This window comes from Streptomyces sp. NPDC034085, from assembly GCF_055575555.1.
The window spans coordinates 1-110,195 of record NZ_JBVISL010000004.1; the positions used below are offsets into that span (position 1 = coordinate 1).

Consider the following 110,195-nt stretch of genomic DNA (forward strand, 5'->3'; position numbering starts at 1 on the left):
GGTACTGCAGGGGGGACCCTGTGGGAGAGTAGGACGCCGCCGAACAATCATTGTGGGAAAGCCCCGCACCTTCTGGTGCGGGGCTTTTCTGCGTTCCGGACCCGCCCCTGCCCCAACGGAGCCGTTGGGGGACTCCTGTAGGGTCAGGGGGCATCGATTCGACCGTTTCTAGCGTCACAGTGGAGGCCCCCGGGTGGAGGTCCAGGAGACTCGGGTTCAGACTGACCGAATTTTCACCATTCCGAACATCCTGAGCATGGCTCGTCTCGTCGGCGTGCCGCTGTTCCTCTGGCTGATCCTCGAGGAGTACGACGGCTGGGCGCTGGCCGTCCTCATGCTGAGCGGCATCAGTGACTACCTCGACGGAAAACTCGCGCGCCGCTGGAATCAGATCAGCAAACTGGGCCGGCTGCTGGACCCCGCCGCGGACCGTCTCTACGTCCTGACCACGCTCTTCGGGCTGACCTGGCGCGAGATCCTGCCCCTGTGGGTCACCGCCGCTCTCCTGGCCCGTGAGGCGATGCTGCTGGTCATGGTGTGGATCCTGCGCCGGCACGGCTATCCGCCGCCGCAGGTGAACTTCCTCGGCAAGGCGGCCACCTTCAACCTGATGTACGCCTTCCCCCTCCTGCTGCTCAGTGACGGAACCGGCTGGTTGGCCTGGATGGCGTCCGTTTTCGGATGGGCGTTCGCGGGATGGGGTACAACGCTCTATTGGTGGGCAGGAATCCTTTACGTGGTGCAAGTCCGCCGTCTGGTGAAGGCGGACGCCACGGCCGATTGAGCTCACTCGGCGCCGGTACTGACGCGGAGGAGTAGCGGAGTATCCGTCCGAGAAGGGTGACGTCGGCTGGACCGTCATCTCTCTAGGAGGACTCTTCCGACATGAAGGCCGTCGTGATGGCCGGTGGCGAAGGTACGCGGCTTCGCCCCATGACCTCAAGCATGCCCAAGCCGCTCCTGCCGGTGGCGAACCGGCCGATCATGGAGCACGTGCTGAGGCTGCTCAAGCGGCATGGGCTCAGCGAGACCGTGGTCACGGTGCAGTTCCTGGCGTCACTCGTCAAGAACTACTTCGGTGACGGCGAGGAGCTCGGAATGGAGCTCACCTACGCCAACGAGGAGAAGCCTCTCGGCACCGCCGGCAGCGTGAAGAACGCCGAGGAGGCCCTGAAGGACGACACGTTCCTCGTCATCTCCGGCGACGCGCTGACCGACTTCGACCTCACCGATCTCATCAATTTCCACAAGGAGAAGGGCGCACTTGTCACGGTGTGCCTGACCCGGGTGCCGAACCCGCTGGAATTCGGCATCACCATCGTGGACGAGGAAGGGAAGGTCGAGCGCTTCCTCGAGAAGCCCACCTGGGGGCAGGTGTTCTCGGACACCATCAACACCGGCATCTACGTGATGGAGCCGGAGATCTTCAACTACGTCGACCCCGACGTATCGGTCGACTGGTCCGGTGACGTCTTCCCGCAGCTGATGAAGGAAGGCCGGCCGATCTACGGCTACGTCGCCGAGGGCTACTGGGAGGACGTGGGCACCCACGAGAGCTACGTCAAGGCCCAGGCCGACGTGCTCGAGGGCAAGGTCCAGGTCGACATGGACGGCTTCGAGATCTCGCCCGGCGTGTGGGTGGCCGAAGGGGCGGAGGTCAGCCCTGACGCCGTGCTGCACGGTCCGCTGTACGTCGGCGACTACGCCAAGATCGAGGCCGGGGTGGAGCTCCGCGAGCACACGGTCGTCGGGTCGAACGTCGTCGTGAAGAGCGGCGCCTTCCTCCACAAGGCCGTGGTCCACGACAACGTGTACATCGGCCCGCACAGCAACCTGCGCGGCTGCGTGATCGGCAAGAACACCGACATCATGCGGGCCGCCCGCATCGAGGACGGCGCCGTCATCGGCGACGAGTGCCTGGTCGGTGAGGAATCCATCGTCCAGGGCAACGTGCGGGTGTACCCGTTCAAGACCATCGAGGCCGGCGCCTTCGTCAACACCTCGGTGATCTGGGAGTCCCGCGGGCAGGCCCACCTGTTCGGCGCCCGGGGAGTCTCCGGGATCCTGAACGTCGAGATCACCCCCGAGCTGGTGGTGAAGCTCGCGGGCGCGTACGCGACGATGCTGAAGAAGGGCGCCATCGTCACGACGTCCCGTGACCACTCCAGAGGTGCCCGTGCGCTCAAGCGCGCGGTGATCTCGGCGCTCCAGGCCAGTGCCATCGACGTACGCGACCTGGAGAACGTGCCGCTGCCGGTGGCGCGTCAGCAGACGGCCCGGGGCGCGGCCGGCGGGATCATGATCAGGACCTCGCCCGGGGTACCGGACTCGGTGGACATCATGTTCCTCGACGAGCGGGGAGCCGACCTCTCCCAGGCCCAGCAGCGCAAGCTGGACCGGGTGTACGCACGCCAGGAGTACCGGCGTGCGTTCCCCGGGGAGATCGGCGACCTGCAGTTCCCGTCGAGCGTATTCGACTCGTACACGGGCTCGCTGCTGCGCCGGGTGGACACCACCGGAATCGCCGATGCCGGACTCAAGGTGGTCGTGGACGCCTCGAACGGCAGTGCGGGGCTCGTGCTGCCGAGCCTCCTCGGCCGCCTCGGTGTCGACGCGCTGACGATCAACCCCGGTCTCGACGAGTCCAGGCCGACCGAGACCCGGGAGTCCCGGCGGGCGGGGCTGGTGCGGCTCGGCGAGATCGTGGCCTCGGCCAGGGCGGCCTTCGGGGTGCGGTTCGACCCGGTGGGCGAGCGGATCTCCCTGGTGGACGAGCGGGGCCGGATCATCGAGGACGACCGGGCGCTGCTCGTGCTCCTGGACCTGGTGGCCGCCGAGAAGCGCAGCGGCCGGGTGGCCCTGCCGGTGACCACGACGCGCGTCGCCGAGCAGGTGGCGGCGTACCACGGCACCCAGGTGGAGTGGACGACGACCTCGCCCGACGACCTGACCCGGGTCGGCCGCGAGGAGACCACGATCTTCGGCGGGGACGGCCGGGGCGGTTTCATCGTCCCGGAGTTCAGCAGCGTCTTCGACGGATCGGCGGCCTTCGTGCAGCTGATCGGACTGGTGGCGCGGACGCAGCTCACCCTGAGCCAGATCGACGCCCGCATCCCGCGCGCGCACGTGCTCAAGCGGGACGTGCCCACCCCCTGGGCGGCGAAGGGGCTCGTCATGCGGCGGGTCGTGGAGGCGGCCGGCGACCGTCAGGTGGACACCACCGACGGCGTGCGGGTGGTCGAGGCCGACGGCCGGTGGGCGCTGGTCCTGCCGGACCCGGCGGAGGCCGTCACCCACCTGTGGGCCGAGGGCCCCGACGACGCCTCGGCGCAGGCACTGCTCGACGAGTGGGGCGCGGTCGTGGACGGAGCCGGGCAGCACTGACCGGCGGGCGTCAGCCGGGAACGCGGTTCCGGCGGGCCGGGTGCGGGGAGCCACCCGCCCCGGCCCGCCGGACGAGCGCATTGGGTGTGGGCGGCGCCGACATGCGACGATGTGCGGCATGTCGCAGCCGCCCACCAACCGGAGTTCGGCAACACCGCCGGCGCGCCCGGACGCGTCCATGTCGCTGCTGACCCACGTCATGGACCACAGCCTGGACGAGGGCTATGCGGAAGCCGCGGCACGGCGCGAGGCGGACGGTACGGCGGGGCTGCCCCGCACCCTCAAGGCCAAGCTGGCGCTCGCCGCCGGCCTGGTGATCGCCGCCATGGTCGTCACGCTCGGCGCGGCGCAGGCGCGGGTGGCGGCGCCGGTGCTGGCCAAGGAGCGCCAGGAGCTGATCGACCGGGTGCGGCGCGCCGGTGATCACGCGGACGGGCTGGAGCGCGACATGGAGCGGCTGCGCACCGAGGTCGCGGACCGGCAGCGCGCCGCGCTGAAGCAGCAGGTCGGAGAGCGTGGCCGGCTGGTGGAACTGCTGGCGGGTGCAACCGAGGTGCGCGGTCCCGGCGTCAAGCTGGTGGTGGACGATGCCAAGGGCGCCTCGTCGGGCGGCGGTGGCGGCCCGCGCGAGAGCGCCGGGTTCTCGAACACCGGCCGGGTGCGCGACCGGGACATGCAGCGGATCGTCAACGGGCTCTGGCAGGCGGGTGCGGAAGCCGTCTCGATCAACGGGCAGCGGCTGACGGCGCTGTCGGCGATCCGGGCCGCGGGCGACGCGATACTGGTCGACAACAAGCCGCTGGTGCCCCCCTACGAGGTCCTCGCGGTGGGCGACGGGAAACGGCTCGGGACCGCGTTCCAGGACTCCGTCGACGGGCAGTACCTGCACGTCCTCCAGGAGAGCTACGGGATCCGCTACAGCCTGACCCCGATGGACGAGGTACGGCTGCCGGCCGCGTCGAGCCTGACCGTCCGCACAGCCACAGCAGAAGAGCCGAAGAAGGGTGCATCGTGATCGCGGTACTGGGCCTCTTGGCCGGAGTGGTGGCCGGGCTTCTGGTCCGGCCCGAGGTGCCGGCCGTGGTGGAGCCGTATCTGCCGATCGCCGTGGTCGCCGCGCTCGACGCGGTGTTCGGCGGCCTGCGCGCGATGCTGGACGGCATCTTCGTCGACAAGGTCTTCGTGGTGTCGTTCCTGTCGAACGTGGTAGTCGCCGCGCTGATCGTCTTCCTCGGCGACAAGCTGGGCGTCGGCTCCCAGCTGTCGACGGGCGTGGTCGTCGTCCTCGGCATCCGGATCTTCTCCAACGCCGCGGCCATCCGCCGGCACGTCTTCCGGGCGTGAGGCCGATGAGCACGCAGAACACCCCGCCCGGTGAGCCGGAGGTCCCCGGGCAGCACGGGTCCCCGGCCGGCGCGCCCCGGCCGCAGGAGCCCCGGCAGGAGCCCGGCCCGGCCGGGCCGGAGGAGACCGGCCGGCAGCGGCTGGCCGCCGGGCTGTGGCCGCCGCGGTTCAGCCGGGCCCAACTGATCGTCGCGCTGCTGCTGTTCGTCCTGGGCCTCGGCCTCGCGATCCAGGTCCGCTCGAACAGCGACTCCAGCGCCCCGCTGCGCGGCGCCCGCCAGGAGGACCTGGTCCGCATCCTCGACGAGCTGGACGGGCGGACCCAGCGCCTGGAGGACGAGAAGCAGCGGCTGGAAGACCAGCGCAAGGAGCTGCAGAGCAGCTCCAACCAGGCCGAGGAGGCGCGTCGGCAGACGGTGGAGAAGGAGCGTCAACTGGGCATCCTGGCGGGTACGGTGGCAGCACAGGGCCCGGGCATCACGCTGCGGATCACCGACACCAAGGGCCAGGTGCGGTCCGACCAGCTGCTGGACACCCTCCAGGAGCTGCGGGCGGCCGGGGCCGAGGCGATCCAGATCAACGGTGTGCGTGTCGTGGCGGGGTCGTACTTCTCGGACGAGGGCGGCGGGGTCGGCATCGACGGTAAGAAGATCACACAACCCTATGAATTCAGGGTGATCGGCAAACCGCAGGATCTGGAGCCGGCGCTGAACATCCCGGGCGGTGTCGTGCAGACCATGGAGAAGGAACAGGCCACGGTCGCCGTCACACGGTCGGCGAAGATCGTTGTGGACGCCTTGCGGGCTGCGAAGCAGCCTGACTACGCTCGGTCGTCATCGCCGTGATGCGGGATGCGACGTGGACAGGCTCACGCGGGCCGACGCCTGCGGGGGGTCGACGCACGGAAGTCGCCGTGCGTGGTGGAAACTGTCTGGTGGTTACGGACGTTGTCAGAATGTCCGGGTCGGCAGGTGTGTGCATGCAGAGTTCGTCCTGCCCCACGGGCGGGTCTGTTTCGGTCAAGGGGAATCGCCCGTGAAGTTGTTTGAGAAGTTGTTCGGCAAGAAGAAGAACGAGGAAAGCGGTGCGGCACGGCACCGCGCGGGGCAGCCGGAAGCGGAAGGGCAGGGCGACAGGCCCCTCTTCCGCGACGAGGTGGCCGGCCCGGGTGACGCGGGGGCGCGCGGCGCGTCGTCCGTTGACCCCGCTGGTTCCGGACGCATAGGTTTCGGTGACCCATCAGCCTCAAGTGCGGGTGGAGGGTACGCCTCTGACCCGTATGCCACCAGTGCCTCCGCGGGGCAGCCGCGGCGCGAGGAGCCGTCCATGTCGGCCGAGCAGACGTGCGGCAGGTGCGGGCACCGCAGCGATGCGGCGAGCCGTTTCTGCTCCAACTGCGGGGCGCCGCTGCGGCCGGGTCTGACGCCGGAGCGCGCTTCGGAGACCACGTCCACCATCTCGATCTCGGGCCTGGAGGCCTACGAGGCCGAGGGATCGGGCCAGCACGCTCCGTCCTCGCTGTCCCCCGAGGCCCAGGCCGCGGTGGAGGCGCTGCCCCCCGGTTCCGCCCTGCTCATCGTGCGGCGCGGACCCAACTCGGGCAGCCGCTTCCTGCTGGACGGCGAACTGACCACGGCGGGCCGGCACCCGCAGAGCGACATCTTCCTGGACGACATCACCGTCTCCCGCCTGCATGTCGAATTCCGCCGGAGCCCGGAGGGCGGCTTCACCGTCTCCGACGTGGGCAGCCTCAACGGCACGTACGTGAACCGCGAGCCGATCGACTCCGTCGCCCTGCACAACGGCGACGAGGTGCAGATCGGCAAGTACCGGCTGTGCTTCTACGCGAGCCTGCGGGGCGCCTGACCCCCTCGGACACCGTCCGGGGGGCACCCCACCCCCGGACACCCCCGGGGGGACCCCAGGGAAGGTTCCATGCTGCGTACCCCGACGGGCGGCGCCTCGAAGAACGGCGCCGCCGGCCCGTCCCGGCAGCTGGTCAGCATCGGCATGGTGCTGACCATGCTGCGCGACGAGTTCCCCGAAGTGACGATTTCCAAGATCCGCTTCCTGGAGGCGGAGGGGCTCGTCGAGCCCAGACGCACACCTTCCGGATACCGCAAGTTCAGCACGGACGACGTGGAGCGGCTCGGGCGCATCCTGCGCCTGCAGCGCGACCACTACCTGCCGCTGAAGGTCATCCGGGAGCAGCTCGACGCGCTCGACCGCGGTGAGCAGATCCGCATCCCCGGGCCCGCGGCGCACGGGGAGTCCGTGGATCCCGCGGGTGCCCCCACGGTCGGCGGGGAGCCGGGCGGGGAGCGGCCGACGGTGGCCCGGGTCGGCCGGGCCGAGCTGCTCGCCGCCGCCGAGGTGGACGAGGTCCAGCTCGTGGAGTGGGAGTCGTACGGGCTCATCTCCGAGGCCCCCGGCGGCGGGTTCGACGCCGAGACCGTCACCGTGGCCCGGCTGATCGCGGAACTGGGCCGGTTCGGGCTCGAGCCCCGCCATCTGCGGGCCATGAAGGCTGCGGCGGACCGGGAGGCCGGTCTGGTGGAGCAGCTCGTGGCCCCGCTGCGCCGCCACCGCAACCCGCAGACCCGGGCCCACGCCGAAGCCACGATGAAGGAGCTCGCAGGGCTGTCCGTACGGCTCCACGAGGCCCTGGTCCGGGCCGCTCTCGGGGTCCGTCCGCACTGATCCGACGGGTCCGGGGGAGCCCCGACTACCCAAACCTGCCGAGCACGTCCTAGGGTTGCTGTGTGAACGAGCTCGACGTTGTGGGTGTCCGGGTGGAAATGCCCTCCAACCAACCGATCGTGCTCCTGCGTGAAGTGGGAGGCGACCGGTACCTCCCCATCTGGATCGGTCCTGGGGAGGCGACCGCCATTGCCTTCGCGCAGCAGGGCATGGCCCCTGCCCGGCCGCTGACGCACGACCTGTTCAAGGACGTGCTGGAGGCGGTCGGTGAGGAGCTCACCGAGGTCCGGATCACGGATCTGCGGGAGGGCGTCTTCTACGCGGAACTGGTCTTCGCCAGTGGAGTCGAGGTGAGCGCGAGGCCGTCGGACGCCATAGCGCTGGCCCTGCGGACGGGAACGCCGATCTACGGCAGTGACGGCGTCCTCGACGACGCCGGCATCGCGATTCCCGACGAGCAGGAGGACGAGGTGGAGAAGTTCCGCGAGTTCCTCGACCAGATCTCCCCCGAGGACTTCGGAACGGGCCCCCAGTAGTCCCGCCGAAGGCCGCGCGGCTCACCGGGAACTGTCAGCCCATTCGAGTAGCCTTTCCCGGCAGCGGGGTACGGGAAACCACTCTCAGGGTGATTATCACTCGGCGTGCCGAGTGTGGCGATCGTTGACGCACCCCTGGTCACTGCCTACCTTCGAGGTGGCAGGTCAAGGACGGAGGGTCGGCGTGAGGATCACGGGCGACGGTACGACCGGGGGCACCCCCGCGCGGAGCGACGGTGGGCCGTACCCGCTGCACGGCGGCGCGGCGGGAGCCGCGCACCGTCAGCCGGCGTGCCCGCCGGTCGGGCCGGTGGGTGAGGGCCCGGCGCCCGAGGAGGTCGGCTACCGCGGGCCGACGGCGTGCGCGGCCGCCGGGATCACGTACCGCCAGCTGGACTACTGGGCCCGCACCGGGCTCGTGGAGCCGAGCGTCCGGCCCGCGTACGGGTCGGGGACCCAGCGCCTGTACAGCTTCCGCGACGTGGTCGTCCTCAAGATCGTCAAGCGCTTCCTGGACACCGGGGTGGCGCTCCAGAACATCCGCACCGCCGTCCAGCACCTGCGGGACCGCGGCTTCCGCGACCTCGAGCGCATGACGCTGATGAGCGACGGCGCCACCGTGTACGAGTGCACCTCGCCGGACCAGGTCGTGAGCCTCCTCCAGGGCGGCCAGGGCGTCTTCGGCATCGCGGTGGGCGTCGTATGGCGCGACGTCGAGAACGCGCTCTCCCAGCTGCACGGGGAGCGCGTGGACACGGGGGAGACCCTGGTCGGCCACAATCCCGCCGACGAGCTGGCCGCGCGGCGCAACCGGGCCGTCTGACCCGGACGCCGCCGGGCGCGCCGGCACCACGGCGTTGTCAGTGGCATGGGGCAGCATCGGTGCTGTGAGAGCCGCACCGACCATCCTGCACCTGGACATGGATGCCTTCTACGCCGCCGTGGAACAGGCGTCGAAGCCCAGCCTGCGCGGGAAGGCCGTGATCGTCGGCGGCCTCGGCCCGCGCGGGGTGGTGGCCACCGCCTCCTACGAGGCCCGGCGGTTCGGGGTGCATTCGGCGATGCCGACCGCCCAGGCCCGCCGGCTCTGCCCGAACGGCGCCTACCTGATCCCGCGCTTCAGCCTCTACCGCGAGGTCAGCGATCTCGTCATGGGCCTGCTGCGGGAGCTGTCGCCGCTGGTCGAGCCGCTCAGCCTGGACGAGGCCTTCGTGGACCTGGAGGCGGGCGGAGCGGCCTTCGACGCGGCGGGCGCCCGCGCCACCGGCGAGCGGCTGCGCGCGGACATCAGGGCGGCCACCGGGCTCAGCGGCTCGGTGGGGCTGGCCGGCTCCAAGATGCTGGCCAAGGTGGCCTCGGAGGAGGCCAAGCCCGACGGGCTGCTGCTGATCGAGCCGGGGGCCGAGCGGGAGCTGCTGGCGCCCATGTCGGTGCGCACCCTGCCCGGGGTGGGGCCGGCCACCGGGGAGCACCTGCGGCGGGCCGGGATCACCACCGTGGGGGAGCTGGCCGAGGCCGGCGAGGACGAACTGGTGCGGATGGTGGGCCGGGCACACGGGGTGGGCCTGTACCGGATGGCACTCGGGCTCGACGACCGCCCGGTGGTCGCCGAGCGGGACGCGAAGTCCGTGTCGGTGGAGGACACCTTCGACGTGGACCTGCACGACCGGGTCCGGATCCGGTACGAGGTGCAGCGGCTCGCCGACCGCTGCGTGGGCCGGCTGCGCGGGGCGGGGCACTCGGGGCGGACCATCGTCCTGAAGGTCCGCCGGTACGACTTCTCGACGCTGACCCGCTCCGAGACGCTGCGGGGGCCGACCGACGACCCGGCGGTGGTGCGCGAGGCCGCCGCACGGCTGCTGGAGGGCGTGGACACCACCGGCGGGGTGCGGCTGCTGGGGGTGGGGGTGACGGGGCTGGCGGACTACACCCAGGAGGACCTGTTCGCCCACGCGCTGGCCGCCGCCGGGGAAGAGGCGGAGGGGGTGGCTCCGGAGCCTTCCGGGGCCGGTGAGAGCGGCTCGGCGGCCGCCGGGAGCGCCGGGCCGCCGGAGGGGGCCCCGCCAGCCCCGGAGGCCGAGCAAGCGCCTCCCGTACGGCACTGGGCGGCCGGGAGCGACGTACGGCACGCGGTGTACGGGCCGGGGTGGGTGCAGGGCAGCGGGGTCGGACGGGTGACCGTGCGGTTCGAGCAGCCCGGATCGCCCCCCGGCCGGGTCCGTACCTTCCGGCTGGACGACCCGGACCTGGAGGCCTCCGATCCGCTGCCCCTCGTCGGCGACGGCTAGGCGGTGTCCTGGGGGCGGGGGTGCTGGAAGTCGGAGGGGAGCGCCACGTCCAGCCCGTAGTGGTGGTAGAGCTGGAGCTCCTGCTCGGGCGAGAGGTGGCGGCCGACCCCGAAGTCGGGGGCGTCCTTGATCAGGGAGCGGTCGAAGGGCACGCGCAGGGCGTCGTCCACCACCTCGCTGGGTTCCAGGGGGACGAAGGCGTCGCGTCCGAAGAGGCCGGTCCGGACGGCTGCCCACTCCGGGACGCCCGTGGCGTCGTCGAGGTAGACCTCGTCCACGGTGCCGATCTTGGCGCCGTTGCGGTCGAACGCCTTGCGGCCGATCAGGCTGCGGGGATCGATGTCGGTCTGCACGGTCCCTCCGTACGGTCGCAGTGCGCACAGCTCGTGCGTAATGACTACGAAAGTGCATATTTGGAGAGGGGGCCACTCGAGGGAGGGTCGAGATCCTCGCTGGTAGGCTGGGTGACGGCTGTTGACCCTGTGCGGGAGAGTCCTCCGAGTGAGTACGACGGAGGCGCCGAAGGAGCAAATCCTCCCCGGAATCTCTCAGGCATACGTACCGCACGGACGAGGCCACTCTGGAAAGCAGGGGCAGGTGCCGGGCCCGCAGTGCCGGCTCCTCCCCTCACCGACGGTGAAAGCCGGAGCTCACGGGCGAACCCCGCGACTCCGGTGAAGCTCTCAGGTTGAGATGACAGAGGGGGAGGCCGTCCGGGTGCCCGCGCCGTGGTGCCCCTCGCAGGTCATACGACCAGGAGGCCTCCGTTATGACCGCCAACCGCATTCCGCTCTCCCAGCTCGAGCGGGGCATCCCCTTCGAGCAGCGTCACATCGGCCCGGACGCCGAAGCGCAGGCCAAGATGCTCGCCCAGGTGGGCTACGGCTCCCTCGACGAGCTCACCGCCGCCGCGGTACCGGATGTGATCAAGACCGCCGAGGCGCTGAACCTGCCCGAGGCGCGGACCGAAGCCGAGGTGCTGGCCGAGCTGCGCTCGCTCGCCGACCGCAACCAGGTGCTGTCCTCCATGATCGGTCTGGGCTACTACGGCACCTTCACCCCGCCGGTGATCCTGCGCAACGTCATGGAGAACCCGGCCTGGTACACCGCGTACACGCCGTACCAGCCGGAGATCTCGCAGGGCCGCCTCGAGGCGCTGCTGAACTTCCAGACCCTCGTCGCCGACCTGACCGGTCTGCCGACCTCGGGCGCCTCCCTGCTGGACGAGGGCACCGCGGCCGCCGAGGCCATGTCCCTGGCCCGCCGCGTGGGCAAGGTCAAGGGCGGGGTCTTCCTCGTCGACGCCGACGCGCTGCCGCAGACCATCGCCGTGATCGAGACCCGCGCCGAGCCCACGGGCGTCGAGGTCGTCGTCGCGGACCTGTCCGAGGGCATCCCGGCCGAGATCGCCGAGCGCGGTGTCTTCGGCGTGCTGCTCCAGTACCCGGGCGCCTCCGGCGCCGTCCGCGCGATCAAGCCGGTCATCGACCAGGCGCACGAGCTCGGCGCGATCGTCACCGTCTCCGCCGACTTGCTCGCGCTGACCCTCCTGACCTCCCCGGGCGAGCTGGGCGCGGACATCGCCGTCGGCACCACCCAGCGCTTCGGCGTCCCGATGGGCTTCGGCGGCCCGCACGCCGGCTACATGGCCGTCCAGGCCAAGCACGCCCGCTCGCTGCCCGGCCGCCTCGTCGGCGTCTCCGTGGACGCGGACGGCAACAAGGCCTACCGCCTGGCCCTCCAGACCCGCGAGCAGCACATCCGCCGCGAGAAGGCCACCAGCAACATCTGCACCGCGCAGGTGCTGCTCGCCGTCATGGCCGGCATGTACGCCGTCTACCACGGCCCGGACGGCCTGCGCACGATCGCCCGCCGCACCCACCGCTACGCAGCGCTGCTCGCCGCGGGCCTGACGGCCGGCGGGGTCGAGCTGGTGCACGGCTCCTTCTTCGACACGCTCACCGCCCGGGTGCCCGGCAAGGCCGCCGAGGTCGTCGCCGCCGCCCGTGAGAACGGCGTCAACCTCCACCAGGCCGACGCCGACCACGTCTCGCTCTCCTGCGACGAGACCACCCGCCGCGCCGACCTCGAAGCCGTCTGGGCCGCCTTCGGCGTCACGGCCGACATCGAGGCCCTGGACGAGGCCACCGCCGACGCGCTGCCCGAGGCCCTGCTGCGCTCGGACGCGTACCTGACCCACCCGGTCTTCCACCAGCACCGCTCCGAGACGGCGATGCTGCGCTACCTGCGCAAGCTCTCCGACAAGGACTACGCGCTGGACCGCGGCATGATCCCGCTCGGCTCCTGCACGATGAAGCTCAACGCGACCACCGAGATGGAGCCGGTCACCTGGCCCGAGTTCGGCCAGCTGCACCCCTTCGCGCCGATCGAGCAGGCCCAGGGCTACGCCACGCTCATCACCGAGCTGGAGGAACGTCTCTGCGAGGTCACCGGCTACGACAAGGTCTCCCTCCAGCCGAACGCCGGCTCCCAGGGCGAGCTCGCCGGCCTGCTGGCGGTGCGCGCCTACCACCGCGCGAACGGTGACGAGCAGCGCACCATCTGCCTCATCCCGTCCTCCGCGCACGGCACCAACGCCGCCAGCGCCGTGATGGCCGGCATGAAGGTCGTCGTCGTCAAGACCGCCGACGACGGCGAGGTGGACGCCGACGACCTGCGCGCCAAGATCGAGCAGTACCGCGACGAGCTCTCCGTGCTCATGATCACCTACCCGTCGACGCACGGTGTGTTCGAGGAGCACGTCGCCGACATCTGCGCGCAGGTGCACGAGGCCGGCGGCCAGGTCTACGTGGACGGCGCCAACCTGAACGCCCTGGTGGGCCTGGCCAAGCCGGGACACTTCGGCGGCGACGTCTCGCACCTGAACCTGCACAAGACCTTCTGCATCCCGCACGGCGGCGGCGGCCCGGGCGTCGGCCCGGTCGGCGTCCGGGCCCACCTGGCCCCGTACCTGCCGAACCACCCGCTCCAGGCGACCGCCGGCCCGGAGACGGGCGTCGGCCCGATCTCGGCCGCGCCGTGGGGCTCGGCGGGCATCCTGCCGATCTCCTGGTCGTACGTGCGCCTGATGGGCGGCGAGGGCCTCAAGCGCGCCACCCAGGTGGCGGTGCTCGGCGCCAACTACATCGCCAAGCGCCTGGAGCCGCACTACCCGGTGCTCTACACCGGCCCGGGCAACCTGGTCGCGCACGAGTGCATCATCGACCTGCGTCCGCTGTCGAAGGCGACGGGCGTGAGCGTGGACGACATCGCCAAGCGCCTGATCGACTACGGCTTCCACGCGCCGACCATGTCCTTCCCGGTGGCCGGCACGCTGATGATCGAGCCGACGGAGTCCGAGGACCTCGCCGAGATCGACCGCTTCTGCGACGCGATGATCGCCATCCGCGCCGAGGTCGAGCGCGTCGCGGGCGGCGAGTGGCCGGCGGACGACAACCCGCTGGCCAACGCCCCGCACACGGCCGCGGCCCTGGGCGGCGAGTGGAACCACCCGTACAGCCGCGACGAGGCCGTCTTCCCGGGCGGCGTCTCGGCCGCCGAGAAGTACTGGCCGCCGGTGCGCCGGATCGACGGGGCCTTCGGCGACCGCAACCTCGTCTGCTCCTGCCCGCCGCTGGATGAGTACGACAACTGAGCCGCCGGCGGGCGGGCCCGGGGCGCCCCGGGCCCGCCCGCCGAGGGGCCGGTGACACGGTGAAGGGGCCGGTTCCGGAGCATCGCGCTCCGGGACCGGCCCCTTCACCGTCCGCGGTGCCTGCTCCTAGGCCACCGCGAGCGGGCGGTGCGGGGCGATGATCTGGCCGTCCGGCAGCAGCTCACCGGTGTCCTCGAAGAGCAGGACGCCGTTGCACAGCAGGCTCCAGCCCTGTTCCGGATGGTTGGCCACCGGGCGCGCGGCCTCCCGGTCGGCGGATTCTGATGACGGGCAGGCAGGCTGGTGCTGGCACATGGATGGGTTCTTTCGCTGCGGTGTGGTCTGTTCGCTACGGCTCGATGCGTGATTCATGGCCGTCCCCCTGTGTCGTCCCCGCACCTGCGGGGAGGATGTCCTCAGTGTTCCCCCAGGACGGCTGCTTCGCAGGTATTTCCCGGCAGCTGTCCTCTTGGAATGAGGACGCATCACCCGTGCGGGCGGTTCAGGCCAACTCCCCTGTCATTTCGGGTGGTTCGCATTGACCCGAGCGGACTAGGCCGAATGGGTCACCCGGGTCAAGCCGCGGGGGCCGCGAGCGTGGGCGGGGCGGGTGGGGCCGCCGGGGTCAGCCGGTGGGTCAGCACGGGCAGCAGCTCCGAGACCGGGTACGGCCGGTAGGGGGCGATCCCGGGCGGGGCCGGGGCCAGCGGTACCAGCAGGTCCGCGGCGGCGGGCAGGCCGGCGGCCGCGTCGGCGCCGACCGCCCCGTGCAGCCACAGGGTCAGCATGTACAGCTCCGGTACGGACAGCAGCCGGGGCTGGTAGCTCTTGCCCAGCGACTCCGCCTGGCGCAGGGCGCGTTCCGTGGCGGCCACGTAGGGGCCCTCGAAGAAGTGGGAGAAGGCCCAGCCGTCCGGGGTGAGGCGGGTGTCGGCCGCCGCGACGAAGCGGTCGCCGCCGCGGATCAGGAACCGCCAGCCGGTGAGCCACGTACGGGGCGGGCGGCCGCCGGGCGCGTGGCCGGACACACCGAGCCGGTCGAGCACGTGCACCGGAAGCGGGAGTTCGGCGGTCAGGGGCCCCTGGAACGAGCGCAGGGCGGGGGTGTGCGCCTCGTGGACGGCGGTGGGGGAACCGAGTGCCGCGAGGACGCTGCGCAGGGCGGGCGCGGGAGCCGGGGGGACATGCAGCGGCATGGTGGGTCGCCTCTCACTTGGGAGACCGGTGGTACGGGGGAAAGGGCGGACGGAGCAGTCGCATTCTGGGGTCAGAGGTGGGCTTTGGGGCAATGGCCGCGCGCCAACTCTCTGCCTCGTTTGCGGAGTTTATACGACATGTGTTCACGCAGTGTTTCGGCTAGCCGTCCCGGCTATTTCCGGCAAGGCGTCTTCCGGTCCCGCTGTCATGGTATTCATGCCGGTTGCGCGTGGACAGACCGCGCTGACCTCGGAGGTTACCGGATGGGGGCTCGGCTGGAAAGCTCCGGTAATCCGGAGTCGGCAAAGGCCATGCGGAATTTGCGTCCGGCCGGTTGCCACGGGAATGTGCCGGAGCGCCCATCCGGCCATACCCGCGCGCGCTCCCCGCCAAGCCGTCCCGGCCCGGCGTTATCGATCACCGGGGCGGGGCATCATCGACCGTAACGTGCGCCCGGGCGGACCGGGCCGGACTCGTGGAGGGACGCTTCGATGGGGGAGAAGGTCGTGGCAGGCGGATTCGACCTGTCCGATCGGCATCGGTATCGGAGGAAGCTTCACGAGTGCCTGGAGGGGCTGGAGCGGCTTCTGGCGGAGAAGAGGTTCGATCGTCCCAAGAACATGATGGGACTGGAGATCGAACTGAATCTCGCAGGTGCCGACGGTTTGCCGCGCATGGTGAATGCGCAGGTACTGGAGAGGATTGCGAGCCCTGATTTCCAGACCGAACTGGGAATGTTCAACCTGGAGGTGAACGTACTCCCGCACCGGCTCGACGGCAGGGTATTCGACCAGCTCGCCGAAGAACTGAGCGCGGGCCTCCACTACGCCCACCGGCAGGCCGTGGAGATCGACGCGGGCGTCGTGATGATCGGGATACTGCCCACCATCTCCCGCGCGGACCTGGCCCTGGCGAACCTCTCGGCGGTGGACCGCTACTCCCTGCTCAACGAGCAGATCCTGATGATGCGCGGCGAGGACTTCCGCCTCGACATCGACGGGGTCGAGCGGCTGAGCTGGAGCACCGGGTCGATCGTGCCGGAAGCCGCCTGCACCTCCGTACAGCTGCACCTGCAGGTGACCCCGGCCCGGTTCGCCGACGTGTGGAACGCCGCGCAGGCGGTGACGGCCGTGCAGATAGCGGTGGGGGCCAACTCGCCCTTCCTGTTCGGGCGGGAGCTGTGGCGCGAGTCGCGTCCGCCGCTGTTCACCCAGGCCACCGACACCCGGCCGCCGGAGCTCCAGGCACAGGGGGTGCGGCCGCGGACCTGGTTCGGGGAGCGGTGGGTGGACTCGGCGTACGAGCTGTTCGCCGAGAACGTCCGCTTCTTCCCCTCCCTGCTGCCGATCTGCGACGAGGAGGAGCCGCTGCGGGTGCTCGCCGAGGGCGGGGTACCGAGCCTGCAGGAGCTGGTGCTGCACAACGGCACGGTCTACCGGTGGAACCGGCCCGTCTACGGGGTCGCCGACGGGGTGCCGCACCTGAGGGTGGAGAACCGCGTCCTGCCCGCCGGACCCACCGTGGCCGACGTCGTCGCCAACGCCGCCTTCTACTACGGCCTCGTACGGACCCTCGCGGACGAGCAGCGTCCGGTGTGGACCCGGATGCCGTTCGCGGACGCGGAGGCCAACTTCGACGCGGCCTGCCGGTACGGGATCGACGCGCGGATCCGCTGGCCGCGCCGGGGCCGGGCCGGGGGACTGGTGAGCGTGCCCGCGGTACGGCTGGTGCTGGACGAGCTGCTGCCGATGGCCGCGTCCGGGCTGGACGCCTGGGGCATCGAACCCGCCGACCGGGACCACTACCTCGGGATCATCGAGGAGCGGTGCCGGCGCAGGGTGAACGGGGCGACCTGGCAGGTGGAGACGTACCACCGGGCGCTCGCGGGCGGCCTCGAACGCGACGCCGCCCTGGCGGCGACCACCCGGCGCTACAGCGAGCTGATGCACAAGGGCGACCCCGTGCACACCTGGCCCGTGGGCCTGGAGGAGCAGGAAGTGGACGCCAGGGCGGCGGTCCGCCGCTGACCGGTGCTCGGGCCGGCCGGTGATTTTTTCCCGCCCCCGAGGGGGCAGTATGGGGTGGTGGTCGGATCGGGACGGGAGTCAGGCGTGCGGGTGCAGCCGGAGCCGGTGGTCGTGGAACTGCGCGAGGACGGGCGCCGGGTCCTGCGCACCGAGACGCTGCTCGTGCTGGCGCTGTCGCTGGGCGCGAGCGGGGTCTCCGCGCTGATCAGCTTCATCGGCTCGCTCACCAAGCCGGGCGGCCTCAAGGACCAGGCCGCCACGCTCAACGGCTCGTACGCACCCGGGCGGCCCTGGCTGGACCTGGCCTGGCAGCTGTTCGGGATCGCGAGCGCGCTGGTGCCCGTGCTGCTCGTCGCCCACCTGCTGAGCCGCGAGGGCGCGCCCGGGCTGCGGGTCCTGGGCTTCGACCGCACCCGGCCCGGAGGGGACCTGGCCCGGGGCGCCCTCGTGGCCGCCGGCATCGGCAGCGCCGGGCTGGCCTTCTACCTGGCGGCCCGGGCCACGGGCTTCAACCTGACGGTGGTGCCGGAGGCGCTGCCCGACGTGTGGTGGAAGTTCCCCGTCCTGATCCTCTCCGCGGTGCAGAACGCCGTGGTGGAGGAGGTCATCGTGCTGGCGTACCTGCTGCGCCGGCTGGACCGGCTCGGGTGGTCGCCGACGGCCGCGCTGCTCGCCAGCTCGGTGCTGCGCGGCTCGTACCACCTCTACCAGGGCGTCGGCGGCTTCGTCGGCAACATGGTGATGGGCGTCGTCTTCGTCCTGGCCTACCGGCGTTGGGGCCGGGTGGGCCCCCTGGTCGTCGCGCACGCCCTGCTCGACATCGTCGCCTTCGGCGGGTACGCCCTGCTCGCGGGCAAGGTCGGCTGGCTGCCGACCCTCTAGGGGGTGTCCGCGAAGTAGCGCCGGCCGCCCGAAGGGCGGGCCCTGCGGCGTCTGGTGCCGTGCATCGCAAGGCGGAGGGCCGCCCGCGTACTGGACGTACTCGGGCGGGCCCGACAACGCGGCGAGGTGCGGTGCCAGGCGTCGCAGGGCAGGCGGGACTTCGCGGACACCCCGGAGTGCCCGACCGCGTCAGCCGGCCTCGGGGGCGGTGAGCAGCTCGCCGTCGAGGACGGTGACGGCGCGGCCCGTCAGGAGCGTGCGGTCGCCCGCCAGCGTCACCCGGACCAGGCCCGTGCGGGCCCCGCCCTGCAGACCGGTCATCTCGGTGCGGCCCAGCCGGGCGGCCCAGAACGGGGCGAGGGCGGTGTGGGCGCTTCCCGTCACCGGGTCCTCGTCGATGCCGAGGGCGGGGAAGAAGCCGCGGCTGACGAAGTCGTACCCGCGGGAGGGGTCCTCGGCCGGCGCGGTGGCGATCACCCCGCGGCGGGAGTACGCCCGCAGGGCCGCGTGGTCGGGCGCCAGTTCCCGTACGGTCCGCTCGTCCGCCAGCTCCACCAGCAGATCGCCGATGTGCTCGGCGGTGTCGTGGAACGACCTGGCCTCGGCGCCCAGGGCGCGGCTGACCTCGGGGACCGGCTCCAGCGGGGTCAGCGAGGAGGTGGGGAAGTCCATCGTGACGGTGCCGTCCCCGTCGACCCGTGCCGTGAGGATCCCGCAGCGCGCGCTGAAGCGGATCAGCCCCTGGGCGAGCCCGCCGGTGGCCAGTACGTGCGCGGTGGCGAGGGTGGCGTGGCCGCACATGTCGACCTCGGCGGCCGGGGTGAACCAGCGCAGCGCCCAGTCGGCGTCGCCGCCGGGCGGCAGGGGGTGGGCGAACGCGGTCTCGGAGAGGTTCACCTCGGCGGCGACCTGCTGGAGCCAGGCGTCCGGGGGGAAACCGCCGTCGAGGAGCAGGACTGCTGCGGGGTTCCCGTGGAAGGGGCGGTCGGTGAAGGCGTCGACGATTCGGATGCGCATGGGCCGACGGTAGGTCGCTCCCCGAACCCCCGACAAAGGCCAATCCGGGGTGACTGGACTGGTCGTGACCTGTCGCATTGAAGCTTGACCGTTCTCACTGAACTTTGACCGCGTGCCACTGGCCAGCCGGCTGCGGTCCGGGCCGCGGACGACTGGCCGACCCGACGCCGGTCCAGGCTGATGGCGGGCAGTCAGGGTCGGCCGCGGGCGGCGCCGAACAGGGGATCGAGCGGATCGCCCTCGCACCCGACGACAAGGCAGGCCGCAGCGACCGGTCCCCGAGAGAGCTCTACGAGTCGGGCCAGGGCCACCGCCTCGGACGGCAGTCCGGCCGGATCGAGACCGGGTGCCCGCGCCGCACGGTCGCGTCGCCGGTCGAGGTCGGGCATGTCTTCCCGGTACTCGTCGGCGACTGCCTGGAGTTCGGAAACCGTCCGTCCGGGAGCATCCCGCCACCACGGTGCCACCAGACACAGCCCCCGACTGCCGGCGATAGTTTCCGATATATCGTTGACGTATCTCGATGGGTCAGCGATAGTGAAGGAGTCGAAACGACGAGTGGCATGACGGACATGGCAGAGATGACGAAAGGAGCGCAGTGATGCGTTCACACGGACACCACGACCACGGACACGAGCACGGACGGGGTCACGGCCACTGCGGGCCGGATCGTCGGGAGGAGTTCAGGGGGCTGCGTGCCGCCTTCGGGCCGTTCGGGCCGCCCTTCGGGGGCGGGCCCTTCGGCGGTCGGGGCGGGCGCGGCGGACCGCGCGGGCGGGCTCGGCGGGGTGACGTACGCGCCTCGATCCTGGCGCTGCTCGCCGACCGGCCGATGCACGGTTACGAGATGATCCAGGAGATCGGCGAGCGCAGCGGCGGGGCGTGGAAGCCCAGCCCGGGCTCGGTCTACCCGACCTTGCAGCTGCTCGAGGACGAGGGGCTGATCACCAGCGCCAGCGAGGGCGGCAAGAAGCTGTTCACGCTGACCGACGCCGGCCGCGCCGAGGCCGAGTCGGGGCCGGACGCCCCCTGGGCGGACGCCGGGCGGGGCTTCGACTTCGAGGCGATGCACGAGATCCGTACCGCCGGAGCGGGGCTGATGGAGGCCTTCGGGCAGGTCTTCAGGACCGGATCGCCCGAGCAGCGGGAGAAGGCCCTCGCGGTCGTCAACGACGCCCGCAAGAAGCTCTACCTGATCCTGGCCGACGAGCACTGACCGGGACGTGCGCACGGCGCGCCCCCGCGGACGCCCCGCGGGGCGCGCCGTGCGCGTACCGGTCAGGCGACCAGGCCGGCCAGCCTGCGCAGCGACTCGTTCAGGGCGGCCGTCGCCGAGTCCTTGAGCTTGCCCGCCATGAGGGAGACGGCCGCGCCCGTGAACTCCCCGTCGATGCGCACCGTCGTGGCCGGGCCGTCGGGGACGAGGGTGTAGCGGGTGAGCACCGCGACGCCCATCGGGCCCTTGCCGGTGATGGCGAAGAGGCGCTGGTCCTCCAGTTCCGAGACCGTCCACAGGACCTCGGCGGGGAAGCCCATCATCTTCATGTTCTCGGTGAAGGTGGACCCGACGGCCAGGGTCTCGGGCCCGCCCTTCGGGAAGTCGGTGTGGGTCATGCTCCACTGCCCGTACGCGTCCCAGTCCGTCAGCTGGGCCCAGAGCTTCGCGGCGGGCGCCTCGATGCGTGATTCCGCGGTGACTTCAGCCATGCGTCCACCCCTTCTGGTCGGGTACGTGCGGCGGAAGGTAGCCCCGGCGGGCGCAACATACAAGGTTGACGGCCTGTCAGATACGGGGGCCGCCGAGCGGCCGGCTCCCGGGTCCGTCTCAACAGGTGTCTCGCGGACGATGCCCCTGTCCGGCCCTGCCATGATGGGGCGATGCAAGCGTCAGGGAAGAACGCCGGACTGGGCCTCGCCCTCGTCTCCGCGTGCGCGTTCGGTGGTTCGGGTGTTGCGGCGAAGCCGCTGATCGAGGCGGGTCTGGACCCGCTCCACGTGGTGTGGCTCAGGGTGGCCGGGGCGGCCCTGGTGCTGTCCCCGCTCGCCTGGCGGCACCGGTCCCTGCTACGGCGCAAGCCCCTGCTGCTGGCGGGCTTCGGACTGGTGGCCGTGGCCGGTGTGCAGGCCTTCTACTTCGCGTCCCTGTCGCGGATCCCGGTCGGCGTGGCCCTGCTGCTGGAGTACCTGGGGCCCGCCCTGCTGCTCGGCTACATACGCTTCGTGCAGCGCAAGCCCGTGACGCGCGCGGCCGCGGCGGGGGCGGCGGTGGCCGTCGTCGGGCTGGCCTGCGTGGTCGAGATCTGGGCCGGACTGCGCCTGGACCTGCTCGGGGTGCTGCTCGGTCTCGCGGCCGCCTGCTGCCAGGCCTTCTACTTCGTCTTCGCGGACCAGGGCGCCGACGGGGAGGACGTGCCCGATCCGCTGGGCGTGATCGCGCACGGCATGGTCATCGGCACCCTGGTGATGACCGTGATCGCCCGCCCCTGGCGGATGGACTGGGCGGTGCTGGGCGGGTTCGCGTCGATGGGCGACGTGCGGGTCCCGGCCCTGGCGCTGCTGGGGTTCGTGGTGCTGGTCGCCACCGTGTTCGCGTACCTGACCGGTGTGGTCTCGGTCCGCAGGCTCTCGCCGCAGGTCGCGGGTGTGGTGGCCTGCCTGGAGGCGGTCGTCGCGACCGTACTGGCGTGGGTGCTGCTCGGCGAGCGGCTGTCGGGCCCGCAGGTCCTGGGTGGCGTGCTCGTGCTCGGCGGGGCCCTGATCGCCCAGTCCTCGCGGCCGGCTCCCGTGGTGGGGCAGGAAGCGGCGGTTCCCGTACCGCAGGACCGGGAGCCGACGAGCGCGTAGCCCCAGGGGGGCGCCGCGCGGCGAGCGGGCGCGCGGGACGGATCCCGATGGGCCTGGCCCGCGGGGGTGCGCGCGGCGTAGGCTGCGGACCATGCCTTCGACCGTGCTTCCGCCTCCCGCCGCCTAGCGCGGGCGGCCGCCACCTCAACGAGAGACCCGCCCGGGGAGTTCCCGGGCCGGTACGCGCTGCCCGCGAAGCGATGACCTCCTTCCCTCATCCTTCACGCATGCGCGGAGCACCACGTGTCGAACCATTCGCCCGCAGCCGGGCGCAGTCTGCTGTACCTCGTCGTCGCCGGAGCCGCCTGGGGCACCGCCGGGGCGGCGGCCTCCCTCCTCTTCCTCGCCAGTGACCTCGGTCCGCTGGCCCTGACCTTCTGGCGCTGCGCGGGCGGGCTGGTGGTGCTGCTCGCGGTGCTCGCCGTACGCCGCCCCGCGCGGGCGCCGCGTGCGGCGCGGCCGTCGGCCCTCTCCCTGATCTCGACCGGGCTGATGTTCACCGTCTTCCAGGCCGCCTACTTCGGGGCCGTGCGCGAGACCGGCCTGGCGGTCGGCACCGTGATCACCCTCGGGGCGGGGCCCGTGCTGATCGCGCTGGGCGGCCGGTACTGGACGGGCGAGCGGCTCGGGCGGGGCGGGGTGGCCGCCGTCGGCGGTGCCCTCGCCGGGCTGGCCGTCCTCGTCCTGGGCTCCGGCGGCGGTGAGGTGCGGCCGCTCGGGGTGGGCTGGGCGCTGCTGTCGGCCGCCGGGTACGCGGCGATGACGCTGCGGGCGAGGTGGCTCGGGCGGCGCGGGGCCGGCGGGGACCCGCTCGTCACCACCGCGTGGTCGGTGGCGGTGGGCGCCGTGTGCCTGCTGCCCATCGCCGCGCTGGAAGGGCTGCTGCCGCACACCGCCGAGCCGGCGCGGGTGCTGGGGCTGCTCGCCTACGTGGCCGTGGTGCCGACGGCGCTGGCCTACGCCCTGTACTTCACCGGAGCCGCGGCGGTGCGGGCCGCGACGGTGTCGGTGGTCATGCTGATCGAGCCGGTGAGCGCGGCCGTGATCGCCGTCGCGGTACTGGGGGAGCGGCTGACCGGCGCCGTGGTGCTGGGCACCGTACTGCTGCTGGCCGCGGTGGGGGCGCTGATCACGGCCGAGGCCCGCGGGGGAGCCGGGGGCGGGCCGGGGGGCCGGCCCGCCCGGGAGCCTCAGAGCGCGCTGACGTAGTCGGGGACGGCGATGCCGGGGGCCAGGTCGGAGGCCGGGACGGGGGCGCCGTACGCCGGCGCGACCGGCACCACGCCCGACCAGAAGGGCAGGCCCAGGTCCTCGGCGTCGTCGTTGGGACCGCCCGTGCGGATCTTCGCGGAGACCTCGTTGAGGTCCAGCCGGATCACCGCGGTGGCCGCGAGTTCCCGGGCGTTGGCCGGCCGGGAGTCGGCGGAGCGGCCGGGGACGACCTGGTCGACCAGGGCGTCCAGCGCGATGCGGCGCTCCTCCTCGTCCGTGACCTGGTACGCGGTGCCGTGCACCACCACCGAGCGGTAGTTGATCGAGTGGTGGAAGGCGGACCGGGCCAGGACCAGGCCGTCGACGTGCGTCACCGTCAGGCAGACCGGCAGGCCGGGGTCGGCCTTCCCCGCGGCCAGCAGCGGACGCGAGCCGGTGGAGCCGTGCACGTAGAGGGCCTCGCCCACCCGGCCGTACAGGGTCGGCAGGACCACCGGCGCGCCGTCGCGGACGAACCCGAGGTGGCACAGGTAGGCCTGGTCGAGTATCGAGTGCACCGTCGCGCGGTTGTAGTGCGCCCGCTCGCGGGCGCGGCTCGGGACGGTGCGGTCGGTGGGCGCGTAGCCGGCGGTGGTGGCGCTCATGGTGCGGACTCCGTTGCACTAGTGCATAATAGGCTTTGTGCTAGGAGACTATCGGATCGCAGGGCGTCGCGCATCGGACATCGCGGCCAGTGTGGAAACGGGCGTCGGATCGGGCGCGCTCGCCCCGGGGGCGCTGTTGCCGCCGATGCGCGAGCTCGCGGCGGCGCTGGGGGTGAACCCCAACACGGTGGCCGCCGCCTACCGCACCCTGCGCGAGCGCGGCGTCATCGAGACCGACGGGCGGCGCGGCAGCCGGGTCCGGGCGCGCCCGGCGACCGCACCCCGCGAGGTGCTGCGGATGCCGGTGCCCGACGGCGTACGCGATGTGGCGCAGGGCAACCCGGACGTGGCGCTGCTGCCCCCGCTGGACGGGCCGCTGGCCGCCGCGGCCCGGCGGCACGCCCAGGCCCCGGCCCTGTACGGCCTGGACCCGGTACTGCCCGACCTCGCCCGGCTCGCCCGCGCCGACTTCGAGGCCGACGGGGTCCCGGCCGGCGACCTGGCGGTGACCTCGGGCGCGCTGGACGGCATCGAACGGGTCCTGGCCGCCCATCTGCGGACCGGGGACGCGGTGGCGGTCGAGGACCCGGGCTGGGGGAGCGTGCTGGACCTGGTCCCCGCGCTCGGCCTGCGGGTGCTCCCGGTGGCCGTCGACGACGAGGGTCCGGTACCGGAGTCGGTGGCCCGGGCGCTGGCGGAGGGGGCGAGGGCCCTGGTGGTGACGGCGCGCGCGCAGAACCCGACCGGCGCCGCGGTGGGCGCCGCCCGGGCGGCGGAGCTCAGGGAACTGCTGGCCGGCCGCCCCGAGGTGCTCCTCATCGAGGACGACCACGGCCACGGCATCGTCGACCTGCCGCTGTGCCCGCTCGCCGGGGCGACCCGGCACTGGGCGCTGGTCCGCTCGACGGCGAAGGCGTACGGCCCCGACCTGCGGCTGGCCGTGCTCACGGGCGACGCCGTGACGATGGACCGGGTGCGGGGCCGGCAGCGGCTGGGCCCCGGGTGGGTCAGCCGGCTGCTCCAGTACGCCGTGGTGGAGCTGTGGACCTCCGGCGCGGTGGACCGGCGGGCCGTGGCGCGCTCGTACGGGCAGCGGCGCGACGGCCTGGTCCGGGCGCTGGCGGAGCGCGGGGTGCGGGCGCACGGGCGGAGCGGGATGAACGTCTGGGTACCCGTCGCCGATGAGACGGCGGCGGTCACCCGGCTGCTGACGGCCGGCTGGGCGGTGCGCCCCGGAGCCGGCTACCGCGTCCAGGCGGGACCCGGTGTGCGGATCACCGTGTCCGGGCTGGCCCTGGCGGAGGTCGACGGGCTGGCCGACGCGGTGGCCGCCGCGCTGCGTCCGTCGTCCGGCGGCCGCTTCGACTGAACGGCTCCGGCCCCCGCCGCGCGGTGCGGCGGGGGCCGGAGCGGTCCGGTCGGTCAGGCGGCCTTGCGGGAGACGGCGCGGGACTGGGTCAGGGCCGCGCCCGCCAGGACGATCAGCGCGCCGACCGGGGTGTTCCAGTGCAGCTGCTCGCCCAGGACCAGGACGCCCGCCGTGGTGGCGATCACCGGGATGAAGTAGGTGACCATCTGCGCGGTGGTCGGGCCGACCTCCGAGACCAGCCCGTACTGCATCTGCAGGGCCATCCCCGTGCCCAGGGCGCCGAGCGCCACCACCGCGAGCGTCGGCCACAGCGGGAAGCCGGCCGGCGCCGAGGTGAAGAGCGCGCTGACGGCGGCCAGCTGGAGGGTGGAGACCGTCAGCTGCGCCCCCGTCAGCGCGACCGGCGAGCCGGGGGTTCCGGCCAGGGTGCGGCGGACGTAGATCCAGCCGATCGGGTAGCAGAGCGAGGCCAGCAGGGCCAGCGCGGTGCCCTTGGCGTCGATCCCCGCGAAGCCCTGCCAGGCGCCGAGCACGGTCAGGACGCCGAGGAAGCCGATGCCGAGGCCCGCGAAGCGGCGGCGCGTGGGGCGGTCCTCGGACAGGGCCACCAGCGAGAGGGCCATGCCCCAGAGTGGGGAGGTGGCGTTGCAGATGCCCGCCAGGCTGGAGGGGATGCTCTGCTCGGCGTAGGCGAACAGTGAGAACGGGGCGGTGTTCAGCAGGAGCGCCGCCACCGTGAGGTGGCCCCAGGTGCGCCGGCCGCGGGGGAGCGGCTCCCGGCGCACCAGCAGCACCGCCAGCAGGGCGAGCGCGCCGAAGAACACCCGGCCGAGGGCGACCTGGAAGGGCGCGAAGGCCTCCGTACCCACCTTGATCAGGAGGAAGCTGAAGCCCCACACCACCGACAGGAGGGCGAACCGCAGCCGCCAGTCCAGGCAGGCGGTACGGCCGGCGCCCCGGAGGACGGCCGTCCGGGATGCGGGGGATGGGGCGGGGACGGCGGGACGGGAGGTGGTCGGTGCGCTCATACGGTCACTCTGCTGCCGACGATCTCGTAGGACAAGCGATATTTCCTTGGGGAGACGGCGTAGCATCACTTACATGTTGAACCTGGAACGCCTGCGCACCCTCGACGCCCTCGCCCGCCACGGCTCGGTCAGCGGAGCCGCGGGCGGCCTCCATGTGACCACATCGGCGGTGTCCCAGCAGATGGCCAAGCTGGAGCGGGAGGTCGGCCAGCCCCTGCTCGCCAAGAACGGGCGCGGCGTCCGGCTCACGGACGCGGGCCGGCTGCTCGCCGACCACGCCGCCCGGATCATCTCCCAGGTGGAGCGCGCCCAGGCCGACGTGGAGGCGCGGCGGGGCTGTGCGGTGGGGGAGCTGCGGATCGGGGCCTTCCCGACCGCCATGCGGGGCCTGCTGCCCCGGGCGCTCAACGCGCTGCGCGCCGGCCATCCCGAGCTGCGGGCCCTGGTGCGGGAGCGGGAGCCCGAGGAGAGCATGGCGGCCGTCGTGCGCGGCGACCTCGACATGGCCCTGGCGATCGACTGGCACAACAAGCGGATGCCGGTCCCCGCCGAACTGAGCCGCGCCCACCTGCTCGACGACGCCGCCGACATCGCCGTACCGGCCGGGCACCCGCTGGCCGGGCGCACCGAGATCTCCCTCGGGGACTTCGCCGACGACGACTGGATCTCCTGGAACGAGGGCCAGTTCTGCCACGAGTGGCTGGTGTTCACCCTGCGCGGCATCGGCGTCGAGCCGCGCATCGCGCACATCGCCGAGGAGCACCACACCCAGCTGGCCTTCGTGGAGGCCGGGCTGGGCGTGTGCGTGACGCCCCGGCTGGGCCGGGGGCCCGTGCCGCCGGGGGTCCGGCTGCTGCCGGTGAGCGACACCGTACGCCGCCACGTGTACGTCGTCTGGCGGACGGACGCGGGCCGGCGCCCCTCCATCAGGGCCGCCGTCGAGGCGCTCGAGGGCGCGGCTGCGGCCGTGTAGGAGCGGCGGCCCCTCAGAGCTTCCGGAAGTCCCAGGACACCACCGTCTCCGGCGTGAGCCGGACCCAGGCGTGCCGGCCGTCGTGCGGCATCTCCTCGATGCCGAAGTTCTTGACCGGGAAGATCCGTTCCGGCTCCAGCAGCTCCGGGCAGGGCAGGCCGGTGCGCGGCGCCTCACCCACGAAGACCGCCCGGCCGGACAGCTCGACCCCGCGCAGTTCGCCGTACGCCTCCCCGGCGTCCACCACCACCGACATCCGCGGGTCGGCCCGCAGGTCGGACCACCGGCGGCTGCGCGTGATCGAGTACAGCCACAGCGAGGTGCCGTCCCAGGCGAACCACAGGGCGCCGACGTGCGGGCGCCCGTCCGGGGAGACCGTGGCCACCCGGCAGGTGCGCTGCTCCCGCAGGAACGCGTCCACCTCGTCGTCGGTCATCATGATGCGCCGGCCCCGCCGCTGCGCCGTGCGCGCGCCCGTCTCGTCCATCCGTCCCGCACCCCTTCACATCTGACTGTGTGTCAGGAATCATGCGTGCTCTTGCGTCGCCGCACCAGGGGGAGTCATGCCGGAACCCGATCCAGCCACCACCGCGCTGCTCACCGTCGAGTGCCAGAACGGCGTCGTGGGCGAGGCGAGCGCCCTGCCCGAACTGGCCAAGGAAGCCCGCGACTCCGGCATGCTGGACCGGGTGGCCGCGCTGGTCGACGCCGCGCGCGGGGCCGGCGTACAGGTGGTGCACGCGGTCGCCGAACGGCGGCCCGACGGCCTCGGGGCCAACACCAACGCGCGGCTCTTCCGGGCCGCCGGGAAGCTGCCGGTACGCCAGCTGACCGGCAGCGACGCGGTGCGGGTCGCCCCGCCCGTCACCGTGGCCGAGCGGGACCTCGTGGTCCGCCGGCTGCACGGCCTGTCCCCGATGGCCGGCACCGACCTGGACGCCCTGCTGCGCAACCTCGGCGTCCGTACCCTCGTCGTCACCGGGGTCTCGTCCAACATCGCGATCCCGAACACCGTCTTCGACGCCGTCAACCTGGGCTACGAGGTGGTGGTCCCGGCCGACGCCATCGCCGGGGTGCCCGCCTCCTGCACGGCCGAGGTGATCCGCAACTCCCTCGCGCTGGTGGCGGCCATCACCACGGCCGAAGCCCTGCTCACGCAGTGGGCTCCCCGGCGCTGACCCCCGTAACCACGGGGCTCCGCCCCCGGCACGGCCTTCGCCCCTGCCGACCTGCACGCCGGAGCCCAGGCCTTGTACTACGGCGGAGATCTGATCGAAACAGCAATCGCCACCGTCGTGGCCGCTTCCTGGTACGTGCAGGGCGCGGAGGTGTGACGATCCCGCTCCGGTACCGCAGACGGAGCGGAAGCTGCCCTTTGGGCAGTGGCTGGTACCCGCAGCGAACCGTCGGCTCGCTGATCATCGACGTGAGGACGTTTGGAATCCTCGCCGCGGTGAAGACGAGCTTTAACACCAACTTTATTCATCGAGGTAGGAGAAGCGCATGGGCATCATTGCCTGGATCTTGATCGGACTGCTCGCGGGCTTCATCGCCAAGGCGCTGATGCCGGGCAAGGACCCCGGCGGCGTCATCATCACGATTCTGATCGGCATCGCCGGCGGTCTGCTCGGCGGCTGGCTCGGCAAGGTCATTTTCGGCGTGGACTCCATCGACGGCTTCTTCGACCTCTCCACCTGGATCGCCGCCATCATCGGTTCCGTCATCCTCCTCGCCGTCTACCGCCTGGTCACCGGTAACAAGCGCCACCACGGCCACGCCTGAGCGACCAAGGCCATCAAGCCAACGGCTCCCCCTTCCAAAGGGGGGAGCCGTTCCGCTGTCGGCGGCCGCAGCCCGGTCCGAGCGTCAACCCACCGCGCGCCCAACGCAGAGCACCCCGACCTGATGGAACTGCGCGCCCGGCCGACGACGTCATCACCGCCCGGGACCACCTCCCGCGTTCGACACCGAGGGCGAGCGCCCGGACCCCCATGCGCGCATGGAAGTGAGGCCCTGTGGTGTAGCGCCGGTCCGCCAGCGTCGCTTAGCCTGCCCCGATGCGTACCACGGGGGAACAGCGGGACGTGCGCCGCCGCCAGGTGGTGAAGTGGGTGGCCCGTGCCGGGATCGGGATCGGCCTCGCCAACGCCGCCGCCTGTGACATCCCCGGCGGTGCGCCGAAGGAGGCCAAACCGCCGGTTCGCAAGCCACTGTGGACCTTCGCCCTGCTGGACGAGGACGGCGGCGGCAAGGGCGTCGCGCATGCGCCGGTGGTGCATCAGGACGGCGTGCTCTACGTCAGGTCGAAGAAGGACGGGCTGTACGCGGTCGACGCGGCCACCGGACGCGAGCGCTGGCACGCGCCTTTGACCGGCGCCCGTACCGGCGCACCGGCCGTGACGCCGGGCGCCGTGTTCATCGCGGCGGACGGCGGCGCCGTGCACGCGCTGCGCTCCGCGGACGGCGAGCCGGTGTGGCGCCAGGCCCCGGGAAGCCGCCTGCGTACACCCACCCCGGGGGACGTGTGGACCAGCGGTGCCGTCGCCCTGGTCAGTTTCCATCCGTACACCTACGACGAAGATCCCCACCCGCCGCCCAGTGTCCTGTACGCACTCGACACGAGGAAGGGGGAGCTGTTGTGGCAGACCGAAGCGTCGCTCCTGGAGGTGCGCGACGGCCTCGCGTACGTCAACACGCCTGACGCGAGCCTGACCGCGCTCGACCCACGCACCGGCACCGTCCGCTGGGCGGCGCCGCCGGAGAAGTCGGGTGGCCGGCGCACCCTGGACGCCTTCGCCGCGGGGTTGCTCTTCGGGCGCAACGGCAACGTCGGCATCGGCTCGGAGCTGGTGGCGTACGACCCGCGCACCGGCAACGTCCGCTGGACGGCACCTGCGGCGCACACCTCGGTGCCGGTGGCGCATGGAGACGCCGTCTACATCAGCGCTCCCGGCCGCAGCAAGCGCGACGAACAGCGGCTACAGGCCCTCGACGTCACATCGGGCAGGCTCCGCTGGACCGCGCCCGCCTTCTCGACCAGGCTCTACGAAAGCCCCGTCATCGCCGCTGACGAGGACTGTGCCTATCTGTGCTGGAGCGAGGACGGCCTCGACGAGGATCGCACCACGCTGCGAGCCCATGACGCGGCCACCGGGCGAGAACGCTGGCGGAGCACCCGCCATGTCTCCTCCTACGCGGCGGACGCGGCCCCCGGGAACCGTCTGTTCATCTGCTACTTGTCGGACTGGTACTGCCATGACACCCGCACCGGCAAGGCCCTGTGGCGAGTGAGTGCGGGAGAGGCCACCACGGGACCGCCGCCACTCTCCGTCGACGGGATGCTGTACTTCGCCAGCGACGAGGGCATACACGCGCTACGCCCATGACATCCCAGCGCCGCAACCAGGCCGCCCACCCCTGAGATCGGGCCGACGAGCGCGCGGTGGACGACGCACGGGTAGCCGGTGCGCCCAGGCCCTCACGCCCCGCGCCGCTGGCCGGTACGACCTCCACGAGGGCTTCGGCGAACGGCTCGGGCTGGGGCGTGGTACGCCGTCGGCGAGAGCTTCCTTGAGTCGGGATCACCCCACCGGCGACCCCCGCACCTGCTCCCGGACCCGCATCCGGAACACCCCGACCCGGGCGTGAGCCACGCGCCCTCGTGCCGGTCCCAGCCGATGTCGTGGGCGAGCTCTTCGCCGAAGAGCAGTCGCTCGGAGTCCGACACCCCCGCGGCGCCGGATCCCGCCGTCGAGTCCTTGCTCACGCGGCCCTCCAGGTGTCCGGCCGTGCATCGCGCCCACAGCAGGGGCGGCTGTCAATGCGGCGCTCGGCGGCCTGGAGGAGGTGGTGGCCGGACGTGGAATGTTCGAATATCGCGGGGGCTGCGGCCTGGTTCGGCAGCGGACTCACGGGGTCGTGCTCTAAGAACGGCTCCCGGTCCGCCGTGTTGGGCTTGGCGTGTCTGCGATGGCGGTGCTGAAACTCGCTCGAACAGGGTCCTGTCACCCTGGCGGGGGATTGCGGGCGTCAGCCCTGTCGACGGGCATGAGCGTCCGCGGGCATGGCGGGGAGGCCGGCGGCGAGGGGCGCCGAGCCATCGACGGTCCGCTGGGGAGCCGGGGGGCAGGGGCCTCTGTCCCGAACTCCCCGGATTCTCCCCAGGGCTGATCGGTGGTCTGCCGAGCCGAGCAGTCGTTCGGGGAAATCCTTGGATCGTGAAGCGCGTTCGCCCGCTAGCCTGGGAAAATGCTCACAGAAGTGATCGCGACTCGCTACGTCACGCCCCTGCGTGAGGGCGGCTCGCTTCCGGGGATCGTCGAAGCCGACGACCTCGGAACCTACGTCATGAAATTCACCGGAGCCGGCCAGGGCCGCAAGACCCTGGTCGCCGAAGTCGTCTGCGGGCGCCTCGCCCAGCGGCTTGGCCTGCGGGTCCCGCGGCTGGTGCAGATGCAGCTCGACCCCGTCATCGGGCTCGCCGAGCCCGACCAGGAGGTCCAGGAGCTCCTCAAGGCCAGCGGCGGGCTCAACCTCGGCATGGACTACCTGCCCGGCTCGATCGGCTTCGACCCCCTCGCGTACCGGGCCGACCCGGTGGAGGCGGGGCGCGTGGTCTGGTTCGACGCACTGATCAACAACGTCGACCGGTCCTGGCGCAATCCGAACATGCTGGTCTGGCACGGGGACCTGTGGCTCATCGACCACGGCGCCACGATGATCTGGCACCACAACTGGCCCACCGCCCAGGCCGCGGCAGCCAAGCCGTACAACGCCTCCGACCACGTCCTGGCCCCCGTCGGCCCCGACATCGCGGCGGCCGCCGCCGAGCTGGCGCCGCGGGTGACCGAGGAGCTGCTCACCGAGGTCACCGCCGACGTGCCCGACGAGTGGCTGGTCGACGAGCCCGGCTTCGACTCCGCCGGCGCCGTGCGCCGCGCCTACGTGGAGGCGCTGCTGCCGCGCGCGGCCACGATCCACGAGAGGATCACCATGGAGGCGGAGGTCAGGCAGCGGTCCGGTCCGCCGGGCTGGCTCGCCGAGCGCCTCCCTCCCCAGTCGGACAAGAACAAGCAGAAGAGCGGCGACGAGTGACCAAGCGGGACGTGTTCGAATACGCGCTGGTGCGCGTGGTGCCCCGGATGGAGCGCGGTGAGTGCTTCAACGCCGGTGTCATCGTCTACTGCCGGGCGCACTCCTACGTCGCCGCCCGCACCCACCTGGACGAGGCGAAGCTCCTCGCGCTGGACCCCGGTGCCGACGTGGCCGGGGTCCGGGCAGCGCTGCGCGGGGTCGAGGGGCTCTGCGCCGGCGGCGAGGAGGCCGGACAGGCGGCGGGCGACGACGCGGGGCGCAGGTTCCGCTGGCTGATCGCCCCGCGCAGCACGGTGGTGCAGCCGGGGCCGGTGCACACCGGCCTCACGGCCGATCCCGCCGCCGAGCTGGAGCGCCTGCTGGACCTGCTGGTCCGCTGATTTCCGGGTGGGCCCGCGGCGCCGCCGCCGGGGGCCGTTGACACGGGGTGCCAGGGCTCCTAGCGTCTCCTCAGCTGAAGCTACTAAGCGGTTGCTCACCTCCGGGCGGCCGTTTCTCGAGGGCGAGGAGAACCAGCATGTCCACCACCGAGCAGCGCGTCGCGATCGTGACCGGGGCGGCCCGGGGCATCGGCGCGGCCACCGCCGTCCGTCTGGCGGCCGAGGGCCGCGCGGTCGCCGTACTCGACCTGGACGAGGCGGCGTGCAAGGACACCGTCGAGGCGATCACCGCGGCCGGCGGCAGGGCCCTGGCGGTCGGCTGCGACGTCTCCGACGCCGCCCAGGTGGAGGCGGCCGTCGAGCGGGTCGCGAGCACGCTCGGGGCTCCGACCGTCCTGGTCAACAACGCGGGCGTGCTCCGCGACAACCTGCTCTTCAAGATGAGCGACACCGACTGGGACACCGTCATGAACGTGCACCTGCGCGGTGCGTTCCTGATGGCGAGGGCCTGTCAGAAGCACATGGTCGACGCCAAGTTCGGCCGCATCGTGAACCTCTCCAGCAGCTCGGCGCTCGGCAACCGGGGCCAGGCCAACTACGCGGCCGCCAAGGCCGGCCTCCAGGGCTTCACCAAGACCCTGGCGATCGAGCTCGGCAAGTTCGGCGTCACCGCCAACGCCGTCGCCCCCGGCTTCATCGTGACCGAGATGACCGCGCAGACCGCGGCCCGCGTCGGCATGGGCTTCGAGGAGTTCCAGGTGGCCGCCGCCTCCCAGATCCCGGTGCAGCGCGTCGGCCGTCCGGAGGACATCGCGAACGCCATCGCCTTCTTCACGGGCGAGGACGCCGGCTTCGTCTCCGGCCAGGTCCTGTACGTGGCCGGCGGCCCGCTCAACTGACGGTTCCACGAGAGGCGGGCGTAGTCATGACGGACAGCAGCAACGACAGCAGCAACGACGGCAGCAGCGCTGACAGCGGCAAGGTCGCGCTGGTCACCGGGGCGAGCCGGGGCATCGGCTACGGGATCGCCGAGGCGCTCGTCGCCCGGGGCGACCGGGTCGTGATCACCGGGCGCAACGAGGACGCGCTCAAGGAGGCCGTGGAGCGGCTCGGCGCGGACCGGGTGGTCGGGGTGGCCGGGAAGGCGCACGACGAGGCCCACCAGGCCTTCGCCGTGGAACGCGCGATGGAGGCCTTCGGCCGCGTCGACTTCCTGGTGAACAACGCGGGCACCAATCCGGTCTTCGGGCCGATGGCGGACCTGGACCTCGGGGTGGCGCGCAAGGTCTTCGAGACGAACGTGATCTCGGCCCTGGGCTTCGCGCAGCGGACCTGGCACGCCTGGCAGAAGGACCACGGCGGTGCGATCGTGAACATCGCCTCCATCGCCGGCGTCTCCGCCTCGCCCTTCATCGGGGCGTACGGGATGAGCAAGGCGGCGATGATCAACCTGACCCTCCAGCTCGCGCACGAGATGGCGCCGCGGGTGCGGGTCAACGCGATCGCCCCGGCGGTGGTCAAGACCAGGTTCGCGCAGGCCCTCTACGAGGGCCGGGAGCAGGAGGCCGCGGCGGCCTACCCGCTCGGCCGGCTGGGGGTCCCGGAGGACATCGGCGGGGCCACCGCATTCCTGACATCTGCACAAGCGGAATGGATCACCGGACAAACTCTCGTCATCGACGGGGGAATGTTCCTCAATGCCGGTGTGCACTGACCGATAACCGGACGCATTTGCCTTCCGATGGGAGGCAAATGCGTACCGAATGCGCACGAAATCGGTCAAGTGCCTCACGAAACCTGCCCATTGGATTTGTGAGGCACTGCGGTAGGGTCTGCCGCACCCCTGGCTGATCGAGGAGCGTGCACGTGTTCAACCGGACCAGATGCCTGCAGATCGCTGCGGCCGTTGCGTCCATATCCCTGCTCGCCGGATGCGGCCTGTTCTCGGACGACGGCGGCGACACCGCGAAGCGGATCACCGTAGGCACCACGAGCGCGCCGAGCACCCTCGACCCGGCCGCGGCCTGGGACGGCTCCTGGGAGCTGTACCGCAACGTCTACCAGACCCTGCTGGCCTTCCCCACGGGAAGCACCAAGCCGCAGCCGGACGCGGCCCAGAACTGCGAGTTCACCGACTCGGCGAACACGGCCTACCGCTGCACCCTGAAGAAGGGGCTGAAGTTCTCCGACGGCGAGGCGCTGGACGCCAAGGCGGTCAAGCACTCCCTCGACCGCATCAAGACGATCAACCACAAGGTCGGTCCCGCGGGCCTCTTCAACACCCTGGACAAGATCGAGGCCCCGGACGCGCTCACGGTCGTCTTCCACCTGAAGACCCCCGACGCGACCTTCCCGTACGTACTGGGCTCGCCGGCCGCCTCCCTGGTCGCCCCGAAGGACTACCCCGCCAACAAGATCCGCAACGACGGCAGGATCACCGGCTCCGGCCCGTACGTCCTCACCTCGTACACGGAGGGCGGCGAGGCGGTCCTCGGCCGCAACGAGAGCTACACCGGCTTCGCCAACCGCCGTAACGACGGCGTGACGATCCGCTACTTCTCCGACTCCAAGAAGATGGTCGCCGCCCTCAAGGACAAGGAGATCGACGCCACCTACCGAGGGCTCTCCGCCGCGGAGATCAAGGACCTCCAGGCCCCCGCCTCGCACGCCCTCGGCGTGCAGGTCGTGGAGAACGTCGGGGCCGAGATCCGCTACCTGGTCTTCAACCCGAACGACCCGCAGGTCAACAAGCAGGCCGTGCGCCAGGCGATCGCCCAGGTCATCGACCGGGGCGCGATCGTCTCCAAGGTCTACCAGGGCACCGCCGAGCCGCTCTACTCGATGGTCCCCAAGGGCGTCGTGGGCCACAAGACCCCCTTCTACGACATCTACGGCAACCCCGACGTCGCCAAGGCCCGGAAGATCCTCACGACCGCGGGGATCACCCAGAAGGTCGAGCTGACCTTCTGGTACACCACCGACCGCTACGGTGCCTCCACCGCCGACGAGTTCACCGAGATCAAGCGGCAGCTCGAAGAGAGCGACCTGTTCAAGATCAACCTGCGCGGCCAGCCGTGGAAGACGTTCCAGGACGGCTACAAGAGCGGCCAGTACCCGGTCTTCGGCCGAGGCTGGTTCCCCGACTTCCCGGACCCCGACAACTTCATCGCGCCGTTCGTCGGCAAGGAGAACGCGGTCGGCACGCCGTACGAGCCGGCGCAGATCATGAACGAACTGCTGCCCAAGTCCCGCCGCGAGGGCGACCGGTCGGCGGGCGTGAGGGAGTTCGAGGCCGCCCAGCAGATCTTCGCCCAGGACGTCCGGCTGCTGCCCCTGTGGCAGGGCAAGCTCTACGTCGGCGCGCGCGAGGACATCGCCGGCGCCGAACGGGCGCTGGACCCGCAGACCGCCATGCAGATGTGGGAGTTGTACCGCAAGACCAGCTGGTGATCCCGGCGGGACGACCGGGTCGCGGCGTTGTCAGTGGTCACCGGTAGGTTCAAGGCAGGTAAACGAACTCGTACCGGAGGTTGTCGACGTGACCCAGATGCTGCCCGAGTCCTGGCTCCCCGTCCTTGGCGGGGAGCTGGACCAGCCCTACTTCAAGGAGCTCACCGAGTTCGTAGAGAAGGAGCGGGCGAACGGGCCGGTCTACCCGCCCCGCGAGCAGGTCTTCGCGGCCCTGGAGGCCACGCCGTTCGACAAGGTCAAGGTGATGGTCCTCGGCCAGGACCCCTACCACGGCCCCGGCCAGGGACACGGCCTGTGCTTCTCCGTGCGGCCCGGGATCAAGACCCCGCCCTCGCTGCGCAACATCTACAAGGAGATGAAGGAGGAGCTCGGCCTGCCGGTCCCGGACAACGGGTACCTGATGCCGTGGGCCGAGCAGGGCGTCCTGCTGCTCAACGCCGTCCTCACCGTCCGCGAGGGCGAGCCCAACTCGCACAAGGGCAAGGGCTGGGAGAAGTTCACCGACGCGGTGATCCGCGCCGTCTCCGAGCGCCCGGACCCGGTCGTCTTCGTACTCTGGGGCGCCTATGCCCAGAAGAAGATCCCGCTCATCGACGCGGAGCGGCACGTCATCGTCAAGGGCGCCCACCCCTCGCCGCTGTCGGCGAAGAAGTTCTTCGGCTCCCGGCCCTTCACGCAGATCAACGAGGCCGTCGCCGCCCAGGGCCATGAGCCGATCGACTGGCGGATCCCGGACCTTGGCTGACACCACCCCGCGCCTCGGCGTCAGAGCCGGTGCCTGCGGTTAGCTTCTTGCTGATCGGACCGGACCAGGTCCGGCGGAGCGAGCCGGAGGCCCCGTTGACGGAGCAGCAGCAGGAGGCGTCGGAGGACGCCGTCATGACCAGGATCGGCCAGGCCGTCATCCTGCTGCACGCCGGTGACCGCGAGGAGGCCCGCAACCGGCTCGGCGAGATCTGGTCCGAGATCGGCGAGGCGGGCGACGCCCTCCACCGCTGCACGCTCGCGCACTACCTGGCCGACGCCCAGGACGACCCCGCCGACGAACTGTCCTGGGACCTGCGCGCCCTCGCCGCCGCCGAGGCGCTCCCCGGGCGGGCGGAGCGGCGGCCGCACACGGCGGTGCGGGTGTTCTACCCGTCGCTGCACCTGAGCCTCGCGGCCGACTACGTCAAGCTGCGCCGGCCCGAGGAGGCCCGGCTCCACCTCGCCCGGGCCCGGGCGGCCGCCGGGGCCCTGTCCGACGACGGCTACGGGAACGGGGTGCGGGCCGCCATCGCCCGGCTGGAGCGCAGGCTCGCGGCGGAACCCGGCCCGGCGCGCCCGGCGCCCCGGCCGTTCCCCGAGCAGTCTCCGTAGGCGGTGCCCCGGGACCGCTGCCCCGCCCCGCACGCCCGGGGAGGCCGGCGCCGGCCGTCCTCAGCCGTCCTCGACGCCCGCGCAGATGCGGGCCTCCGGGCCGTCCGGGTCCCAGTTCCCGTGCCGGCGGCCCAGCGCGCACACGTCGGCCGCCCGGACCGGCAGCTCCCGCACCAGCCCGGGCGGCAGCCGCGCGTCGTGCCCCGGGGCGTGCGGACGGCCCGGGGAGCCCCCCTTGCCGCGCCCGCCCGGCTTCGCGGGCTCGGGGGCCGCCGGTGCCTCGGGCGGGGCCTGAGCCGCCTCGCCGGGCTCGGTGTGCACCCCGGGTGAGGTGCGCGCGGTGCCCCGGCCCGCGGCCGTCGGGGCCGACGGACGCACGCCGTCCCGCGGCACCGCCTTCAGCGCCTCCAGGGCGGGCGCCTGCACGACCACGGGCAGCGCCCCCGGCCCGCCGCGCGGCTCGTGCCGGGGCGGCGGCCCGTCGGAGGGGGCCGCCGCCGGCCGCATCGGGGTGGGGCTCACGTTCACGCAGCCGGAGACGGCCGAGACGGCACAGGCGGCTCCGAGGAGCAGCTTCGTCGAGGTTCGGGTGGGGTGCACGCGGCAACTCTGCTGTGCGAGGACCCCGTTGTGAAAACCCTGAGCCGATATTCACCCCGCACGGGTGACGCGGAGGGGATGTCCGGGGGACACCGGACGGGGCCCGGTCAGTCTCCGGTGGCGCCGTCGACGTGCTCGCGCACGAGGTCGGCGTGCCCGTTGTGGCGGGCGTACTCCTCGATCATGTGGGTGTAGATCCAGCGCAGGCTGAAGACCTCGCCCCGGTGGTGGTTCGCGGCGTCCGACACCGCGTCCAGGGAGCGGTTCGCGGCCGCCTGCCGCGCCAGTTCGACCTCGGTCTGCCAGACCCGCTCGGCCGCGGCCCAGGTGTCCCCGTCGGTGAACCGGAAGTCCCCGTCCACGTTGTCGCGGGTGCTGTACAGCTCGGGCAGGTCCTCGCCGAGGGCGATCTCCCGGAACCAGTAGCGCTCCACCTCCGCCATGTGCCGTACGAGGCCCATCAGGCTCAGCGCGGAGGGCTGGAGCGGGGTGAGGCGCAGCTGCTCCTCGGTGAGCCCCTCGCACTTCCAGGCCAGGGTGGAGCGGTGGTAGTCGAGCCAGCCTTCCAGCATCTCCCGCTCGCCGGCGGTGGTGGAGGGTTCGGTGCGGTGCGATCCGTCGGAGGTCATCTCCCCATCCTGGTCGAACGCGCCTGCCCCCACCAGGGATTAAGCTGCGGAGTCCCATTCGGCACATACCAGGAGGCTCCCGGTGAAGGTCGGCGTCATCGGACTCGGCGACATCGCGCAGAAGGCGTACCTGCCCGTCCTCACCACCCGTCCCGGGGTCGAGCTGCACCTGCAGACCCGCACTCCGGCCACGCTCGAGCGGATCGGCGACGTCCACCGCATCCCGCCCGCGCGCCGCCACCTCGCGCTGGAGGCCCTCCTCGCCGAGGACCTCGACGCCGCGTTCGTGCACGCCCCGACCGAGGCCCACCCGGAGATCGTGGAGCGGCTGCTGGACGCGGGCGTGGCGACGTACGTGGACAAGCCGCTGGCCTACGAGCTCGCCGACTCGCGGCGCCTGGTGGAACGCGCCGAGGAGCGCGGGGTCGGTCTCTTCGTCGGCTTCAACCGCCGCCACGCGCCCGGCTACACGCTCTGCGCCGACCACCCGCGGGACCTGATCGTCATGCAGAAGAACCGGGTGGGGCTCCCGGAGGACCCCCGCACGCTGGTCATGGACGACTTCATCCACGTCGTCGACACCCTGCGCTTCCTGCTGCCCGGCGAGGCCGACCACATCGACGTGCGGGCCGTGGTGCGCGAGGGGCTGATGTCCCAGGTGGTGCTCCAGATGTCCGGCGACGGCTTCACCGCCCTGGGGATCATGAACCGGCGGTCCGGATCCGCGGAGGAGGTCCTGGAGGTCTCCGGGCAGGACTCCAAGCGCCAGGTGGTCAACCTCGCCGAGGTGGTCGACCACCGCGGCCAGCCCACCGTGCGCCGGCGCGGGGACTGGGTCTCCGTGGCCCGCCAGCGCGGCATCGAGCAGGCGGTGGACGCCTTCCTGGAGGCCGTGGAGAGCGGCAGGGTGCCCAGCGCCCGCGACGCCCTGCTCACCCACGAGCTGTGCGAGCGGGTGGTGCTGACGGCTCTGGAGCAGGCTTCGCCGGCCTGAGCGCCCGTACGCCGCCGGCCGCGCAGTACAGCCCCAGCGCGGCCAGGCAGGCACCCTGCGGCCAGTTCCCCAAGCGGACGAAGGGGGTGGTGCCCCGGGCGAGCGGCACCTCGTACACGGCCGCGGTGCTCGCGGAGGTGGGCAGGGCGGCCCCGATCCGGGCGCCCGACGGCCCGTAGACCGTGCTGACGCCCGTCAGGGTCGCGTGCACCACCGGCCGGCCGGTCTCGGCGGCGCGCAGGGCGGCCAGGGAGGCGTGCTGGGCCGGTGCCCAGCTGTCCTGGAACGTCGAGGTCGCCGACTGCGTGACGAGTACGCCCGCCCCCTCGCGGACCAGGTGCCGGCTCATGTCGGGGAAGGCCGACTCGAAGCACACCAGCGGCCCCAGCCGCACCCCGCCGGGCAGGTCCATGACCACCGGCGCCGTGCCGCGCATCCGGTCCTCGCCCGCCGCCTTCCCGACCGAGGTGGCCCAGCCCAGCACCGGGCGCAGGGGCACGTACTCGCCGAAGGGGACCAGCCGCATCTTGTCGTAGCGGTCGCCCGTCGGGCCCCCGGGGCCGACCAGCACCGAACTCTTGTATATCCCGGGCCGGTCCGAGCGCCGGGCGTCCACGTTGACCAGCAGCGGGGCGCCCAGCTCCGCGGACAGCGCCGCCAGCCGCCGGGACAGGTCCGGCCGCGCCGCCAGGTCCGCGCCGACGCTGCTCTCCCCCCACACCACCAGGTCCGGGCGGGCTCCCGCCAGGCCCCGCGTCAGCGCCTCACCCACCTCGAACCGCCGCTCCGGGCCGTCCGCCCCGCCCACCGGCCCCGGCTGTACGACGGCCACGCGCAGCCCGCCCGACACCTGCGGCCCGGGCAGCCACAGCCACACCATCCCGGTCAGCGCCGCACACCCCGCCACCGCCGCCACCGCGGGGACCCGCGCGCCCGGCACCGCGACCAGCAGCACCAGCGCGCAGTTCACCGCCACCACCAGCAGGCTCACCAGCCACACCCCGCCCACCGAGGCCAGCCGCAGCGCCGGCGGGACCTGCCACTGGCTGGCCCCGAGCAGTCCCCACGGTCCGCCCAGCCCCTGCCAGGACCGGGCCAGCTCCGACAGCAGCCACCCCGCCGGTACGAGGACCAGCCCGGCCGCCGCCCGCCCCGCGCCCGGCGCCCCGCCCAGCAACCGCCGTACCAGCAGCGCCCAGGGGATCCAGAGCAGCCCGAGCAGCGCGGCCAGCGGGACCAGGAAGACGCCCAGGCTCGGCAGCAGCCAGTGGTGCACCGCCACGATGAAGCCCGCCCCGCCGAGCCAGCCCTCCAGCGCGGCCCGCCGCCCGGTGGGGGCGCAGCGCAGCAGCAGCATCCAGGGCACGAGGACGGCGTACGCGGACCACCACGCCCCCGGCGCCGGAAAGGCGAGGCAGGGCAGCGCCCCGGCGGCCGCCGCGGCCGCCGCACGCCACCACCGGGTCCACCTCGTGAGCAGCATCGCGCGCCTCCGCTTCCAGTGTGGGACCGCCCTCGGCCGGGCGCGGCTCAGGCCGACAGGTGGCGCCACTTCTCGTGGACCGTGACCTCCGTGAGCCGCCAGCCGTCCGCGGTGCGGGCGAGGGCGAAGGCGTAGCGCCCGGCGGCGACGAAGTTGGGGGCCGTACCGCGGTCGTCGGCGCCCGCCAGCCGCATCGGGTTGAGGAAGTCCGCCCGGACCCGCGCCGAGTCCCCGGGGTAGCCGCCCCGGTCCTCCAGCCGGATCAGCCGGTTGACGATCAGGTGCTGGCGGACGGGGAACAGCTTCATGGTCTCCGCGAGCCAGTCGGCGACCTCCCCGGCCGGGCCCTCGACCCCGCCCGCGGAGCTGTAGTCGGCCCGCCCGGCGGGGGTGAACAGGGCGCGGTAGGCGGCCCAGTCCCCGTCGTCGACGGCCACCGCGTACCCCGAGACCACCTCGTCGATGGCGAGCCGGTCCATCACGGCCGCAAGGTCCACACGCTGCGTCATCGGGTCAGTGTGGGGCTGCGCGGCGACGAGGCCAAGGGGCGTGCGCCCATTGATCCGCAAGGCGGCGGATCAGTGGCCGGAATGCGCCTCCCGCTGCCGGAGCACGACCAGGAACGCGTCACTGGCCAGGTCCATCACCACTTCCGCCGGAACGCCCTCGCGCGTCCGCTGCGCCGCGTACTCCTCGGCCGGCCAGCTCCCCCTCGGACTTCCCGCCGGAAAACGCTCCAGTACCACGCGGCCCATGGGCCACCCCCTGCTCCTCGCCGTCAGGTCCCTCCCGGCACAACGACGCGGGGGCCGCCCGGGAAGGTTCCCGGGCGGCCCCCGCGTCGACTTCGGGCCAGGGCCGCTACGAGCCCGACTCACCCGCGTGCGGGCTGAGCACGCCCATGCCGATCAGCACGAACAGCACGATGCCGAGCAGGATCCGGTAGATCACGAACGGCATGAAGCTCTTGGTGGAGATGAACTTCATGAACCACGCGATCACCGCGTAGCCGACGAAGAAGGCGAGGACCGTGGCGAAGACCGTCGGCCCCCAGAAGATGTGCCCGGGGTTCTCCACCACGTCCTTGATCTCGAAGGCGCCCGAGGCCAGCACCGCCGGGATGGCCAGGAGGAAGGAGTAGCGGGCCGCCGCCTCGCGGGTGAAGCCGAGCAGCAGGCCGCCGGAGATCGTCGCACCGGAGCGCGAGACGCCCGGGATCAGGGCCATCGCCTGGCACACACCGAAGATCAGGCCGTCCTTGACGCCCAACTCCCGGAGCGTCTTGCGCTGCTTGACCACCCGGTGCCGCCCGCCCTCTTCGTCGCGCGAGGCGAGCCAGTCCGCGAAACCGAGGACGAGGCCCATCACGATCAGGGTGGTCGCGGTCAGCCGCAGGTCACGGGCCGGACCGGTGATCTGGTCCTTGAACGCGACGCCCAGGACACCGATCGGGATCGAGCCGACGATGACCAGCCAGCCCATCTTGGCGTCCTGCTCGGAGCGCAGCGCCTTGGTGAACAGGGAGCGGAACCAGATGGAGATGATCCTCGCGATGTCCTTGCGGAAGTAGATCAGCACGGCCGCCTCGGTGCCGATCTGGGTGATGGCCGTGAAGGCCGCGCCCGGATCGTGCCAGCCGGCGAAAGCCGCGGTCAGCCGCAGGTGCGCGCTGGAGGAGATCGGGAGGAACTCCGTAAGCCCCTGGACGAGACCGAGGATTAGGGATTCGAACCAGCTCATGTCGGGGTGCGCTCGTCCTTGTGATCGTCGGGCAGTTCGGTCCGATGCTAGGGCCCGTGGGGAGCCGCGGTGACCACTGGGGGGTGTGCGGGCGCGGACTCGCGTACGGGGGCGGGAGCGAGGCGGTGCCGCTTGCGCCAGGCGACCGCGGCCGCGACCGCTCCCGAGAGGGCGATGAACCCGGACGAGACGAGGAACGCGGGCGATCCGGGAGAGGAGGCGCTGGCTCCGGCGATCACGTACGCGGCGGTGTTGGGAACCGTCCCCAGGGCCGTCGCGAGCAGGAAGGGGAGCCAGCCGCACCGCGAGACGGCGGCGAGGTAGTTGGCCGCGGCGAACGGCACCCCGGGAAAGATCCGCACCGCGAGCATCGAGCGGAAACCGTGCCGGCTCAGCTGCGCGTCGGCCGCCTCCAGCCAGCGCCCGCGCAGATACGGACGCAACGCCTCCTGCCCCATGACCCGGCCCAGCCCGAACGCGACACCGGCGCCGGCCACCGTGCCGCCGACGGCCGCCACCAGCCCGAACGGGGCGCCGAAGACCGCCCCGGCGGCGAGGTTCAGCAGCGGCCGGGGCACGAACGCGGCCGTGCACAGGCCGTACGCGCCCGCGAACAGCAGCACCCCCGCGCCCACCGGCAGCCCCGGCGGCCAGCCCCGCGACAGCAGCCGCTGGGGCTCGTACAGCAGCACGCACACACCGGCCGCGGCCAGCAGCACGACGAGCAGCGACAGCCGGGCCATCGGCGCGAGGAGGAGGGACATCCGGGGAGACTAGCCGACCCGTGAGGCGCCTCGCCGTAATCCAGGCCTCACCCCGGCGCACCGCAGCGGTCCTCGCTGCCCCGCGCCGTGGTGAGGTCAGCCGGGTTGCGTCAGACTGCCCACACCTGCGGCGTGACGGACGCGAGGGAACGGAACGAAGGGGCCGACATGGACGGCGGTACGGCACTGGTGCTCGGCGGCGGGGGGCTGACCGGCGTCGGCTGGGAGTCCGGGATCCTGTACGGGCTGGCCCGCGCCGGCGTGGACCTCAGCACCGCCGACCTGGTCGTCGGCACCTCGGCCGGGTCCGTGGTCGGCGCCCAGCTCACCGCGGGCCTCACTCCGCGGGAACTGTACGAGCGCCAGCTCGGCGGCCCGGCCGGGGAGATCCCGGCCCGGCTCGGGGCGGCGGTCTTCGCCCAGTACGCCCTGGCCATGCTGCGCTCGCGGGACGCCGGCGCCTACCGCCGGCGGGTCGGTGCCTTCGCGCTGGCCGCCGACACGGGCGCGGAGGCCGAGCGGCGCAAGGTGCTGGCGGCCCGGCTCGTCTCCCACGAGTGGCCCGAGCGCCGGTTCGTCGTCACCGCCGTCGACGCGCTCACCGGTGAGCCCGCCGACTTCGACCGGGAGAGCGGGGCCGGACTCGTCGACGCCGTCTCCGCGAGCTGCGCCGTACCGGGCGTGTGGCCGCCGGTGACGGTCGGCGGACGCCGCTTCATCGACGGCGGGGTCCGCTCGGCGACCAACGCCGACCTCGCCTCCGGGTACGCCCGGGTGGTGATCCTCGCGCCGATGGCCCTCGGTTCGGCCCTGGTCCCCTCACCCGCCGCCCAGGCGGCCCGGCTGCGGGCCGCCGGAGCCCGGGTGCTGCTCATCACCCCGTCCCCGCAGGCCCGCAAGGCCTTCGGGCGCAACGTCCTCGACCCCGCGCGGCGGGAACCGGCCGCCCGCGCCGGCCTCGCGCAGGCCGCGGGGCACACCGCCGACGCGGCGGCCGTCTGGGCGGCCTGACAATGGTGGGGTGAGCGACGAACAGATCCCCGTGATCCGGGAAGTGGACCAGGGCACGGCCAAACTGATGCCGGACGTGGACCGGGAGCGGGCCTGGCTGCTCACCGTCGACGGGGCGCCCCAGTCGTACGTCGACCTCGACGAGCCCGAGCACCTGGAGTTCGAGTACGTACGCCGCCTCGCGCACGTGCTGGACTGCGCGGCGGAGCCGGGGGCCGCGCTGGACCTGCTGCACCTGGGCGGTGGCGCGCTCACCCTCCCGCGCTACGCCGCGGCCACCCGCCCGGGGTCCCGGCAGGACGTGGTGGAGTTCGACGCCGCCCTGGTGGACCTGGTGGAGCGGCACCTGCCGCTGGCGCCCGGGGCGGGGGTGAGGGTGCACGCCGCCGATGCGCGGGACTGGCTGGAGGCCGCCGCGGGAGCGAGCGCGGACGTCCTGGTCGCCGACGTGTTCGGGGGGTCGCGGGTGCCGGCCCGGCTGACCTCGGTGGAGTACGCGCGGCAGGCGGCGCGGGTGCTGAGGCCCGGCGGCCTGTACGCGGCGAACCTGGCCGACGGCGCGCCGTTCGGCTTCCTCAAGGCCCAGCTGGCCACCTTCGCGGCCGCGTTCGCGCAGCTGGCGCTGATCGCCGAGCCGGGGGTGCTGCGGGGGCGGCGCTTCGGCAACGCGGTGCTGCTGGCCTCCGACGCGCCGCTGCCGGTGGCCGCCCTGGCCCGGCGCTGCGCCGCCGACGCCTTCCCCGCCCGGGTGGAGTCGGGGGAGGGGCTCGCCCGGTTCATGCGCGGGGCGCGTCCGGTGCCCGACGCGGAGGCGGTGCCCTCCCCGGCCCCGCCGGAGGGCGCCTTCAGCCTGGGATGACGACGGAGGCGGCCTGCGCGGGGGCCTGCTCCGCGGGGGCGGGGACGCTCTTGCCGGGCGGCGGCTTGCGGGTGATGCGGCGCACTTCGGGGACGAGCAGGACCAGGGCGGTGGCGGCGACCACCAGCCCCGCGCAGCCCCACAGCGCCGTCGTGCGGCCGAAGGCGGATTCGGCCGGGCCGGCCAGCGCGGTGGCGAGCGGGAGCATGGACAGCGAGCCGAACCAGTCGTAGGCGGAGACCCGGGAGAACTTCTCCTCCGGTATCTCCTGATGCATGGTGGTCATCCAGTTCACGCCGAACACCTCGATCGCGGCGCCGCTGACGAGCATCACCGCACACAGCCCCCACGCGGGCAGCGGCACCGCCAGCCCCGCCGAGGGCAGCGCCAGCGGGAACACGCACAGGGTGCCGACCAGCAGCAGGCGGCGCGGTTTCCACACCATCATCAGGAGCGCTCCGGCGATGGTGCCGGCACCGAAGAAGGCCAGGGCCACGCCCCAGGGCGCCGGCCCGCCCAGCCGGTCGCGGGCGACGAGGGGCCCGTACACCGCCTCCGCCGCCCCGACGACGGCCACGACCACGGAGAACTGGAGCACGATGCTCCACAGCCAGGGGCGGGTGCGGAACTCCACCCAGCCCTCGCGCAGGTCGGCCAGCAGGCCCCCGCCGGGGGCCCGTTCGGCGACGGGGCCGACGTCGAGGAAGACGCGCAGCGCGCCGGCGGCCGCGAAGGACGCCGCGTCCACGGCCAGCACCCAGCCGGGGCCGATCGCGGCGATCATGGCACCGCCCAGGGCCGCTCCGCCGATGCCGGCGCCGTTCACGGCCATGCGGAAGAGCGCGAAGGCCCGGTTGGAGTGCTCGCCGGAGACGCTGGCGAACAGCATGCCCTCGGCGGCCGGGTTGAAGAAGGCGGTGCCGGTACCGCACAGCGCGGAGAGCAGCATCATCTGCCACAGCCGGGGCTCGCCGGCGAGCACGAGCACGGCGAAGGCGGCCTGCGAGAGGCAGTTGAGGGCGTTGGCCGCGACCATCACGTGGTGCCGCGGCAGCCGGTCGGCGAGGGCCCCGCCCACGAGCAGGAACAGGACGAGGGGCAGCGTACGGGCGGCGGCGACGAGCCCGACGTCCGCACCGGAGCCGCCCGCTTCGAGGACCGCGAAGGAGGCGGCGATCAGCGCGCCGTGGCTGCCGAGGTTGGTGACGACCGCGGAGCCCGTCAGGAGGGTGTAGTTGCGTCCGGCCCAGTCGGGCCGGCGGCGGGGGGTCCGGAGGACGGTACGGGGGCTCACCCCGGGACTATCCCCTGCCCCGGGCCGGGAATCCAAACGAAATAACGCAGAACGGATCGCCGGCCCGGGGATCCTGCGGCCACGGCGGGCCGCCCGGTCAGCCGCCGCTCAGGCGCACCGAGCTGAGGATCTTCTCGTACGTCGCCTGGTCCACCTCGCCGGAGACGCCGGCGGCGCCGTAGAGGACCCAGCTGGCGAAGTCACCCTTGGCGTTCCTGAAGCTGAAGGCGATGCTCTTGCCGTCCGAGGAGCACTTGTTCTCCTTGGGGACGTTGCTCACGGTCGCCGTGGCCACGTGCCCCTTGAGGCCGGAGGAGGAGGTGTACTCCTTGGGCTCGGAGATCTTGACGTTCTCCTTCGGCAGCTTCTGCGCGTACGCGGCGTACACCCAGGTGCCGGCCTCGTTGCGGGCGGCGTCGGCGGTGTCCTTCGCGCCCTGGCCGCCCTTGGTGCCGGTGCCGGCCAGGGAGGTGGTCTCCTCGCGGCCGTCCTTGTTGGAGTCCACCTTGCACCAGTCCTCCTTGAGGAAGGCGGGCGCGGAGAACATGACGAACGGGGAGCCGTCCTTCTTGGCCTCGTCCTCGAAGCCGGAGGCCATCCCGGAGCCCAGCACGTTCCACTCCGGCGGGACGTCGAAGGCGGTGCCGTGCTTCGGGTTGATGACCACCTTCCAGCCCGGGATCACCGGCTTGATGTCACCGCCGGCGCGCGGGTTGGCACCGCTGGGGGCCGGAGGCGCGACCGGGGCGACGGGCGCGGGGGAGGAGGCGGCCGGCTTGTTGCCGGCCTGGTTGCCGCCCTCGTCGTCCCGGGTCAGCACGAAGCCGGCGGTGGCGGCCGCCGTCACGACGACCGCGGAGGCGGCGACGATGGCCACGGTGCGCGTGGAGAAGGGGCTCCCGCCGGACTGCCGGGGCGGCTGCGCCGGCTGGGGGGCCTGGCCCCAGGGCTGGACCGGCGGCGGGGTCTGGTAGCCCGGCTGCGGGTATCCGTAGCCGGGCTGCTGCTCACCGAATCCCGGCTGAGGCTGCTGCTGGTACGGGTTCGGCTGTCCCGGCTGCTGCTGGTACGGGTTCTGGTTGGCGCCCTGGGGGTTCTGCTCTCCCCCGGGCTGCTGCTGTCCTGGCCACATGGCCGGTAACCATAGTGGGAGCCGTCGGCGGGAGCCACGTCCGCCCCCCGCCCCGGCTCTGGCCAAGCCCATCTACTCGTGGGTAACATCGCGTGCCATGAGCGCAGAACAGATGAACGTGGGCGAACTGCTCGCCCAGACCGTGCCGATGGCCCGCACCCTGAACCTCGAGTTCCTGGAGACCACTCCGGAGCGCGCCGTCGTCCGGCTGCCGGACCAGCCCGACTTCCACAACCACGTGGGCGGCCCGCACGCCGGCGCCATGTTCACCCTCGCCGAGTCCGCGAGCGGCGCCATCGTCCTGGCCGCCTTCGGCGACCAGCTCTCCCGCGCCGTGCCGCTGGCCGTCAAGGCGGAGATCGGCTACAAGAAGCTCGCCAAGGGCGTCGTCACCGCCACCGCCACCCTCGGCCGCCCGGCCGCCGACGTCGTGGCGGAACTCGACGCGGGCGGCCGCCCCGAGTTCCCCGTCACCATCGCCATCCAGCGCGAGGACGAGGCCGTCACCGGCGAGATGACGGTCGTCTGGACGCTGCGCCCCAACGCGTAGCCGTCGCCGCCCGCGGGCTGAGAGCGGCAGCCGCCCCGGCGCGTCACGCCGCGGACGGGGCGCGGGCAGGGCACAGTGAAGGAGGGAGCGGTCCGGCGCGGGCCGCTCCCTTCGTGCTGTCCGGGGCCGGGACGGGGGCGTCAGGGGGCGGTCGCCTCGAAGTGGCCGGAAAACGGCCCGGCGGGAGGTGTTCGCCGGTCGTTCGTCCCGAGAACGCCCGCTTTGGACGAAGGCTGTCCTGAGGAACGGATAGGCTGCCCGTTCGGCGTGTCTCGGGGGCGCGCCGGTGACGACGAGGGAGGACGTACCGGTGCACATCCAGGAATGGCTGGAGACGATTCCGGCGATCAGTGTCTATCTCCTGGTGGGGCTGGTCATCGGGCTCGAAAGCCTGGGCATCCCGCTCCCGGGCGAGATCATCCTCGTCAGCTCGGCCCTGCTCGCCTCGCAGCACGGGCAGATCGACCCGGTGGTCCTCGGCCTGTGCGCCATCACGGGCGCGATCATCGGCGACTCCATCGGGTACGCGATCGGCCGCCGCGGCGGCAAGCCGCTGCTGGAGAAGCTCGGCCGGCGCTTCCCCAAGCACTTCGGGCCCGAACACGTGGCCATGGCCGAGCGGTCCTTCGACAAGTGGGGCATGTGGGCCGTCTTCTTCGGGCGCTTCGTCGCCCTGCTGCGGATCTTCGCCGGGCCGCTGGCCGGGGTCCTGCGGATGCCCTACTGGCGCTTCCTCGTCGCCAACGTCCTCGGCGGCATCCTCTGGGCCGGCGGCACCACCGCCGTCATCTACTCGGTCGGCATCGTCGCGGAGCCCTGGCTGAAGCGGTTCTCCTGGCTGGCGCTGCTGGTGGCCCTGCTGATCGGGCTCACCGTGACCCTGGTGCTGCGCGGCCGGATGAAGAAGGCGGCGGCCGAGGCCCGCGAGGCGGCCCCGGCGCCGGAGCCGGCCACCGCCCCGGCGGGAGCCTCGGACTGACCCGGGGGTCCGGTTCGGGGGTCCCGGCTCGGGGGTCTCGTTCCTCAGCCTGACCTGGGGCCTTGGCCCTCGTACTGACCCGGGGCCCCGGTGGGCGAGGGAGACCCGGGGCCCCCGGCCGGTCGGGGCATCAGTCCCCGGGCGTCACCGAGGCGCGGTGCTGCTTGGCCAGCTCCGTGTACATCGCGGCGTTCACCTTGATGCCCTCGCGCTCCTCCTCGGTGAGCTCCCGCCGCACCTTGGCGGGGACGCCCGCGACCAGGGAGCCGGGCGGGACCACCATGCCCTGCGGCACCAGGGCCTGCGCGGCCACCAGCGACCCCGCGCCGATCATGGCGCCGTTCAGCACCGTCGCCCCCATCCCGATGAGGCAGTCGTCCTCCACGGTGCAGCCGTGCACGACCGCGTTGTGCCCGATCGACACGCGCTCGCCGATGGACACCGGGAAGCCGGGGTCCACATGCACCGTGCAGTTGTCCTGCACGTTGCTGTCCGCGCCCAGGGTGATCGGACCGCAGTCGCCGCGCAGCACCGCCGAGTACCAAAGGCTCGCGCCGGCGGCCAGGGTGACGTCGCCGACGACCACGGAGGTGGGCGCGGTGAAGGCCGTCGGGTCGACCGACGGCTTCCGGTCGCCGACTCCCGCGATGAGAGCCCCCTGGTGCGCCTGGTTCGGCTGATTCGTCATGGTCACTTCCCTCTGCTTCCGGATGCCGCGCTACCGGCACCGTAGGGCACGGCGCCCCGCGGCCCCGCGATGGGGTGAAGATCACAGGAACCCGGTCCGGACCTCCGGCGCGGCGCCCACTACCGTGGCCGGGTGCCGAAGAACCAGAACACGTTCTCATCCCTGACGGCGCTGCGGCGCCGGATCGCCAGCCGCGCGGTGCACGCCGGCTGGCGCTGGATGCAGCAGGCCGGGGCGGTCACCGCGCGGCACCCGGGCCGGCTGCGCTTCGGCGCGATCGGCGAGGGCACCCGGCTCGCCTTCCCCCAGGGGACCGTCTTCGGGGAGCGCTGGATCCGGCTGGGCGCGCACTGCATCATCGCCGAGCAGGTCACCCTGACGGCCGGGATGATGCCGGACCTCGACCTCGGGGCGGACCCGGTGCTCGTGCTGGGCAACGGAGTGGTCCTCGGTCGCGGCAGCCACGTCATCGCCGATGCCCGGATCGCCATCGGCGACGACACCTTCTGCGGCCCCGGGGTGTACATCACCTCCACCAATCACAGCTACGACGACCCGCACGAGCCCGTCGGCCGGCAGTGGCCCCGCAGCGCCCCGGTGGAGATAGGACCGGGCTGCTGGCTGGGCACGGGGGCGGTGATCCTGCCCGGCGCGAAGCTGGGCCGCAACGTCGTGGTGGCCGCGGGGGCCGTCGTACGGGGCGAGGTGCCGGACCACGCCGTGGTGGCGGGCGCCCCGGCCAAGGTCGTGCGCCGGTGGGAGCCGGAGACGGGCTGGCAGCCCCCGCTGCGCACCCCCGCGCCGGTGCCGATCCCCGACGGGATGACGCCCGAGCAGCTGCGCGGGCTGGCGCTGCTGGCGGAGGCCGAACAGTCCTGACGGGCTGAGGCCGTGGCTCCGTACCCTGCCGGGCGGGGAAGTCAGCCCGCGGCGAGCAGCACCGTGCCCGCCAGGGCCAGGCCCGCGCCGGCCGCCTGGACGCTGCGCAGCCGCTCCTTGAGCACGACGAAGGCGGCGAGCGCGGTGGCCACCGGGTAGAGCGAGGAGATCACGGCCGCCACGGTGACGGGGCCGTTCTGGGCGGCGAGGGAGTAGGTGCCGTTGGCCGCGACATCGGCCAGGCCCACGAAGGCCAGCGCCGGCAGCATGCTCCACAGCACCCGCGGACCGGTGCCCTCCGGCAGCGCGGGCACGCCGCGCCGGGTCTGGGCCAGCAGGGCGGCGCCGCCCACGGTGACGTTCGTGACCCGCTGTACGAACAGGGCGAGGAACAGCCCGGTCACGGTGGTGGAGGCCTCGGCGATCAGGGCCATGACCGCGCCGAAGCCGAAGGCCGCGACGAGGGTCAGCACCACCGCCCGCCGCTGCACGGGGGCGCCGCGCAGTTCAGGACCGCCGGCCAGGACAACGCCGACGACGGCCACCGCGATGCCCGCGAACTGGCCGAAGCCCGGCCGCTCGCCCAGTGCCAGCCCCACCCCGACCGGCACGACCACGCCGAGGGAGCCGAGCGGGGAGACCACGCCCATCGGGCCGAGCGCCAGCGCCTTGTAGAAGCTGAGCATCGCCGCCGGCCCGACCAGGCCCGCCGCCGCCGCGAACCACAGCTGCGGCCCGGCCTCGCTCCAGGCGCCGGTGGCGATCACGACCGCCCCGAGCACGACGACGGCGACGAGCTGCGAGACCACCAGTACCGTCAGCGCCGGTACGCGGCGCGTCAGCAGCCCTCCGCCGAAGTCGGACAGGCCCCACAGCAGGGCGGTGGCCAAGGCGAGGAGGGCGGTCATGGCAGGACCTCACAGTACAGTTCGGTGAACGGCGGAGTGCAGCATCGAATACACCGCAGCGTAGTTCAGTGTGCTGGACTGTGTCATCCAAAATATTGGACCCACAAGGGACGGAACGGTGTCGGACCTCGAACAGCTCACCCAGGCCCTCGCCCGCAACCTCAAGAGGTGGCGCGGCGAACGCGGTTTCACCCTGGAAGCGCTCGCCGCCCGGGCGGGCGTCAGCCGCGGCATGATCATCCAGATCGAGCAGGCCCGTACGAACCCCAGCGTGGGCACCACGGTCAAACTCGCCGACGCCCTCGGGGTGAGCATCACCACCCTCCTCGACTACGAGCGGGGGCCGCAGGCCCACGTGGTGCTGCCGGGGCAGGGGGTGCGGATGTGGTCGAGCGGGGCGGGCAGCGAGGCCCGGATGCTGCTCGGGGACGACCGGCGCGGGCCCGTCGAGATGTGGACCTACCGCCTGGAGGCCGGAGACGGCACGGCCTCCGACCCGCACCCGGCCGGAACCTTCGAGATGCTGCACGTCACGGCCGGGGAGCTGACGCTCCACATCGGCGACGACCGGTACGTGGTCCCGGCGGGCGGGGCCGTCTCCTTCGAGGCGGACCTCCCGCACGCCTACCGCAACGAGGGCGCCGCCCTCCTGGAGATGACCATGGCGGTCTCGATCCCGCCGGTCCAGGGCACAGCCGCCCGCCCTTCCTAGGAGGCCGTGTCGTCGAAGTCCCTCCCGGCGGTGGCCTCGACGACACTCCCTAGAGCGCCGGGATCTCGATGGCGGGGCAGCGGTCCATCACCATCTCCACCCCGGCCCCGCGCGTCCGCGCGAAGGCGGCCTCGTCGACCACGCCGAGCTGGAACCAAACGGCCTCGGCGCCCACGGCCACCGCGTCGTCGGCGACCCGGCCGGCCAGGGCGCTGTTCACGAAGACGTCCACCACGTCGACCTTGAACGGGATCGCCTCCAGCGACGGGTACCCCGGCTCGCCGTGCACCGTCTCCGCCTTCGGGTGCACCGGCACCACGCGCTTCCCGAACCTCTGGAGCACCTGCGCCACCCCGTAGGCGGCCCGGTCCCGGTTGGAGGACAGGCCCACCACGGCCCAGGTGTCACCGAGCTCGGTGAGGATCTTGCGGATGGTCGCCTGGTCGCCGTACACGTGCGCCGCCTCCTGCTGGGGTCGTCCCGCCGAATCGTTCGGCTGGATCAACGGCGAGGACACCTCTCCGATTCCCGGACAGCGGGGCATCGGCCGCTGTGTAGCCTCGTGATCCGTCCGGACGAACAGGGGGGCAGGGGATGGACCTCGCCGGGAACCATGCTGCGATCCGGCTCCCCGAAGGGTCGTGGTGGGACTGGGGCGTCGTCGCCTGGGACCGCGGACGGCTGACGCTCGCCGCCGGCCACGACCTGGCCTACCACCACGGCCTGGAGCTCGTCTTCCACGACCCGCTCTTCGTCGGCTGCCCCTCCGCCTTCCACGATCCGGCCTTCCGTGCCCCGTCGCCGGACGAGTTCACGCGGCTCACGCGTCGGCTCGGATGCGAACCGGCCGTCGTGGTCGCCTTCGAGGCCGACGCGGGCGGCCAGGAGCCCGTCTCCTGCCTCATCGCCGCCGAGCGGCTCGACATCGTCCGGGAAACCGTCCTGCGGTACTGGCGCGCCGACGCGGGGCCCGATCAGCGCTACGCGCCCTGGGTGCGGCCCCCCGGGCCGGCGGCCGGCCGGCCGTCACCGCTTAGGGTGGAGCGGTGAGCGCAGACCAGTACGTGACGGTGGCCCGTGAGGGGATGCACGAGGCCGAGATCAACCGGTCGCGGTTCCTGTGCTCCCTCGCGCCCGCCGCGACCGAGCAGGAGGCGCAGGAGTTCATCGCGCGCATCCGCAAGGAGCACCCCACCGCCTCGCACAACTGCTACGCCTACGTGATCGGCGCCGACGCCTCCGTGCAGAAGGCCGGCGACGACGGGGAGCCCGGCGGGACCGCCGGGGTGCCCATGCTCCAGATGCTGACGCGGCGCGACGTCCGGTACGCCGTCGCCGTCGTCACCCGGTACTACGGCGGTGTGAAGCTCGGGGCCGGCGGGCTCATCCGGGCCTACGGCGGTGTCGTCGGCGAGGCGCTGGACGCCCTCGGGACCGTCACCCGCCACCGCTACCGGCTGGCCACCGTCACCGTCGACCACCAGCGGGCCGGCAAGACCGAGAACGACCTCCGCTCCACCGGCCGCGCGGTGCTGGACGTGCGCTACGGGGAGGCCGTCTCGATCGAGGTCGGCCTCCCCGAGGCGGACATCGAGGCCTTCCGGGCCTGGCTCGCCGACGCCACCGCCGGGACCGCCGGCTTCGAGCTCGGCGGCGAGGCCTACGGCGAGGGCTGAGCGCCGGGGCTGAGCGCCGGGCCTGAGCGCCGGGGCTCATGACCGGGGCGGTCGAGGAGCCGGTCGGTGTTGCGCAGGACGTGGCGGGTGCGGTCCGGGCAACGCATGCCGGGAAGTCGCCGGGGTGCCCGGGAGTCCGCAAGTACCCCATGCCGTCAAGGGACTTCGGCCACCCGGGCCCGCACCACCGCGCGGTCCCGCGAGGCGTCGGCCCGTTCCGCCCCCGGCGCGGGCGGAAACCCCCGGTCCGGCCCGGGCGCGGTCGCGGACCGGTTAGCCTGGAGGGTCGGTGCGGAGCCACGGAGGAGAGCAAGCGTGCGGGTCGGAGCGGTCGAGTGAAGTTCCTGCACACCTCCGACTGGCACCTGGGCCGGTCCTTCCACCGCGTCAGCATGCTCGGGGCCCAGGCCGCCTTCGTCGACCACCTCGTCGAAACCGTCCGGGAGCACGAGGTCGACGCCGTCCTCGTCGCCGGGGACGTCTACGACCGGGCCGTGCCCCCGCTGCCCGCCGTCGAGCTCTACGACCGCGCGCTGCACCGGCTCGCCGACCTCGGCGTGCCCACGGTGATGATCTCCGGGAACCACGACTCGGCCCGCCGTCTCGGTGTCGGCGCCGGGCTGATCGGCCGGGCCGGGATCCACCTCAGGACGGACCCCGCCGGCTGCGCCGACCCCGTGGTGCTGGCCGACGTACACGGTGACGTGGCCCTGTACGGGCTGCCGTACCTGGAACCGGCGCTCGTCAAGGACACCTTCGCCGCCGCGAAGGTCAGCCACGAGGCGGTGCTCGGCGCGGCCATGGACCGGATACGGGCCGACCTGGCAGGCCGGGCCCCCGGCACCCGCTCCGTGGTCCTCGCCCACGCCTTCGTCACCGGCGGGCAGGCCAGCGACAGTGAACGCGACATCGCCGTCGGCGGGGTCGAGGCCGTACCCGCCTGCGTCTTCGACGGGGTGGACTACGCCGCCCTCGGCCACCTCCACGGCTGCCAGACGATCAACGAACGGGTCCGCTACTCCGGTTCCCCGCTCGCCTACTCCTTCTCCGAGGCCGCCCACCGCAAGACCATGTGGCTGGTCGACCTCGGCCCGGCCGGGGAGATCACCGCCGAGCGGATCGACTGCCCCGTGCCCCGCCCCCTCGCCCGGCTGCGCGGACGGCTCGAGGACCTGCTGGAGGACCCCGCGCACACCGCGTACGAGGCCTCCTGGATCGAGGCCACCCTCACCGACCCCGTCCGGCCCGACGAGCCCATGGCCCGGCTCGCCGCCCGCTTCCCGCACACCCTCAGCCTCGCCTTCGACCCCGAAGGCCGCGAGGAGGACGGCACGGCCTCCTACGCACAGCGCCTCAAGGGCCGCAGCGACCAGGAGATCGCCGAGGACTTCGTCGCCCACGTGCGCGGCGGCGGCAGCGCCGACGAGGCCGAGCGGGCCGTACTGCGGGGCGCCTTCGAGGACGTACGCGCCGAGGACGGCCGCCTGGAGGCCGGCCGATGAGGCTGCACCGGCTCCAGGTCACCGCCTTCGGACCCTTCGCCGAACCCCAGACCATCGACTTCGACGCCCTCTCCGGCGCCGGGATCTTCCTGCTGCACGGCCCCACCGGCGCCGGCAAGACCTCCGTCCTCGACGCCGTCTGCTACGCCCTCTACGGATCCGTCCCCGGCTCCCGCCAGGCCCCAGGCACCACCCTGCGCAGCGACCACGCCGCCCCGGCCACCCCGACCGAGGTCACCCTCGAACTCACCGCGGGCGGCCGCCGCCTGGAGATCACCCGGCGCCCGGAACAGGACCGTCCCAAGAAGCGCGGCACCGGCACCACCAAGGACAAGGCGCAGTCCTGGCTCCGCGAGCACACCGGGGACGGCTGGACCGCCCTCAGCCGCTCCCACCAGGAGATCGGTGAGGAGATCGAACAGCTCCTCGGGATGAGCCGCGAACAGTTCTGCCAGGTGGTCCTGCTGCCGCAGGGGGAGTTCGCCCAGTTCCTGCGGGCCGGGGCCGAAGCCCGCGGCCGGCTCCTCGGGCGGCTCTTCGACACCCGCCGCTTCGCCGCCGTCGAGACCCTGCTCGCCGAGCGCCGGCGCGCCGCCGAGGCCCGGGTGCGGGCCGGCGACGAGAAGGTGCTCGCCGCCGCCCAGCGGCTCGCGCAGGCCGCCGGGGACTGCGCCGACCTGCGGGCCTGGCCGCTGCCGGGCCACCAGCCCGGCGACCCGGGGCTCGCGGAGGCCGTCCGGGCCTGGGCGGCCGTCGCCCGGTGCTCCGCCCGGGAGCGGCTCACCGTCGCCGAGTACGCGCTGGCCGCCGTCGAGGGACGGCACGCCGCCGCCCGGCGCGACGCCGAGGAGGCGCGGGAACTCGACCGGCTCCAGCGCCGCCACGCCGAAACCGCCCGCCGGGCGGCCCTGCTGGAGGAGGCCGGGCCGGAGCGCGAGCGCGTACGGGCCCTGCTGGACCGGGCCCGCCGGGGCGCCCTCGTGGCCCCCGCCCTGGAACTGCGCGGCGCAGCCGCCGCCGCCCACCTCACCGCCGCGCACGCCGAGACCCTGGCCCGCGCCGAACTCCCCCCGGCCCTCGCCGGAGCCGGCACCGAGCAGCTCGCCGCCGTCGAGCAGCGCCTGCGCGAGGACCTCGGCGCGGCCGGCGCCGCCCAGCGCGCGGAACAGCGCAGCGCCGAGATCGGCCGCGAGCGCGCCATGCTGGAGCGGGAGTCCCGGGACGCCGACGAGCGGTACCAGGAGTCCGCCGAGTGGCTCGCCCGCTGGGAGGCCACCCGGGCCGGCCTCCAGGAGCGCCTCGACTCCGCGCAGCAGGCCCTGACCCTCGCCGAGCAGCTCGCGGGGCGCCTCGAGCCGGTCCGGATGCAGCTGACCGCCGCCCGGCGCCGCGACGCCCTCGCCGCCGACGCCGAAGCCGCCGCGGGCGAACTGCTGCGGGCGCGCGAGGAGTCGTCCGCCGCCCGGGAGAGCTGGCTGGAGCTGAAGGAGGCCCGGCTGCGCGGCATCGCCGCCGAACTCGCCGAGGCCCTGACCGCCGGGCAGCCCTGCACGGTGTGCGGCTCCGAAGAGCACCCCGCTCCGGCCCGCCCCGCCCCCGGGCACGTGGACCGCGCCGCCGAGGACGCCGCCCACGCCCGCTTCGAACAGGCCGAGGAGCGCAGGGCCGCCGTCGAGCGCAGGCTCGCCGCCGTCCGGGAGGCCGAGACCGAGGCCGCCTCCGCCGCCGGGGACGCCACCACCGCCGAACTCCTCGCCCTCACCGCCGACCTGAGCGCCCGCCACGCCGCCGCCCACGCGGACGCGGCCGCACTGCACACCGCCCGCGAGCGCCTCGCCCGCGCCGAGCGGGAGTACGAGGCGCGCAGTTCCGACCGGCTCGAAGCCGAACGCCGCGCCGCCGCCCGGGCCTCCCGGCGCGAGGCCCTCGACCAGGAGCAGGCCTCCCTCGAAGCCGAACTGGTCCTCGTACGGGCCGACTCGCCCAGCGTCGCCGCCCGCGCCCGCACCCTCGAGGACCGCATCCGGATGGTCACCACCGCCGCCGCCGCGCTGCGCCGGGCGGAGACCACCGCGGCCAGGCTGAAGGAGGCCGACGACCAGCTCGCCGACGCCGCCTTCCGGGCCGGCTTCGAGACCACCGAGGCCGCGGCCGAGGCCGTGCTCCCCGAGTACGAACGCACCGCGCTCCAGCACCGCCTGGACGCCTGGCAGGCCGAGGAGGCCATGCTGGCCGACCGCCGCGCCGAGCGGGACACCGCCGACGCGGCCGCCCTGCCCCCCGCCGATCCGGCCGCGGCCTCGGCCGCCGAGGAGCGGGCCGCCGCGCGGCTGCGGGCCGCCGCCTCGGCCGTCGACGCCGCCCGGGTGCGCTGCACCGAGCTGGACCGGCTCTCCCGTCAGGCGGAGCAGGAGCTGCGCGCCCTCGGCCCGCTGCGCGAGGAGTACGAGCGCGTGGCCCGCCTCGCCGGGCTGACCGCGGGCACCTCCGCCGACAACGAGCGCAAGATGCGGCTGGAGGCGTACGTCCTGGCCGCCCGGCTGGAGCAGGTCGCGGCCGCCGCGACCGTACGGCTCCTGCGCATGTCCGGCGGCCGCTACACCCTGGTGCACTCCGACGCCCGGGCGAGCGGACGCGGGCGCTCCGGCCTCGGGCTGCACGTGGTGGACGCCTGGACCGGCAGCGAGCGGGACACCGCCACCCTCTCCGGCGGCGAGACCTTCTTCTGCTCCCTGGCCCTGGCCCTGGGACTGGCCGACGTGGTCACCGACGAAGCCGGCGGCATGCGCCTGGACACCCTCTTCATCGACGAGGGCTTCGGCAGCCTCGACGAGCAGGCCCTGGACGAGGTGCTCGACGTACTGGACTCCCTGCGCGAGCGGGACCGCAGCGTCGGCATCGTCAGCCACGTCGGCGACCTGCGCACCCGGGTCCAGGCCCAGCTGGAGATCGTCAAACAGCGCGGCGGCTCGGTCGTGCGCCACCGCACGGCGGGCGTCACGGACTGAGCGGGCGCCGGGTGAGCGGGGACGAGTACACGATGCTGGTGGTCACCGGACCCAGCCCTGCGATACGGCCCGTGACCTCCTCCAGATGGGCCATCGAACGGGCGGCCACCTTGAGGACGAAGCAGTCGTCCCCCGTCACGTGGTGGGCCTCCAGGATGTCCGGGGTGGCGTCCAGGAAGTCGTGGAACGGCTTGTAGTTGCCGTGCGGATAGCGCAGCCGTACCAGCGCCAGGATGGACCTGCCCAGCTTCTCGTGGTCGACCACCGCCGTGTAGCCGCTGATGATCCCGGCCTCCTCCAGCCGGCGGACCCGCTCGGTGACGGCGCTCGCCGACATCGACACGGTACGGGCCAGCTCGGTGAAGCTGGCGCGGCCGTCCTGCTGGAGGGCCGCAAGGATGCGCCAGTCGGTGGCGTCGGGGGAATGCGCGGTCATGGAGCAGGTCTAACAGGGGAATCCCCGGAGGAACAAGGTGAAGGCCGGGGATTCCCACTTCCCGGTTGGATCAACAGTTCGTAGATTTTGAGCCATGACGACGACGCAGAACCTGACCGGCGCCCCCGCCACCGCCAACCCCGTGTTGCGGGTTCCCCCGGCCCGACCGGCCGCCGCGGCCGCGTACTTCGCCGCGAGCCTGGCCTTCCACGCGGACGTGTCGGACGTCGCCGCCGCCTTCAGGGCCCACCGGGAGCAGGGCGCCGACCTCGGCTTCCAGCTGGTCGACTCCCGCTCCACCCCCTCCTGGGACCAGGCCCACGTGCCCGGCGCGATCCACCTGCCCACCGCGCTGATCCCTGAGCAGGCCGAGAAGCTCCTCGACCGGAACGTCCCCGTCGTCACCTACTGCTGGGGGCCCGGCTGCAACGGCGGCGCCCGCTCCGCCCTGGCCCTCGCCGAACTCGGCTTCCAGGTCAAGGAGATGCTCGGCGGCATCGAGTACTGGATCCGCGAGGGCTTCGAGGTCGAGACCTGGCAGGGCTCGCAGCAGCGCGCCGAGGCCGACCCGCTGACCGCCCCCACCGACTCGGACGACTGCGGCTGCTGAACCGGCCGAGGCCGGAAGCCGACGGGCCGCCCGCCCCCGTGGGGGAGCGGGCGGCCCGTCGTCGCGTGCGGGGCGCGGTCAGAGCCGCGAGAGCTCGTCCACCAGGTCGTCCAGGCCCAGCGACCCCTGCGACAGCGCCGCCATGTGCCACGCCTTCAGGTCGAAGGAATCGCCGTGCGCGGCCCGCGCGTTGTCGCGCCCCAGCAGCCAGGCCCGCTCACCCAGCTTGTAGCCGATGGCCTGCCCGGGCATCGACAGGTAGCGGGTCAGCTCGCTCTCGACGAAGTCCGCCGGCCGGCCGCTGTGCAGACCGAAGAACTCCTGCGCCAGGTCGACCGTCCAGCGCTCGCCCGGGTGGAACGGCGAGTCCGCCGGGATCTCCAGCCCCAGGTGCATGCCGATGTCCACGATCACCCGCGCGGCGCGCATCATCTGGCAGTCCAGGTACCCCAGGCGCTGCTCGGCGTCCTTGAGGTAGCCCAGCTCGTCCATGAGCCGCTCCGCGTACAGGGCCCAGCCCTCGGCGTTGGCGCTGACCAGCCCGACGCTCGCCTGGTAGCGGGAGAGCTGGTCCGCGACGTGCGTCCACTGTGCGAGCTGGAGGTGGTGGCCCGGAACGCCCTCGTGGTACCAGGTGGAGACCAGGTCGTACACGGGGAAGCGGGTCTGGCCCATCGTCGGCAGCCAGGTGCGGCCCGGGCGGGAGAAGTCCTCGGAGGGGTTGGTGTAGTACGGGGCCGCCGCGCCGCCGGACGGGGCGATCATCGACTCGACCCGCTTGACCCGCTCGGCGAGGTCGAAGTGGGTGCCGTCGAGGTTCTCGATGGCCTCGTCCATCAGGCCCTGGAGCCAGGCGCGGACCTCCTCGACCCCCTCGATGTGGGTGCCGTGCTCGTCCAGGTGCCGCAGGGCGTCCCACGGGTCGCCGCCGTCCGGCAGGATCTTGGCGGCCTCGGTCTTCATCTCGGCGAGCAGCCGGTGGTACTCGGACCAGCCGTAGGCGTACGCCTCGTCCAGGTCGAGGTCCGTTCCGTTGAAGTACCGCGACCAGCGGGCGTAGCGCTCGCGGCCCACCGGGTCCGGCGCGTCGGCGACGGCCGGTGCGTACACGTCCCGCATCCAGTCACGCAGTTCGGCCACGGCGGCCGTCGCGGCGGCCGCCGCCGCGTCCAGCTCCGCGCGCAGGGACTCGGGGCCGACGGCGGCGAACTCGCCGAAGAAGTCCCGGGAGTCCCCGCCGTCCTGCCCGGCCCAGGTGGTGAGCTGCTCCACGAAGGTGGCCGTGGGGCGGGGACTGCCGTACAGCCCGCGCTCCAGGCCGAGCGCGAGGCTCTCCCGGTAGCCGGCGAAGCAGGCCGGCACGGCGCGCAGCCGCTCGGCGATCGCCGCCCAGTCCTCCTCGGTGTCGGCCGGGGTGAGGGTGAAGACCTCGCGGACGGCGTGCGCGGGGGAGTGGATGTTGCTGACGGCCCGCAGGTCCTCGTCGGCCTCGTGGACGGCGAGTTCGGCGTTCAGCCGCTCGCGCAGCAGCCGGGCGCAGCGGCGCTCGGCGTCGCTGTCGGCGCCGGGCAGCCGCTCGGCGGCGTCCAGCCGGGCGAGCGTGGTGCGCAGCAGGTCGCCGAGGGCGGCGCGGCCCGCGGGGGAGTAGTCGGGCAGCCTGCTCGAGCTGGCGGCGATGCCGAGGTAGGTGCCCTGGATCGGGTCGAGAGCGATGAGGTCGTCGACGTAGGCGTCGGCGACCTGGCGGGGCAGACGCGCTGCGCTGTCGGTGTGGAGGGTGTCGGACATGCGGACATCTTCGTACGCGGAAGGCCCTCCCGTCATCACCATAACCGCTCAGCCTCCTGTCGGAGGGGCTGAGCGGCCATAGGGCGTCGGGGCGCGGCCCGTTGGTCAGTGACGGGGGTCGCGCCGGCTTCCGTACGGGGCCTGCGCGCTCGGGACCTCGTACGGCGGGCGTGAGACGGCCGGGGTCGCGTCCAGTCGGGCGGTGATCACCAGGGTGCCCTCCTCGATCTGGTAGTCGAGGGGGAGGCCGAGACCGCGCATCGCCGCGACCATGCCGGTGTTGGAGGCCTGGGTGACGGCGTACACGCTGTCGCACCCGGCCTCCACGGCCATCGCGATGAGGCGGCGCAGCAGCTGCGAACCGATGCCGCGGCGCTGCCAGTCGTCCTCGATGAGCAGCGCGATCTCGGTCTCGTCGCCGTCCCACAGCAGGTGGCCGAGGGCGACGAGCCTGCCGGAGGCGGTGGTCGCGGCGAGGGTGCGGCCGAAGCGCGGGCTGAGCAGGTGGCCGAGGTAGCGGTCGGCGTCGGCGACCGGGCCGTGGTAGCGCAGGCCGAGGGTGCGCCGGCTGCACCGCTCGTGCATCGCGAGGGCGGCTTCGAGGTCGCCGCCGTCGGCGCGGCGCACGGTGATCTCGTTGCCCTCGGGCAGGGTCAGCACGTCCTGGCTCCGGGGGACCCGCGGCCCGAGGCGCGCGTCGAGCTCGACGAGGGCACGGGCGCGGGCGAACTCGGTCGGGGTGAAGGGCAGGTGAGGCCGCTCAACTGTGATCGCGCCGCCCGACGGGTCGCGCAACCGCATCACGGTCGACTCCAGGACGCCCTCGACGGGGGCGTCGGCGCCCGCGTTGGGGCGGCCCGAGAGGGTGGTGGCGGGGATCGACTGGATGGTGCAGCGGCCGAGCAGCTGGCGCAGCGCGAGGGGGAGTTCGGCGGCGTCCAGGGCGGTGCGGGTGGCCAGGCCCAGGACCCGGGTGGGGGTGTCCACCAGGTCGTGGGCGTCGGCCCGCTCGATCCAGGTGCTGCGGCCGCCGGCGTGGGCGACGGCCCGGGTCAGGTGGGCGGAGGCGAGCTCGCGCGGGGAACGCAGCAGGAACTCGTCGACCGTGCCGCCCTCGGGCAGGGGGTGGGTCTGGAGGGTCAGGATGTCGACGCCTTCGCGGGCGAGCGCGGTGCAGAGCGAGGCCAGGCTGCCGGGCTCGTCGCGCACGGTGGTCCGCATCCGCCACAGCGCGGGATCGGCGGGCGCCGTCGCCGTGGCGGGGTGCGGATCGGAGGGGGCCTTGCCCGCGGGAGGCGGCGCATGGCTGTGCCGGCGCGCCCACCAGGTGTGGAAGGCCGCCGTGACCAGGAGCGCGACGGCCGACGCGACCAGCAGGACCGGGCCGTCCGGGCCGTGCGCGACGAGATTGGCGATGCCGTCGGCGACCGCGACGGCGCAGAAGAGGGCGGCGAGTTCGACGAGGTCCCGGCGCCAGTGGTGGCGGTGGGGGCGCTGGGCGGGCGAGGCAGGGTTACGGTCAGTCATGCATCCCACTGTCGCCCGGGGGTGTTGCGTGATCACGAACGGCCTGTGACCGACTGGTTAAGTGTCCGTCTGGCCGGTTTCGCCGGGTTTACCGGCGGATTTTCGCCACGACACGGCCCGCGGGCCGAGGCGGGGACGTTCGGCGCGGCCGCCCCGCTCATGCCTGCCCGACGCGCCCCGGCTGGAGGACCTTCGTGAACAGGACGCCGCCTCCCTGGCGGCGCAGCCGGACGGTCAGCTCCCCGCTGCCGCCGTCGATCTCGACCTCGCCGTAGTACGGGGGGTGCTCGGCCGGGGACATGTTGGCGACCGGCGCCGACCGGACGAACTCCGCGCGCGGCCCGAAGGTGGCGTCGAGCCGGCCGGCCGGGAAACCGCCCGCGCCGATCGGCCCGGAGACGAACTCCCAGAACGGCGCGAAGTCCGGGAAGGCGGCGCGCTCCGGCGCGTAGTGGTGGGCGGCGGTGTAGTGGACGTCGGCCGTGAGCCAGAGGGTGCCCGTGACGTGCCGGTGCTTGATGTGGCGCAGGAGGTCGGCGATCTGGAGCTCGCGTCCCAACGGCGCCCCCGGATCACCCTGGGCAACCGCCTCGAAGTCCACCGACCCGTCCGGGACGACGACCCCCAGCGGCATGTCGGCGGCGATGACCTTCCAGGTGGCCCGGGAGCGCGAGAGCTCCCGCTTCAGCCACGCCAGCTGCTCTGCACCGAGGATGCCGACCGGGTCCTCGGTCTGCCGGCCCGGCGAGTTGGCGTCGCGGTGGGCGCGCATGTCCAGGACGAACACGTCGAGCAGCGGGCCGTGCCGCAGCACCCGGTACATCCGCCCCTCGGCGCGTCCGCCCCGCAGATCCGTGACCGGGAAGTACTCCCCGAACGCCTGACGGGCGCGGGCGGCCAGGGTGTCGACGTCCTTGACGGTGTAGCGCGGGTCGTCGAGCAGCTGCCCCGGGTACCAGTTGTTGCGCACCTCGTGGTCGTCCCACTGGGCGAGGACGGGGACCCGGGCGTAGAAGTCGCGCAGGTTGTGATCGAGCAGGTTGTAGCGGAAGTTCCCGCGGAACTCCGCCAGCGTCTCGGCCACCTTGGACTTCTCCTCGGTGGTGACGTTGTGCCAGACGCGGCCGTCGGGCAGCGGCACGGCCGCCCTGACGGGTCCGTCGGCGTAGACCGTGTCCCCGCTGAAGAGGAAGAAGTCGGGCTCGCGCAGCCGCATCTCGTCGAAGACGCGGTATCCGCCCAGTTCCGGGTTGATGCCCCAGCCCTGGCCCGCCAGGTCCCCCGACCACAGGAAGCGCACGTCCTGGCCGCGGGAGACGGGAGTCGTGCGGAAGCTGCCGCGCACCGGCTCGCCGGAGCGGCGCGGGTCGTCGGGGTCGGTGAGCACGACCCGGTAGTGGACGAGCCGGCCGGGCGGCAGGTCGCGCAGGGTTGTGGTGCCGGTGTGGTCGGTGGCGGGGCCGAGGAAGGGACCGCCGTGGCGGCGCACGCCGTAGCGGAACGACTCGCTCGGGGAGGTCTCGACGTACATCCGGGCGGGCCGGTCGGAGCGGGTCCAGACGGTGGCCGAGTGCGGGGTGATCTCCCCCGACTGGATCCCCCAGAGCGCGGCCGGCCGGCCGGCTCGGACGAACCCGGGGGCGCGGCGGGACGAGGCCCGGGCGGGCGCGGCCGGCGCCGTGGACAGGGCCAGGCCCAGCGGGACGGCCAGGGAGCCGCCGAGCAGGGTCCGTCGGGTGTGCGGCATCGGTGCCATGGGTGCGTCTCCAGGGGCCGGCGGGGGCGGGCCGGACCAGTGTGCCGTCGCACACGGGACCGACCGCGTCGCCCACGCGAACCGCGGATGAACAGCCGCCGGCCGGTCAGGCGGGGTACCCGGTTGCCGAAGCCGCCGTGTCCAGGATGACGCGTGCCACCAGCGCCGGGTCGTCGTTCATCGGCACGTGGCCGCAGCCCGGGAGCCGGACCAGGCGGGCTCCGGGGAGTGTGCGCTTGGCCCGGAGGCCCTGGCGGCGCAGGAGCAGCCGGTCGTGCTCGCCCCAGGCGATGGTGACGGGCAGTCCGGGCAGGTCGCCGGTGAAGCGTACGGAGCCGCCCGCGGCCAGCGTCTGCTCGAAGCCGGTGGCCTGCCGCAGGGCGAGCGTCTCGGCTACCACTGCCGCCGGGGCGCGGAGGGCCGGGCGGGCGTAGATCGTGCCGGTGAGGGCGGCCCGGCCGGGACCGCTGCGCGAGAGCCGCTCCAGGGTGGACACGGGCAGCGTCCTGGCCCCGGCGCGCATCGCGCGCAACGCGGTGAAGGCGTAGCGCCGTTCGGACTCCGTCCAGAACCCGGCGGGGGAGAGGGCGGTGACCGAGCGGGCGAGACCGCTGCGCCCCATCTCCAGGGCGAGCAGCCCGCCGAGGGAGTTGCCCGCGACGTGCGGGCGCTCGACGCCGAGCGCCGCGCAGAGCGCTCCGAGGGCCGGGGTGACGGTGGCGAGGTCGTACGGGACGCCCGCGGGCAGCGGCCCGGAGGCGCCGAAGCCCGGGAGGTCGACGGCGATGACGTCGTGGCCGGCGGCCAGGATGCCGGTCACCGGGTGCCAGGCCTGGAGGTGGTGGCCGATGCCGTGGAGCAGGAGAAGCGGTTCGCCGGCGCCCTTGCGTTCGTAGGCGACGGTGGCGGTGCGGGGGCCCAGCGGCGAATCGATCGTGAAGGAGACCGTGGCGGTCATGCTGCTCCTCGTCGGGTGGACGCGTGTGAGACAGGCCGTCAGTAACGACTGGCTCCATGATTACCGCCCGGTAGCCCCCGGCTACAAGCCCTCGTACAGCTCGGGCGACGTCCTCGCGAAGCGCGCACGACGTGCGGGTGCCGAGCGAGAACATCCTGTGAACGGCTTGCTACATATGCCCGATCTGCCCGGCAAAGCGGCCAGGATTGGTCTTGACCAAGGGGGTGCACCGTCCTATCGTCGCGGATAGTGCAGGAACCTTTAATAAACAAGGGCGCGGAACTGCGGCGCGGAAACGCCGCTGGAACACGGCGATGCCGGACACGGTGACAGCGGCGATTGCAGGAGGAGTCAGGGTGGGGACGACGCAGCTCGAATCGGTGCCGGAGCCGAAGTACTGGCACCTGAAGACCGTGCTCAGCGACGCGCTGGACCAGGACTTCGCGGTCGGTGAGATCCTCCCGAACGAGCGTGAGCTCGCCGCGCGCTTCGGAGTCGCCCGCGCCACCCTGCGGCAGGCCCTGGAGCAGCTGGAACTCGAAGGCCGCCTCCAGCGCCGCCGCGGAGTCGGCACCACCGTCGCCCCGCCGCGCGTGGGCGTGGCCGTCGGAAACGCCCAGCACGGCTGGCCCGGCGAGGGCGTCGACGGCTGGGAGGCGGTCGACGCGGTCGAGGCCGTGCCCGCCGCAGCCGTGCTCGCGCTCCTGGGAACCGAAGCCGGTCGGCCCGTGCACACCGTGCGCCGGACCCGCGTCACCCAGGGCCAGGCCGTCGCCGCCGAGCTGCTGTACGTGCCCGCCGCCTCCGTGCCCGGGCTCTCCGCCATCGACGCCCCGGCCGGGCCCGCCCGGGCGCGGGCCGTGCTGCGGGAGCTCCAGCGGCTCTCGCTGGAGGGGCAGGACCGGTCGGTCGAGCTGGGCTCCGCCCGGGCCGACGACGCCAAGGAGCTGGACCGGCTGCCCGGCGCGCCCGTGCTCCTGGTGACCACCCGCTACTTCACCGCCGCGGGCACCGCCGCCGTCTCGGTGGCCACGTACCGCGCCGACACCTGCCGCCTGACCTTCGGCGACTCCGGCGTGGAGATCACGGAAACCCGCGCCGCGTCCTGACCCGGCACGCCGGCGCAACCCCGGGCGCCCTACGGGCCCCGGGGTTTCCGCTGCCCCGACCCGGCCGGCGGTCTCCCGGCGACGGGCCGCCGCCGGGCGGAACGCGCCGGGCCGGAATGCGACGGCGGGAATGCGGCGGGCCGGCATGCGGCCCGCCGAACGGCGACCGGCCGGAAAGCCGCGGGCCGGCATCCGACCGGCCGGAAAGCGCCGGGCCGGCCGGAAAGCGGCGGGCCGGTATGCGACGGCGGAATGCGGCGGGCAGGACGCCGCCGGAGCGCAGGGGGCCCGCGCCGGAAAGCGGCGGGCCGGTAGGCGACCGGCCGGGATGTCCCCGGTCGGAGTGGCGCCGCCGGGAGGGCGGCGGTCGGGCGTCGACCCGTACAGGCGGGAGCGGGGCCGGCTCGGCGGTCGGGCGCCGACGCGTACGGGCGGGAGCGCGGCCGGGAGGTCGCCGGGCAGGCGGGGAGCGGGGCCGGTGCGATCCCGGGGGTTCGGCTCGGCCGCCCGGGCCACCTCCGGCGGCCCGCGCCCGCCCCGGGGGTCAGCGGCGGGCGGTGACCGTCTTCTCCACCGCGAACAGTTCCTCCTCGACGTGGTCCAGCGCGAGACGCAGGGCGCCCGTGGCCACGGCGGCTTCGCCGAGCAGGGACAGCGCCACCCGCGGCGGGCGCAGGCAGTAGCGCTCCAGTTCCCGGCGCAGGGGGTCCAGGACCCCGTCCAGGCCGGCCGCCCAGCCGCCCACGACCACGAGCTCCGGATCCATCGCCAGCACCAGCGCCGCCACGTCGTGCACGAGCCGCTGGAGGAATCGTTCCACCGCGGCCACCGCGCGCTCGTCGCCCCGCTTGGCCATCGCGAACACCTCGGCGACCGCCGGTTCGTCCAGCGGGTGGAGGGGTTCGCCGGTCGTCGACAGCAGCCGCTCGGGGGTTGCCTCCCGTCCGAGCAGGTGCAGTGCGCCGATCTCGCCCGCCGCGCCGCCGAAGCCCCGGTGCAGCCTGCCGCCGATCAGCGAACCGGCGCCCGGGCTGAGCCCGGCCATCACGAACACCATGTCGTCGGTGTCGCGCGCGGCGCCCTTCCAGTGTTCGGCGACCGCCGCCGCGTTGGCGTCGTTCTCCACCTGGACGGGACAGCGGAACGAGCGCCGCAGCCGCTCGCCCAGCGGCAGTCCCGTCCAGCCGGGCAGGGCCGTACCGAGGCGAACCGTTCCGTCGGCCTCCACGATGCCCGGGCTGCCGACCCCGACCGCCCGCAGGGAGTCACGCGGGATACCGGCCCGGCGCAGCAGATCGGCGACCGCCGCCCGCACACGCTCCAGGCGCTCATCGGCCGAGGCCGTCTCGGCGACGTCCTTGGTGCCGGCTCCGATGACCCGGCCGTCGAGTCCCGACAGCAGTACGGCGATCCGGTGCGAGCCGATCTCGATGCCGAGCAGATGCCCCGCCTCGGCGCGGAAGCGGAACCTTCGGGCGGGCCGGCCCTGCCGCCGGGCGCCTTCCTCGGCGACCGCCTCGACCACCAGCCCGGTGCCCATCAGCCCCTCCACGACCCCCTCGACGGTCGGCCGGGAGAGCCCGGTCACCCGCGTGAGGTCGGTGAGGCTCGGCGATTCGGCCGCCCGCAGTGCGCGCAGCACCACGGCCGAATTGATGCGCCGGAGCAGAGAGGGATCCCCGCCGGTCAGCTGCCCCAACGTGTGTCCTCCCAGCTAACGACCCTGTCAGCCGGATCGTACTGCGCCCCCGCCGCGGCGGCGAGAAGCGGCCCCCCGTGAGCGGAGAACGGCTCCCCGGCTCAGGCGGGCGAGACGAATCCGGACTCGTACGCCGTGATCACCGCCTGGGTCCGGTCGCGCGCCCCCAGCTTGCCCAGGACCGCGCTGACGTGAGACTTCACGGTCTCCGTGCCGACGATCAGCTCACGGGCGATCTCCACGTTGGTCAGCCCCCGCGTCATGAGGCGCAGCACTGCCTCCTCGCGCTCGGTCAGCGCGGCCCGCTCCAGCACCGCGCGGGCCTCCCGGTTCCCGTACTCGGCGGCGAGGGCCCGCACGGCGGCGGGAAAGAGCAGGCTCTCGCCCTCCGCCACGAGCCGCACCGCGTGCACGATCTCCGAGGGCCGGGCCCGCTTGAGCAGGAAGCCGTCGGCTCCGGCGCGCAGGGCCTGGTAGACGTACTCGTCGTTCTCGAAGGTCGTGACCACCAGGATCTTCGGCGGGGAGTCCACCGACCGCAGGACCGCCCGGGTCGCCTCGATCCCGTCGAGCAGCGGCATGCGCACGTCCATCGCCACGACGTGCGGCCGCAGTTGGCGCACGAGGGGGATGACGGACGCCCCGTCCGCGGCCTCGCCCACCACCTCGATGTCGGGCTGGGCCTCCAGGACGGCGCGCAGACCCGCGCGCACCAGGGGTTCGTCGTCGACGAGCAGTACGGTAACCGGCATCCGGTCAGGGTATTCGCTCCAGCGGAAGCCGCGCGCGCACCCGCCAACCGCCCTTGTGCGGGCCCGTTTCGGCCTCGCCGCCGAGCAGTGCGGCCCGCTCCCGCATACCGCGAAGCCCGCTCCCGCGGCCCGTCGTGACGGCCGGGGACACCGGCAGTGGATTCGTCACCTCCAGATCCAGTCGGCCGGCGCCCATGTCGATCCGCACACGGATGGGGACGGGACCGCAGTGGCGCAGCACGTTGGTCAGCGCCTCCTGCAGGATCCGGTACCCCTCCCGGGTGACGGGGCCGGGCAACTTCTCCAGCGGCCCCGTCAGTTGCGCGTCCACCGCCGCACCCGAGGCGCGGGCCGACTCCAGCAGCCGGTCCGCCTCCACGAGCGTCGGCCGCTGCGACGGTGGCTGCCCCGACTCCCGCAGCACCATCAGGACCCGGTCCAGGTCCTCCAGCGCCGCCCGGCCCGTCTCCTCGATCGCCTTCAGCGCGCGGTCGGTGAACTCCGGGTCGCCGGCCGCCCTCGCCGCACCCGCCTGCACCACCGCCACCGTCAGGGCGTGCCCGATGGAGTCGTGCAGCTCCCGCGCGATCCGGGTCCGCTCCAGCAGCTGTTCCGTACGCGCCTCCAGCGCGGTCAGCCGCTCGGCGGCGGACGGCCCCAGCAGACGCCGCGCTATGGCGGTGATCAGTTCGCCGAGCAGCACCACGACGACGACCAGCACGACCAGCGGCACGGGAGCGAGCAGGGCCGCGGCCCAGCGCTCCAGCACGAAGGGGACCATGGGGTCGGAGTTCAAGGGGTGCCCGAGCGCGATCGCGGTCAGCTCCGCGGCCGTGACCGGGAGCCAGACAGTGGCGAACATGGCCGCGCCGGCCACGAGCAGCCGTATCTCCAGCCACAACACGGTCCGCCACCGGTCCGCCCAGCGCGCCGACGGAGCCGTGCCGATGAGGCTGTCGTCGCTGCCCCGGTCCTGCGGAGTGAGCAGGAACTGGGCCTGGAGCCCCTCCGCCAGCCGCACCCACGGGACGAACCCGAAAGGTATGACGATCAGCAGCGGCATCCACGGCGAGGACGGGTGGATGAACATCCACAGGGCGAGCAGCAGCAGCGGGACGCACAAGTGCAGCCAGCGCGAGTACGTCACCGGCCGCAACGGGGCACGGAGAAGTCGGATCATGCCTCCCATCGTGGCAGGGGAGGACCCGGGGCCGTCTCCCCCACGTGGGGGAGACGGCACCCCCGCGCGGGGGAGGGAAGGGGCGGGGCCGGACGGCGAATCTTGAGTCATGAACCGCATCGAGATCCGCGAACTGACCAAGTCCCACGGCCCCCACCGGGTCGTGGACCACCTCACCTTCGACGTCATGCCGGGCAGGGTCACCGGATTCCTGGGACCCAACGGCGCCGGCAAGTCCACCACCATGCGCCTGATCCTCGGCCTGGACCGGCCGTCCTCCGGCAGGGCCACCATCGCCGGAAGCCGGTTCACCGACCTGCGCAGGCCGCTGCGCCAGGTGGGCGCGCTCCTCGACCCACAGGCGGCCCACGCCGGACGGAAGGCCCGCGACCACCTCCTCGCCCTCGCCGTCAGCAACGGCATCCCGCCCGCCCGGGTCGACGCGGTCCTCGAGCAGGCCGGCCTCGCGGCGGTCGCCCGCCGCCGGATCGGCACCTTCTCACTCGGCATGCGCCAGCGCCTGGGCATAGCCGCCGCACTGCTGGGGGACCCGGGCGTCCTGCTCCTGGACGAGCCGACCAACGGCCTCGACCCGGAGGGGATCATATGGATCCGTGAGCTGATGCGCGGCCTTGCCGCCGAAGGGCGCACGGTCTTCGTCTCCAGCCACCTCATGGCCGAATCCGCCTCCTTCGTCGACCACCTCGTCGTGCTCGGGCAGGGCCGGCTGCTCGCCGACAGCTCGCTGGAGGAGTTCATCGACGCCCGCAGCACGCCCCGGGTGCGGCTGCGGACCCCGGACCCGGACCGGTTGGCGTCCGCCCTGGCCCGCGAGGGCCTGGACCTGGCCGACGCGGGGGACGGGCGCTGGACCGTCGAGGGCATACGCGCCGAACGGGTCGGGACCCTCGCAGCCCGAGAGGGCATCGCCGTACTGGAACTCGCCGACGAGCGGGCCTCACTGGAGCAGGCCTACCTCGAACTGACCGCCGACCGCACCCCCTTCTCCGCCACCGCCGCCTGAACCCGATGGGAGCCACCGACGTGACCGCCGCAGCCCTGCCCACCGTCCCCGTCCTGCACTCGGAATGGATCAAGATACGGTCCGCCCGCGCGGTCCTCGGATCGCTGATAACCGTCTTCGCGGCCACCGTCGGCATCACGGTGCTCACCGCCGCCGCGATCGGGACCTCGGAGCCCGGCGCCCTCGGCGAGGACCGTCTGCTCGGGGCCTTCTTCGGAATCAACTTCGGTCAGATAGCGGCCATCGCCTTCGGCGCGACCGCCTTCGCAGGGGAGTTCCGTGGCGGAGCCCTGCGGGTGTCGCTGACCGCCGTACCCAACCGGACCCGGCTCTACCTGTCCAAGGCCGCCGCCGTGGCCGGACTCGCCTTCGTGGTCGGGCAGATCACCGGTCTCGTCACCTTCGTGGCCGGGCAGGCGCTCATGGGGGAGTACGGCCTCTCCCTGGGCGACCCCGGGGCACTGCGCGCCGTCTTCGGCAGCGGGATCTACCTGACCCTGATCGCCCTGTTGTCGGCCGGCCTGACCGCGCTGGTGCGCAGCGGCACCCTGGTGATGAGCCTGCTCATACCCTTCCTGCTGATCCTGCCCTTCGTGGTGGGCCAGGTCGTGGGCGGGGCCATGCAGTTCATGCCCGACCGGGCGGGCCAGCTGGTGATGCGGACCCACGCGGAGGGCTCGCTCGGTCCGTGGAGCGGGCTCGCGGTGACCGCGCTGTGGGCCCTCGTCGCCCTGGGGGCGGGCTGGCTGGCCGTACGGCGGCGCGACGCGTGACGCCGGGCCAGTTGTCAGTGCCCCGGCCGATACTGACGGCATGACCACGGCAGAGCACCTCGAGACGATCGACCGGCTCCGGGCGCAGGGATTCCCGCCCGAGCCGGCTGTGTCCGGCGATCAGAGCAGCGGCCCGGGGTACCGCCTCGTCCAGCTCAGCCGGACCCGGGACTTCTGGGACGACGACGGTTCCGGCCGGGAGGAGGCGGCCGATCAGATCAGTGCCGAGTACGGGGCGCTCACCCAGGCCCTGACCGACCGGTGGGGACCGCCGCAGGTCTTCGGACTGGCGTCGCTGCTGGACCGGGGGTTCGACGGGGAGGAGATACCGGAGCCGTGGAACGAGCTGTGCAACACCACCGACCACGTGCACCTGTGGCGGGTCGAGGAGCAGTGGCTGCTGATGTGCGTGGCGCAGTGGGACAAGGAGTTCCCCTTCATGCTGCTGGCAGGGGTCACCGTGGTCGACCCGCCGTAGCAGGCGGCGCGCCTCAGACGCCGCCGGACTCCGCGGCCGCCCGCAGGCGGGCGAACTCCTCCGCCATGGACGCGGCCGTCCAGTGGGCGTTCAGGCCGCTGGGGTTGGGCAGGGCCCAGATACGGGTGTTGCCGATGGTGCGCTCCTGAGGGCCGATCACGGCCTTGCGCTCGCCGAAGGCCGTGCGGTACGCGGTCACGCCGACCACGGCCAGCCACTGGGGGCGCAGGAGCTCCACCTTCGCGGTCAGGATCCGGCCGCCCTCGAGGAACTCCTCGGCGCTCAGCTCGTCGGCACGGGCGGTGGCCCGGGCGACGACGTTGGTGATGCCGAGGCGGTAGGTCAGCAGCTCCTCCTGCTCCGCGGGGGCGAGCCTGCGGGGGGTGAAACCCGACAGGTGCAGGACCGGCCAGAAGCGGTTGCCGGGGCGGGCGAAGTGGTGGCCCGTCGCGGCGGAGAGGAGGCCCGGGTTGATCCCGCAGAACAGCACGCGCAGACCGCCCGCGACCACGTCCGGGACGACGCGGCCGCGGGCGGCTTCGAGCTCTTCGGGGGTCAGAGGATCGACCCGGGAGCGTAGCCGGCGGCCTCCGGGTGCTCCTTGGCGATGGCCTCGATACGCGAGACCACGGCGGCCACCTGGTCGCCCGCGGCACCCGTGAAGGAGAGCTTGTCGGCCATGAGGGCGTCCAGCTGCGCACGGTCCAGCGGCATCCGCTCGTCGGCCGCCAGCTTGTCCAGCAGCTCGTTGCGCTCGGCGCCCTGCTCGCGCATGGCCAGGGCGGAGGCGACGGCGTGCTCCTTGATGACCTCGTGCGCGGCCTCGCGGCCCACACCCGCACGCACCGCGCCCATCAGCACCTTGGTGGTGGCGAGGAAGGGCAGGTAGCGGTCCAGCTCGCGGGCCACGACGGCGGGGAAGGCGCCGAACTCGTCGAGGACCGTGAGGAAGGTCTCCAGCAGGCCGTCGAAGGCGAAGAACGCGTCGGGCAGCGCCACCCGGCGCACGACCGAGCAGGAGACGTCGCCCTCGTTCCACTGGTCGCCGGCCAGCTCGGCCGTCATCGAGGCGTAGCCGCGCAGGATGACCATCAGGCCGTTCACGCGCTCGCAGGAGCGGGTGTTCATCTTGTGCGGCATCGCGGAGGAGCCGACCTGGCCGGGCTTGAAGCCCTCGGTGACCAACTCGTGGCCGGCCATCAGGCGGATCGTCTTGGCGATGGAGGAGGGGGCGGCCGCCAGCTGCACCAGGGCGGTGACCACGTCATAGTCGAGCGAGCGCGGGTAGACCTGGCCGACGGAGGTGAACGCCTGCGAGAAGCCGAGGTGGGAGGCGATCCGCTGCTCCAGGTCGGCCAGCTTGGCGGCGTCGCCGCCCAGCAGGTCGAGCATGTCCTGGGCGGTGCCGACCGGGCCCTTGATCCCGCGCAGCGGGTAGCGCTCGAGGAGGTTCTGCAGGCGGTCGTAGGCCACCAGCAGCTCGTCGGCGGCGGTCGCGAAGCGCTTGCCCAGGGTGGTCGCCTGCGCGGCCACGTTGTGGGAGCGGCCGGCCATGACCAGCTCGGCGTGCTCGCCGGCGAGCTTGCCGAGGCGGGCCAGGACGGCGACCGTGCGGTCCCGGGCGAGTTCCAGCGAGAGCCGGATCTGCAGCTGCTCGACGTTCTCGGTGAGGTCGCGGGAGGTCATGCCCTTGTGCACGTGCTCGTGGCCGGCGAGGGCGTTGAACTCCTCGATCCGGGCCTTCACGTCGTGCCGGGTGACCTTCTCGCGCTCGGCGATGGAGGCGAGGTCGACGGTCTCCAGGACGCGCTCGTAGTCGGCGAGGGCGGCGTCGGGGACCTCGATGCCGAGGTCCTTCTGGGCGCGCAGCACGGCGAGCCACAGCCGCCGCTCCAGCGTGACCTTGTACTCGGGGGACCACAGGACGGCGAGCTCCGCGGAGGCGTAGCGGCCGGCCAGGACATTGGGGATGCGGGGCTTGGCTGTCACGTGTAGGGATTCTACTTGGGGTGCGGCTGTGCGTTTACGCAGGTAGGGGCTGCCCCGGGGATTGTGGCTTGCTACGAGTGCGGCGGTGTGCCGTACGGCAGCAGCTCCGGCCGCTTGGCGGGGCGTCCGTCCCCGGACGAGCGGCCCGTCAGCCGGCGCCCGATCCACGGCAGCAGGTGCTGCCGGGCGAAACGCAGGTCCTCGGCCCGCCGCACGGGCCACCCCGGGGGCGCCGCGGGCGCCAGGGGCACCCGCCAGTCCTCCTCGGCGGGCAGCCCGAGAGTCTGCCAGACGGCCTCCGCCACCCTGCGGTGCCCCTCCGCCGTCAGGTGCAGCCGGTCGACGTCCCACAGGCGCGGGTCCGCGAGCGCGGGAGCCCCGTACAGGTCCACCAGCAGCGCCCCGTGCCGCGCGGCGAGCTCTTCGAGGATGCCGAAGAGCTCCTCCATGCGCGGCCGGAAGCGTTCCATCACCGGCCCGTTGCGGCCGGGCGAGCGCATCAGGACCAGGTGCTTGCAGGAAGGCGCCAGGAGTTCCACCGCGCTCTCCAGATGAGCCCTGACCCGCCCCATGTCCACCTTGGGGCGCAGTGCGTCGTTGAGCCCGCCCACCAGGGTCACCAGGTCCGCGCCCATCGCGGCGGCGGCCGGGGCCTGCTCCTCGGCGATCTGTCCGATCAGCTTTCCGCGCACCGCCAGGTTCGCGTAGCGGAAGCCCGGCTCGCGAGCGGCGAGCCGGGCGGCCAGCAGGTCGGCCCAGCCCCGGTAGGAGCCGTCGGGAAGCAGGTCGGACATCCCCTCGGTGAAGGAGTCGCCGACCGCGACGAAACTGGTGTAGGACGCATTCATCTCCATGGCGGAGCGATGCTACCGCGCGGTAGGCGCGCGTCCTACGCCGAGGCGGGCTTGCCGAACAGCTCGCGCAGCACGTCCTCCATCGTCACCAGGCCCGCCATCGTCCCGTCCGGACCGAGGACCGCGGCCAGGTGCGTTCGGCTGCGCCGCATCGCGGTCAGCACGTCGTCCAGCGGGGTCTCCGCCCGTACCTGCGCGATCGGGCGCAGCGTGGACAGCGGGAAGGGCTCGTCCCGCTCCAGCACGTCCAGCGCGTCCTTCACGTGCAGGTACCCCAGGATCCGCTGCCGGCCGTCGACTACCGGGAAGCGGGAGTACCCCGACCGGGCCGACAGCCCCTCCAGCTCCGCCGCGGTGACGCCCTGCCTGGCGGTGACGACCCGGTGTACGGGCAGCACCACATCGGCGACGGGGCGGCGGCCCAGCTCGAGGGCGTCGTGCAGCCGCTCGCTCGCCCGGTCGTCGATGAGCCCCGCGTCGCTGGAGTCCTTCACGATCCGGGCCAGCTCGTCGTCCGAGAACGTCGCCGTGACCTCGTCCTTCACGTCCACCCGCAGCAGCCGCAGCAGGGCGTTGGCGAAGGCGTTGATCGCGAAGATCACCGGCTTCAGCGCCCGGGTCAGGGCCACCAGCGGCGGCCCCAGCGCCAGCGCGGTGCGCACCGGCTCGGCCAGGGCCACGTTCTTCGGCACCATCTCGCCGAACAGCATGTGCAGGTAGGTGGCCAGGGCCAGCGCCACCACGAAGGAGATCGCGTGCGTCACCCCGGACGGCACCCCGACCGCGTCGAGCAGTGGGCTCAGCAGGTGCGCGATGGCCGGCTCGGCCACCACGCCCAGCACCAGGGTGCACAGGGTGATGCCCAGCTGGGCCGCCGCCATCAGGGCCGATACGTGCTCCAGGCCCCACAGCACCGCGCGGGCGCGCCGGTCGTCCTGCTCGGCGTACGGCTCGATCTGGCTGCGCCGGACCGAGACCAGCGCGAACTCCGCGCCGACGAAGAAGGCGTTGACGACCAGCGTCGCCAGGCCGATCAGCAGCTGGATCGCGGTCATCGGGTCTCCTCCGCCGCTTCGTCGCCGACGGCTTCGGCCGGCTCGTGCAGGAGCACCCGGGCGGCCCGGCGCCCGCTGGCGTCGACCACGTCCAGGGACCAGCCGTCGAGCTCCAGACGGTCGCCGACGGCCGGGATCCGGCCCAGTTCGGTCGCTATCAGCCCGGCGAGGGTCTCGTACGGGCCCTCCGGCACCCGCAGCCCGATCCGCCGGAGCTGGTCGGTGCGCGCGGCGCCGTCGGCCGAGTACAGGGCGCGGCCCGCCTCGTCCGTGCCGGCCGGGGCCAGGTCCGGGGTCTCGTGCGGGTCGTGCTCGTCGCGCACCTCGCCGACGACCTCCTCGACGATGTCCTCGAGGGTGGCCACTCCGGCCGTGCCGCCGTACTCGTCGATCACCACGGCCATCGTCTGCTTGCCGGACAGCCGATCCAGCAGCCGGTCCACGGTCAGCGACTCCGGTACGAGGAGCGGCTCGCGCAGCAGCTGTGCCACCGGATGGCGGTGCCGCTCCTCGGCGGGCAGGGCCAGGACGTCCTTGATGTGGACGATGCCGACGACCGTGTCGAGGCTGCCCCGGTAGACGGGGAAGCGCGACAGGCCGGTGGCCATGGTCGCGTTGGCCACGTCCTCGGCGGTGGTCTGCACGTCCAGGGCGGTGACCTGGACGCGCGGGGTCATCACGTTCTCCGCGATCAGGTCGGCGAGGTTCAGGGTCCGCACGAACAGCTCGGCGGTGTCCTGCTCCAGCGCGCCGGCCTTGGCGGAGTGCCGCGCCAGGGCCACCAGCTCCTGGGGGCTGCGGGCGGAGGCCAGCTCCTCGGCGGGCTCCATGCCGAAGCGCCGGACCATGTGGTTGGCCGTCGTGTTCAAGTGGCTGATCAGCGGTTTGAACGCGCGGGCGAAGACCCGCTGCATGGTCGCCACGCGCTTGGCGATCGCCAGCGGCGAGGAGATCGCCCAGTTCTTGGGGACCAGTTCGCCGACCACCATCAGCACGACCGTCGACACGACGGTGCCGAGGACCAGGGCCGTGGAGGACGCGGCGCCGGCCGACAGGCCCATGTCCTCGAACGGGCCGGTCAGCAGGGCGGCGATGGAGGGCTTGGAGATCATGCCGATGACCAGGCCGGTCACGGTGATGCCGAGCTGGGCGCCCGAGAGCTGGAAGGTGAGGGTGCGGACGGCGGCCAGGGCGCTGTCGGCCCCCCGCTCGCCCCGCTCGACGGCCCGTTCGAGTTCGCTGCGCTCCACGGTGGTCAGCGAGAACTCGGCCGCGACGAAGACTCCGCAGGCGAGACAGAGCAGCAGCGCCACGACGAGCAGGAGTACCTCGGTCATCGGTCGTTCACCTCCGTCCCATGGTCGGTCAGGAGGAGGGGGGCCGCGCGGTGTCGCGTGGCGGGAGGTCGGGAACGGGGAGGCTCGCCCATGGGCGCAGGCTCACACCTTTCGTATGCGATCGGGGAAGGAACCGTCGATCACATGGTAAAGGAAAGGCAAAGGAGGTGGCGCGTCCTTTTGGGCGAGCGGGCGCGGGCGGTCACCTGCCGCACAGCCCGGACGGAGCGGCTGCGGTATCAGTCGTCCAGCCGGCGGGCCGAGCCGATGACGCAGTACGAGGTGGGCAGGGCCGGTCCGCGTTCGGGCAGGCGGAAGGAACGGTGCGAGACGATCCGGAAACCGGCCGCCTCCACCGCGGCGAGCGGATCGCGCGCGGTGTGGCAGCCGCCGAACAGGCGCGGCCACACCGTCCGGTCGAGCGCCCGCTGGACGGCGGCCATCCCCGGGCCCGGGGCGAGCCCGTGTTCCAGGAAGCGCAGCTCGGCACCCGGGCGGAGCACCCGGTGGAGTTCGGCGAGGGTGCGCGGCAGGTTGCGTACGGTGCACAGCACCAGCGAGGCGACGGCGACGTCGAAGGCCTCGCTCTTGACGGGGAGCGCCTCGGCGACCCCCGGGACGAGGTCCACCGGAACGTCGGCGCGCAGCGCGGCCGCGGCGGCGAGCCGGCGCAGGGTGCGCTCCGGCTCGATGGCGACGACCTCGGAGACGGCGGGCGGGTAGTGCGCGAAGTTCAGGCCGTTGCCCGCGCCGATCTCGATGACGCGGCCCGACGCACCGTGCAGGAGCTCGCGGCGCAGGGCGCCGATCCCGGCGCGGGACTCGGCGGCCGTGCTGGCGCGGGCGTAGAAGCGGGCGAAGTACGGGTGGTGCACGGGGTCGGGAGCAGGGGTGGGCATGGCGGGCCTCCGGGCGCGGATCGGCGGCGGACGGACGACACGGCTGCGCGTGCCCTTCGGGGCTGTTCCCCAGCCGGGCCCGTCCCGAAACCGGCCGTGCTCTAGCGGCGGAGGCGATAATCGGCACTTCTGCCACCGCACTTGGCGCGGGGCGACCGAGGAGAGTGCGACCTTGACATCCCGTACGGCCACCGTCCGGCGCCCGGCCGCCGTGCTGCTCGCCACCGCCGCGTTCCTGCTGGCCGGCTGCGGATCGGCCCCGGATCCGGCCACGGAACCGCCCCCCGGAACCGCCCCGGCCGCGCCCCCGGGTGCGACCCCCCGGGCGGAGGCCTCCACCGCCGGTCCCCATGCCGCCTTCTTCGCGGAGGTGGCCGCCCGCTGCGCCGGAGCCACCGCCCCGGCCGTCTCCGCCTCCGCCCCCGCCTCCGCCGGGACCGGGGCGGCCCCGCAGGACCCGGAGTCGCGCAAGTACGCCGAGAACCACGCGTACCGGCAGCAGACGGAGCTGAGCCCCGCGGCGCGCTGCCGGGGGGAGGCCCACGCCGCCCGGATCCGGGCGGCGCTGGCCGCCACGCCCGTGACGGGCGCCGCCGAACTGACGGCGCTGCTGCGCGGCCTGGGCTACCCCGTCGGCGGCGGTGACGTGTTCGAGGGGAGCGGCGCGGGCGGACCGGGCTTCGCGCTGCCGGTCCCGGGCGGCGGCCCCTGCGTCTCGGGCCGGGCCGGCACCCCCGCCCGCGTCGAGACGCACGGCGTCTACCTGGAGGGCGGCTGCAAGGAGCCGACGGGGGGCCACTGAGCCCGGCCCCTCACCCGAGGCCCTGCGGTTCGGCCGCTGAGCCGGCCCCTCAGCCGAGGCCCTGTGGTTCGGCCGCTGAGCCGGCTCCCCAGCCGAGGCCCTGTGGTCCGGCCGCTGAGCCGGCTTCTCAGCCCAGGGCCTGCGGTCCTGCCACTGAGCCTGCCGCTCAGCTGAGGCCTTGCGGTTCGGCCGCTGAGTCCGGCCGCTCAGCCCAGGCCATGCGGTCCGGTTCCTCAGCCCCGCCGCTCAGCCCGAGCCCGAGCCCGTCCGTTTCCGCCTCGCCCGCCCCCGTCGGCTTCGCGTCAGGCCGGCCACTCGGCGAGGAAGGACTCCGCCGACCAGGTGCCGCCCAGCGGCGCCCCCAGCCACCCCGGCGCCGCCGCCCGGAAGGCGGCCGGCTCCAGCCCGCCGGCCCCCTCCGGCACGGCCCCCAGCAGCGGCAGCCCGGACTTCGGCAGGTCGGCGAGGTTGCACCGGGAGGCCAGATCGGGTGCCGCGGGCCAGCTGCCGACGACCACCCCGAGCGCGCGGACCGCCCGGGCTTCGAGGGCCTCCGCCGTGAGGTCCGCGGTGTTGAGCGTGCCGAGCCCCGAGGGCGCCACCACCAGCACCGGAGCCGCCATCAGCCGCGCCGCGTCCGCGAGGGTGTGGCCGTCCTCGTCGAACCGTACGAGCAGTCCGCCCGCGCCCTCCACCAGTACCAGGTCGTGCTCGGCGGCCAGCCGTGCGGCCGCCTCCGCGATCTCGGCCGGGGCCAGCGTCCGCAGGCCCGCGCGCCGCGCCGCGGTGTCCGGGGCCAGGGGCTCGGGGTAGCGGGCCAGTTCCCGCGCGGTGACGGCCGGGCCGGCGAGGCGTACGACCTCGGCGGCGTCCCCGGGCTCGTCCGGGCCGACCCCGGTCTGGGCCGGCTTGAGCACGGCCACCGAGCGGCCGGCGGCCAGGGCGGCCGACGCGATCGCGGCGGTGACCACCGTCTTGCCGATCTCCGTGCCGGTACCGGACACCACGATGACGGACATCTCAGCCTTCCTGCGCCGCTGCGACGGCCGCGCGGCAGATCCGGGCGACGTCGGCGTCGCCGGTGACGAACGGGGGCATGGTGTAGATCAGGTCGCGGAACGGACGCAGCCAGACGCCCTCCCTGACCGCCGCCCGGGTCGCCGCCCACACGTCGACCGGGTGGTCGAGCTGGATCACGCCGATCGCGCCCAGCACGCGTACGTCCTTGACCCCGGGTACGGCGGAGGCCTCGGCGAGCCCCTCGCGCAGGCCCGCCTCGATCCTCTTGACCTCGCCGGCCCAGTCCTGGCCGAGCAGCAGGTCGACGGAGGCCAGGGCGACGGCCGTGGCGAGAGGGTTGCCCATGAAGGTCGGCCCGTGGGCGAGCACCGGCACCTCGCCCCGGGAGATCCCGTCGGCGACCCGCTCGGTGCACAGGGTCGCCGCCAGGGTGAGGTAGCCGCCGGTCAGGGACTTGCCCAGGCACATCACGTCCGGGGTGATCCCCGCGTGGCCGGCGGCGAAGAGCGCGCCCGTACGGCCGAAGCCCGTCGCGATCTCGTCCAGGACCAGCAGCACCCCGTACTCGTCGCACAGCTCCCGCAGCACCCGCAGGTAGCCCGGGTGGTGGAAGCGCATGCCGCCCGCGCCCTGCACGACCGGCTCCACGATCACCGCGGCCAGCTCGTCGGCGTGCGCGGCGACCAGGGAGCGCAGGTGCTCCGCGTACGCCGGGTCCACGGGGGTGTCGAAGTCCCCGGGCGGGGCGTCGGCGAAGACCTGCCGGGGCAGGTGGCCCTGCCACAGCTCGTGCATGCCGCCGTCCGGGTCGCACACGGCCATCGGCTGCCAGGTGTCGCCGTGGTAGCCGCCGCGCCAGGTCAGCAGCCGGGTCTTGCCGGTGCGGCCCAGGGAACGCCAGTACTGCAGGCACATCTTGACGGCGACTTCGACGGCGACCGATCCCGAGTCGCAGAGGAAGACGTGCTCCAGCCCCTCGGGGGTGATCTCCACCAGCCGGGCGGCCAGCCGGACGGCGGGCTCGTGGGTGAGCCCGCCGAACATCACGTGGGACATCCGGCCCAGCTGCGCCGTCGCGGCCTCGTTCAGCACCGGGTGGTTGTAGCCGTGGATCGCCGACCACCAGGAGGACATGCCGTCGACCAGCTCGTCCCGCCCCTGCGCGGGGGAGGCGAGCCGCAGCCGGACCCCGGAGGCGGAGGAGACCACCAGGGCCTCCTGCCGTCCGGGCATCGGGCCGTACGGGTGCCAGACGTGCTGCCGGTCCAGTGCGAGCAGCTCGGCCGTGTCCGACGAGGGGGCGAGCGGGTCGTGCAGGGGGAACCGGTCAGGCATTGGGGGCGATGTCCGTCCCCGCGCCGCGCCGGCGCACCGCCACCAGCTCCGGACGCACCTCGCCGGCCTCCGCCTGGGCGGGAGCGGCCGCCGGGACCTCCTCGGCGTGGCCGGAGCAGCCGCCGCAGGCCGAGCCGCAGCCGGCGGCCTCGGCGTCCGCCGCCGGTCCGCAGCCGGAGCCCGCCGCCGAGCCGCACGGGCCGCCCGCGGGGGCGGCGGCCGCCACGTCGGCGCGGTGCGCGGGAAGGGTGGTCGTACCGGCGCCCTCCACCTCGAAGCCGGCGTCCGCGATCATGTCGAGGTCGGCCTGGCCTGCCTGGCCCTCACTGGTGAGGTAGTCGCCGAGGAAGATGGAGTTGGCCACGTGCAGGGCCAGCGGCTGCATCGAGCGCAGGTGCACCTCGCGGCCGCCGGCGATCCGCACCTCGACGTCGGGGCAGACGAAGCGGACCATCGCGAGGATCCGCAGGCAGCGCTGCGGGGTGAGGTTCCACTCCTTGGCCAGCGGGGTGCCCTCGAAGGGGATCAGGAAGTTGACCGGCACCGAGTCCGAGTCCAGCTCGCGCAGCGCGTAGACCACGTCGACCAGGTCCTCGTCGCTCTCGCCCATGCCGGCGATCAGACCGGAGCAGGCGGACAGGCCCGCCGCGTGCGCCTTCTGCACGGTGTCGACGCGGTCGGCGTACGTGTGGGTCTTGGTGATGCCCCCGTAGGTGGCCTCGGAGGTGTTGAGGTTGTGGTTGTAGGCATCCGCACCCGCCTCGCGGAGCTTCTCGGCCTGGCCGTCGGAGAGCAGGCCCAGACAGGCGCAGACCTCGACGCCCTCGTTCTGCTCCTTGATGGCCGCGATCGTCTCGCCGACGCGGGCCACGTCGCGGTCGGTCGGACCGCGCCCGCTCGCCACGAGACAGACGCGCTTGGCGCCGCCGGCGACGCCGGCCGCGGCGGCCTGGGAGGCCTCGTCCGGCTTCAGCCAGGTGTACTTGAGGATCTCGGCCTTCGATCCCAGGCGCTGGGAGCAGTACGAGCAGTCCTCGGGGCAGAGCCCCGACTTCAGGTTGACCAGGTAGTTCAGCTTGACGCGGCGCCCGAACCACTGGCGGCGCACCTTGCCGGCCGCGGCCACCACGTCGAGCAGTTCGTCGTCGGAGGTCGCCAGCACGGCGAGCGCCTCTTCGCGGGTCGGCAGCTCGCGCCGCAGTCCCTTTTCCACCAGGGTGTTCAGCAGGTCCATGCGCCCGATCCTGTCCCACGCGACCACTCCCGGCCAAGGAGAGAACGGACAACATGGCCGGAAGGGAGTGTGTGGATCGCCACACCAGTCCCTCGGGTCACGGCGGATAGGGTCGAGCAGATCTGTCGACTGCCGACAAAACGCGAGACACATCGTGAGACGCGACGCGAGGACCGCCGATGACCCAGCACACCCCGCAGCCCGAGGACGTCTTCGCCTGGATCGACGGCGCGGAGCGCGACCGCGAGCGGGCGGGACTGGTCCGCACCCTGCGGCCGAGGTCGGCCTCCTCGCCCCTGCTGGACCTGGCGAGCAACGACTACCTGGGCCTGTCCCGGCACCCGGAGACGGTGCGCGGGGCCTGTGAGGCGGCCGAGCGGTGGGGTGCCGGAGCGACCGGGTCGCGCCTGGTCACCGGAACGACCGAGCTGCACGCCGAGCTGGAGCGGGAGTTGGCCGACTTTGCCGGTTTCGAGGCGGCACTGGTGCTTTCGTCCGGATACGCGGCGAACCTGGCCGCGGTGACCGCGCTCAGCGGCCGGGGCACCCTCGTCGTCTCGGACGCCGGGAACCACGCCTCGATCGTGGACGGCTGCCGGCTCTCACGGGCCGAGGTGGCGGTGACCCCGCACGGGGAACCGGAGCCGGTCCGCAAGACGCTGGCCGCGCACGCGGGCCGTGCCCTGCTGGTGAGCGACTCGGTGTTCTCCGTCGACGGGGACGCCGCTCCGCTCGCCGCCTACCACGCCGCCTGCCGGGCCGAGGGCGCGGCCCTGGTCGTGGACGACGCGCACGGGCTGGGGGTGCTGGGCGAGGGGGGCCGCGGTGCGCTGTACGCGGCCGGGCTCGCGGGCGCGCCCGGGGTGGTCGCCACGATGACCCTCTCGAAGTCGCTGGGCAGTCAGGGCGGCGCGGTGCTCGGGCCGGCCAAGGTGATCCGGCACCTGGTCAACACCGCCCGCGCCTTCATCTTCGACACCGGGCTGGCCCCGGCGGCCGCCGGGGCGGCGCTGGCGAGCCTGCGCCTGCTGCGCCGGGAGCCGGAGCGGGCGGACCGGGTCCGGGAGGTGGCCGCCGAGCTGTACGGGCGGCTCACCGCGTCCGGCCTGACCGCGGCCCGGCCGGACGCGGCCGTGGTGTCGGTACGGGCCCCGTCGGCTTCGGCGGCACTGCGCTGGGCCGCCGACTGCCGCGAGGCAGGTCTGTCCGTGGGGTGCTTCCGTCCGCCGTCGGTGCCGGACGGCATCTCCCGGCTGCGGCTGACCGCGCGGGCCGATCTCACGGGGGACGAGATCAGCCGGGCCGTCAGCACAGTCCTCGCAACCGCTCCGGCCGGAGCCGCGGACCGCTAGGCCGTCTCTTCGGATCGTGCCGGGGCCCGATCCCGAAGCCGCGACCGGGGCGTCACGTCATCCGTGCACGTCCGCCCGTACGGAGGCGAGGAAGCCGTCCCAGGCCGGCCCGGTGAAGAGCACCGCCGGGCCGTCCGTCCGCTTGGAGTCGCGGACGGCCAGCAGACCGCCGGCCAGGGCGGCCGCTTCCACGCAGTTGTTCATTCCGGTGCTGCGACTGCTCCGCCGCCACCGCGCGCTGTTCAGAAGTCCGCTGGTGGATAAGGGGGTTGCGGACACGGGGGTGCCTCCTTACGCGTCGTCAGCGAGTGAGCTGATCAGATCCGACGAGTCACGGGGCGGGAGGGCGTGCGCCTGGATGGTGCGGAACGCGGCGCTGTACGCGTCCAGGTCTTCCTTCCGCTCCAGATAGAGGCTACTCGTCAAATGGTCGAGTACCACCACATCCAGATCGGCGATGTTCGGAAATGAGAAAATGACGAACGGTCCGGTCAGGCCGAGATGGCCCCCCACGGTGAACGGCAGGACCTGCAACCGCACTTGGGGCAGCCGCGCCACCTCCACCAGATGCCTGAGCTGCTCCGCCATCACCCCCGGTCCGCCGATCTGCCGGCGCAGCACCGCCTCGTCCAGTACGGCGGCGAGCTCCAGCGGCGGATCGGCCCGCAGCACCGCCTGCCGGGCCAGCCGTACGTCGACCAGCGCGTCCACCTTCGGCTCCGGCAGCCCGCCCAGCGCGGCGCGGGTCACGGCCCGCGCGTAGCCGGGGGTCTGGAGCAGGCCCGGCACCACGGAGAGCTCGACGGTCCGCGCGGACCGGGCTCCGGCCTCCAGGCTGATGAAGTCCCGGTACTCCTGCGGGAGCAGGCCCCGGTAGTCGTGCCACCACTGCCGCCCGCGCGCCGCGTCCCCGTTCGCCGCCGGGCCGGCCGCCGACGCCCCGAGGGCTTCGAGCAGCGCGCGCTGCTGGGCGCTCACCACCTCCCCGTAGGCGTCCAGCAGCAGCCGGATGTCTGCCGCCTTCACGCCACTTCGGCCCGTCTCGATGCGGCTGACCTTCGACTGGTGCCAGCCGACGATGCGGGCCACCTCACCGCTGGTGAGCCCGGAGCGGTCGCGCAGCGCGCGCAGCTCCTCGCCGAGTTTGCGCCGACGTACCGCGGGGCCGTGCTGCATACCCGCTCTCCTTCCACCGGCACACCTCGCACCAGTCTGCCGTCCACATACGCTCTTCCGTAGCAGAGTTCACCGCATCGAGCGACAGATATATGCAGATCATGGGGGAACGGCGGAAACGGCGGCACGATGAGTGGCACTCTGGCGCTCAGCGTAGATCCGGGGCGGCTGCGCCCCGGTGGGAAAGGGACGTCGCCATGGCAGATCAGCTGGAAGCATCCGTCACTCTGCCGAGCGAACCGGTATCGGTCGCCGCCGCCCGCCGCTACGTGGCGCAGGTCCTGGACGACTGGGGACTGCCGCAGGACGCGGGCACCGCCGACACCGTACGGCTGATCGTCTCGGAACTCGCCACCAACTCGGTGCAGCACACCTTCGGCCAGTCACCCACCTTCACCGTCGACGTCCGCCTCGAACGCGAGGAGTGGCTGCGCGTCGGGGTGACCGACAGCCACCCGCGCTGGCCCAAGCGGCTGCCCGCCGCCGTCCAGCAGGACAACGGCCGCGGGATGGTCATCATCCGCTGGCTCGCGGCCGAGGCGGGCGGCCGGCTCTCGGTCAGCCCCACCGAGGACGGCGGGAAGACCGTCTGGATCACCCTGCCCTGGTCCGCCGACGCCTCCGCGCGCACCCTCAGGGGCTGCTGACGCACTGCGGGGCCTTCCGGCCCGGCCGTATACATCACGCCCCGCCGGGACCGGGGCGGCTTCGCACCGGGTGCCCTCCGGAAACACGGGTTAACGCGGCGGAAAACTACGGGCCCTACGGTATGGTCCTCCGTCTTCCGCCAATGATCACCCACGTTCCGGTAAAGCCGCGGTGATCGGGACGGAAAGCCTCGCCCTGGATTGGGCAAGACACGCTTGGCACGGATAAGCGCAGGTCAACAAAGTGTTGACGGCCGGTACGGTCGCCCCCGGCGCGATGAAGACCATGTCCCGGAAGCTTGGTGATGCAGGTGCAACTGACACCCCACGAACAAGAGAGACTCCTGATCCACGTGGCCGCCGACGTGGCCGAGAAGCGCAGGGCGCGCGGGGTCCTCCTCAACCACCCGGAGGCCGTCGCCCTGATCACCTCGCACCTCCTCGAAGGGGCCCGGGACGGGCGGACGGTGGCCGAGCTGATGGCGTCCGGCCGCACCGTGCTCACCCGCGCCGAGGTCATGGAGGGGATCCCCGAGATGATCCACGACGTCCAGGTCGAGGCGACCTTCCCCGACGGCACCAAGCTCGTCACCGTCCACGACCCGATCGTCTGAGGGAGAACAGCCGATGATCCCCGGCGAGATCGCCTACGGGGACGGACCGGTGCGCCTCAACGAGGGCCGCCCCGTCACCCGCCTCACCGTCCTCAACGCCGCCGACCGGCCCGTCCAGGTCGGCTCCCACTACCACTTCGCCGAGGCCAACCCCGGCCTCGACTTCGACCGGGCCGCCGCGCACGGCCTGCGCCTGAACATCGCCGCCGGCACCGCCGTCCGCTTCGAACCGGGCATCCCGGTCGCCGTGGAGCTCGTACCGCTCGGCGGCCTGCGCACCGTACCGGGACTGCGCGGCGAGACCGGAGGGCCGCTCGATGGCTGAACTCCCGCGCCCGGCCTACGCCGACCTCTTCGGGCCGACCACCGGCGACCGGATCCGGCTCGCCGACACCGCCCTCTTCGTCGAGATCGAGCAGGACCTCAGCGGAGGACCGGGGAACTCCGGAGACGAGGCCGTCTTCGGCGGCGGCAAGGTCATCCGCGAGTCCATGGGACAGGCCCGCACCACCCGAGCCGAAGGCGCCCCTGACACCGTGATCACCGGTGTGGTCATCCTCGACCACTGGGGCATCGTCAAGGCCGACGTCGGCATCACCGACGGCCGCATCTGCGGCATCGGCAAGGCCGGCAACCCCGACACCATGGACGGGGTCGACCCCCGCCTCGTCATCGGCCCCGAAACCGAGATCATCGCGGGCAACGGCAAGATCGTCACCGCCGGCGCCATCGACGCCCACGTGCACTTCATCTCCCCGACCGTCGTCGAGGAGGCGCTCACCTCCGGCATCACGACGCTCGTCGGCGGCGGCACCGGCCCCGCCGAGGGGTCCAAGGCCACCACCGTCACCCCCGGACCCTGGCACCTGGCCCGCATGTTCGCCGCGCTGGAGGCCTACCCCGTCAACATCGGCCTGCTCGGCAAGGGCAACACCATGTCCCGCGAGGGCATGCGCTCCCAGCTGCGCGGCGGAGCCCTCGGACTGAAGATCCACGAGGACTGGGGTGCGACCCCCGCCGTCATCGACGCCTGCCTGGGCGTCGCCGACGAGACCGGCGCCCAGGTCGCCATCCACACCGACACCCTCAACGAGGCCGGCTTCGTCGCCGACACGCTCGCCGCCATCGCCGGGCGGACCATCCACTCGTACCACACCGAGGGCGCGGGCGGCGGCCACGCTCCCGACATCATCACCGTGGTCAGCGAGCCCAACGTCCTGCCCAGCTCCACCAACCCCACCCGGCCGCACACCGTCAACACCGTCGAGGAGCACCTCGACATGCTGATGGTCTGCCACCACCTCAACCCGGCCGTCCCCGAGGACCTCGCCTTCGCCGAGTCCCGGATCCGGCCCTCCACCATCGCGGCCGAGGACGTCCTGCACGACCTCGGAGCGATCTCCATCATCTCCTCCGACTCCCAGGCCATGGGCCGCGTCGGCGAGGTCGTGCTGCGCACCTGGCAGACCGCCCACGTGATGAAGGGGCGGCGCGGGTTCCTGCCCGGGGACGGCCCCGCCGACAACCACCGCGCCCGCCGCTACGTCGCCAAGTACACGATCAACCCCGCCGTGGCCCAGGGCCTCGCCAGGGAGATCGGCTCCGTCGAGGTGGGCAAGCTCGCCGACCTGGTGCTGTGGACCCCCGCCTTCTTCGGGGTCAAGCCCGAGCTGGTCATCAAGGGCGGCCAGATCGCGTACGCGCAGATGGGCGACGCCAACGCCTCCATCCCCACCCCGCAGCCGGTCCTGCCCCGGCCCATGTACGGGGCCATCGGCCGCGCGCCCGCGCTCAACTCGGTCAACTTCACCGTCCAGGCCGCCCTCGACGACCACCTTCCCGAACGGCTCGGCCTCGGCAAGCAGTTCACGGCCATCGAGACCACCCGCAAGCTGGGCAAGTCGGACATGCGCAACAACGACGCCATGCCGAGGGTGGAGGTCGATCCCGACACCTTCACCGTCACCATCGACGGCGAGGCGGTGGAGCCGGCACCCGCCGCCGAACTGCCCATGGCACAGAGATACTTCCTCTTCTGATGGGGCCCCGCCGCCCGAAGGGCCCCGAACGATGAGCCTCGCCGCGCTGCTCGTGCTCGCGGACGGCCGCTTCCCCGCCGGAGGGCACGCCCACTCCGGCGGGGCGGAAGCCGCCTGCAAGGCCGGCCGCATCCACGACGCCGCCACCCTCGCGCAGTTCTGCCGGGGCCGGCTGCACACCGCGGGCCTCACCGCCGCCGGACTCGCCGCGGCCGCCGCCCTCGGCCTCGACCCGGCGCTGCTCGACGCCGCCGCCGACGCCCGCACCCCCTCGCCCGCGCTGCGCACCGCCGCGCGGCGGCTCGGCCGGCAGCTGCTGCGCGCCGCCCGGGCCACCTGGCCCGCCGCCGAACTGGACGCGCTGGCCTCCGCCTTCCCGCGCGGGGCGCACCAGCCCGTGGTGCTCGGCGTCACCGCCCGGGCCGCCGGGCTCGGCGCGCTGGACGCCGCGCACGTGGCGGCGTACGAAAGCGTGAGCGGGCCGGCCACGGCGACGGTGCGGCTGCTGGGCCTGGACCCGTTCGAGGCGAGCGCCGTCCTGGCCGGCCTCGCGCCCGAGCTCGACGCCGTCGCCGCGCGCGCGGCGGAGGCCGCCCTGCTCGCCCGTACCGAGGGCCCGGACGTCCTGCCGGCGGCCTCCTCACCGCTGCTGGACATCGCGGCGCAGGCGCATGCCGACTGGGCGGTACGCCTCTTCGCGTCCTGAGCGCCCCCACCCCCCTTCTAGGAGACCTGCCGTGCACCTCGACCACGACGTGACCTATCCCCACCGCCACACCCACGGCGCCGCCCCGCTGCGCGCCGACGGGACCCGCCGCGCCCTGCGCGTCGGCCTCGGCGGACCCGTCGGCTCCGGCAAGACCGCCACCGTCGCCGCGCTGTGCCGGACCCTGCGCTCCGAACTGTCCATGGCGGTCGTCACCAACGACATCTACACCCGCGAGGACGCCGAGTTCCTGCTGCGCGAGGCCGTCCTGCCGCCCGAGCGGATCAGCGCGGTGGAGACCGGGGCCTGCCCGCACACCGCGATCCGCGACGACATCTCCGCCAACCTGGAGGCCGTCGAGGAGCTGGAGGAGGCCTTCCTGGGCAGTGCCCCCCTCGACCTGATCCTCGTCGAATCCGGCGGCGACAACCTGACCGCCACCTTCTCCCGGGGCCTGGTCGACGCCCAGATCTTCGTCATCGACGTGGCCGGCGGCGATGACATCCCCCGCAAGGGCGGACCGGGAGTCACCACCTCCGACCTCCTCGTCGTCAACAAGACCGACCTCGCGCCGTACGTGGGCTCCGACCTGGAGCGGATGGCCCGTGACGCCGCCGCGCAGCGCGGCGGACTGCCCGTGGCGTTCCAGTCGCTGCGGGGCGGCGAGGGCGTGGCCCCGGTGGCCGACTGGGTGCGCGAGCGGATCGCCGCCTGGGCCGTACGGTGACCAGCGCGCCCCCCGCGGCCCGGCCCCCCGCCGCCCCGCCCCCGGCCGCCCTGCACCCGGCCGCCCTGCGCGCCACCGCCCGCATCCGCGCCGTCGCCGACGGGCGCGGCGGCACCGCCCTGCCCCTGCTGGCCGGGGAGGGGCCGCTCGCCCTGCGCCGCACCCGGGGCGAGGGCGCCGAGGCGGGAGTGATGCTGGTCGGCGCCATGAGCGCCCCCCTCGGCGGCGACCACCTCACGGTGGAGGCCGAGGCGGGGCCGGGCGCCCGCCTCGCCCTGCGCGCGGCGGCCGCCACCCTGGCCCTGCCGGGCCGCACCGGTGAGGCCGCGCGGTACGACGTACGGCTGACGCTGGCCGCCGAGTCGGCGGTGCGCTGGCTGCCCGAGCCGCTCGTCTCGGTGCGCGGCAGCGACCTGCGCGCCACCACCCGCGCCGAACTGGCCCCCACCGCGCGCCTGCTGCTGCGCGAGGAACAGGTCCTGGGACGCACCGCGGAAGCCCCCGGCCTGCTGCGCAGCCGCCTCACGGTCACGCGGGGCGGACGGCCCCTGCTGGACCAGGAGCTGACCTGCGGCCCCGGCGCACCCGGCGGCTGGGACGGCCCGGCCGGAACCGCCGGACACCGCGCCCTGGGCCAGCTCCTGGTCGTCGACCCGCGCTTCGGGGCCGACCCGCCCCGGGCAGCCGTACTGGGGGAGTTCGCGGCGGCCACCCCGCTGGCCGGCCCGGCCGTCCTCGTGACCGCCCTCGCCCCGGACGCGCTGCGGCTGCGCGAGCTGCTCGACGAGGCGTCGCGCACCTACGGCTGGTGACGGGGGGACAGATACGGGGCAATGGGACACCGCTCAGCGGTACACACCTTTCCGGTTATCGGGTTGGCAAAGAAGTCGACCGTGCTCTGTTGCCCGGTACCGGTCAGACGAAAGGATCCCCCTGGCCCAATCCCGCCGCTCCGGGCGGCACATGACCAGGGGGATCAACCACGTGATACGCAATGCGACGCTGGGGAGCGCCGCCACTCTCATCACCGGCGCACTGGCGGCAGGCCTGCTGCTCGCGCCGTCGGCCTCGGCGGCTCCGGCCGGCCGGGACAACGGCGGCGCCGAGGCGGTCGGCGTCCAGATCGCCGCCGCCCGCGCCGCCCGCGCGGGCATCGACTGGAAGGACTGTCCTGCCGACTGGGGCTTCGAGAAGCCGATCCAGTGCGGCTGGGTGAAGGTCCCGCTCGACTACTCCAAGCCCTTCGGCAAGACCATCGAGCTCGCCGTCGACCGCGCCGTCAGCACGGGCACCAAGGAGGAGCGCCAGGGCGCCCTCGTCTACAACCCGGGCGGACCGGGCGGTTCCGGCATGCGCTTCCCGCGCCGGGTCACCACCAAGAGCCCGCTGTGGGTCAACACCTCCAAGGCGTACGACTTCGTGGGCTTCGACCCCCGCGGCGTCGGCCACTCCGCGCCCATCTCCTGCATCGACCCGCAGGAGTTCGTCAAGGCCCCCAAGGCCGACCCGGTCCCCTCCAACGAGGCCGACAAGCGCGCCCAGCGCAAGCTCGCCGCCGAGTACGCGGACGGTTGCAAGGAGCGCAGCGGCGAGATGCTGCCGCACATGACCACGCCGAACACCGCGCGCGACCTGGACGTCATCCGGGCCGCCCTCGGCGAGCAGAAGCTGAACTACCTCGGCGTCTCGTACGGTACCTACCTGGGCGGGGTCTACGCGACCCTCTTCCCGACCCACGTGCGCCGCATGATCGTCGACAGCGTCGTCAACCCGGCGCAGGACAACATCTGGTACCAGGCCAACCTGGAGCAGGACGTCGCCTTCCAGATGCGCTGGAACGACTGGCAGGACTGGGTCGCCAAGAACGACGCGGTCTTCCACCTCGGCGACACCCGCGCCGAGGTCGAGGCCAAGTACCAGGAGCTGCGCGCCAAGGCCAAGGCCAACCCGCTCGGCGGGGTCGTCGGCCCGGCCGAGCTGATCGGCTTCTTCCAGGGCGCCCCGTACTACGACTCCTCGTGGGTCCCGGTCGCGCAGGCGTTCAGCGCCTGGGCCGCCGGTGACGAGAAGCCGCTGATCGAGGCCATCGCCCCGGACATGTCCGACACCAAGGGCAACGCGGCGTCCGAGAACGGCAACGCCGTCTACACCGCGGTCGAGTGCGCCGACGCCAAGTGGCCCACCAGCTGGGCCAAGTGGGACCGGGACAACACCGAGCTGCACAAGAAGTACCCGTTCCTGACCTGGTCGAACGCGTGGATGAACCTCCCCTGCGCTACCTGGAAGTCCAAGCAGAGCACCCCGATCGAGGTCGGCGCCAAGCGCGGGATCGCCCCGGTCCTGATCGTCCAGTCCGAGCGTGACGCGGCCACCCCGTACGCGGGCGCCGTCGAGCTGCACCGCCGCCTGGCGGGCTCGCGCCTGATCACCGAGCAGAACGCCGGCTCGCACGGCGTGACCAGCCTGGTGAACCCCTGCATCAACACGCGGGTGGACGCCTACCTGCTCACCGGCAAGGTCGACGCCCAGGACGTGAAGTGCGCCCCGCACGCCACGCCGGTGCCGCCCGCCCCGGCCGCGGCGAAGTCCCTCGCCGCCGATGCTCCGGCCGCCGCGCTGCCGCAGCACGAGGAGCTCCCGGCCGTCCGCTAGGACCCGGAGGCAACGACACGACCCCGTGACACGGGCGGAAGGAGGCTCAGCGCGTCAGGCGCCGGGCCTTCTTCCGCTTCTCCTCCTCCTCGGCCTTGACCTCGCCCGCGTACCGGTCGACGTACTCCTGGCCGGACAGGCCCAGGATCGCGTACATGATCTCGTCGGTGACGGCGCGCAGCACCGCCCGCTCGCCCTCCATCCCCGCGTACCGCGAGAAGTCCAGCGGAGCCCCGAAGCGGATCGTCACCCTTCGGATCTTGGGGAGCTTCTGCCCGGGCGGCTGGATCTCGAAGGTTCCGAGCATCGCGCAGGGCACCACCGGCACCCCCGCGCCCAGCGCCATCGCGGCGACCCCGACCTTGCCCTTGTAGAGCCGCCCGTCGTGGGAGCGCGTGCCCTCGGGGTAGATGCCGAGCAGCTCGCCCCTGGCCAGGACGCCGAGGCCCTCGCGCAGCGCCGCCTGCCCGGCCTCCTTGCCGGAGCGGTCGACCGGGATCTGCCCGGCGCTGCGGAAGAAGGCCGCGGTCAGCCGGCCCTTGAGGCCGGGGCCGGTGAAGTACTCGGCCTTGGCGAGGAAGGTGATCCGGCGCGTGAGGATCGCGGGCATCAGGAAGTGGTCCGAGAAGGACAGGTGGTTGCCCGCTACGATCGCGGCCCCGTCCGCGGGGATGTTCTCCAGCCCCTCGATCCGCGGCCGGAACAGCAGCCGCAGCAGCGGACCGAGCAGTACGTGCTTGAGCAAGTGGTAGAACACCAGGCCGCTCCCGTCGATGCCCCTATGTCACGGCCATCCTACGGACAGTCAGGCGGGGGCAGGGAGGGTCAGGAGCTGCGCGAAGCGGCCAGCCCGACGGTCAGCAGGCCCAGCACCACCCAGCCGAACCACAGCCAGCCGTTGCTGCCGATCGCCACCGAGTACGTGGAGACGGCCACCAGGGCGGCGAAGGTCGTCACGGCCATCGCCTTAACGGATCCGGTCATGCCCCATGGTGGCGCCTGATGCGGCTCCCGCGCTACTGGCCGCGCCCTTGCAGCGAGGCGAGATACGCGTTGTAGGCCGCCAGCTCCTTGTCGCCGTCCCGGTCGGCGGCCCGGTCCGAGCGCTTCGCGATCCGCTGCTCCGAGTGGTACCACTGGTAGATCAGGGCGATCAGCACCAGCACCGAGGGGATCTCGCTGAACGCCCAGGCGATGCCGCCGCCCCACTGCTGGTCGAGCAGCGGGTCGATCTCCAGGGAGGCCGGCGGGTTCGCGTACGTCTTGATCATCGGCTCGCTCGCCATCATCAGGGCGATGCCGAAGAAGGCGTGGAAGGGCATGCCCGCGAACAGCTCCAGCATGCGCATCACGTAGCCGGGGCGGTGCGGGCCCGGGTCCACGCCCATGATCGGCCAGAAGAAGATCAGGCCGACGGCGAGGAAGTGGACCATCATGCCGATGTGCCCGGCCCTGCTCCCCATCAGGGAGTCGAAGATCGGGGTGAAGTACAGCGCGTAGAGGCTCGCGATGAACATCGGGATGGTGAAGGCCGGGTGCGTGACGATCCGCATGTACCGGCTGTGCAGCAGCATCAGGAGCAGCTCGCGCGGCCCCTTGGTGCCCCGGGCCGCGGGCGGCAGCGCCCGCAGGGCCAGTGTCACCGGCGCGCCGAGCAGCAGCAGGATGGGGGTGACCATGCTGATCACCATGTGCTGGACCATGTGCACGCTGAACATGACCATGCCGTAGTCGTTCAGCTTGGTGCACATCACCAGGACCACCGTCAGCACGCCGGCGACGAAGGCGACGGTGCGGCCGAGCGGCCAGGAGTCCCCGCGGCCCCGCAGCCGCAGCACGCCCCACCCGTAGAGGGCGAGCCCGATCAGGGAGCCGAACAGGAAGAAGGCGTCGAAGGAGAACTCCAGCCCGCGCCCGAGAGTGAACGGCGGCAGGTCCATGTTCATGTCCATGCCGTGACCGCTGTGATCCATCTCTTCACTCCCTTGACTGTGGCGCCCCACCACAGTAGTGCCGCCCCCGGACGCGATCGCGTCCGGGGGCGGTCTCAGAAGGGGGGAAACATCACAGAACGGTCTGGGCCTCGTCGTAGCGGGCCGTGGGGACCGTCTTCAGGGTCGAGGTGGCCTCGGCGAGGGGGACCATCACGATGTCCGTGCCGCGCAGCGCCGTCAGCATGCCGAACTCACCGCGGTGCGCCGCCTCTACCGCGTGCCAGCCGAAGCGGGTGGCCAGGACCCGGTCGTACGCGGTGGGCGTGCCGCCGCGCTGGACGTGGCCCAGGATGACGGGACGGGCCTCCTTGCCCAGGCGCCGCTCCAGTTCGACGGCCAGGATGTTGCCGATGCCGGCGAAGCGCTCGTGGCCGTACTGGTCGGTGCCGCCCGCCTCGTACTCCATCGTGCCGGGCCGGGGCTTGGCGCCCTCGGCGACGACGACGATCGCGAAGCGCTTGCCCGCCGAGAACCGCTCGCCGACGATCTCGGTGAGCTCCGCGATGTCGAAGGGGCGCTCCGGGACGACGATGGCGTGGGCGCCGGCCGCCATGCCCGAGTGCAGGGCGATCCAGCCGGTGTGGCGGCCCATGACCTCCACGACCATCACGCGCTGGTGCGACTCGGCGGTGGTCTTCAGGCGGTCCAGGGCGTCGGTGGCGACGCCCACGGCCGTGTCGAAGCCGAAGGTGACGTCGGTGGAGGCGATGTCGTTGTCGATGGTCTTCGGCACGCCGACGATGGGCAGACCGCCCTGCGCGAGCAGGTTGGCGGCCTTCAGGGTGCCTTCGCCGCCGATCGGGATGATGGCGTCCAGGCCGAGGTCCGCGACGTGCCCGCGCGCCCGCTCCACGCCGTCGCGCAGGTGCGCGGGCTGGACCCGGGAGGAGCCGAGGATGGTGCCGCCCCGGGCCAGGATGCCGGCGACGGAGTCCAGGTCGAGCTTGCGGTAGTCGCACTCCAGGAGGCCGCGCCAGCCGTCGTGGAAGCCGATGACCTCGTCGCCGTGGTCGACGACGGCGCGGTGCACGACGGAGCGGATGACGGCATTGAGGCCGGGGCAGTCGCCGCCGGAAGTGAGCACACCAATGCGCATGGCAGGAAGAACCTTTGCAACGTGGGCCGACGACCGGACCACGTCGTCCGGTTGGAACTACCCGTCACCCTACAAGCGGATTCCCGGTGGACTGAACCATCCTCCACAGGATGGTCGCAACAAGCGGAAGATCGTACGAACGCACGTCGGCCCGGACTCCCCGAGGGGAATCCGGGCCGGATGCCGTGCGGCGGGGGCGGCGAAGCCCCTACGCGGGCTGCGTGGCCGCCGCGATGCGCTCCGCGCGCAGCGCCTCGTACCAGCGGTCGTCTATGGCCGGCAGCGCGTTCACGTCGAGGGCCAGCTTCAGCAGCAGGTCCGCGATGAGCGGGTTGCGGGCCATCACGGGGCCGTGCATGTACGTCCCGAAGACGGTGTCGTTGTACGCGCCCTCGGTGCCGTCGCCGCTGCCGTTGCCGCGGCCGAGCCGGGTGCGGGCGAACGGCTTGGCCGTCGGGCCGAGGTGCGTGACTCCCTGGTGGTTCTCGAAGCCCGTCAGCGGGGGCAGGTTCAGGCGCGGGTCGATGTCGGCCAGCACGTCGCCGACGCACCGCTCGCCCTCGCCGCGCACTGTCACCACGTCCAGCAGGCCGAGGCCCTCCTGGCGCTGGCCCTGGTCGTTGACGAACTCCTTGCCCAGGATCTGGTACCCGGCGCAGACGGAGAAGACGATCGCACCGTTCGAGACGGCGCGCTCCAGGCCGCCGTCGCGCAGCAGCCGATCGGCGGCCAGCCGCTGGGGCCGGTCCTCGCCGCCGCCGATCAGGTAGATGTCGCCCGAGGTGGGGATGGGCTGGTCGCTGCGCACGTCCACGCGCTGCACGTCCAGGCCGCGCTGGCGCGCCCGGCGCTCCACGACGAGGGCGTTGCCCTGGTCTCCGTACGTGCTGAGCAGGTCGGGGTAGACCCACACCAGACGCAGGCTGTTGTCGCTCATGCTCTTGTCCTTCGAAGGTCTGGGTACTAGTTGCCGACGCGGCGGCGCACGTCCTGGAAGGCGGTGTAGTTGGCGATCAGCTCGATCTGCCCGGGGGGCGCCAGCTGGACGGCCTCGTCGATGCTCTCGCAGACCCGGAAGTCCAGGCCCGCGACCTCCAGGCGGACCGCGAGGTCCAGCTTGCGGTCGCCGATCACGAAGATCGGGTGCCCGGCCAGGCGCGGATAGTCCACGTCCCACAGCCAGGAGGTGTCGGTGCCGTCGGCGCCGCGGGCGTTCACCGAGAGGATCACCGGCGCCGGGGGCCCGTCGATCAGCGAGAACGTCTCGAGCCAGCCCGCGGGGTTCTTCGCGAGCAGCAGGCGCAGCTCGCGGCCCATGAAGCTGACCACGTCGTAACGGCCGGCGACGGCCTGCACCTGGTACATGCGCTCCAGCGCGACCTGCGGCGGCACGCCGAAGACGGCGGCCACGGCGGCCGAGGTGGCGGCGTTGGCCTTGTTCGCGCGGCCGGGCAGCTGGAGGTGGATCGGCCAGGCGCTGCCGTGCGGGTCCAGAACGTGGTCGCCGGAGAGCACCCAGCTCGGGGTCGGGCGGCGGAAGCCGCACTCACCGCAGAACCAGTCGTCGCCGGGGCGCTGCATGACGCCACCGCAGGAGGGGCACGACCAGGCGTCGTCCTTCCACTCCTGGCCGGCGGCGACCCACACGACGTTCTGCGACGAGGATGCCGACCAGACGATCAGGGGGTCGTCGCAGTTGGCGACGACGACCGCCTTGGAGCCCTGGAGACCCTCGCGCCACTTCTCGGCGAGCATGCGGGTCTCGGCCGCGCGGTCCAGCTGGTCGCGGGAGAGGTTCAGCAGGGCGATCACCTTGGGGGTGACGTCCCGGGCCACCCCGGCCAGGTACTTCTCGTCCACCTCGATGACGCCGTACCTGGCGTCCGAGCCGCCGGCCAGGGCCGAGGTGATGCCCGCGGGCATGTTCGCGCCCAGTGCGTTCGAGACGACCGGACCGCTGGCCCGCAGGGCCTCCGCGATCAGCCGGGTCGTCGTGGTCTTGCCGTTCGTCGCGGAGACGAGGACGACATCGAGATGCTGCGCCAGCGCGCCGAGAAGATCGGGGTCCAGCCTGAGTGCGACCTTGCCTCCGATCACCGATCCGCTTCCGCGTCCCGCGGCCCGCGACACCGCCGCCGCGGCCTTGCCCGCCGTCACGGCCAGCTTGGCCCGCGGCGAAAGCGGCTCCGTGTTGCCTGCCATCGTCCCTTGTCCTCCTAGCGTCGGTCGCCCCAGCCTATCCAGTACCGGCCGGGGCCTTGACCGCGGCGCCCCCGGTCAGCCGCGGATCTCCTCATATATTCGCCCGTCGTACCCTTACGGCCATGCGACAGCGCCCCCTCCCCGGTACCACCGGTTCCGTTCGTCCCATGAGTCTCCTGGGTGACCCGGTGCTCCACTCGCCCTGTGCGGAGGTCACCGGCTTCGGCCCCGAACTCGACCGGCTCATCGAGGACATGTTCGCCACGATGTACGCCGCCCAGGGCGTCGGCCTCGCCGCGAACCAGATCGGGACCGGGCAGCGGGTCTTCGTCTACGACTGCCCCGACGACGAGGACGTCCGCCATGTGGGACACGTCGTCAACCCCCGGCTGGTGGAAGCCGACGGGGACGCGTTCCGCGGCCCCGAGGGCTGTCTGTCGCTGCCCGGCCTGGAGGCGGGCACCGTCCGCTTCGACCGGGCGGTCGTGGAGGGGGTCACCTCCGACGGGGCCCCGGTGCGGATCGAGGGCACCGGGTTCTTCGCCCGGTGCCTCCAGCACGAGTGCGACCACCTCGACGGCACGGTCTACGCGGACCGGGTGACCGGGCTGCGCGCCCGCCGGCTGCGCCGGGCCATCCGCAAGGCCCCGTGGGGCGGCGCGCCCGCGTAACCGTTCAGAAGCCGGGGCCGTCCGCCCGGTTGCCGGCGGTGGCCAGGCGGCCCCAGAGCAGGTCGGTGAGGCCGGCCACCAGCGCCGCCCGGCCGCAGGGGCGTTCGCCGAGCCACCAGTCGCCGGCGGCGTGCATCATGCCGACGATGCCGTGGCCCCAGATACGGGCGAGCTGTGCCCCGTCGGGGCCGAGGTCCACGCGCTCTCCGACCACCTCGGCCAGCTCCTCCCCGAGCCGGCGCAGCAGGGGCGCGGAGTGCAGGCCGACGTCGAAGCCGCGCTCGCTGCTCTGCGAGTCCTCGGCGGGGTGCATCAGGAACCGGTAGACCTGCGGGCGGGCCTCGATGGCGGCGAGGTAGGTGTCCAGGGTGGACTCGACCCGCCGTCGGCGTTCGGCCGGGGCGTCGAGCGCGGCCCGCAGCGAGTCGAGCAGGGCGTCGGTGTGCCGGACGGCGAGCGCCTGGTAGAGGCCCGCCTTGTCGCCGAAGTGCCGGTAGAGGATCGGCTTGGTGATGCCCGCTTCGGCCGCGATGGCGTTCATGGAGGCCTTGGGGCCGTCCCTGAGTACGACGCGGTCCGCCGCCTCGAGCAGTTCGCGCCGGCGGCGTTCTCCCGCTCCCGGCTCGCCGGCCTGCTGACTGGTCTCCATGACGTGTTTCTCTCCCCGCCCTTGCGATGGTGCGTGACGCCCACGCAACGTAACACCCCGCACGGCCCCGTCACCGAATCCGGCTGCGCTTGACAGTGCTTACCAGCCGGTAACAGACTGTGGCCACGGTGAGGGTTACCGGCAGTAACGGTAACCGTGTGAGAACAGCTGGAGGGGACATGGCGGAGTTCACCATGGAGCTCAACGACGACCAGAAGCAGGTCCGCGACTGGATCCACGGCTTCGCCGCCGACGTGATCCGGCCCGCGGCCGCCGAATGGGACGAGCGGGAAGAGACTCCGTGGCCCGTCATCCAGGAGGCGGCCAAGGTCGGCATCTACTCCCTGGACTTCTACGCTCAGCAGTTCTTCGACCCGACCGGCCTCGGCATCCCCATGGCGATGGAGGAGCTGTTCTGGGGCGACGCGGGCATCGCGCTGTCCATCGTCGGCACCGGCCTCGCGGCCATCGGCGTCGTCGCCAACGGCACCGAGGAGCAGATCGGCACCTGGATCCCGCAGATGTACGGGACCCCCGACGACGTCAAGGTCGCCGCCTTCTGCTCCTCCGAGCCGGACGCCGGGTCGGACGTCGGCGCGATGCGCACCCGGGCCGTCTACGACCAGGCCAAGGACGAGTGGGTGCTCAACGGCACCAAGACCTGGGCCACCAACGGCGGCATCGCCAACGTCCACATCGTCGTCGCCGTCGTCGACCCGGAGCTCGGCACCAAGGGGCACGCCTCCTTCATCGTGCCCCCGGGCACCCCCGGGCTCACCCAGGGACAGAAGTTCAAGAAGCACGGCATCCGCGCCTCGCACACGGCCGAGGTGGTCCTGGAGGACGTACGCGTGCCCGGGTCCTGCCTGCTCGGCGGCAAGGACAAGCTGGACGAGCGCCTCGCGCGGGCCCGTGAGCGGGCGGCGGCGGGCGGCGGCGAGCGGGTGAAGAACGCCGCCATGGCCACCTTCGAGGCCTCCCGGCCGGCCGTCGGGGCGATGGCCGTCGGCACGGCGCGCGCGGCGTACGAGGTCGCCCTGGACTACGCGAAGACCCGGACCCAGTTCGGGCGCCCGATCATCGACAACCAGGGCGTGGCCTTCCAGCTCGCGGACATGCGCACCCAGATCGACGCGGCCCGGCTGCTGGTGTGGCGGGCGTCCTGGATGGCGGTCGCGGGCAAGCCGTTCACCTCGGCGGAGGGCTCCATGTCGAAGCTGTTCGCGAGCGAGGTGGCGAAGAAGGTCACCGCCCAGGCGGTCCAGATCCTCGGCGGCAACGGCTTCACCCGGGAGTACCCGGTGGAGCGCATGCACCGCGACAGCGCGATCTACACGATCTTCGAGGGGACGAGCGAGATCCAGCGCCTGGTGATCGCGCGCACCCTCTCCGGCATGCCGATCCGCTAGCGCCGTGCGGAGGGCCCGCGGGTGCGGCCGTCCCCCGGCCCTGTCGCGGGCGGTCAGCGCAGCGGGGTCAGGCAGTTCAGGGTCCAGCCGTCGCCGCCGTACCCCGGGGCGGAGAGGAAGTCGCCCGGGGCGCAGGGCTCCCCGGCGGCCGGCCGCTTGCCGACCCGGTACTGCGCCTGCGGTGCGCCGCAGTTCCGGCACTGCCGGGGGCCGGCGCCGTACTGCGGGGGCGGTGTGCCCGTGGGGCCTCCTCGGACGCGTGGTGATCACCGGGGCTGTGATCACGGCATCCTGGCGCGGGCCCTCAGGGGTGCAGCAGGCGGGCGAGGACCCGGGTGAACAGGAGGCGGCCCGCCCGGGCCACCAGGGGGTCCAGGGCGCGGGGGAGGAAGCGCACGCGGAGGGCCTCGCGCCAGTGGACCTCCGTCCCCCCGCCGGGGACCGGGCGGAGCTCGATCTCCGCCCAGCCCGTGACGGTCCGGCCGCGCTTCTCCAGCCGGACCAGCCGCGGCGGCTCCCAGCGGACGACCTCCATCGGGTCGTCGAACGTGATCCTGCCCACTCCGGTGCGCGCGGTGAAGCGCGTCCCGACGCCCGACGGCGGCTGCGCGTCGATCACCGTTCGGGTCAGCGGCACCTCCTCGCCCTGGCGTTCCCAGTCCGTCAGCCGCCTCCAGGCCTCGGCCGGCGGGAGGGACGTACGGCGAATGATCCGGATCACGGGCATGAGCGCATGGTAAGCGGGCATACACACCCTGAACCGGACCCCGAATACGGGTTCCGCCGGGGGTGGCGATCGGCAATACTCGCCGCCACCGTGGATCGCGGATTCGACCGGGTGACCACCGGCCCTCCCGCCCCACACTGCGAGGAGGTGCGCCATGTGCTCCCACCAGCCCCCCTGCCCGCCCGCCGACAGCGCCGACCACGAGGCCGCCCGCGTCGTGGCCTCCCATCCCGAACAGGGCTGGAGCCTGCTCTGCAACGGGGTGGTCATCTTCGACGACACCGGGGAACTGCTCCCCGAAGGCCGGACGGTGGAACCCCGTCGCCCGGCCCTGGTCTGAGCGAGGAGGCAGCATGCGCCAGCAGCTGATCCGCAAGCCCGTCCCCAAGCCCGCCCCCCGAGACCTGGACCTGCGCACACCGTCGGGCAGACCCCTCCCGTACTGACGGGAGTCCGGGTAACAGGCGGCCCGCCGGCTGGGGCTCAGCCGGTGGGTGCCGCCGCACCACCGCGGAACGCGGTCTCGTACGCCGCGTCGCCGATGGCCGCCCTGGCCTGCCGCTCGCCGAGGTCCCGCAGGGCCGTCAGCGCCGGCGAGCCCATCTGCGGCCGCCCCACCGTGCGCCACCAGGCGTGCCCGGTGCCGAGCAGCCGTGCGGCCAGCTCACCGTCCCCGAGGGCCGCCACCGCCGCCGCGAGCAGGTCCAGGCCCAGCGCGATGCCGAAGCGGTCGCCCAGCAGCCGCTTGCCGGACAGCATGGCCCGTACGTGCCGCGCGGCCTCGCCGTGCTGGCTCAGCCCCAGCGCCGCGAGGGCCAGGACGTAGTCCGCGTACGCCCGCAGCCAGCGCTCGCCCAGCTCCGCGCACGCCTCCCGCAGCCCACGCGCCTCCTGCGCGGCCTCCTCGAAGCGCCCGAGGTCGTACAGGGCGAACGCGGTCGCCAGCCGGCACAGCAGCCACCCCGCCCCGCTCGTCCGTCCGCCGTGCGCCGCCCGCGCCCCGGGCCCCGCCAGCGCGAGCGCCTCCACCGGGTCGCCCGGCATCAGGACCGACACCGCGCACAGGTACGCGGCGCGCAACTGCCGCTCGGGCTCGCCGAGCAGCGCCGCCTCCCGGGCGCAGTCGGCGCCCACCCGCCGGGCCGCCTCCATGTCGCCCTGGGCCAGCATCGTCAGGCCGAGCGCCCACAGGGCCTGGGCGCGGGCGGCACCCGCGGGCGGGGCCCCGCCTAGGGCGCGTTCCAGGAAGGCCCGGCCCTCGTGGACGTGCCCGCACGAGAACCAGAAGAACCACAGGCCCCCGGCCATCTCCAGGGCCGCCGGGGGATCCGTGCCGAGCAGGTGCTCGAGGGCCGTGCGCAGCTGCGCGTGCTCGGCGCTCATCCTGCGGTACCAGTCCACCTGGCCGGGCCCCAGCCAGCCCCGCTCGGCGGCGCCGGACAGCGCGGCGTACCAGTGGGCGTGCCGGTCGGCGACGGTCCGTACCTCGTCCAGTTCCGCCAGCCAGTCGTGCCCGAACTCCCGGATGGTGTCGAGCATCCGGTAGCGCGCCCCGGCGCCCCGCTCCTCGGAGCGCCGTACGACGGACTTCGCGACGAGCCCCTCCAGCACCCGCTCCACCCGGGCGGCGGGCAGCGGCCCGCCGGAGCACACGGCCCGGGCGGCGGCGACGTCGAAGTCCCCGCTGAACACCGAGAGCCGGGCCCACAGCAGCCGCTCCACCGGCTCGCACAGCTCGTGGCTCCAGCCGATCGCGGTCCGCATGGTCTGGTGCCGGGGCGGGAGGGCGGCGCGGGGGCCGCAGAGCACCTCGAAGCGCGCGCCGAGGCGCTGCGCCATCTGCTCCAGGCTCCACAGCCGCATCCTCGCCCCGGCCAGCTCCAGGGCGAGCGGGATGCCGTCCAGCCGGCGGCACACCTCGGCGGCGGTCCGGGCCCCCGCGGGGTCGGCGAAGAGGGGGGAGGACTGCGGGCTCGCGGCCAGGGCGCTGGCCCGGAAGAGGGCCAGCGCCTCGCTGTCGGGGCCCTCGCAGGGCAGCGGGCGGACTTCGAGCACCGTCTCGCCCGGGGAGTCGAGCCGCTCCCGGGAGGTGGTCAGCACCGTCAGTCCCGGTGCGGACTGCAGGAGTTCGCCCGTCAGGTGGCGGACTTCGGCCACCATGTGCTCGCAGGTGTCGAGGACGAGCAACAGGGCCTTGTCGGCCATCCACGCGCACAGCTCCTCGTCGGGGCGGTGGGCGGCGTGGTCGGCGAGGCCGAGGGCGTGGGCGACGGTGGTGGTGAGCAGGGCGGGGTCGCGCAGCGGCGAGAGCTCCACCCACCAGATGCCGTGGGACCAGAGCCCGTGGGGCCGGATCCCGTGGGGCCGCATCCCGCGGGGACGGGAGCGGCTGAGGCGGGTGGCGGCCCGCAGGGCGAGCCGGGTCTTGCCGACGCCGCCGACCCCGGTCAGGGTGACGAGTCTCCGCTCCTCCAACAGGCCCTCCAGGCCCGCCAGTTCGGCCTCGCGGCCGATGAAGCCGGCTGTTTCCGGCGGCAGGTTCCCCGGCATGCCGCCCGGGTCTGGCGCAGGGCCCCCGCGTGCGGAGTCTGCCTGATTGTGGTTGACCGAGTACTCACCGAACACGGATGTATTGTGCGCGATCTTCTTTCGCGCCACGGCCGTTCGGCCGGGATCCGCGGCGGCGCGGTGCCCGCGGGGTGTCAGCCGGCCAACAGGATCCGCCGTTCCTCGGAGAAGGCCCCCCAGTTGCCGTCGGGTAGCCGGGCGCGCAGTTTCAGGGTCCAGACCGTGCCGCCGGGCTCGGTGGTGGTCAGCCGGTAGGTGGCCCGGTCCTGCGGTACGGCCCCGGCCCCGAACTGGATGACGGTGACGGGCCGGTCGTTGACGTACAGCTGGTACTCGCTCGTCGCTCGGCCGGTGTCCGGGGCGGTCCAGGCCAGCTCGACCGTGCCGGGGGAGGCGGTCGCGGTGAACGAGCCGGGCGCGGTCTGCGGGGCCTGTCCGGGATCGGCCGGGGTGGTCACCGCCGCCGGTGGCCCGTCGGGGGAGGAGTTGTCGGAGCCGTCGCGGGCGCGGACGGTGAACTCGTAGGCGGTGCCAGGCTGGAGGCCGGTGACGATGGTGCCGGTGTCGGTGCCGGAGGCGGTGTGGACGCGCACTCCGGCCTGGTAGACGTCGTACGCCGTCACGCCGGTGTCGTCCGTCGCCGCGCCCCAGCTCAGCCGGACGGCGCGGGGGCCCTCGGGGCGCCCGGTGGTGGCGGGCGGGGCGGTGGGGGCCTGGTGGTCCTCGGCCTTCGCTGCGGGGGTGGTCACCTCGGCGGGGGCGCTGAGCGGGGAGCGGTTCCCGGCTCCGTCCTCGGCCCGGACGGTGAAGGAGTAGGCCGTCCGCGGGGTGAGGCCGGCGATGTCCGTCATCGTCTTGTCGGCGGGCAGCTCCCGTACCAGCCGGCCGTCCTGGAACACCTGGTAGCCGCTGACCCCGTCCGCGGTGTCGGGTGCCCGCCACATCACGTGGACCGAAGTGGCGCTGCCGGCCTGTGCGGTGAGGCCGGCGGGGGTGTGCGGGGGCTCGGTGTCGCCGTCCGCGCCGCACGCCGTCAGGGTCGCCGCCAGGCCGAGGGCGAGCGCCGCCCAAGCCCGGCGCGGGGGAGGGGTGCCTCGCACGGGATGCCTTCCTCTAATGGTCTAGACATATATGGCACGGGGGAGGCGGCTCCACAAGGCCCTGGCGGGCCGGGGCGGTCGCCGGGCGCCGGTCTGGGCGGGTTCGTGCGCATCCGCTCCCGTCCGGCGTCATTGCGGCCCTGGGACGGGCGCCCCGCGCTCCCTGCGCATCGAAGCCGGCGTCGCCTTCCAGCAGCCCCGTCTCTCGGCCGACCCCCGCCTCAGCCTGTACGACCTCGTCGCGGAACCGCCGAGCCGGCCGACCGGGTCGGCCTCGGCGCCGGCCTCCTCGCCCGGCGCCCTCAGGAGGTCAGCGACGGCCGGCTGCAACGCGCCTGCGTGGCCCCGGCGCTGGTGCCGCGGCCGCGCCGGAGCGACATCGCGGACGGCCGGGCGACTGTTGCGCCTTCGTGAACCGTCCGGCGCATCCATGGACTCCTCGGACAGCGCGACCTAGCGTCTGGCGGCGGCGCGACATCAGACGCAACGTCAACAGCCCCGTCCGGCAAGGAGGACGCCCCGATGTTCCGAAGAGCGCTGAACTGCGCCGTGGTCCCCGCCCTGGCCGCCCTGACGGTGATCGGCCCGATCACCCCGGCCCAGGCCGACGAGATCCCCCAGGCGCCCGGCCACCGCCTGGTCAGCCACTACGAGGGCGCCCCCGCGGCCGCCGCGCCGCTGCCGGGCGCGGCCCCGCCCCAGCACCCCTTCCTCGCGCCCAACGGCCGCAGCGGCATGCACTCGGACGCCGCCGGCAGCGCCACCTCGCCGTGGTCCGGCCCGCTGGGGAAGGACCCGCAGGTCACCAGCGAGAAGATCGCGGCGCTCGGCGGCGAGTGCGCCACCGCCACCTTCGACTCCGGCGGCCGCCTCGTCACGGTCTGCGGCACCTTCTCCGGCTTCAAGGTCAAGCTCCTGGAACCCCGCACGCTCGCCACGCTCGCCGAGTACCAGCTCCCGCAGCGTCCCTCCACGGTCGAGGCGATCACCTCGCTCGACTTCGCGAAGATCTTCAAGGACACCTCGGGCGGCGCCTACTTCTACCTGGACGACCAGGACCGGGCCGTGCTCGCCGACTCCCGCCAGCACGTGCTGCGCCTCGCCCACGCGTGGCACCCCGACGCATCGGGCGGGAGCTGGAAGTTCACCGTCACCGACGACTGGGACCTCACCGGCCGGGTGCCGCACGACTGCGTCGGCTGGACCAACCTGCGGCCCAGCGGCACCTGCGACCCGGTCACCTCGGTCATGCCCGACTGGGACGGCCGCATCTGGTGGGTCACCCGCCAGGGCGGGGTGGGCACCGTGGACCCGGCGAGCGGGCGGATCCGCTCCATCCGGCTGGAGGGCGAGGAGATCCAGAACTCCTTCTCCGTCGCCGAGGACGGCGTCTCCATCGTCACCGACCACGCCCTGTACGGGTTCCGCACCCGCCCCGACGGCACCCCCGAGGCCCAGTGGCGCCAGACGTACGACCGCGGGACGGGAACCAAGCCCGGCTCCGTCAACCAGGGTTCGGGCACCACCCCGGACCTGTTCGGCGACGGCTACGTCGCCATCACCGACAACGCCGACGACCGGATGAACGTCCTGGTCTACCGGCGCGGCGCGGACGTCCCCGCCGACCGGCGGCTGGTCTGCCGGGTGCCCGTCTTCGGATCCGGGGCCTCGACCACCGACAACTCCCTGATCACCTGGGGCAACAGCATCGTCGTCGAGAACAACTACGGCTACGAGAACCCGGCCTCGCTGCTGCTGGGCAAGTCGGTCGTCGGCGGCGTCACCCGCATCGACGTCCGAGCCGACGGCAGCGGCTGCGACACCGTGTGGGAGAGCCCGGTCCGTGCTCCCTCCGTGGTGCCGAAGCTCTCCACCGGCAACGGGCTGCTCTACTTCTACGAGAAGGAACCCAGCGTCTGGGGCATCGACTCCTGGTACCTCACCGCGGTGGACTTCCGCACCGGGGAGCGGCGCTGGCGGCGGCTGACCGGCACCGGCCCCCTGTACGACAACAACTGGGCGCCGATCACCCTCGGCCCCGACGGCACGGCCTACGTCGGCGTGTTCAACGGCATCGTCGCGGTCCGCGACCGCGGCTGAACCGGCCCCGGCCCCGGCTCCTCCTCGGCGCGGGGGCCGGGTCAGCCGCCGGGCTGCCACAGCGGGTGCTCGCGCTCGGCCCACCACCGCGCGACCGAGCCGGTGCGCAGGCCGCGCCGGGCCTCCGGATCCCCCAGGGCCTTGCCGATGTGCCCCGCCAGTACGACGGCCAGGGCCAGCGCCAGCCAGTCGTGCACGAAGGTGGCACCGGTGCGCAGCACGAGCGGGGCGAGGCCCGTGAACCACATCGGCAGCCCGGTGCCCAGCATCACCAGCACCGCCCCCGCCAGCCACGCCGCGTACAGCTTCTGCCCGGCGTTGAACTTCCCGGCGGGCCTCGGCCCCCGGCGCCGCAGCGCCGAGCGCAGCCAGACGCGGTCGTGCGGGCCGAAGCGGTTCAGCACGCGCAGGTCGGCGCGGAAGGCGCGGGAACCCAGTCCCACCAGCAGCGGCGCGGCCAGTGCCGCCCCCGACCACGTGTGGACCGTGACGACGAGGTGCCGGCGCCCCACCAGCTCGGCGAGCGGTGCCAGGTACAGGCAGCCGGCGGAGATCACGCAGACGCCCATGAGGGCGGCCGTGGCCCGGTGGACCCAGCGCCCGGCGCGGCCGAACCGGTGTACGCGGTGGGCCCCTTCAGACGGTCGGGGCATCGTCGCGTCCGTTCGACCTGCCGACCCAGGCGTCGACGTCATATCCGAGCCCCTCCCAGTAGCCGGGTTCGACGTCGCGGGTCACGGTGATCCCGGAGAGCCACTTCGCCGACTTGTAGAAGTACATCGGCGCGACGTACAGCCGCGCGGGTCCGCCGTGGCTGTGGCTCAGCGGCCGGTCCTGCATCCGCAGGGCCACCATGACGTCGTCGCGCCGGGCCTGGGGGAGGGTGAGGCTCTCCGTGTAGGTCCCGTCGAAGCAACTGAAGCGGATGGCTCGCGCCTCGGGCCGCACCCCCACGGCGTCGAGCAGCCGTGACACCGGCACCCCCTCGAAGGAGGTCTCGGGAACGCGCCAGCCGGTGACGCACTGCACGTCGCGCACGACCCGGGTCTGGGGCAGCGCGCGCAGGGCGTCGAGGCCGTACGCCGCAGGGCGCTCCACCAGGCCGTCGACGGTGAGCCGGTAGTCGGCCGGGCCGCGCTCGGGCACGGAGGCGGCCACCGAGTAGTACCGGAACCCGCCCCCGTCGGGCAGCAGCCCGGTGATGCCGGTCGGGTCCTTGCCGGCGGCGGCACCGAGCCCCGCCTCGACCCCCCGCCGCAGCCAGGGCGCGGCCGCCAGCCCGGCGGCGCCGAGCCCGACCATGCCGAGCACCAGGCGCCGCCCGACGGGGGCGCCGTGGCCGTCGGGCCCGCCCTGCGGGCCGGGCCCCGCCGTCTGTCCGGTGCTTCCCTCTGTGTTCACCCGCCGATTCGACCACCGGCCCCGCCCGGGCGCCAGAGCGGACGGCCGCACGTCAGGATTCCGTCACATCCCGGCGGCGGGGGCGGTGCCCGCGCCGCCCGCTACACGGCGGATTCGAGCCGCCGGTCAGCCAGGCGGTCCCGGCCCGGCGGGGCGGGCGGCCCGGCCTTCACCAGGTCGAGGCTCGCCTCCAGGTCGTCCAGCGCGAGACGCGCGGCGGCGATCCGCTCCCGGACCTCGTCGGCCGGACCCGTGGCGTTCGCCGCGCGCTCGCGGGCCCGCGCGTCCGCCTCCTCCATCTCCCGCGCCTCGTCGAGGGAGTTGAGCACCACGCCGATCAGGACGTTCACCAGGACGAAGGAGGCGAGGAGCGCGTACGAGGCGTAGTAGAGGATGCTGAACCGGGAGATCTCCAGCCCGGCCCGGACCGCGTCCGTCAGCCCGTCCAGGGTGGTGAGCAGGAACAGCGTGAGCGCGGCCCGCCCGATCGAACCGTAGTGCTGCGGGTCGGAGGCGGCGAAGCAGACCCAGCCGACCATGGCGTACACGTACACCACCAGCGCGCCGATGAACAGGAAGCTGGCCGTGCCCGGCAGGCTCCGCCCGACCGCGAGCAGCAGGATCCGCAGGTGGGGGAGGAAGCGGGCGGTGCGCAGCACGCGGGCGAGGCGCAGCAGCCGCAGCACGGTGGTGTTCTCGCGCAGGAACGGCAGGAAGGCGGAGGCCACGATCAGCAGGTCGAAGATGTTCCAGGGATCCCGGAAGAATGCTTTCGGCCGGTCGGCGTGCGCACCCACGCGCAACAGCATCTCCAGCGTGAAGAGGGTCAGGCAGGACTCCTCCGCGATCCGGAGCACCTGGCGGTGCGAGGCGGCCAGCCCGCTGTACGTCTCCACGCCCATCAGTGCCGCATTGAGCAGGATCACCGCGAAGACGCC

At 73.2% G+C, this 110,195-nt stretch carries 110 protein-coding genes, 2 pseudogenes and 1 riboswitch (1 of these 113 running past the window's edge); of the genes and pseudogenes, 59 read left to right on the top strand and 53 right to left on the bottom strand.

From position 1 onward, the window contains the following. Nucleotides 1-193: 193 nt before the first annotated feature. The 10 genes from ACZ501_RS14820 (at nucleotide 194) to ACZ501_RS14865 (ending at nucleotide 10,252) form a co-directional block, all read left to right on the top strand. On the top strand, nucleotides 194-784 hold the full coding sequence (locus ACZ501_RS14820) for a CDP-alcohol phosphatidyltransferase family protein (protein ID WP_361611274.1): 591 nt from the start codon (nucleotides 194-196) through the stop codon (nucleotides 782-784). 101 nt (nucleotides 785-885) lie between these two features. Further along, complete coding sequence (locus tag ACZ501_RS14825) at nucleotides 886-3,384, top strand: mannose-1-phosphate guanyltransferase (RefSeq protein ID WP_362466644.1); 2,499 nt, start codon at nucleotides 886-888, stop codon at nucleotides 3,382-3,384. Between the two features lie 109 nt (nucleotides 3,385-3,493). Continuing rightward, complete coding sequence (locus ACZ501_RS14830) at nucleotides 3,494-4,399, top strand: DUF881 domain-containing protein (protein WP_362466343.1); 906 nt, start codon at nucleotides 3,494-3,496, stop codon at nucleotides 4,397-4,399. Beyond that, nucleotides 4,396-4,728 (top strand): small basic family protein, encoded by a 333-nt coding sequence (locus ACZ501_RS14835; protein ID WP_030010496.1) that lies wholly within the window; start codon nucleotides 4,396-4,398, stop codon nucleotides 4,726-4,728. Before ACZ501_RS14830 ends, ACZ501_RS14835 begins: the two co-directional genes overlap by 4 nt. Nucleotides 4,729-4,733: 5 nt before the next feature. Beyond that, complete coding sequence (locus tag ACZ501_RS14840; RefSeq protein ID WP_362466340.1) at nucleotides 4,734-5,573, top strand: DUF881 domain-containing protein; 840 nt, start codon at nucleotides 4,734-4,736, stop codon at nucleotides 5,571-5,573. A gap of 130 nt (nucleotides 5,574-5,703) precedes the next feature. After that, the gene (locus ACZ501_RS14845; protein ID WP_361609224.1) at nucleotides 5,704-6,594 is read left to right on the top strand and encodes an FHA domain-containing protein; all 891 of its coding nucleotides are present in this window, start codon (nucleotides 5,704-5,706) and stop codon (nucleotides 6,592-6,594) included. Between the two features lie 69 nt (nucleotides 6,595-6,663). After that, the gene (gene ftsR, locus ACZ501_RS14850) at nucleotides 6,664-7,428 is read left to right on the top strand and encodes a transcriptional regulator FtsR (RefSeq protein ID WP_468795548.1); all 765 of its coding nucleotides are present in this window, start codon (nucleotides 6,664-6,666) and stop codon (nucleotides 7,426-7,428) included. Nucleotides 7,429-7,490: 62 nt separating this feature from the next. After that, the gene (locus tag ACZ501_RS14855; protein WP_007262890.1) at nucleotides 7,491-7,964 is read left to right on the top strand and encodes a bifunctional nuclease family protein; all 474 of its coding nucleotides are present in this window, start codon (nucleotides 7,491-7,493) and stop codon (nucleotides 7,962-7,964) included. A 184-nt stretch (nucleotides 7,965-8,148) separates the two neighbouring features. Further along, entirely contained in the window at nucleotides 8,149-8,787 is a 639-nt protein-coding gene (locus tag ACZ501_RS14860; protein WP_361609229.1) for a MerR family transcriptional regulator, read from the top strand. 64 nt (nucleotides 8,788-8,851) lie between these two features. Beyond that, a complete protein-coding gene (locus ACZ501_RS14865) occupies nucleotides 8,852-10,252 on the top strand; it encodes a DNA polymerase IV (RefSeq protein WP_468795552.1) in 1,401 nt (466 codons plus the stop codon). Here ACZ501_RS14865 and ACZ501_RS14870 read toward each other — a convergent pair. Then, the gene (locus ACZ501_RS14870; RefSeq protein WP_361609233.1) at nucleotides 10,249-10,605 is read right to left on the bottom strand and encodes a PRC-barrel domain-containing protein; all 357 of its coding nucleotides are present in this window, start codon (nucleotides 10,603-10,605) and stop codon (nucleotides 10,249-10,251) included. The two genes, ACZ501_RS14865 and ACZ501_RS14870, sit on opposite strands and share 4 nt — an antisense overlap. Nucleotides 10,606-10,727: 122 nt before the next feature. Continuing rightward, nucleotides 10,728-10,826, top strand: a riboswitch (glycine riboswitch). A gap of 195 nt (nucleotides 10,827-11,021) precedes the next feature. Here ACZ501_RS14870 and gcvP point away from each other — a divergent pair. Continuing rightward, nucleotides 11,022-13,907, top strand: a complete 2,886-nt coding sequence (gene gcvP / locus ACZ501_RS14875; protein ID WP_468795555.1) for an aminomethyl-transferring glycine dehydrogenase — start codon at nucleotides 11,022-11,024, stop codon at nucleotides 13,905-13,907. A gap of 126 nt (nucleotides 13,908-14,033) precedes the next feature. Here the strand turns inward: gcvP and ACZ501_RS14880 are convergent, their stop codons facing one another. Both ACZ501_RS14880 and ACZ501_RS14885 read right to left on the bottom strand, forming a co-directional pair. Beyond that, nucleotides 14,034-14,222 carry a DUF5999 family protein gene (locus ACZ501_RS14880; protein ID WP_030236602.1) on the bottom strand — a complete coding sequence of 63 codons (189 nt, stop codon included), beginning with the start codon at nucleotides 14,220-14,222 and terminating at the stop codon, nucleotides 14,034-14,036. 260 nt (nucleotides 14,223-14,482) lie between these two features. Continuing rightward, a complete protein-coding gene (locus ACZ501_RS14885) occupies nucleotides 14,483-15,103 on the bottom strand; it encodes a hypothetical protein (protein WP_468795558.1) in 621 nt (206 codons plus the stop codon). Nucleotides 15,104-15,595: 492 nt separating this feature from the next. On the opposite strand from ACZ501_RS14885, the gene ACZ501_RS14890 reads away from it, so the two are divergent. Together ACZ501_RS14890 and ACZ501_RS14895 are read left to right on the top strand one after the other, a co-directional pair. Continuing rightward, the gene (locus ACZ501_RS14890) at nucleotides 15,596-17,131 is read left to right on the top strand and encodes a glutamate-cysteine ligase family protein (RefSeq protein WP_468795561.1); all 1,536 of its coding nucleotides are present in this window, start codon (nucleotides 15,596-15,598) and stop codon (nucleotides 17,129-17,131) included. Nucleotides 17,132-17,215: 84 nt separating this feature from the next. Beyond that, nucleotides 17,216-18,013: a CPBP family intramembrane glutamic endopeptidase gene (locus ACZ501_RS14895; RefSeq protein ID WP_468795564.1), complete on the top strand. Its 798-nt coding sequence runs from the start codon at nucleotides 17,216-17,218 to the stop codon at nucleotides 18,011-18,013. A 189-nt stretch (nucleotides 18,014-18,202) separates the two neighbouring features. On the opposite strand, the gene ACZ501_RS14900 is transcribed toward ACZ501_RS14895, so the two are convergent. Together ACZ501_RS14900 and ACZ501_RS14905 are read right to left on the bottom strand one after the other, a co-directional pair. Next, entirely contained in the window at nucleotides 18,203-19,030 is an 828-nt protein-coding gene (locus tag ACZ501_RS14900; protein ID WP_468795567.1) for a PhzF family phenazine biosynthesis protein, read from the bottom strand. Between the two features lie 191 nt (nucleotides 19,031-19,221). Then, nucleotides 19,222-19,506 (bottom strand): annotated as a pseudogene (locus ACZ501_RS14905) (hypothetical protein); the annotation flags it as partial. Between the two features lie 125 nt (nucleotides 19,507-19,631). Here ACZ501_RS14905 and ACZ501_RS14910 point away from each other — a divergent pair. Continuing rightward, on the top strand, nucleotides 19,632-20,246 hold the full coding sequence (locus ACZ501_RS14910; protein ID WP_361611418.1) for a PadR family transcriptional regulator: 615 nt from the start codon (nucleotides 19,632-19,634) through the stop codon (nucleotides 20,244-20,246). 62 nt (nucleotides 20,247-20,308) lie between these two features. Here ACZ501_RS14910 and ACZ501_RS14915 read toward each other — a convergent pair whose 3' ends face one another. Further along, entirely contained in the window at nucleotides 20,309-20,737 is a 429-nt protein-coding gene (locus ACZ501_RS14915; protein WP_362456289.1) for a type II toxin-antitoxin system Rv0910 family toxin, read from the bottom strand. Nucleotides 20,738-20,908: 171 nt separating this feature from the next. On the opposite strand from ACZ501_RS14915, the gene ACZ501_RS14920 reads away from it, so the two are divergent. Both ACZ501_RS14920 and ACZ501_RS14925 read left to right on the top strand, forming a co-directional pair. Continuing rightward, nucleotides 20,909-21,874, top strand: coding sequence for an EamA family transporter (locus tag ACZ501_RS14920; RefSeq protein ID WP_468795570.1), 966 nt, complete (start codon nucleotides 20,909-20,911; stop codon nucleotides 21,872-21,874). 243 nt (nucleotides 21,875-22,117) lie between these two features. Then, nucleotides 22,118-23,083, top strand: a complete 966-nt coding sequence (locus ACZ501_RS14925) for a DMT family transporter (protein WP_468795573.1) — start codon at nucleotides 22,118-22,120, stop codon at nucleotides 23,081-23,083. On the opposite strand, the gene ACZ501_RS14930 is transcribed toward ACZ501_RS14925, so the two are convergent. Then, nucleotides 23,065-23,730 (bottom strand): pyridoxamine 5'-phosphate oxidase family protein, encoded by a 666-nt coding sequence (locus ACZ501_RS14930; protein ID WP_468795576.1) that lies wholly within the window; start codon nucleotides 23,728-23,730, stop codon nucleotides 23,065-23,067. The two genes, ACZ501_RS14925 and ACZ501_RS14930, sit on opposite strands and share 19 nt — an antisense overlap. A 37-nt stretch (nucleotides 23,731-23,767) precedes the next feature. On the opposite strand from ACZ501_RS14930, the gene ACZ501_RS14935 reads away from it, so the two are divergent. Beyond that, nucleotides 23,768-25,099, top strand: coding sequence for an aminotransferase class I/II-fold pyridoxal phosphate-dependent enzyme (locus tag ACZ501_RS14935; protein ID WP_361609672.1), 1,332 nt, complete (start codon nucleotides 23,768-23,770; stop codon nucleotides 25,097-25,099). Between the two features lie 53 nt (nucleotides 25,100-25,152). Here ACZ501_RS14935 and ACZ501_RS14940 read toward each other — a convergent pair whose 3' ends face one another. Beyond that, nucleotides 25,153-26,127 (bottom strand): DMT family transporter, encoded by a 975-nt coding sequence (locus ACZ501_RS14940; protein ID WP_468795579.1) that lies wholly within the window; start codon nucleotides 26,125-26,127, stop codon nucleotides 25,153-25,155. A gap of 73 nt (nucleotides 26,128-26,200) precedes the next feature. Between ACZ501_RS14940 and ACZ501_RS14945 the strand changes: the two genes are divergently transcribed. After that, the gene (locus ACZ501_RS14945) at nucleotides 26,201-27,100 is read left to right on the top strand and encodes a LysR family transcriptional regulator (RefSeq protein WP_361609676.1); all 900 of its coding nucleotides are present in this window, start codon (nucleotides 26,201-26,203) and stop codon (nucleotides 27,098-27,100) included. A gap of 13 nt (nucleotides 27,101-27,113) precedes the next feature. Here ACZ501_RS14945 and ACZ501_RS14950 read toward each other — a convergent pair whose 3' ends face one another. Continuing rightward, nucleotides 27,114-27,587 carry a pyridoxamine 5'-phosphate oxidase family protein gene (locus ACZ501_RS14950; RefSeq protein WP_361609678.1) on the bottom strand — a complete coding sequence of 158 codons (474 nt, stop codon included), beginning with the start codon at nucleotides 27,585-27,587 and terminating at the stop codon, nucleotides 27,114-27,116. 76 nt (nucleotides 27,588-27,663) lie between these two features. Here ACZ501_RS14950 and ACZ501_RS14955 point away from each other — a divergent pair, with 76 nt between their 5' ends. From ACZ501_RS14955 to ACZ501_RS15000, 10 genes are all read left to right on the top strand, one after another. Next, entirely contained in the window at nucleotides 27,664-28,278 is a 615-nt protein-coding gene (locus tag ACZ501_RS14955; RefSeq protein WP_362456271.1) for a cysteine hydrolase family protein, read from the top strand. A 325-nt stretch (nucleotides 28,279-28,603) separates the two neighbouring features. Then, nucleotides 28,604-28,882 (top strand): GlsB/YeaQ/YmgE family stress response membrane protein, encoded by a 279-nt coding sequence (locus ACZ501_RS14960; protein WP_361609682.1) that lies wholly within the window; start codon nucleotides 28,604-28,606, stop codon nucleotides 28,880-28,882. A gap of 275 nt (nucleotides 28,883-29,157) precedes the next feature. Then, on the top strand, nucleotides 29,158-30,486 hold the full coding sequence (locus ACZ501_RS14965) for a PQQ-like beta-propeller repeat protein (protein ID WP_468795582.1): 1,329 nt from the start codon (nucleotides 29,158-29,160) through the stop codon (nucleotides 30,484-30,486). Nucleotides 30,487-31,348: 862 nt separating this feature from the next. Then, entirely contained in the window at nucleotides 31,349-32,194 is an 846-nt protein-coding gene (locus ACZ501_RS14970) for a HipA family kinase (protein ID WP_361610186.1), read from the top strand. Continuing rightward, nucleotides 32,191-32,574 carry a DUF3037 domain-containing protein gene (locus tag ACZ501_RS14975; protein ID WP_361610184.1) on the top strand — a complete coding sequence of 128 codons (384 nt, stop codon included), beginning with the start codon at nucleotides 32,191-32,193 and terminating at the stop codon, nucleotides 32,572-32,574. Before ACZ501_RS14970 ends, ACZ501_RS14975 begins: the two co-directional genes overlap by 4 nt. Before the next feature lie 137 nt (nucleotides 32,575-32,711). Then, nucleotides 32,712-33,473 (top strand): 3-oxoacyl-ACP reductase FabG, encoded by a 762-nt coding sequence (fabG, locus tag ACZ501_RS14980; RefSeq protein WP_361610183.1) that lies wholly within the window; start codon nucleotides 32,712-32,714, stop codon nucleotides 33,471-33,473. A gap of 26 nt (nucleotides 33,474-33,499) precedes the next feature. Further along, nucleotides 33,500-34,288: an SDR family oxidoreductase gene (locus ACZ501_RS14985; RefSeq protein WP_361610181.1), complete on the top strand. Its 789-nt coding sequence runs from the start codon at nucleotides 33,500-33,502 to the stop codon at nucleotides 34,286-34,288. Nucleotides 34,289-34,440: 152 nt separating this feature from the next. Next, entirely contained in the window at nucleotides 34,441-36,024 is a 1,584-nt protein-coding gene (locus ACZ501_RS14990; RefSeq protein WP_361610179.1) for an ABC transporter substrate-binding protein, read from the top strand. Between the two features lie 97 nt (nucleotides 36,025-36,121). After that, a complete protein-coding gene (locus ACZ501_RS14995; protein ID WP_361610191.1) occupies nucleotides 36,122-36,790 on the top strand; it encodes a uracil-DNA glycosylase in 669 nt (222 codons plus the stop codon). Between the two features lie 134 nt (nucleotides 36,791-36,924). Further along, nucleotides 36,925-37,404 (top strand): hypothetical protein, encoded by a 480-nt coding sequence (locus tag ACZ501_RS15000; RefSeq protein WP_468796589.1) that lies wholly within the window; start codon nucleotides 36,925-36,927, stop codon nucleotides 37,402-37,404. Nucleotides 37,405-37,464: 60 nt separating this feature from the next. Here ACZ501_RS15000 and ACZ501_RS15005 read toward each other — a convergent pair whose 3' ends face one another. Next, the gene (locus ACZ501_RS15005; protein WP_468795585.1) at nucleotides 37,465-38,004 is read right to left on the bottom strand and encodes a hypothetical protein; all 540 of its coding nucleotides are present in this window, start codon (nucleotides 38,002-38,004) and stop codon (nucleotides 37,465-37,467) included. Nucleotides 38,005-38,111: 107 nt separating this feature from the next. Continuing rightward, nucleotides 38,112-38,633, bottom strand: a complete 522-nt coding sequence (locus ACZ501_RS15010; RefSeq protein ID WP_361611084.1) for a DinB family protein — start codon at nucleotides 38,631-38,633, stop codon at nucleotides 38,112-38,114. A gap of 82 nt (nucleotides 38,634-38,715) precedes the next feature. On the opposite strand from ACZ501_RS15010, the gene ACZ501_RS15015 reads away from it, so the two are divergent. Further along, nucleotides 38,716-39,627, top strand: a complete 912-nt coding sequence (locus ACZ501_RS15015; protein WP_361611086.1) for a Gfo/Idh/MocA family protein — start codon at nucleotides 38,716-38,718, stop codon at nucleotides 39,625-39,627. Here ACZ501_RS15015 and lnt read toward each other — a convergent pair. From lnt to ACZ501_RS15040, 5 genes are all read right to left on the bottom strand, one after another. Further along, the gene (lnt, locus tag ACZ501_RS15020) at nucleotides 39,566-41,110 is read right to left on the bottom strand and encodes an apolipoprotein N-acyltransferase (RefSeq protein WP_361611088.1); all 1,545 of its coding nucleotides are present in this window, start codon (nucleotides 41,108-41,110) and stop codon (nucleotides 39,566-39,568) included. The two genes, ACZ501_RS15015 and lnt, sit on opposite strands and share 62 nt — an antisense overlap. 47 nt (nucleotides 41,111-41,157) lie before the next feature. Further along, nucleotides 41,158-41,619: a nuclear transport factor 2 family protein gene (locus ACZ501_RS15025; protein WP_468795588.1), complete on the bottom strand. Its 462-nt coding sequence runs from the start codon at nucleotides 41,617-41,619 to the stop codon at nucleotides 41,158-41,160. A 69-nt stretch (nucleotides 41,620-41,688) separates the two neighbouring features. Then, nucleotides 41,689-41,865 (bottom strand): hypothetical protein, encoded by a 177-nt coding sequence (locus ACZ501_RS15030; RefSeq protein ID WP_361611091.1) that lies wholly within the window; start codon nucleotides 41,863-41,865, stop codon nucleotides 41,689-41,691. 106 nt (nucleotides 41,866-41,971) lie between these two features. After that, the gene (locus ACZ501_RS15035) at nucleotides 41,972-42,850 is read right to left on the bottom strand and encodes an undecaprenyl-diphosphate phosphatase (protein ID WP_361607445.1); all 879 of its coding nucleotides are present in this window, start codon (nucleotides 42,848-42,850) and stop codon (nucleotides 41,972-41,974) included. Between the two features lie 47 nt (nucleotides 42,851-42,897). Then, a complete protein-coding gene (locus tag ACZ501_RS15040; protein WP_361607448.1) occupies nucleotides 42,898-43,614 on the bottom strand; it encodes a TVP38/TMEM64 family protein in 717 nt (238 codons plus the stop codon). Between the two features lie 168 nt (nucleotides 43,615-43,782). Here ACZ501_RS15040 and ACZ501_RS15045 point away from each other — a divergent pair, with 168 nt between their 5' ends. Together ACZ501_RS15045 and ACZ501_RS15050 are read left to right on the top strand one after the other, a co-directional pair. Then, nucleotides 43,783-44,625 carry a patatin-like phospholipase family protein gene (locus tag ACZ501_RS15045; RefSeq protein WP_361607451.1) on the top strand — a complete coding sequence of 281 codons (843 nt, stop codon included), beginning with the start codon at nucleotides 43,783-43,785 and terminating at the stop codon, nucleotides 44,623-44,625. 67 nt (nucleotides 44,626-44,692) lie between these two features. Continuing rightward, nucleotides 44,693-45,484, top strand: a complete 792-nt coding sequence (locus ACZ501_RS15050; protein ID WP_362456312.1) for a spermidine synthase — start codon at nucleotides 44,693-44,695, stop codon at nucleotides 45,482-45,484. On the opposite strand, the gene ACZ501_RS15055 is transcribed toward ACZ501_RS15050, so the two are convergent. Together ACZ501_RS15055 and ACZ501_RS15060 are read right to left on the bottom strand one after the other, a co-directional pair. After that, nucleotides 45,471-46,778, bottom strand: coding sequence for an MFS transporter (locus ACZ501_RS15055; protein WP_468795591.1), 1,308 nt, complete (start codon nucleotides 46,776-46,778; stop codon nucleotides 45,471-45,473). The genes ACZ501_RS15050 and ACZ501_RS15055 overlap by 14 nt on opposite strands. Nucleotides 46,779-46,875: 97 nt before the next feature. Next, entirely contained in the window at nucleotides 46,876-47,910 is a 1,035-nt protein-coding gene (locus tag ACZ501_RS15060) for a DUF8017 domain-containing protein (protein ID WP_361607457.1), read from the bottom strand. 112 nt (nucleotides 47,911-48,022) lie between these two features. Here ACZ501_RS15060 and ACZ501_RS15065 point away from each other — a divergent pair, with 112 nt between their 5' ends. Both ACZ501_RS15065 and ACZ501_RS15070 read left to right on the top strand, forming a co-directional pair. Continuing rightward, nucleotides 48,023-48,460: a DUF4442 domain-containing protein gene (locus tag ACZ501_RS15065; RefSeq protein ID WP_042800586.1), complete on the top strand. Its 438-nt coding sequence runs from the start codon at nucleotides 48,023-48,025 to the stop codon at nucleotides 48,458-48,460. 310 nt (nucleotides 48,461-48,770) lie between these two features. Beyond that, entirely contained in the window at nucleotides 48,771-49,439 is a 669-nt protein-coding gene (locus tag ACZ501_RS15070) for a DedA family protein (protein ID WP_361607488.1), read from the top strand. Nucleotides 49,440-49,569: 130 nt separating this feature from the next. Here the strand turns inward: ACZ501_RS15070 and ACZ501_RS15075 are convergent, their stop codons facing one another. Continuing rightward, on the bottom strand, nucleotides 49,570-50,127 hold the full coding sequence (locus ACZ501_RS15075; RefSeq protein ID WP_468795594.1) for a gamma carbonic anhydrase family protein: 558 nt from the start codon (nucleotides 50,125-50,127) through the stop codon (nucleotides 49,570-49,572). 132 nt (nucleotides 50,128-50,259) lie between these two features. Here ACZ501_RS15075 and ACZ501_RS15080 point away from each other — a divergent pair, with 132 nt between their 5' ends. Beyond that, nucleotides 50,260-51,006, top strand: a complete 747-nt coding sequence (locus tag ACZ501_RS15080; protein ID WP_361607463.1) for an acyltransferase — start codon at nucleotides 50,260-50,262, stop codon at nucleotides 51,004-51,006. Between the two features lie 41 nt (nucleotides 51,007-51,047). Here ACZ501_RS15080 and ACZ501_RS15085 read toward each other — a convergent pair whose 3' ends face one another. Further along, the gene (locus tag ACZ501_RS15085; RefSeq protein WP_361607466.1) at nucleotides 51,048-51,914 is read right to left on the bottom strand and encodes an EamA family transporter; all 867 of its coding nucleotides are present in this window, start codon (nucleotides 51,912-51,914) and stop codon (nucleotides 51,048-51,050) included. 118 nt (nucleotides 51,915-52,032) lie between these two features. Here ACZ501_RS15085 and ACZ501_RS15090 point away from each other — a divergent pair, with 118 nt between their 5' ends. After that, nucleotides 52,033-52,626 (top strand): helix-turn-helix domain-containing protein, encoded by a 594-nt coding sequence (locus tag ACZ501_RS15090; RefSeq protein WP_468795597.1) that lies wholly within the window; start codon nucleotides 52,033-52,035, stop codon nucleotides 52,624-52,626. A gap of 49 nt (nucleotides 52,627-52,675) precedes the next feature. Here the strand turns inward: ACZ501_RS15090 and ACZ501_RS15095 are convergent, their stop codons facing one another. Next, entirely contained in the window at nucleotides 52,676-53,080 is a 405-nt protein-coding gene (locus ACZ501_RS15095) for a CoA-binding protein (protein WP_361607491.1), read from the bottom strand. Between the two features lie 140 nt (nucleotides 53,081-53,220). On the opposite strand from ACZ501_RS15095, the gene ACZ501_RS15100 reads away from it, so the two are divergent. From ACZ501_RS15100 to ACZ501_RS15115, 4 genes are all read left to right on the top strand, one after another. Further along, complete coding sequence (locus ACZ501_RS15100) at nucleotides 53,221-53,676, top strand: hypothetical protein (protein ID WP_468795600.1); 456 nt, start codon at nucleotides 53,221-53,223, stop codon at nucleotides 53,674-53,676. Continuing rightward, nucleotides 53,673-54,302, top strand: a complete 630-nt coding sequence (locus tag ACZ501_RS15105) for a YigZ family protein (protein ID WP_468795603.1) — start codon at nucleotides 53,673-53,675, stop codon at nucleotides 54,300-54,302. Before ACZ501_RS15100 ends, ACZ501_RS15105 begins: the two co-directional genes overlap by 4 nt. A 335-nt stretch (nucleotides 54,303-54,637) precedes the next feature. Further along, complete coding sequence (locus tag ACZ501_RS15110; protein WP_468795606.1) at nucleotides 54,638-55,804, top strand: exonuclease SbcCD subunit D; 1,167 nt, start codon at nucleotides 54,638-54,640, stop codon at nucleotides 55,802-55,804. Then, entirely contained in the window at nucleotides 55,801-58,812 is a 3,012-nt protein-coding gene (locus ACZ501_RS15115) for an AAA family ATPase (protein WP_468795609.1), read from the top strand. The genes ACZ501_RS15110 and ACZ501_RS15115 overlap by 4 nt, the downstream gene beginning before the upstream one ends. On the opposite strand, the gene ACZ501_RS15120 is transcribed toward ACZ501_RS15115, so the two are convergent. Continuing rightward, nucleotides 58,802-59,248 (bottom strand): Lrp/AsnC family transcriptional regulator, encoded by a 447-nt coding sequence (locus ACZ501_RS15120; RefSeq protein ID WP_468795612.1) that lies wholly within the window; start codon nucleotides 59,246-59,248, stop codon nucleotides 58,802-58,804. The genes ACZ501_RS15115 and ACZ501_RS15120 overlap by 11 nt on opposite strands. A 94-nt stretch (nucleotides 59,249-59,342) precedes the next feature. Between ACZ501_RS15120 and ACZ501_RS15125 the strand changes: the two genes are divergently transcribed. After that, the gene (locus ACZ501_RS15125; protein ID WP_468795615.1) at nucleotides 59,343-59,858 is read left to right on the top strand and encodes a rhodanese-like domain-containing protein; all 516 of its coding nucleotides are present in this window, start codon (nucleotides 59,343-59,345) and stop codon (nucleotides 59,856-59,858) included. 78 nt (nucleotides 59,859-59,936) lie between these two features. Here ACZ501_RS15125 and ACZ501_RS15130 read toward each other — a convergent pair whose 3' ends face one another. From ACZ501_RS15130 to ACZ501_RS15145, 4 genes are all read right to left on the bottom strand, one after another. Next, on the bottom strand, nucleotides 59,937-61,646 hold the full coding sequence (locus ACZ501_RS15130; RefSeq protein ID WP_468795618.1) for a DUF885 domain-containing protein: 1,710 nt from the start codon (nucleotides 61,644-61,646) through the stop codon (nucleotides 59,937-59,939). 105 nt (nucleotides 61,647-61,751) lie between these two features. Continuing rightward, nucleotides 61,752-63,173, bottom strand: coding sequence for a GNAT family N-acetyltransferase (locus ACZ501_RS15135; RefSeq protein WP_468795621.1), 1,422 nt, complete (start codon nucleotides 63,171-63,173; stop codon nucleotides 61,752-61,754). 157 nt (nucleotides 63,174-63,330) lie between these two features. Beyond that, complete coding sequence (locus ACZ501_RS15140) at nucleotides 63,331-64,920, bottom strand: alkaline phosphatase D family protein (RefSeq protein ID WP_468796592.1); 1,590 nt, start codon at nucleotides 64,918-64,920, stop codon at nucleotides 63,331-63,333. Nucleotides 64,921-65,035: 115 nt separating this feature from the next. Next, complete coding sequence (locus ACZ501_RS15145; protein WP_468795624.1) at nucleotides 65,036-65,887, bottom strand: alpha/beta fold hydrolase; 852 nt, start codon at nucleotides 65,885-65,887, stop codon at nucleotides 65,036-65,038. A gap of 356 nt (nucleotides 65,888-66,243) precedes the next feature. Here ACZ501_RS15145 and ACZ501_RS15150 point away from each other — a divergent pair, with 356 nt between their 5' ends. Then, on the top strand, nucleotides 66,244-66,996 hold the full coding sequence (locus ACZ501_RS15150) for a GntR family transcriptional regulator (RefSeq protein ID WP_361610444.1): 753 nt from the start codon (nucleotides 66,244-66,246) through the stop codon (nucleotides 66,994-66,996). Between the two features lie 544 nt (nucleotides 66,997-67,540). Here ACZ501_RS15150 and ACZ501_RS15155 read toward each other — a convergent pair. The 3 genes from ACZ501_RS15155 to ACZ501_RS15165 all read right to left on the bottom strand — a co-directional run bounded on the left by ACZ501_RS15155 (nucleotide 67,541) and on the right by ACZ501_RS15165 (nucleotide 70,627). Then, nucleotides 67,541-68,695 (bottom strand): ROK family transcriptional regulator, encoded by a 1,155-nt coding sequence (locus ACZ501_RS15155; RefSeq protein ID WP_361606273.1) that lies wholly within the window; start codon nucleotides 68,693-68,695, stop codon nucleotides 67,541-67,543. Nucleotides 68,696-68,796: 101 nt separating this feature from the next. Then, nucleotides 68,797-69,447, bottom strand: a complete 651-nt coding sequence (locus ACZ501_RS15160) for a response regulator transcription factor (protein WP_361606276.1) — start codon at nucleotides 69,445-69,447, stop codon at nucleotides 68,797-68,799. Nucleotides 69,448-69,451: 4 nt separating this feature from the next. Continuing rightward, nucleotides 69,452-70,627 carry a sensor histidine kinase gene (locus ACZ501_RS15165; RefSeq protein ID WP_361606279.1) on the bottom strand — a complete coding sequence of 392 codons (1,176 nt, stop codon included), beginning with the start codon at nucleotides 70,625-70,627 and terminating at the stop codon, nucleotides 69,452-69,454. A gap of 109 nt (nucleotides 70,628-70,736) precedes the next feature. Between ACZ501_RS15165 and ACZ501_RS15170 the strand changes: the two genes are divergently transcribed. Genes ACZ501_RS15170 through ACZ501_RS15180 form a run of 3 tightly spaced genes read left to right on the top strand, consistent with a single transcriptional unit; the run spans nucleotide 70,737 to nucleotide 72,902 of the window. Next, nucleotides 70,737-71,651, top strand: a complete 915-nt coding sequence (locus ACZ501_RS15170; RefSeq protein ID WP_468795627.1) for an ATP-binding cassette domain-containing protein — start codon at nucleotides 70,737-70,739, stop codon at nucleotides 71,649-71,651. Between the two features lie 20 nt (nucleotides 71,652-71,671). After that, nucleotides 71,672-72,424 carry an ABC transporter permease gene (locus ACZ501_RS15175; RefSeq protein ID WP_468795630.1) on the top strand — a complete coding sequence of 251 codons (753 nt, stop codon included), beginning with the start codon at nucleotides 71,672-71,674 and terminating at the stop codon, nucleotides 72,422-72,424. 40 nt (nucleotides 72,425-72,464) lie between these two features. Then, a complete protein-coding gene (locus ACZ501_RS15180) occupies nucleotides 72,465-72,902 on the top strand; it encodes a hypothetical protein (protein WP_468795633.1) in 438 nt (145 codons plus the stop codon). 13 nt (nucleotides 72,903-72,915) lie between these two features. On the opposite strand, the gene mug is transcribed toward ACZ501_RS15180, so the two are convergent. The 6 genes from mug to ACZ501_RS15210 form a co-directional block, all read right to left on the bottom strand. After that, nucleotides 72,916-73,461, bottom strand: coding sequence for a G/U mismatch-specific DNA glycosylase (gene mug, locus ACZ501_RS15185; RefSeq protein WP_361606321.1), 546 nt, complete (start codon nucleotides 73,459-73,461; stop codon nucleotides 72,916-72,918). Next, the gene (gene purB, locus ACZ501_RS15190; protein WP_361606291.1) at nucleotides 73,458-74,891 is read right to left on the bottom strand and encodes an adenylosuccinate lyase; all 1,434 of its coding nucleotides are present in this window, start codon (nucleotides 74,889-74,891) and stop codon (nucleotides 73,458-73,460) included. The genes mug and purB overlap by 4 nt, the downstream gene beginning before the upstream one ends. A 71-nt stretch (nucleotides 74,892-74,962) precedes the next feature. Next, nucleotides 74,963-75,745: an SGNH/GDSL hydrolase family protein gene (locus ACZ501_RS15195; protein ID WP_361606294.1), complete on the bottom strand. Its 783-nt coding sequence runs from the start codon at nucleotides 75,743-75,745 to the stop codon at nucleotides 74,963-74,965. Between the two features lie 35 nt (nucleotides 75,746-75,780). Further along, a complete protein-coding gene (locus tag ACZ501_RS15200; RefSeq protein WP_468795636.1) occupies nucleotides 75,781-76,800 on the bottom strand; it encodes a hemolysin family protein in 1,020 nt (339 codons plus the stop codon). Further along, nucleotides 76,797-78,137 carry a hemolysin family protein gene (locus tag ACZ501_RS15205; protein ID WP_361606300.1) on the bottom strand — a complete coding sequence of 447 codons (1,341 nt, stop codon included), beginning with the start codon at nucleotides 78,135-78,137 and terminating at the stop codon, nucleotides 76,797-76,799. Before ACZ501_RS15205 ends, ACZ501_RS15200 begins: the two co-directional genes overlap by 4 nt. 239 nt (nucleotides 78,138-78,376) lie before the next feature. After that, nucleotides 78,377-79,036, bottom strand: coding sequence for a class I SAM-dependent methyltransferase (locus tag ACZ501_RS15210; RefSeq protein ID WP_361606303.1), 660 nt, complete (start codon nucleotides 79,034-79,036; stop codon nucleotides 78,377-78,379). A gap of 172 nt (nucleotides 79,037-79,208) precedes the next feature. Here ACZ501_RS15210 and ACZ501_RS15215 point away from each other — a divergent pair, with 172 nt between their 5' ends. Continuing rightward, nucleotides 79,209-79,838 carry a hypothetical protein gene (locus tag ACZ501_RS15215; protein WP_468795639.1) on the top strand — a complete coding sequence of 210 codons (630 nt, stop codon included), beginning with the start codon at nucleotides 79,209-79,211 and terminating at the stop codon, nucleotides 79,836-79,838. Between the two features lie 302 nt (nucleotides 79,839-80,140). On the opposite strand, the gene bioD is transcribed toward ACZ501_RS15215, so the two are convergent. The 3 genes from bioD to bioB are packed head-to-tail and all read right to left on the bottom strand — an operon-like array spanning nucleotide 80,141 to nucleotide 83,427. After that, nucleotides 80,141-80,857, bottom strand: coding sequence for a dethiobiotin synthase (bioD, locus tag ACZ501_RS15220; RefSeq protein WP_362456178.1), 717 nt, complete (start codon nucleotides 80,855-80,857; stop codon nucleotides 80,141-80,143). 1 nt (nucleotide 80,858) lies between these two features. Beyond that, a complete protein-coding gene (locus ACZ501_RS15225; RefSeq protein ID WP_361606312.1) occupies nucleotides 80,859-82,193 on the bottom strand; it encodes an adenosylmethionine--8-amino-7-oxononanoate transaminase in 1,335 nt (444 codons plus the stop codon). Continuing rightward, a complete protein-coding gene (gene bioB / locus ACZ501_RS15230; RefSeq protein ID WP_468795642.1) occupies nucleotides 82,186-83,427 on the bottom strand; it encodes a biotin synthase BioB in 1,242 nt (413 codons plus the stop codon). The genes ACZ501_RS15225 and bioB overlap by 8 nt, the downstream gene beginning before the upstream one ends. Before the next feature lie 179 nt (nucleotides 83,428-83,606). Here bioB and ACZ501_RS15235 point away from each other — a divergent pair, with 179 nt between their 5' ends. Beyond that, on the top strand, nucleotides 83,607-84,779 hold the full coding sequence (locus ACZ501_RS15235) for an 8-amino-7-oxononanoate synthase (protein WP_468795645.1): 1,173 nt from the start codon (nucleotides 83,607-83,609) through the stop codon (nucleotides 84,777-84,779). 57 nt (nucleotides 84,780-84,836) lie between these two features. Here the strand turns inward: ACZ501_RS15235 and ACZ501_RS15240 are convergent, their stop codons facing one another. Together ACZ501_RS15240 and ACZ501_RS15245 are read right to left on the bottom strand one after the other, a co-directional pair. After that, a complete protein-coding gene (locus tag ACZ501_RS15240) occupies nucleotides 84,837-85,058 on the bottom strand; it encodes a DUF397 domain-containing protein (RefSeq protein ID WP_361610794.1) in 222 nt (73 codons plus the stop codon). A gap of 12 nt (nucleotides 85,059-85,070) precedes the next feature. After that, a complete protein-coding gene (locus ACZ501_RS15245) occupies nucleotides 85,071-85,955 on the bottom strand; it encodes a helix-turn-helix domain-containing protein (RefSeq protein ID WP_468795648.1) in 885 nt (294 codons plus the stop codon). A 197-nt stretch (nucleotides 85,956-86,152) separates the two neighbouring features. Here ACZ501_RS15245 and ACZ501_RS15250 point away from each other — a divergent pair, with 197 nt between their 5' ends. The 8 genes from ACZ501_RS15250 (at nucleotide 86,153) to ACZ501_RS15285 (ending at nucleotide 93,340) form a co-directional block, all read left to right on the top strand. Continuing rightward, complete coding sequence (locus ACZ501_RS15250) at nucleotides 86,153-86,602, top strand: ATP-binding protein (protein WP_468795651.1); 450 nt, start codon at nucleotides 86,153-86,155, stop codon at nucleotides 86,600-86,602. A gap of 311 nt (nucleotides 86,603-86,913) precedes the next feature. Further along, nucleotides 86,914-87,216, top strand: coding sequence for an urease subunit gamma (locus ACZ501_RS15255; RefSeq protein WP_361610790.1), 303 nt, complete (start codon nucleotides 86,914-86,916; stop codon nucleotides 87,214-87,216). Nucleotides 87,217-87,229: 13 nt separating this feature from the next. Then, nucleotides 87,230-87,541: an urease subunit beta gene (locus ACZ501_RS15260; protein WP_351293897.1), complete on the top strand. Its 312-nt coding sequence runs from the start codon at nucleotides 87,230-87,232 to the stop codon at nucleotides 87,539-87,541. Beyond that, nucleotides 87,534-89,255 carry an urease subunit alpha gene (locus ACZ501_RS15265; protein ID WP_468795654.1) on the top strand — a complete coding sequence of 574 codons (1,722 nt, stop codon included), beginning with the start codon at nucleotides 87,534-87,536 and terminating at the stop codon, nucleotides 89,253-89,255. The genes ACZ501_RS15260 and ACZ501_RS15265 overlap by 8 nt, the downstream gene beginning before the upstream one ends. Before the next feature lie 31 nt (nucleotides 89,256-89,286). Then, complete coding sequence (locus tag ACZ501_RS15270; RefSeq protein WP_468795657.1) at nucleotides 89,287-89,961, top strand: urease accessory protein UreF; 675 nt, start codon at nucleotides 89,287-89,289, stop codon at nucleotides 89,959-89,961. A gap of 31 nt (nucleotides 89,962-89,992) precedes the next feature. Continuing rightward, the gene (ureG, locus tag ACZ501_RS15275) at nucleotides 89,993-90,688 is read left to right on the top strand and encodes an urease accessory protein UreG (protein ID WP_361611888.1); all 696 of its coding nucleotides are present in this window, start codon (nucleotides 89,993-89,995) and stop codon (nucleotides 90,686-90,688) included. 50 nt (nucleotides 90,689-90,738) lie between these two features. After that, nucleotides 90,739-91,500, top strand: a complete 762-nt coding sequence (locus tag ACZ501_RS15280) for an urease accessory protein UreD (protein WP_468796595.1) — start codon at nucleotides 90,739-90,741, stop codon at nucleotides 91,498-91,500. 172 nt (nucleotides 91,501-91,672) lie between these two features. Then, a complete protein-coding gene (locus ACZ501_RS15285; RefSeq protein WP_361609855.1) occupies nucleotides 91,673-93,340 on the top strand; it encodes an alpha/beta hydrolase in 1,668 nt (555 codons plus the stop codon). A gap of 46 nt (nucleotides 93,341-93,386) precedes the next feature. Here the strand turns inward: ACZ501_RS15285 and ACZ501_RS15290 are convergent, their stop codons facing one another. The 6 genes from ACZ501_RS15290 to ACZ501_RS15315 form a co-directional block, all read right to left on the bottom strand. Beyond that, nucleotides 93,387-94,097, bottom strand: coding sequence for a lysophospholipid acyltransferase family protein (locus ACZ501_RS15290; protein ID WP_468795660.1), 711 nt, complete (start codon nucleotides 94,095-94,097; stop codon nucleotides 93,387-93,389). Between the two features lie 68 nt (nucleotides 94,098-94,165). Continuing rightward, entirely contained in the window at nucleotides 94,166-94,324 is a 159-nt protein-coding gene (locus ACZ501_RS15295) for a hypothetical protein (protein WP_361609853.1), read from the bottom strand. 32 nt (nucleotides 94,325-94,356) lie between these two features. Beyond that, nucleotides 94,357-95,313: a cytochrome c oxidase assembly protein gene (locus ACZ501_RS15300; RefSeq protein WP_361609852.1), complete on the bottom strand. Its 957-nt coding sequence runs from the start codon at nucleotides 95,311-95,313 to the stop codon at nucleotides 94,357-94,359. A 91-nt stretch (nucleotides 95,314-95,404) separates the two neighbouring features. Then, nucleotides 95,405-96,430, bottom strand: coding sequence for a 6-phosphofructokinase (locus ACZ501_RS15305; protein WP_361609851.1), 1,026 nt, complete (start codon nucleotides 96,428-96,430; stop codon nucleotides 95,405-95,407). 208 nt (nucleotides 96,431-96,638) lie between these two features. Then, nucleotides 96,639-97,367: a type 1 glutamine amidotransferase gene (locus tag ACZ501_RS15310; protein ID WP_361609850.1), complete on the bottom strand. Its 729-nt coding sequence runs from the start codon at nucleotides 97,365-97,367 to the stop codon at nucleotides 96,639-96,641. 26 nt (nucleotides 97,368-97,393) lie between these two features. Next, a complete protein-coding gene (locus ACZ501_RS15315; RefSeq protein ID WP_361609849.1) occupies nucleotides 97,394-98,632 on the bottom strand; it encodes a Mur ligase family protein in 1,239 nt (412 codons plus the stop codon). Nucleotides 98,633-98,754: 122 nt separating this feature from the next. Between ACZ501_RS15315 and def the strand changes: the two genes are divergently transcribed. Then, the gene (gene def, locus ACZ501_RS15320) at nucleotides 98,755-99,303 is read left to right on the top strand and encodes a peptide deformylase (protein WP_362456154.1); all 549 of its coding nucleotides are present in this window, start codon (nucleotides 98,755-98,757) and stop codon (nucleotides 99,301-99,303) included. Between the two features lie 4 nt (nucleotides 99,304-99,307). On the opposite strand, the gene ACZ501_RS15325 is transcribed toward def, so the two are convergent. Beyond that, the gene (locus ACZ501_RS15325; RefSeq protein WP_362456153.1) at nucleotides 99,308-99,952 is read right to left on the bottom strand and encodes a TetR/AcrR family transcriptional regulator; all 645 of its coding nucleotides are present in this window, start codon (nucleotides 99,950-99,952) and stop codon (nucleotides 99,308-99,310) included. A 179-nt stretch (nucleotides 99,953-100,131) separates the two neighbouring features. Here ACZ501_RS15325 and ACZ501_RS15330 point away from each other — a divergent pair, with 179 nt between their 5' ends. Next, the gene (locus ACZ501_RS15330; RefSeq protein ID WP_361610722.1) at nucleotides 100,132-101,361 is read left to right on the top strand and encodes an acyl-CoA dehydrogenase family protein; all 1,230 of its coding nucleotides are present in this window, start codon (nucleotides 100,132-100,134) and stop codon (nucleotides 101,359-101,361) included. Between the two features lie 304 nt (nucleotides 101,362-101,665). Here the strand turns inward: ACZ501_RS15330 and ACZ501_RS15335 are convergent, their stop codons facing one another. After that, nucleotides 101,666-102,088, bottom strand: a complete 423-nt coding sequence (locus ACZ501_RS15335) for an SRPBCC family protein (RefSeq protein ID WP_362456152.1) — start codon at nucleotides 102,086-102,088, stop codon at nucleotides 101,666-101,668. A gap of 154 nt (nucleotides 102,089-102,242) precedes the next feature. Here ACZ501_RS15335 and ACZ501_RS15340 point away from each other — a divergent pair, with 154 nt between their 5' ends. Continuing rightward, nucleotides 102,243-102,428 (top strand): DUF5999 family protein, encoded by a 186-nt coding sequence (locus ACZ501_RS15340; RefSeq protein ID WP_125815414.1) that lies wholly within the window; start codon nucleotides 102,243-102,245, stop codon nucleotides 102,426-102,428. Between the two features lie 143 nt (nucleotides 102,429-102,571). Here ACZ501_RS15340 and ACZ501_RS15345 read toward each other — a convergent pair whose 3' ends face one another. Together ACZ501_RS15345 and ACZ501_RS15350 are read right to left on the bottom strand one after the other, a co-directional pair. Then, a complete protein-coding gene (locus ACZ501_RS15345; RefSeq protein WP_468795663.1) occupies nucleotides 102,572-104,638 on the bottom strand; it encodes an ATP-binding protein in 2,067 nt (688 codons plus the stop codon). Nucleotides 104,639-104,790: 152 nt separating this feature from the next. After that, nucleotides 104,791-105,756 carry a fibronectin type III domain-containing protein gene (locus ACZ501_RS15350; protein ID WP_468795666.1) on the bottom strand — a complete coding sequence of 322 codons (966 nt, stop codon included), beginning with the start codon at nucleotides 105,754-105,756 and terminating at the stop codon, nucleotides 104,791-104,793. 151 nt (nucleotides 105,757-105,907) lie between these two features. Between ACZ501_RS15350 and ACZ501_RS15355 the strand changes: the two are divergent. Together ACZ501_RS15355 and ACZ501_RS15360 are read left to right on the top strand one after the other, a co-directional pair. Next, nucleotides 105,908-106,125: pseudogene (locus tag ACZ501_RS15355) on the top strand (ABC transporter ATP-binding protein); the annotation flags it as partial. A gap of 153 nt (nucleotides 106,126-106,278) precedes the next feature. Next, nucleotides 106,279-107,856: a hypothetical protein gene (locus tag ACZ501_RS15360; RefSeq protein WP_468795669.1), complete on the top strand. Its 1,578-nt coding sequence runs from the start codon at nucleotides 106,279-106,281 to the stop codon at nucleotides 107,854-107,856. Between the two features lie 41 nt (nucleotides 107,857-107,897). On the opposite strand, the gene ACZ501_RS15365 is transcribed toward ACZ501_RS15360, so the two are convergent. The 3 genes from ACZ501_RS15365 to ACZ501_RS15375 all read right to left on the bottom strand — a co-directional run. Then, on the bottom strand, nucleotides 107,898-108,509 hold the full coding sequence (locus ACZ501_RS15365; RefSeq protein WP_468795672.1) for a cytochrome b/b6 domain-containing protein: 612 nt from the start codon (nucleotides 108,507-108,509) through the stop codon (nucleotides 107,898-107,900). Then, on the bottom strand, nucleotides 108,493-109,257 hold the full coding sequence (locus tag ACZ501_RS15370; RefSeq protein ID WP_468795675.1) for a molybdopterin-dependent oxidoreductase: 765 nt from the start codon (nucleotides 109,255-109,257) through the stop codon (nucleotides 108,493-108,495). Before ACZ501_RS15370 ends, ACZ501_RS15365 begins: the two co-directional genes overlap by 17 nt. Before the next feature lie 101 nt (nucleotides 109,258-109,358). Next, nucleotides 109,359-110,195: the 3' portion of an ion transporter gene (locus tag ACZ501_RS15375; RefSeq protein WP_362456141.1), read on the bottom strand. 87 nt of this gene lie beyond the right edge of the window; the window shows 837 of its 924 coding nt (coding positions 88-924); its start codon lies beyond the right edge, outside the window — the gene reads right to left on this strand; the stop codon is at nucleotides 109,359-109,361.

Coding starts and splice junctions, on each gene's coding strand:
- ACZ501_RS15295 (WP_361609853.1), bottom strand. CDS start 94,324: ATGACCGGATCCGTTAAGGCGATGGCCGTGACGACCTTCGCCGCCCTG.
- ACZ501_RS15245 (WP_468795648.1), bottom strand. CDS start 85,955: ATGCAGCACGGCCCCGCGGTACGTCGGCGCAAACTCGGCGAGGAGCTG.
- ACZ501_RS15235 (WP_468795645.1), top strand. CDS start 83,607: ATGACCCAGCACACCCCGCAGCCCGAGGACGTCTTCGCCTGGATCGAC.
- ACZ501_RS15000 (WP_468796589.1), top strand. CDS start 36,925: ATGACCAGGATCGGCCAGGCCGTCATCCTGCTGCACGCCGGTGACCGC.
- bioD (WP_362456178.1), bottom strand. CDS start 80,857: ATGTCCGTCATCGTGGTGTCCGGTACCGGCACGGAGATCGGCAAGACG.
- ACZ501_RS15265 (WP_468795654.1), top strand. CDS start 87,534: ATGGCTGAACTCCCGCGCCCGGCCTACGCCGACCTCTTCGGGCCGACC.
- ACZ501_RS14885 (WP_468795558.1), bottom strand. CDS start 15,103: ATGCCGCTGCATGTCCCCCCGGCTCCCGCGCCCGCCCTGCGCAGCGTC.
- ACZ501_RS14985 (WP_361610181.1), top strand. CDS start 33,500: ATGACGGACAGCAGCAACGACAGCAGCAACGACGGCAGCAGCGCTGAC.
- ACZ501_RS14955 (WP_362456271.1), top strand. CDS start 27,664: ATGCCGGAACCCGATCCAGCCACCACCGCGCTGCTCACCGTCGAGTGC.
- ftsR (WP_468795548.1), top strand. CDS start 6,664: ATGCTGCGTACCCCGACGGGCGGCGCCTCGAAGAACGGCGCCGCCGGC.
- ACZ501_RS15270 (WP_468795657.1), top strand. CDS start 89,287: ATGAGCCTCGCCGCGCTGCTCGTGCTCGCGGACGGCCGCTTCCCCGCC.
- ACZ501_RS15045 (WP_361607451.1), top strand. CDS start 43,783: ATGGACGGCGGTACGGCACTGGTGCTCGGCGGCGGGGGGCTGACCGGC.
- ACZ501_RS15040 (WP_361607448.1), bottom strand. CDS start 43,614: ATGTCCCTCCTCCTCGCGCCGATGGCCCGGCTGTCGCTGCTCGTCGTG.
- ACZ501_RS15165 (WP_361606279.1), bottom strand. CDS start 70,627: ATGATCCGACTTCTCCGTGCCCCGTTGCGGCCGGTGACGTACTCGCGC.
- ACZ501_RS14950 (WP_361609678.1), bottom strand. CDS start 27,587: ATGGACGAGACGGGCGCGCGCACGGCGCAGCGGCGGGGCCGGCGCATC.
- ACZ501_RS15130 (WP_468795618.1), bottom strand. CDS start 61,646: ATGTCCGACACCCTCCACACCGACAGCGCAGCGCGTCTGCCCCGCCAG.
- ACZ501_RS15180 (WP_468795633.1), top strand. CDS start 72,465: ATGACCACGGCAGAGCACCTCGAGACGATCGACCGGCTCCGGGCGCAG.
- ACZ501_RS15210 (WP_361606303.1), bottom strand. CDS start 79,036: ATGCCCACCCCTGCTCCCGACCCCGTGCACCACCCGTACTTCGCCCGC.
- ACZ501_RS14890 (WP_468795561.1), top strand. CDS start 15,596: ATGGGGGAGAAGGTCGTGGCAGGCGGATTCGACCTGTCCGATCGGCAT.
- ACZ501_RS15030 (WP_361611091.1), bottom strand. CDS start 41,865: ATGGGCCGCGTGGTACTGGAGCGTTTTCCGGCGGGAAGTCCGAGGGGG.
- ACZ501_RS14960 (WP_361609682.1), top strand. CDS start 28,604: ATGGGCATCATTGCCTGGATCTTGATCGGACTGCTCGCGGGCTTCATC.
- ACZ501_RS15115 (WP_468795609.1), top strand. CDS start 55,801: ATGAGGCTGCACCGGCTCCAGGTCACCGCCTTCGGACCCTTCGCCGAA.
- ACZ501_RS14930 (WP_468795576.1), bottom strand. CDS start 23,730: ATGAGCGCCACCACCGCCGGCTACGCGCCCACCGACCGCACCGTCCCG.
- ACZ501_RS14830 (WP_362466343.1), top strand. CDS start 3,494: ATGTGCGGCATGTCGCAGCCGCCCACCAACCGGAGTTCGGCAACACCG.
- fabG (WP_361610183.1), top strand. CDS start 32,712: ATGTCCACCACCGAGCAGCGCGTCGCGATCGTGACCGGGGCGGCCCGG.
- ACZ501_RS15135 (WP_468795621.1), bottom strand. CDS start 63,173: ATGACTGACCGTAACCCTGCCTCGCCCGCCCAGCGCCCCCACCGCCAC.
- ACZ501_RS15315 (WP_361609849.1), bottom strand. CDS start 98,632: ATGGCAGGCAACACGGAGCCGCTTTCGCCGCGGGCCAAGCTGGCCGTG.
- ACZ501_RS15060 (WP_361607457.1), bottom strand. CDS start 47,910: ATGTGGCCAGGACAGCAGCAGCCCGGGGGAGAGCAGAACCCCCAGGGC.
- ACZ501_RS15125 (WP_468795615.1), top strand. CDS start 59,343: ATGACGACGACGCAGAACCTGACCGGCGCCCCCGCCACCGCCAACCCC.
- ACZ501_RS15145 (WP_468795624.1), bottom strand. CDS start 65,887: ATGACCGCCACGGTCTCCTTCACGATCGATTCGCCGCTGGGCCCCCGC.
- ACZ501_RS14825 (WP_362466644.1), top strand. CDS start 886: ATGAAGGCCGTCGTGATGGCCGGTGGCGAAGGTACGCGGCTTCGCCCC.
- ACZ501_RS15305 (WP_361609851.1), bottom strand. CDS start 96,430: ATGCGCATTGGTGTGCTCACTTCCGGCGGCGACTGCCCCGGCCTCAAT.
- ACZ501_RS15050 (WP_362456312.1), top strand. CDS start 44,693: ATGCCGGACGTGGACCGGGAGCGGGCCTGGCTGCTCACCGTCGACGGG.
- ACZ501_RS14945 (WP_361609676.1), top strand. CDS start 26,201: ATGTTGAACCTGGAACGCCTGCGCACCCTCGACGCCCTCGCCCGCCAC.
- ACZ501_RS15335 (WP_362456152.1), bottom strand. CDS start 102,088: ATGCCCGTGATCCGGATCATTCGCCGTACGTCCCTCCCGCCGGCCGAG.
- ACZ501_RS15325 (WP_362456153.1), bottom strand. CDS start 99,952: ATGGAGACCAGTCAGCAGGCCGGCGAGCCGGGAGCGGGAGAACGCCGC.
- ACZ501_RS14940 (WP_468795579.1), bottom strand. CDS start 26,127: ATGAGCGCACCGACCACCTCCCGTCCCGCCGTCCCCGCCCCATCCCCC.
- ACZ501_RS15195 (WP_361606294.1), bottom strand. CDS start 75,745: ATGGAGATGAATGCGTCCTACACCAGTTTCGTCGCGGTCGGCGACTCC.
- ACZ501_RS15250 (WP_468795651.1), top strand. CDS start 86,153: ATGGCAGATCAGCTGGAAGCATCCGTCACTCTGCCGAGCGAACCGGTA.
- ACZ501_RS14915 (WP_362456289.1), bottom strand. CDS start 20,737: ATGGCTGAAGTCACCGCGGAATCACGCATCGAGGCGCCCGCCGCGAAG.
- ACZ501_RS15170 (WP_468795627.1), top strand. CDS start 70,737: ATGAACCGCATCGAGATCCGCGAACTGACCAAGTCCCACGGCCCCCAC.
- ACZ501_RS15065 (WP_042800586.1), top strand. CDS start 48,023: ATGAACGTGGGCGAACTGCTCGCCCAGACCGTGCCGATGGCCCGCACC.
- ACZ501_RS15100 (WP_468795600.1), top strand. CDS start 53,221: ATGGACCTCGCCGGGAACCATGCTGCGATCCGGCTCCCCGAAGGGTCG.
- def (WP_362456154.1), top strand. CDS start 98,755: ATGCGACAGCGCCCCCTCCCCGGTACCACCGGTTCCGTTCGTCCCATG.
- ACZ501_RS14995 (WP_361610191.1), top strand. CDS start 36,122: ATGCTGCCCGAGTCCTGGCTCCCCGTCCTTGGCGGGGAGCTGGACCAG.
- ACZ501_RS15225 (WP_361606312.1), bottom strand. CDS start 82,193: ATGCCTGACCGGTTCCCCCTGCACGACCCGCTCGCCCCCTCGTCGGAC.
- ACZ501_RS15205 (WP_361606300.1), bottom strand. CDS start 78,137: ATGACCGAGGTACTCCTGCTCGTCGTGGCGCTGCTGCTCTGTCTCGCC.
- ACZ501_RS15120 (WP_468795612.1), bottom strand. CDS start 59,248: ATGACCGCGCATTCCCCCGACGCCACCGACTGGCGCATCCTTGCGGCC.
- ACZ501_RS15360 (WP_468795669.1), top strand. CDS start 106,279: ATGTTCCGAAGAGCGCTGAACTGCGCCGTGGTCCCCGCCCTGGCCGCC.
- ACZ501_RS15035 (WP_361607445.1), bottom strand. CDS start 42,850: ATGAGCTGGTTCGAATCCCTAATCCTCGGTCTCGTCCAGGGGCTTACG.
- ACZ501_RS14910 (WP_361611418.1), top strand. CDS start 19,632: ATGCGTTCACACGGACACCACGACCACGGACACGAGCACGGACGGGGT.
- ACZ501_RS14920 (WP_468795570.1), top strand. CDS start 20,909: ATGCAAGCGTCAGGGAAGAACGCCGGACTGGGCCTCGCCCTCGTCTCC.
- lnt (WP_361611088.1), bottom strand. CDS start 41,110: ATGCTGCTCACGAGGTGGACCCGGTGGTGGCGTGCGGCGGCCGCGGCG.
- ACZ501_RS15085 (WP_361607466.1), bottom strand. CDS start 51,914: ATGACCGCCCTCCTCGCCTTGGCCACCGCCCTGCTGTGGGGCCTGTCC.
- ACZ501_RS15010 (WP_361611084.1), bottom strand. CDS start 38,633: ATGACCTCCGACGGATCGCACCGCACCGAACCCTCCACCACCGCCGGC.
- ACZ501_RS15140 (WP_468796592.1), bottom strand. CDS start 64,920: ATGCCGCACACCCGACGGACCCTGCTCGGCGGCTCCCTGGCCGTCCCG.
- ACZ501_RS15340 (WP_125815414.1), top strand. CDS start 102,243: ATGTGCTCCCACCAGCCCCCCTGCCCGCCCGCCGACAGCGCCGACCAC.
- ACZ501_RS15200 (WP_468795636.1), bottom strand. CDS start 76,800: ATGACCGCGATCCAGCTGCTGATCGGCCTGGCGACGCTGGTCGTCAAC.
- ACZ501_RS15330 (WP_361610722.1), top strand. CDS start 100,132: ATGGCGGAGTTCACCATGGAGCTCAACGACGACCAGAAGCAGGTCCGC.
- ACZ501_RS15025 (WP_468795588.1), bottom strand. CDS start 41,619: ATGACGCAGCGTGTGGACCTTGCGGCCGTGATGGACCGGCTCGCCATC.
- ACZ501_RS15075 (WP_468795594.1), bottom strand. CDS start 50,127: ATGACGAATCAGCCGAACCAGGCGCACCAGGGGGCTCTCATCGCGGGA.
- ACZ501_RS14880 (WP_030236602.1), bottom strand. CDS start 14,222: ATGTGCCAGCACCAGCCTGCCTGCCCGTCATCAGAATCCGCCGACCGG.
- ACZ501_RS15300 (WP_361609852.1), bottom strand. CDS start 95,313: ATGGATCACAGCGGTCACGGCATGGACATGAACATGGACCTGCCGCCG.
- ACZ501_RS15310 (WP_361609850.1), bottom strand. CDS start 97,367: ATGAGCGACAACAGCCTGCGTCTGGTGTGGGTCTACCCCGACCTGCTC.
- ACZ501_RS15365 (WP_468795672.1), bottom strand. CDS start 108,509: ATGCCCCGACCGTCTGAAGGGGCCCACCGCGTACACCGGTTCGGCCGC.
- ACZ501_RS14965 (WP_468795582.1), top strand. CDS start 29,158: ATGCGTACCACGGGGGAACAGCGGGACGTGCGCCGCCGCCAGGTGGTG.
- ACZ501_RS15160 (WP_361606276.1), bottom strand. CDS start 69,447: ATGCCGGTTACCGTACTGCTCGTCGACGACGAACCCCTGGTGCGCGCG.
- ACZ501_RS14840 (WP_362466340.1), top strand. CDS start 4,734: ATGAGCACGCAGAACACCCCGCCCGGTGAGCCGGAGGTCCCCGGGCAG.
- ACZ501_RS15260 (WP_351293897.1), top strand. CDS start 87,230: ATGATCCCCGGCGAGATCGCCTACGGGGACGGACCGGTGCGCCTCAAC.
- gcvP (WP_468795555.1), top strand. CDS start 11,022: ATGACCGCCAACCGCATTCCGCTCTCCCAGCTCGAGCGGGGCATCCCC.
- ACZ501_RS15345 (WP_468795663.1), bottom strand. CDS start 104,638: ATGCCGGGGAACCTGCCGCCGGAAACAGCCGGCTTCATCGGCCGCGAG.
- ACZ501_RS14900 (WP_468795567.1), bottom strand. CDS start 19,030: ATGCGCATCCGAATCGTCGACGCCTTCACCGACCGCCCCTTCCACGGG.
- ACZ501_RS14970 (WP_361610186.1), top strand. CDS start 31,349: ATGCTCACAGAAGTGATCGCGACTCGCTACGTCACGCCCCTGCGTGAG.
- bioB (WP_468795642.1), bottom strand. CDS start 83,427: ATGGACCTGCTGAACACCCTGGTGGAAAAGGGACTGCGGCGCGAGCTG.